Below are 110,274 nucleotides of genomic sequence, written 5' to 3'. Positions count from 1 at the left end.
ATAGAATTTATTTCTGTAAACAATTTATTATAACATTTAAAATATCATTTGTAAATAAATTCAAAAGACTCGCTTTGCAGATAAAAAGCGAAAATGAATCTCATTGATTAAAGCAATTAAACGATCCCGTTTCTCCTTAAAAAGCGGCATGTTCTATCAAAAAAGACCCACGCCCATCGATTGACTGATCTGCCATCCCTAAGATCGATGTGTCCGCTTTGCTCGATCTGATGATTTGGATTGAGCGGAAAATAACCGATTTGCATCATTACGAAGCAGCGGGAAATTTGTATACTGGCTTCAAAGAAAGGGGGGAAGGATAGAGAACAACGGTATTTAGATTTTTGTCTCATTGTCTGACACTCCACTATACAATGAAACGAAGGAAGAATCTAACACAGCAAGAAAGCGCTGCAGAATTTGACAGTCTTGTGATTCGACTCCAGCCAAAGAAACAAATCACTTCGATTCCGCAACACCAGCTCCCGCTCCAGATCAAGCTTGAAAACGAATCACGGAATGCAGGGCTGTTCATTTTCACATGAACCTCGATGTTCTAGGGATGACATTGCCGCTGTGTCCTTTATAAGCGGTAAAATCGGGAAAAGGTGTGCCGGCTGCACACCTTTTTTTCAGCGGCTACCTTTGGCTGACCGCTATTTTAAGCCCGATCAAAGCGAATAAAGACCCTTCCAGCAAATGAACTTTTTTGGCGGCTTGCGGACTTCTGCGCAGCCGGTCTCCGACTTTTTCCGCAAACAGGCTGATCATCACAAAGATCACAAACGCTTGAATTAAAAATAACATGCCGTAAACGAGCATTTGCGTTGTCACGCTGAAGGTGCCGGGATGAATAAATTGCGGAAGAAAGGCAAGGAAGAACAAAGAGACCTTCGGGTTTAATAGATTCATCACAACGCCTTTTTGGTATAAAGCTCTGCGGTTCAATGAATCTTTAGCTTCAAGATTGAAACCAGCACTTTTTCGCCGGAAAGACTGGTAAGCTAAAAACAACAGATAGGCTGCACCTGCATATTTCACGATCGAGAAGGCGACAGCTGATTGATAGATCGCAGCAGAAATACCTGCTGCAGCAGCTGTGATATGGACGACTAACCCTGTGCATAGCCCGCATGCGGTTGCTGTACCTGCCGATTTTCCCTTTGAGATGCTCTGTGCCAAAACGAACAAGTTGTCAGGGCCCGGCATAAGTGTAAGCAGTACAGCCGCACCTAAAAAAGAAACGATCGATATCACATCCATCTGTCCAACTCCATTTTCATTAGTATTTTTTTATTATACTATCAGAGAAACTCTTTTTTGAGTGAAAAGGCGGGGAAAATGGACGGTTTTTTAGTTTCTTGTATTAGTACAAGTTTGTGCTAATCAACATATTTTGATAATGAAGAATGAAACTCAAGGAAGGGAGAAGTGCTTATGTCTTACTGCAAACCGCGCGTTCTGCCGCCAGTTGTGCATCCTACCAGGTACTGTGAGGATCACAGATACTCTAAAACGATCGTTCCTCACATCCATCCGCAGCATATTAAAAAAGTGGATCATCAGAAATACGAGCATGTTCACTATTATCCGCATTCTTATTCAAACTATAAGCCGGTTTATCATGATCACTCTTACTGCGGTAAACCTTGTAATCGCTACGAAAAATACTAACCTTTCCGGAAGAAAAAGTTCTTCTCATGAAAAAAAGGCCGTAAGAAGCGTCCTAATGGTGCTTCTGCGGCCTTTTTTTCATTTAGTTCCTGCAACCTTGCAAAGTCCCCTGCAAAACAGCTCGGCCGGCCTTTTTCGTCTTCGAATTGAAAGGACGCACTTCGACTCGGGTATTCACAGTCAGCTCTGACGATATTTCGTCAAATTTGCCCGCCCAAGGACTTCCGCCAAACCAGCTTGGCGCGTCTTCCCGGACGAGATGCATGGTGAAGCGCCAGCTGATCTGGTCCGGTATCCGGGCCATTCCTTCATATTGATCATAATCTCCAAATGAAGCAGGGGCCGGAAGCCAATCGGCGTAGATGCCGACGCTTCGCCGTTCCCTGACTGGACTGTCAGGTGCTTCGGTATACGGTTTTTTCACTTTTGCAATTAAAGCCGTTCCACGGGCATTGGGAATATCCTGGGCTGGATGAAGAACGACGCTGCATGGATAAGGTATTGGTGCGGCAGGCTGCGCTTGGATCGCCGCCGCAGGCAGCATGAGGACAAGCGACAGAGCAAGACTTCCCAAGCGTTTCATCATTGAACCACCTCCGTATCTTGAAATAGTCTAACCAGTCACACCTTTTCAAATTCTTCACCTTCAGCCGCCAGGACATTCACCTATTGACATTTTGGGAGTACCTTATGGTAAAAGACACCATGATTGGGGGCGACGGCATGGGATACTTTGTTCAGGCAGAATCAGGCGTTAACCTGTACGTAGAAGACATCAATCCTCAAAGCCGCAAAACAATTGTATTTTTGCACGGCTGGCCATTAAGCCATCTGCAGTTTGAATATCAATTTGACGATCTTTCACAAAAGGGATACCGCTGTATCGGCATTGACTGGCGGGGATTCGGGCGTTCGGATAAGCCGGCGACGGGCTACAATTACAACCGTTTGGCTGACGATATCCGCGCTGTCGTTGAGACGCTTCAACTAAACCGCTTCACGCTTGCCGGTCATTCAACCGGCGGCGCCATAGCACTTCGCTATATGTCGCGATACAGGGGTTCCGGGGTCTCAAAGCTGGTTTTGATCGATGCAGCGGCACCTGTGGGATTTACAGAAGAGACGGCAGCCAAATTGCTTCAGCAAGCGTCTCACGATCGTCCTAAGATGATGCGTGAAGTGACCGACACATTTTTCTTTCAATATATTACACAACCGTTCTCGGACTGGTTTTTTCAATTGGGATTGCAGGCGGCAGGCTGGTCAACAAAAGCGGTCATCGACATGCTGAGAGATGAGAAACTGTATGATGATCTTGGAAAAGTCGCTGCTCAGACCTTGATCATTCACGGTGTTCAAGACAAGGTGATTCCGTTTGCACAAGCAAAGGAACTCAACCGCAAAATAAGAAATTCATATCTTGTTCCGTTTCAATACAGCGGACACGGTCCGTTCTGGGAGGAACGCGAAATGTTCAACCGTATTTTAACGCAGTTTATCGGTTGATTCTATACCGAGGAGCTGCCGCCACATAATGTTCAAAAAGCAGAAAGGAATATTTTGGATAACGTGTTATGATGATAATCACCGAGACTGCTTCTACAGTTTGTAGCGTAAAAATACCCGAATAATTTTGCATTCCAGGGAAGAGAAGAATCGCAATTTTTACTAGGGTGAATCTCCGTTTTGCGCAGAAGCAGAAGGAAGCATGACGTTTCTTGAGGGGGAATGGAATTTAATGAAGTCAATTCAAGCAATCACCGTTCATTCAAAGCAATATATTGTAGGTGAGCCATGCCATCCGCCAGGATTTAAAGACGAAGCGACCGTTATGAAAATTACAGAAAAAAACAAGTTCTATGGATTAATCAGAGGCTTTGTTGTTCATTTCGATACAAAAACAGAGCTGCATATTCATACAGAGCCCGTCAAGGTATATTGGAGATGAAGGACTTTAAGCGAACATTTAAAGTATTCGTTTAGTGTGTTTTTTAACTCCGGAAGCAAGGGGTATTCAACCGGCGGATGCTTCAGGGTAATCAAGCAGATTTTCCAAACACGATCTTCAGAAAATGAACGGGCAAAAATAGGGACAAAGTATAGGTACTTATGCAGTCAGGCTTTAGCTTTTCAGCATAATGTACTAGTGAATCTATAAAATGAAAGGAGCGTGTACACATGTACTGCAAAAAACATCATGAGCCGCATGTTTACCCTACGAAATATTGTGAGGATCATAAGTATTCAAAGTCTGTCGTTCCTCATATTCATCCGCAGCATACTAAAAAAATTGACCATCACAAATATGAACATGTTCATTACTATCCGCACACTTATTCACATCATAAAGACGTTTCGCATGAACACTATCATTGCGGAAAACCTTGCAAAGGCTATGAAAAAAAGTCGGACTATGGCCATTGCTATTAATAAAAGCTTGATTATACCATATTTTGATCGCAGTTAAATATACGTTCACTCATTTCACAGACCATAGCTTTTTTATGGTCTGTTTCCATTTGGGAGGTAGTAACCGTATATCGTGATTGCGAGCAGTATGAAAGCAGAATTTACGATAAATACACAACGCATCATTGCAATTTAAACAACCGCTGTTTCCTGCAATTCACCTTTCTTCTTTTTCTAACGTGATCGTGTACTGCATCTCTTCCATCTAGCTCAGAAGGCGGATTTTCAAGTCGCACAATACATATTAATATCATTTATACCTTTTTTATTTTAAAATGGTACATATAGGATGTTGTTTTTTCTAGTTGGCTGGGAAGAAAGGAGAACCGTTATGAAAAAAACACTTTTTCAAAATGCAACGATTGTAACTCTTGATCCGCAGCTTCATACGATCGAAAAAGGGGACATGCTGATTGAAGGCTCCTTCATTCTAGACGTTGCCGAGTCGATTGCACCGGGAGACGCTGAGATTGTTGATGCCTCCAACATGCTGATCATGCCTGGATTTGTCGATACACACCGCCACGTATGGGAATCTGTGATCCGCGGAATCGGAGCCGACTGGTCCCTGCAAACCTATTTAAACCGGATTTATTATGGCAATTATGGATCAATGAGAAGGCCTGAGGATGATTGGGTCGCGAACTATTTAGGAGCGCTTGAGGCGCTTGAGGCAGGGGTCACAACTTTGCTGGACTGGACGATGATTGAATCGCCTGATCATACGGACCAGCTGATTGCGGGACTGAAAGACGCCGGCATTCGCGCAGTATTCGCTTTCGGAACATCCGGTGATGCCGAATATTGGGACAGAGACAGTGATCTTTCGAATATGAACGAAGCGAAACGGGTAAAAAAAGCATATTTTCAATCGAAGGATCAGCTTTTGACGATGGGGCTTGCCATTCGCGGTCCGGAGTTTTCTTCATGGAAGACATCTGTGTTTGAAATCGAAACGGCCCGGGAACTTGATGCCTTATGCAGCATGCATATTGCGTTTGGCAACTGGGGAGCGAAAGATCGTTCGATTGAGAAGCTGAATCAAGCCGGGCTGCTCGGTCCCGATTTAAATATGGTGCATGCCAATGCGATGAGTGAAGAAGAAATGAAAATGCTTGCGGCTCACGGAAGCTCGATTTCTGTGACACCAGAAATTGAGATGATGATGGGGCACGGCTATCCTGTTACAGGGCTCGCCCTAAAAAACAGGGTTCTTACTGCACTTGGGGTTGATGTTGTGACATCGACGGGAGGTGACCTTTTCGCACAGATGAAATTTGCCCTTCAAGCAGAGCGTGCAAAGCGCAATGAAGAGCTGTTGAAAGAAGGGATCATGCCTGGTCCCGAATTGAGCATATCGGCCGAACAAATCTTGAAAGCAGCGACCATTGACGGGGCGAGGGCATTAAGGCTCGATCATAAAATCGGCTCGCTTTCCCCCGGCAAAGAAGCTGACTTTATCATGGTGAAAACGGACAGCGTCAATTTGCTCCCTTTGACTGATGCGGTGGGGGCCATCGTCCAAAGCGCGCACACCGGAAATGTAGATTCCGTATATGTCGCAGGAAAAGCAGTGAAACGAAACGGTCGATTGGTTGATGCAGATCTTGAAAAGGTGAGACAAAAAGCGCTGGAAGCTAGAGACCATATCTTATCCCGATCCCCTGAAGGCGCCTATTGATCTTTCCTTTGAAATTCAGTGATAAACTTACCTTGCTTGACTTCAGAAGGCCGCTCTTCGGGAATTTTGTCTGTTTGAAGACCAGCTTTTTGGTTTAGTTTTCAGAGAAGAGTATGTATGGAAAAGGTTATGATGATGTTATAACCTTTTCCTGTCGCTTATAAGTTTTGATTAAAAGGGGATATAATTCACGCCATTAAGCATTTCTCTCCACAGATGATCATTAGACTGCCAGATTTCACGATCTGGAAGTGTAACCGCGCATATTCTTTTTAATGGCCAATTCTGCTCGACAATTCCTTTAACTTTTGAGTGATTGATAAGGAGTACCCTGAAGTCGTTTTGTACTAAATCCGATAATACGGACTCCAGTTCTTGAGCCTCCTTGTAGGTTCCGTTAGTTCTGACAAAAAGGATCCGATTAGCGGTTGACATCTTTTCATAAAATCTGTTGATTCTTCTATTGAATTTTTCCATCACTTCATTGTATGTGGCAAGATGTTCGAGTGTATTTTTATCTGCTTTAAAATCATGAGCTGAATCGACATGATAATAATCATCTGTTAAAGAGATATAACGGTCAGTAGTATAAACACCTGTTGAGTAGCCTGTTACCCTTAGATTTTGGGGTGCCATAAAATTTGAAAAGCGATTCTTTAAAAGACGGTTCAGTTCGGTCAGGGAAGAGGTACCGACCCAGTCTAAAGGACCTGCATACGGCCTTAAATTGTTTTTCCTAAGCTGAAGAGCAGTTAAACAGAGGTGGCCTAATCCGAAAATGGCATTATAGTCTCCTTTTATATCATTCAAATTCATAATCTTAACTCCTTTTGTGGATTAATTTCCAACAATCTATTTAGTATTCTATGTTTTATAAAAGGGTTGAGTAACAACAGTTGCCTACATTGAGGTCTCGGAACAGGAGAGTTTAAAGAATGGGGCGGAAACATAAATAAAAAACAACGTAAAAGTTGTTTTTTAAAGGGAATCTTTTATCTGTAATAAAAGGATGTCTATAACAGAGTCATTCAAATTCTTTAGAATAGCTGAAATGTCTAAAACCAGCCTTCCTGTTTGTTCGTTATCAAGGATTAAATCTTTATGATGGGAAATAATAGATTCCAAAACAACGGCAAGTTCGACACCATTGTCAATATTTGCTATCAATGAGCTTTCTTTTATTTTTGTCAGAAGCCAATTTAAATCATCCAAACCTTCAATAGGGTAGTAATGAATCTGATACAGATCGGCTACCGAATTTTCAGTCAGAATCTGTTCCGCTTTTTCTTTTGTGATGGCATCTTCCGAATAGACATAGGGAATATCTGCATTCCCAGAATGTATGCCTCCCGTATGTCCGTAGCGGTCATCGTCAATGGAGTCATCTGTATAAAGTTTAGAGAGAAATTCTCCAAATGAGCCGGCTAATCTAAAATTCTCTTCAAATTCTGAGTCAAAATAGTGAACGGGCGGATTTTCTTTCGTCTCCCTGTAGTCAAGCGCTATCCACGTATGGCCGTCTCCATGAATAAGGACCAGGTTGTCAGGCAGTCCCCATTCTTTAATAAAGGCTTTACTCTCGAGAATTCCATCCTTTTTCCCTATGCCTAATAAGTAGTCAAACTGGACATGATCTTTAGCCCAGGAGGTGGGCCGTTCAGAAGGGAAGGCGTTAAAATTGATATAGCCACCATTTTGTTCAAGAATAAGCGCTTTATATTCCTCCGGAAGTCTCACACCTAACTTTTTTTCAGCTTTCAGAATGCCTCTCTCTGATATGCTTTTTAAAGTGTACGGATCTTCGTCTTCGTATATCCAAAAGTTTTTCAAATGATACCCCCACATTCGTTTATATCAGTATCTATCATGCAAAATGCTGCTCGGGCCTTTATGCTTGTATTGCCTTCCTGCAGTCTGTTATAACGGCTATCTTTGGCTGAAGACCGAGAAATTATCATACGTTTGCGGAATAGCTCCGTATGTTCCTTTAATACGAATATCTTTACATTCACCTTCGGTATTCTCAAAATAAAGCCTGTAAGTCCTAGGCATCAATGTGATGACATCCTGAGCAGTTCGATCAGGCCAGTTCCCTTCAAAATCTTTAATGCTTAAACTCATAAACCTGCCGGAAAGATGCATCATCTGAATTTTAATCGTTGTTTTGCAGTTTTCTGCATTAAAAATCGTAAACTTGTAGCCAATATGCCAGTGAGAAACGTTAGAGTCGCTATAGGGAATGTCCTCCACATGAGTTCCCGTAAACGTAAGATTCAGCTTGTGCGGGAACGAATAAGCTTCAGCACTGCTCCCAAAACTGAAAAATCCACAAAATAACACCATGACCAGCAAAAAGCGTTTCATTCAAAACCCCCTCCTTTTTCCATTTTATTGTAGCATAGATGAGTTGAAAAAGATGGAAGTTTTTTGAGGAGAAGCACAAAACCAAAAATCGCGTATGGCTTTGATAGGGTGTAAAAGCCTCTCCAACTTTTTTTAACCGGATGGTCGAGCAGCCATGAAATTGAAGATCTTGGTTTGACTTTTGCTGTAGGGGTTGATGAAGGCCGAGAGACTGCCCTTGAAAAAATTTATTTAAATGGGCGTCAATGATCCAAAGAAAGATCGAATCACCTTGACATACCAATATGTTAATCCGTACACAGCAGGAGCCCAGATTGCCGGGCTGATGAATGCTGGAACGAACTATTTGCTTCAAACGTTATCGGTGTCAATAGGGAAATCAAATATGCAGGAGCTGCAGCCATTAACGGAAAAACAAATAGGCTCCTTGGTTTACTAGATGAAAAAGATGTAGACGGGATCATGTGGATCAAAGGGAAAGGGATAGAAGGAATGGGTGGAAGGTTGATCATAAACAAAGTGACTATTCAGAAAATTGAATCGTGGGACTAGGGGGCTGCCGATTTCACCTTTGGCTCCCCCTAGGTTGTTGATTGCAAGAAATAGCTTCTTGTCCTACCGACGAAGGAAAAGAAATATGGAACATGAAAAATCAAAGAATTTTAAAAAATGTCGATGGCCGTTTATATTATTCTCCTTCAATAGGGAAAAAACGGTTTTACCGTAATTTCAAAATGACCCGCAGGTCTAGATTTTCCGTTTAAGATTAGCCTTCCCGTGTTTGGAGAGGCTTATGTTGGCTATGTCCAAATAGTTTATTTAATCTGCCATTCTTTAATGACAAGTGTTGAAGAGCCGCTGTCAACAATCGGATCAGAATTTCCGATCTCTGTTGCTTCCTTGAGAGACTCTGCGCTGATAAGATAAGCGCCCCCGGAAGCATCGCTGAAAGGGCCAAACATTTCCAAGCGGTTCTCGGCTTTAAGCCTGTCCAAAAATTGATAATGGGCTGGCACATATTGATCTTCAAAATTCTCGGTTCTGGTTGTTATGAGTAAATATTTTTTCATCGTAGCACGCCTTTCTGTCAAAAGATGACTTTATCTTAGCACAAATATATAGAAGATTCATATAAAAGTTCGATCGGCGGAAGGCGTAGCTGTTTTCCTTTCGATCGCGCCACATTGGCAATGATTGAAAGTGATTTTGAAGTAAAGGAGCGGAAGACCAAGGAGACGGGATTTGAATTTCATGAAAAGAGTGACACGGATATTAATAGGGAAACAGGGAATAAAAAAATAGATATTTACAAAAATATTAGTCTTAAATGGAGAATCCTCGGACACAAAACCAGCGCAATCATGAGTTTGCTTTGTGTCTTTTTTATTTTAAGGAGGGATCAATCATCTTTTTATAATTGTCAAGATCATTGAGGGAATTCTAGAGATGAGGCAGTAAAAAGACTAAGTTTGTCATTCGGCCATCACTTTTGATTTACTGAATGATTAATTTGGGACTTGAGAACATCGATACTTTGTTAATCTAAGCGGAACTAACTTACTTTTTAAGTTAGTTCCGCCGTTCAAATGACTAATCCAGATTTTGATCGATCGTTCCTTCAAAATAGTCATCACTGACTTGTTCATGAGTTTCAGCCAATCCTTTTTCCAACTGCGTGGCTCCTTCATAATCCGAGGGGTCAAAATATTTTCCTGCCACATCCGTGCTGTCATTCATGTTTTCTTTGTTATCAGTTTCAGTATTAACGTTCTCTGTCTTAGCATTGCTGTCTAACGATTGCTGAGAATCGTATTCCTTGTCTGCTGAAGAAAATCTTTTGTAGTCATCGGGTCTGTCTGCTCCATGTTTTTGCGTCACGTTTATCACTCCATATTATTGAATTTTATGTTTCCTTTAAAATTAGACAGGGGCATCTGAAGACCATTTCAGTCTGATGATCATTCAATACAATGGTTTCACTCCTTTGCGAATTGTGCTGAAATATCAACTCTTTTTATTGTGTCTGTTGAGGTGGTATTCATTCGCTTTTTCGGGAAATCAATCTTCAACCCTAGGGGAAAGAGAACAGGCGCAAAAAAATCATAAAGCAAAACCGGGCGTGCAGGAACGACGCCAATCCTTTCAATGGCAGACATCAAACAGGATAACTTCCTATTCGATGATTAAGGCTTATGTATTTAAGAACATGTGAACTTACGTTGGGCGCCTTCACTGGGGGATAAAAGTGGAAAAAAAGCGAATTCAACTCTGGATATATTTTTCCTGCCTGTTTATGTTTTTTTGTTTCTATATGATGAAATGGTTGTTTTCAATGATGCATATGAACCAATAGCTGCGTAACCATAGAATCCGCCCATAAATACTCCAGCTATGAGGCTGTGTCGATGGCTTATGCAAACAGATATGATTAAGCCTAGTGCGATCGCAATTGATGGGACATACTTTTTGGGAACCTTGAGAAAAATTTTAATTATCTGTGTGACGATCAAAATAATTGGCACTGCTATAACTGCATCCCAAAAGTTTGTATGAATGATTGGAAAATCCAAAAAAGACACCACCTTTTTCATCAGTATTTCTTGATTTGCTGAAAAGTATTTAACCCGAGCAGCAGAAAAACTTACGGATCGCATAAATAAAGCAGTATATCAGCTTCAAGAAACATCACAAGTGCTCTGAGTCATGATGTTGTTGTTTAGCTTAGAAATAAGTTTTGAATTATCTTTTTGCAGCCGTTTCATTAGCGGCATTTTTTATGCGCTTGAAATTCTTGATTAAAGAATAGTTGAAAGGATCTATTCACCAATTCCTTTCCGTATAGTGGTAAACTCTTAGTTGGTCATTACTTTTGTCATACATTTTTCGGGAAGCGAGGTATTGCATATGATCGGTTCAATACTTGGAGAAACGCTGGCTTTAGATATCATGAAAGTTGATTTATCGATGAAGAAAGAATTTTTGACAGAGCTGAAAGCTTGCCGCAAAGAGCTAGAAAAAGACAAAACGGAGTTCTCTGATTCTAAAAAGACGATCACCGAACCACAGTTGTCGTCTCATTCGTGGCAAGGCAGTCTTGCTGACTCCTTTAACCGTATTCGAGGCCTGATGAAGACTGCCTACAATGACATCAGCGGAAAACAGCTTTCTGATGTTTTAAGCAAAATCGATGAACGAATCAAATCTTTAGAAGAGGATATTCAATCGCTCAGCCAGGAAGTTCGTTCTTTAGAGAAAAAGATTGAGAACGCGAAGCGCGAAGCAAGGAGTAAATGAAAAATGGGTCAAGAAATAAAAGTAAATACTGGGGAAGTCAAACAAGAGCTTTCTAAAAAAATTCCCTAATGAACTAAGAGAGTTTTATTTAAGAGTAGGGTATGGTTTTATTTGTAATCTTGATAAAACCCATAGAGATAGAGTAATGGATCCCCATGAACATGTTAGTCTTTTTTGAAGGGTGAGGGGACATATCTTACTCTAGATTTAGAACGGGAAGAAGAGAACGGTATTTGTCCAGTATATTATTTTGACAAGAAAATAGCGGCCATCACTCGAAGAGTTTTTGAAGAAAATGGATGAAGAACCAGACTAACATATTCATGCTTAAATTGACTTGAGAATTGATTAACTTTGAAGGATTACCTTGATTGGCTATTGCCTTTCAAGGTTTTTTATATTTACTCCGAAAAAAATCGAAAAAAGGGGCATAGAATGGAAGACACACCTATCCCTGATCAAATGATGTATTGAATGATAATGAAGTCGTCATCTTCACAGAGCAGCGAATGGAGTCTATGCAGTATTGCGCGTGATCGTCATTACAAAGCGTTACGGTCCCATGGGTATGATAAGTCTTTCAATTTCTTCAATGCTTTCTTCTTTCTTTTTTGAAAATTATATGTCATAGTACCGATATAATGATTAAGTAGAATTGAAAGAGTGATGTCCATTGTTATCTTTAGGAAATATTATAACAATAGAATTTGAAAACGAAATTCAAGAATATGTCCTTGCGAAAAGTAAAGTGTTATCAATTGAAGACAATGTTTTAAGAGTGCATTATCCTGTTGATGAAGAAACGGGGAGAACTGTTATTATTCCAACAAATACAGCGGTAACAGTTCATTTTATAAATGAGCAACAAGTCCCATATAAATTTAATAGTGTAATAAAAGGCCGAGAAATTTATCAGGATATACCTGTACTAAATATGTATTTACCTGAAGAAGTTCAAATGAAAAAAGTTCAAAGACGGCAATTTTTTAGAGTCAATACAACGCTTCCCGTCACTGTTCGCCCATATGGATCTGGCTCAATGTTTAAAACATATACAGCAAATATCAGTGCTGGAGGCGCTGCGTTAATCATTGAAGAAACGCAAAAACACGAACCGGAAGAAGATTTGAATCTAAGTATCCATCTGCCAAATGAGGGACATGATGAAGATGTGATTGACGTCCATGCTCAAGTTAAACGCACTTACATTGATCGCAGAACAAACAAACAGCTCATGACAGTTGAATTTATCAAGATGAATGAACATGATGAGCAAACCCTTGTACATTATTGCATAAAATTGCAATTGACAGAAAAAAGGAAATTGAAAACTGAATGAATGGAAGTTTAGGAATACAGTGATCTGCCTGATATCCCTCAATTAATTCAGAAGAGATGTTTCGTCCCCGCCATATACATTTATGGAAACCTGTTGGCAAGTTGGCGTCCAACTCTGCCAACAGAAGTCATCAACTGCACTGAAGTGTAGTGAGCCTTCATATGTAACAGATATTCTGCATGAAAACGGCAGATCGACAAGCAACATCGTCGGTGAAGCAGTGGAATCCTAGGCTGCGCCGGCCGATTTCAAGGTCAAAAAAGAAGCTTGAGTTCTCGTCGCATAAGCTTGGAATGCGTTATCAAAAAAGGTGACATAACCGGGATTTAATGGTCGCGACCGCTGAACCAACGAAAAAAAGAGAAGCCTTTTTTCTTCTGCCAATGAAGAAAAAGGGCTTTTTAATTTGCTGAAAAACTTCTTTTTTGAAGCAAAGCACCAAACACCAGTAGAAAAAGGCGGTCGTAAGATTTCTGTGAGCTCTCGTCTGGCAGAATCGAATACGAATTGAAAAAAGGTTGAGAAATTGCTTGATGACAAATTAAAACCGATCAAGACTTATTTAAAAAAGGCCGTTTGGGATGGCTTATTTTAAAAGGAAGATTACGATGAGAAACCAGGAGATTATCAAAAAGGCAGAAATAACGTTTGCTACTCTTAAAAGCGGTGGACTGGTGATTCCAGCTTAAGTATCAACGTGATGATGGCCGTGTCATTCGGATGGACCATGATGCCCAGAAATCCTGAGAAGAACGGTTTCTGGACTGCGTACCATAAGAGCTGGTGTGAAGGAAATTGAAACCTAACATTATTTAATTCGTATCTATAGTAATTTGAACATTATAGGGAGTGTTAAATTGAAGATTGCACTATTGATTATTGCAGGTATAATAATTTCTCTTGGTTTAGTAATAGCAATCGGTATTCTTATGTTTCGGAGGGAAATAAAAAAGTTAAATCCAGAGTATATTGTACAGTTTGTTAAAGCAAAATCAGGAAGCGGGAATGTCTCATTATCCATAAAACACAACGATGAGAATTGGGTTGATGTTAACGTAAACGAACAACTCCCTCTGGCAAGTACTGTGAAAATCATCTTAGCCATTGAATATGCACAACAAGCAGCAGCAGGAAAAATCGATCCGCAAAAAGAAGTAAGATTAAAGGAATTAGAGAATTTCTATATCCCAAAAACAGACGGCGGTGCGCATGAGACTTGGATTATTCAATTGAAAAAAGACAAAGAGATAGATCGTGTTCCATTATGTGAGGTAGTCAACGGGATGATTGCTTACAGTTCTAATGCAAATACTGAATACTTAATTGAGGTGCTGGGGCTTCAAAACATCAATCATGTTCCAAAGAGCTTAGATATGTTAAAGCATGAGCCTATGTATCCCATTGTAAGTGCACTTTATATACCTGCCCAACTGATGAACGAAAAGAACTTATCGAAAAAAGAAGTCCTAGAAGTAATGAAAAACATGGATATGCATGAATACCGTAATAAAGCGATTGAAATTCATAATAGATGGCTGAGCCAACCACTAACTGATCAAGAAAAAAAACAATTAAGAAAAACTTTGGACAATGATTTTCAAAAAATTTGGTCCGACCGTTTGCCCCGATCAACGACTAGAGATTATGTATCTATTATGAAAAAGCTAAATAGCAAAGTATATTTTAGTGAAAGTGTATATCAATATCTTGATCCAGTAATGGAACAAATAATGAGAAATCCAAACAATTGTGAATGGCTTGTTCATGCGGGACAAAAGGGAGGATCTACCGCGTTTATTCTTACAATTGCAATGTATGCGACAGATAAAGATGGAAACCAGACAGATATTGCATTTTTTGCAAATGATTTAACTCCAGTCGAGAAAGCAAAACTTTCTCGAAATATGAATGGGTTCCTGCTGAAATTTTTAAAAGACTCTAAATTCCGCGCCCATATCAAAAAAGAATTATCTATTTTAGATTTGCCTGGTTCACTTTCATGACTATCCCCCATCGGAAACCACACTCGCGGTCTTTGCCGTATTTGGCCAAAATATAATTTCAATTCTTGGTTTCTCGAAATCAATAATCTTAGCTGTTTACTCTCATCTTAATAGAGACACGCAGCGTAAAGAGTTTATCAATGTTGAAGTGCTTCCCGCAGTTTAGTAGCATTTTGAATATTGTTTTGTCTAATAAAGCAATACCAATTATTAAGCATTTTACCGACTTTCTCAAACGCAACTTTAGGTTCCAATGCCACCAGCATCCTTTCATATAGTTGATTTTAAATATTCGAAAAATTAATGTCTGGTCTTTTCCTTTTTTGGAATCTGAAAAAGGTTATGCCGAACGTGTCAGGGTATAAGACCTACTCAATAAGATTCATTTTCATGAATTGACAGGATTTATTCACCAATTCTTTTCTATAAAGTGGTAAAATATTTTGTGGTATGTCACTTTAGTATTAGAGGAGAATGCTATGAAGACTCTTGATGTTCAGGCGTTGCACAAAGCTATTGATCAAACGTTGGAACAATTAAAACAACAATCAGAAGAATTTGTTCAAGTAAAAAAAAGCGTTGAGGATATTGCATCACTTGATGATGCTTTAAAAGGAAAAGGCGGCGACGCGATCCGCGCCTTTTACGAGGAATGCCACACTCCTTTTCTACAGTTCTATGATACTTTCATAGAGGAATACAGTTCCACGCTGAAGAAAATGAAAACCGCGTTGAATTCTCTGGAACCTAACCATAATGGGTTTATTTCGCAAAACTTTCTTGAGCACGAGCTAGAACAAGGGGTGAATGCGGCCGACCGCACAACGAAACATTTGGTCTCTAAAACCAACGCCACGATCGCAAAAGTCAGCCATATCGTTGATTTACCAGATTTGAATGACAGCGGTTTTCATGAACAGAATCAGAAAGCATTAAAGGAAATCAGCACGACCCTTGAAAAGCTGCATACGTTTGACCGCGAGCAAACAAACGCCCTCAAAACGGCTGAAAACGACCTAGAAACGATGCAGAGATACATAAGCAGGCTTGAAAAAATGTACACAGGCCCTAAAATTGAAATCACGGGCTATCAAAAAGGTTCGATTTTAAAGCCGGATGAGATGGACACTTTGCGTGGTGGCCAAGACACAGCGATGGGCGTTATGATGGATAAGCTGGACAAGAGATCGAAGCTTGAAAAAGAAGTTAGCGAGGTTAGCAAACAGGATAATAAAATTGCTAAACTAAAGGAGAAGCTTGATGATTACAATTTTTCAACAGCTTCAGAGTTTTACGAGATGGCTGCGGAAATTGGGTACGAAAACCTTTCCCCTTGGCAACAGCGATATTTCAATCAAATTGAAGGCGCTCGTGATTTTGGCAACGCAATTAAAGGAAGTGCTGAAGGACTCAAAAATGCAGTCGTCGATACTGCGGTAGGCCTATGGGACATGGTCGTTCACGCAGACGAAACGATTGAGGGCATTAACTTTACACTTCATCATCCTGATGTCACATTCAATATTATAAAAAAAGGAATTGAAGACTCGTATCAACGAGATGTCGTCAATGGTGATTCTTACACCCAAGCCAGATGGTTTAGCTATGCCGTTGGAATGGTCGGGACATCGATTGTTGGCTCTAAAGGCGTTGACAAAGCAGCAAAAGCCGCCAAAGCGGGGAAGGTAGGGCAGGTCGCTGCCAAAGCAACTAAAGCTTCTAAAAAAGTATCGAAACAAGCTTTGGAAAAAAGCGTAGCGTCTTTCAAGAAATCGATGCAAAGGGTCGCTTCAAACATAAAAGGAATTCAAATACACAACCCTTTTGCGCCGCAAGTTCAGCTTGCAGGCGGGGGTAAAGTTCCTTATCATGCACTTAATGGGGAGCATATAAAAGACAGTCTTATTCAGTTTGCGAAGAAAGTCTCTGATATAAGCAGAAAACCGTTTAAAGGAAAAAATATAAATCTACCTTGGTTAAATAAAAAACGGTATGAAGCTGTTGAAATAGAAGGACACGTAAAGACAAAAGGAGAGACTAAAAATGTAAGTCGGAGAGTGTATATGTTTAAGGATGTTGATATTAATAGAATTGATCCTAAAAGTGGAAAGACAAATTTACAGTTAATGAAGGAAGGAAGACCACCTTTTGCAAATGATGGTACTCAAATTAACCTACACCACCTAATACAAGAAGAACCTGGCGCTATGGCAGAGATTCCAAATAGCTGGCATACTAAATATAGCAAGGTATTACACGGGCTAAAAGGAAATGGAGAGAGTTTTCGAAATGATCCTGTTTTAGAAAGTCAGTATGATAGGTTTCGGGATAGGTACTGGAAATGGAGAGCTAAACAATATTTAAAATAATTAGAGGTGTTGTAATTGTTAACCGAAAAAGTAGAAAAATTAATTGATGAGAACAAAGGCCATGCGACAATTACAGGAGGAGTTTCTGAAGAAAAGGTTAAATTTATTGAAAATGAACTTAATGTTAATCTTCCGGAGAGCTATAGATGGTTTTTAAAAAAATATGGTTCTGGAGGGATCTACGCTGCTAACATTTTAGGCTACGATCTGGTAAGTGCATCTGTAGTTGAAAAAACTAAAGAGTATAGAGAGCTTTACAACCTAAATGAAGGATTAGTAGTGATAGAGGATATCGATATCTTTGCCTACTGCCTAGATACGAATAAAATGATTGATGGAGAATGTCCTGTAGTTGTATGGGCAACTCAAGGAGGTTATGGAAGAACTGTTGAACAAGATTTCTTAACTTTTCTTTTTGAAAGACTAAAAGAGAAAAAAGAAATTTGGGAAGAGGACGAAGATTGGGACGATGAAGAATAATTTAATATATTCAAGCACTTAATCTCTGATTGAGTGCTTTTTTTATTGTTCAATTTCCGAGAAAAATCCGACAAAAAGGGGGATAAAATGGGGGACTTTTTCTATTCCACTTTGTCATACGATAGAGACAAGAAAAACGAACGTATACCTGAGTCCAAGAAGGAGAGCCTGCGGACACTGATCTTTTGCACACGGATGTTGTGCAGCTGATTGGTGGCCGCTTTTTTATTGGCCAGAATGGGAGACGCACCTTTCCCTTATCAAGTGTGTACTCGGATGTATCAAATGATGATGAAGGTCGTCAGCTTCACAGGAGGAGCGGCTGGAGTCTATGCAGGATTGCGCGCCTTCAGTTACGGTGTTTGTCGGTGTTGAAAAGGACGGCGCCCCAAAGCCGGAAAGAGAGCCTGTCAGTGCTGCTGCCACGGTTAGAACAGACATTGTTTTTTTCATGCTGATCCCTCTTTTTCATCTACCCTCTCGTTTCCCGGTGAGGATGCAATAAAACATGTGAGTGCGCTTTGTATGTTTTATTGATCCCTTGCAAGGGAAGAGAAATGGGTAATTCGGTATATACACAAGCAAGAAAGGGGAATGGAGATGGCTGACAAGAAAAAAATCACAATAAACGGCGTTGAAATGGAAGCGTCCGAGGAACAGACGGTGCTGCAGCTTTTGAATAACAGCTCGATTGAAGTGCCGCAAGTTTGCTATCATCCTAGCTTAGGGCCGATTGAAACATGCGATACGTGCATCGTCAGCATCAATGGCGAGCTGAAGAGGTCGTGCTCCGCTGAATTAAAGGATGGCGACGTCATTGATACGCTTTCGTCTGATGTGAAAAAAGCGCAGGTTATCGGGATGGACAAGATTTTATATAATCATGAGCTTTATTGTACAGTTTGCGATTACAACAATGGGGGATGTGAAATACATAATACGGTGAAAGAAATGAAAGTCAATCACCAAAGCATCCCGTTTGATCAGAAGCCTTACCATAAGGATGAATCAAATCCGTTTTACCGGTACGATCCGGATCAATGTATTTTGTGCGGACGCTGTGTCGAAGCGTGTCAGGATGTTCAGGTAACTGAAACACTGACCATAGACTGGGAGCGGAAACGCCCGCGCGTCATTTGGGATAATGATGTGCCGATCAATGAGTCATCTTGTGTATCATGCGGACACTGTTCTACCGTCTGTCCATGTAATGCGATGATGGAAAAAGGAATGGAGGGGGAAGCCGGATATTTAACAGGAATCGATGACGAAACGCTGCGTCCGATGATCGAGATTACAAAAGGCGTAGAAACAGGGTACGGCTCGATTCTCGCCATTTCCGATATGGAATCTGCCATGCGTGATGAACGAATCAAAAAAACGAAAACCGTCTGCACATACTGCGGCGTCGGCTGCAGCTTTGATGTCTGGACAAAGGGCAGAGACATTCTGAAAGTCGAGCCGCAGGAGGAAGCGCCGGCCAACGGCATTTCTACTTGTGTAAAAGGAAAGTTCGGCTGGGATTTCGTCAACAGCGAGGAACGCCTGACAAAGCCGCTGATCCGAGAAGGCGACCATTTCCGCGAAGCTGAATGGGAAGAGGCGTTATCGCTGATCGCCAGTAAGTTCACGGATTTAAAAGAGGAGTTTGGCCCGGATTCGCTTGCCTTTATTACATCTTCTAAATGTACAAACGAAGAATCCTACCTCATGCAAAAGCTGGCCAGAGGGATCATCGGCACAAATAATGTCGACAACTGTTCGCGCTATTGCCAATCTCCTGCGACTGCCGGCCTGTTCCGGACAGTCGGCTATGGCGGTGACTCAGGGTCGATTACAGATATCGCGGAAGCGGACCTTGTGTTGATTATCGGTTCGAACACGTCTGAATCGCATCCGGTCTTGTCCACTCGCATTAAACGGGCTCATAAGCTGAGAGGGCAGAAAGTGATCGTAGCGGATATCAGAAAACACGAAATGGCAGAGCGCTCTGATTTATTTGTCCAGCCGCGTGCAGGATCAGATATCGTCTGGCTGAATGCCATCGCCAAATATTTAATTGAAAACGGCAAGGCAGATGAACGCTTTTTGCAGGAAAGAGTGAACGGACGGGACGAATATGTGAAAAGCCTAACGCCGTATACCCTTGAATATGCCGAGGAGAAAACCGGAATTGATCAAGAAACCCTCATCCAAATAGCGGAGATGATTGGTCAGGCTGACAGTGTGTGCGCATTGTGGGCAATGGGCGTGACACAGCATATTGGCGGAAGCGACACGAGCACGGCAATTTCTAATCTGCTGCTTGTGACAGGAAACTACGGTAAACCGGGAGCAGGCTCTTACCCATTGCGCGGCCATAACAACGTGCAGGGGGCAAGTGATTTCGGCAGCATGCCTGACAGAATGCCGGGGTATGAAAAAGTGACGGACGAACAAGTCCGCCAAAAATACGAGCGGGCGTGGGGTGTGCCACTGCCGAAGGAGCCGGGCATGACCAACCACGAAATGATCGAAAAAATCCATTCCGGCCAGCTGAAAGCGATGTATGTAAAAGGTGAAGAAATGGGTCTGGTCGATTCCAATATCAATCATGTACACGCCGCATATGAAAAGCTTGATTTCTTTGTGGTGCAGGACATTTTCTTTTCACGAACAGCCGAGTTTGCTGATGTTGTTCTTCCTGCGAGCCCGAGCCTTGAAAAAGAAGGAACCTTTACAAACACAGAACGCCGTATTCAGCGGCTGTATCAGGTGTTTGAACCGCTGGGCGAATCAAAGCCTGATTGGCAGATTATTATGGAGGTAGCCAATAAGTTTGGCGCCGGCTGGCACTATGAGCACCCTGGAGAGATTATGGAGGAAGCAGCCATGCTGTCGCCGATTTATGCCGGCGTCACCTATGAACGCCTTGAAGGCTACAATTCCCTGCAATGGCCTGTAAGCGCTGATGGAAAGGATTCGCCTTTACTCTTTACAGAGCGCTTCCCTTTCCCGGACGGCAAGGCCAAACTCTACCCTGTTCAGTGGACAGAGCCTGAAGAGTTCGGTGAGGAATATGACATCCACGTCAACAATGGGCGGCTCTTAGAGCATTTCCACGAAGGGAACCTGACCTACAAATCAAAAGGGATTTCGAAAAAAACGCCGGAAGTGTTCTTAGAAATTTCTCCTGAACTGGCGTCAGAGCGGGGAATTCAGGACGGAACCCTTGTCAGACTCACATCGCCTTTCGGAAATGTCAAAGTGAAGTGTCTGATCACTGATCGTGTCAAAGGGAAGGAAGTGTATCTGCCAATGAACGATTCAGGAGAAGCGGCGATTAACCTGTTGACAGGCAGTCATGCCGATAAGGATACCGATACGCCTGCATACAAAGAAACATCGGCCAAAATGGAAATTTTGAAGCGCGATGGAACCAATCCGCTGCCTAAGATCAATCACCGCAACGGCAATCCGCAGCCGCAAATCGGTGTGCAGGTACAAAAGAAATGGGCGCGGAACGATTATATTTTCCCTGGCGACGCTGTGAAAAGGGGGATTGGGCATAATGGCTAAAGCGATTAAACGAATTCAGAAAAACGAGATAACCGAAGAGGATCAGAGAAAGCGTGATATGAAAGAAATAGAAGATGCATTAGTCGAAAATAAGGAAGCCATTCTTGAAACGCTGCATATGATTAGGCACATGAACGAGCGCGGTGTTTTGCCAATGCTCCGCGGCCTTTTTGGCCAAGGAGATAAAGTTCTGGACATCTTAGTGAAAAAGGCAGATACAGAGGAAACGGCCAACACGCTTAAAAATCTGCTTCTTCTGTTTGGGACGCTCGGCATGTTAGACGTGAAACAGCTGGAACCTCTCATTTTGAAAGTGAATGCGGGGGTGGCAAACGCGGTGGAACAAAAGGACAGCGAAGAGAAAACAGGTTATTTTGATGTCATCCGCTCACTCAAAGACCCGGAAATCAACAAAGCAGTTACACTGCTATTCTCCTTTTTAAAAGGAATGGGACAAGATACAGAGGAGCTGGAACGCACGACTCAGCCTCCGGAGCACCAAAAACATCATCAGGAACCCCGAGAGAAAAGAGGAATGAATAAGAGGGATTGACCCCGCCCGAGCCGGCTGTTGCCAGCTCGGGTTTTTGGTGAAAAGATCTCATGAACTAGTTAAAAATGATCAAATACGAGGCAGCCGGCTAATCAATATGAAATCGAAGCAAAAAGAGTTCACTCAAAAAACAGGAAGATCTTGCGAGCGGGAGTGGTATGAAAAAGTGTTGGATGCAGGCAGCACATTTGCAGGAAACATCACCGGATATTATGATTACAAGAAAGCCACTGAGGGTGTTAATCCCGTTACAGGAGAAACATGTCTCCTTCACATCATGACTTCAAAAAATTCACCATTGTCCCATCTGGATCGGCAATTGCCGAAAATCTATTTAAGTTGTTGGAGGAATGATTCAGTATGTTAACAAGAGAAGATATCTTTAAGCATGTCAAAGAAAAATTCGGTACATTGCCAGATTACCCATTTCAAAAATTTCCATACTATGCCGCTTTAAGACATGAATCTAACGAAAAATGGTATGGTCTTGTAATGAATGTTCTTCTAGAAAAGTTAGGCTTAGATGGAAATGACGAAATAGATATTCTGAATTTAAAATGCCCTCCCGAAATAAGCGGCAGTTTAAGAAATGGAAAGAGCATTTTACCTGGATATCATATGGATAAGGAAAATTGGATATCACTTGTTTTAGAACGTATAGATTCAGAAGAAGAAGTTTATAACTTAATTGAGCAAAGCTTTAATTTAACCAAGTAAATCATGAAATGATCGTATCGCAAAAGGAACCAGAAAATGTTCAAACTTTTTTATAAAACCGAAACTTAAATTCGTTGGATAAGAATCCGTTTTGATCAAACTTTTTTTCAAAACGGGTTCTTTCTATAATATATGGGTTCTCATGATGATTTTAATCAACTTTATTTTAAAGCAACAACAACACGGCCATTAACAAAAGAGGCAAACCCTTACGCACCAAGGGTTTGCCTCTTCTCATTTAAAACGTCCCAGGAGAGATTCGAACTCCCGACACACAGCTTAGGAGGCTGTTGCTCTATCCACCTGAGCTACTGGGACACAGAACAATATTATAGTGCAAAAATCAGAAAAAATAAAGAGGTTGCAGCGGTTTTTTTAAAAAATTTCTTCGGGAAAACATACATCCGGCAGACTTTGCAGCCTGCTGAATGTATGTTTTGGCCTTAACCTTTCAGGTCAATATGATGTCCTGAAACGGGATGTGGCGCCTGAACCATGTCAACGAGCTGCTGTGCGCTTTGTTCGGCGGTGTCCAAAGCCGTCTTTGTCAGCGACATTTGCACGTTTTGATAAAGAGCGGCCTGACTCATGGCCATTGATAAAACAGCAATATCCAACATAACCACCTCCTTAACATGTGTATCGGTTAGAGAGGTGAGGACTTTACTCATATTTACTAATCAGAATATTCAATTTAATATAGTTGTAAACCGATCCCAGCGGCATCTTAAACACCATGAAAAAGAAGCCGTCTCTCAATACTGCCACTGACCGGTTCCTTGTTTGTCTTCGAATAAGGAGAGGGGCTGTTTTGTATCTTCCGCGATTCTTCACTTCCTGAGCATTTGTCTAATGTTTTTTGTTGATTTCATTCTCGAAGAGGCTGATGATTCTATCATTCTGCTTGACAATCGTTCGCAACATGGCAACAATGTTTCCTGCAAATCCGATCAATATGATCATCAATATGATGATGATCCACATGGTAAACCACACCCCTTTTGCACAAAATTTTCCTTTCGATTCAACATTACCACCTGGTCTTTCACAAAACAACTTTCCTTTTGAAACGGAGGCTGATTTTATGGATTGGCTTGAATTTGTTTCTGCGACGGTTCAATCATTGGCATGGCCAGCTACTTTGATGATGTGCGTTTTGCTGTTAAAGGAACCTTTGTCTGAACGGATGAAGGAATTGATCAAACTGAAATACAAGGACTTTGAATTGGAGTTTGACAAAAGGCTTCAGAAGCTCGTCTCCGTACGGGAAAAAAGGTTATCGGGACTGACATCTGTACGGTCAGCGCCGGCAGGGGAGAACATGATCGAAAGCGCTTGGTCTGATGTTCACAATGTTCTGCGGGAAACAGCCTCGACATTTGATCAAAATGCGATCCGCCTTGAAGGCGATGAATTGATTCAAATGCTGCATGACCGCGGAATGATACAAGACGACGCGGCATCTGTGCTTTCAGAGCTTTCCGCTCTGCGTCGGGATGCATCGGACAGAGCGAGCATTACCGGAGCCCTGGCATACAAAACACTTTGCTTGGAGGAAGCGAAGCGTTTGCAATTATTAGCTGAACAACAAACTGCGATTAAATGAAAGGCGAAACGATTCATTTGATACTCTGACGCTTTACATCATCGCCGGAGTTTTTTGTATTTGAGCTAAAAATGAATTTTCTTTATCGAGTAGACGATTTTACGGAGAGAGGCTGATTGCCGGTTTAAATATGATATCATGGTGGACAGGAAGAAGTTTATGATAAGAGAGGGTTTCATTTATATGCTAGAGAAAGCTGAAGCTTTATTGCAGCACTATTATGGCTATCCTTCACTGCGTCCGGGTCAGAAGAAAGCCATTCAATCGGTTGTTTCTGAAAAACGGGATACAGCATGCATTATGCCTACGGGCGGAGGGAAATCAATCTGCTACCAAATTCCCGCGCTCCTTATGGAGGGGACAACCATTGTGATCTCTCCTTTAATTTCCTTGATGAAGGACCAGGTGGATGCGTTAAATCAGCTTGGAATTCAAGCTGCGTACGTGAACAGTTCTTTAGGCCATGGCGAAATCGCTGAGCGGCTTTCCGTTTTAAAGGAAGGCGGCTACAAGCTGTTTTATGTCACACCTGAGCGGCTGACGTCTCCCGATTTTATTCGCGTGCTTTCCCGCATTCATATCCCGCTGACAGCGATTGATGAAGCTCACTGCATTTCACAGTGGGGCCACGATTTCAGGCCGAGCTACAGACATATTGAAAGCTTTTTAAATAGCCTCGGCACCCGTCCGGTCGTATTGGCATTGACGGCTACCGCAACGCCCGAGGTTCATGAGGATATTTGCACACAGCTCGGGATCGAAAAAGAGAGCACGGTTTTCACCGGTTTTTCACGGGATAATTTGACGTTTAAAATTTTAAAAGGCGAAAACAAGGATCGTTTTATCGAATCATATGTGGAGAAAAACCGCTCAGAGGCGGGAATTATTTATACAGCGACAAGAAAGGAAGCCGAAAGAATATCAAGCCGCCTGTCTCAAAAAGGAATTGCGGCCGGGTGCTATCACGGCGGGATGAATGATGAAGAAAGGGACCGGCAGCAGGATCTCTTTTTAAATGACGAGATCAGTGTGATGACAGCGACCTCAGCATTCGGAATGGGCATCGATAAATCCAATATCCGCTATGTGATTCATGCTCAAATTCCAAAGAACATGGAGAGCTATTATCAAGAAGCAGGACGAGCCGGACGCGACGGTCTTGACAGCGAGTGTATCCTGCTATTTTCTCCTCAGGACATCCGGCTTCAGCGGTTTTTAATCGAACAGTCGACAGAAGATGAAGACATTCGGGCGCAAGACGTGAAAAAGCTGAGGCAAATGGTTGATTTTTGCCATACTGAAGGCTGTCTTGAGCGGTTTATTCTTTCTTATTTTGGCGAAGTTTCGACTGAAGACTGCGGCAGGTGCAGCAGCTGTCTCGACACCCGAAGCATCACCGATGTGACGAAGGAAGCACAGATGGTACTGTCCTGCATCATCCGCATGGGAGAAAGGTTCGGAAAAACCATGGTGGCGCAAGTTCTGGCAGGTTCGAAAAATAAGAAAGTGACCGAAAACGGCTTCCAGCAATTATCGACTTACGGAATTTTAAAGAACCGGTCTATTGCCGACATCAGCGATTTTATAGAGTTTTTAATCGCAGATGAGTACATCCAGATGTCCGACGGAACATATCCCGTTCTCTTTGTCGCCAACAAGGGGCGAAACGTTTTGCTCGGCCGGGAAGCGGTGATGCGCAAAGAAAAAATGCAGACAAGTCAAATTGTTAAAGATGACGAATTGTTTGAACGGTTAAGAGCGCTGCGCAGAAAGCTTGCCCAGGAACAAGGCGTGCCTCCTTTTGTCATATTCTCTGACGAAACGCTGCGGGAAATGAGCGGGAAAGTTCCCCTGACAGACGAAGAACTTTTGTCAGTCAAAGGAGTGGGAGAACAAAAAAGAGTAAAATACGGCGCTGTATTTCTACAGGAGCTTCAAGCCTATAAAACTGAGAAAGAAGCATAAAAACCCAAAAACATCATATGTAAAAAGTTTTTTTAGTAAATCTCCTATTGCAGATAAAAAAAGATTGGAACCCTTGATACACCTGAATTTATGCCGATTTTTGGACGGCTGAAAATCCTCCTCGTAAAATAACTGTAATCAAAAACAAATTGTTTTGTTATTGATTTGACATTTTCATATGTTACGATTGCTCCTGTTAGCCGGACAATAAAAAGCTAACAAGGGAGGATTTACTTATGAAGAAGACGTTTATGTCCTTTGTTGCAGTTGCAGCACTATCTTCAACTGCATTCGGAGCGAGTGCCTCTGCAAAAGAAGTAACAGTCCAAAAAGGTGACACCCTTTGGGGAATCTCGCAAAAACAAGGGGTAAATCTGCAGGACTTAAAAGAATGGAATCAGCTTTCCTCAGACCTGATTATTCCAGGACAAAAGCTGAACGTTTCTGAAAAACAGACAGAAGAAAAGAAACAATATACCATTAAAAAGGGAGACACTCTCTGGAAAATCGCTCAACAATTCGGCGTTTCCGTGAACGACCTTAAAAATTGGAACAACATAAAATCAGATATCATTTACCCGAATACATCCATAACTGTTGACGGACAGGCGACGGTTCAAGCTGCTGCGGCGCAGCCTGCGGAAACAAAGCCTGCCGTACAAAAAGAAGCGAAAGTTGAGAAAGCTGCGCCTGCACCTAAGCAGGAAAAAGAAACGGCTTCCCGTTCAAACAAATCTCAAAGCTCTCAAAGCGCTGCAAAAGAACTGACGGTTACCGCAACGGCATACACTGCCAATGACGGCGGAATGACAGGCGTGACAGCTACGGGTTTTGATCTGAACGCCAATAAAAACGCCAAGATTATTGCGGTGGATCCAAACGTGATTCCGCTTGGATCCAAGGTGTATGTTGAAGGCTACGGAGAAGCGACTGCTGCCGACACCGGCGGTGCGATCAAAGGGAACAAAATCGACGTATTTGTTCCAAGCAAATCCGCGGCAAAAAACTGGGGCGTTAAAACGGTTAAAGTAAAAGTTTTAAAATAAGAAGTTTTACCATTGATGGACACTGACCATGGAGATGATCAGTGTCTTTTTTCTGTTTTCTGCATCTTTTTTTCGATTTAGATGTTTTTTTAGATTGGCAAATGGGTAGTTCAATAGATATGTACATATCAGCTGATTTAGAAAAGGAGATGTAGGAGTATTGCTGTGGATTATCATGACATTTTTATTGATTAATGCAGGGATTTTTATTTTTTCTTATCTGAGGACAAAAGATATTAATTTGAAGACGTCAGACGGTTATTTTCTCGGCGGGCGAAGTCTCACTGCTCTCTATATTGGAAGTTCGCTGCTTTTAACCAATTTGTCAACAGAACAAATGGTAGGGTTAAACGGTCAAAGCTATTCGGGAACGATGAGTGCGATGGCTTGGGAGGTTACAGCACCGCTTGCGCTCATTATGCTGGCATTCGTTTTTTTACCGAGGTATCTCAGTTCTGGGGTTACGACGATACCTGACTTTCTTGAAAAACGCTATGATCAAAGAACGCGGCAAATCGTCTCGATTCTCCTGCTTCTGGGATATGCGACCTCGTTTCTGCCAACCGTATTGTACTCCGGGGCGCTCGTTCTCGATCAAGTGTTTAATATTTCCTCTGCGCTTGGAATCAGTACGTTTGCGACTGTTTTTTTCATCTCGCTTGTGATCGGGGCCGCAAGCTGCTGCTACATATTTTTTGGGGGACTAAAAGCTGCGGCATCGGCTGATGCCATTTATGGCGCCGGTTTAATTCTTGGCGGTCTGTTTATTTTTGTGCTTGGAATCATGGCAATCGGCGACGGCAGTCTCTTAAACGGCTATACTGAGCTGACGAGTGTACATAAGGAAAAGCTGAATGCCATTACAGCCGACAACGCTGCAGAAGTCCCGTGGCCGACGATTTTTACGGGACTGCTTGTGAACAACTTATTTTATTGGGCTGTTAATCAGTCGATCGTTCAGCGGGCGCTTGGGGCGAAAAACTTGGCTGAAGGGCAGAAAGGCGCATTGCTGGCCGGTGTATTTAAGACGATCGGTGTGTTTTATCTCGTTCTTCCCGGGGTTATTGCTTACCATCTTTACGGAGGTCATATTGAAAATGCTGACACCGTTTACCCTAAGCTGATCGTTGATTTGCTGCCGACTGCACTTATCGGTGTCTTTGCCGCGATTTTATTCGGAGCGATTCTCAGCTCGTTTAACGGTTCGCTGAACAGCACGATCACGTTGTTTACATTGGATTTGTACAAACCGATCTTCAAGCCTGAGGCAAAAGAAGAAGAGCTTGTGAAAACGGGAAGGATCTTTGTGGTGATCCTTGCCGCGGTGTCGATTATCATCGCGCCTTTTATTCTGTTTGCGCCGTCCGGACTTTACAATTATTTACAGGAAATGTTCGGATTTTTCAATGTCCCTGTATTGGCTGCCGTCGTTGTTGGATTCTTTACGAAAAAAGTGCCGGCGCTTGCCGTGAAATGGGCGATATTCGCACACATTGTTTTGTATACCATCTCAAAAATCTATTTTGGCCATATTCATTTTCTCTATATATTGGCCGTTTTGTTTCCGTTTTCCGTCCTTTTGATGCTTTTCATCGGAAAATTGAAGCCAAGGCCGTCAGAATTCAAGCTTGAGAAAAATGCTAAGGTTGACTTGCGGCCATGGAAGCATGCCAAACTTGCTTCTATTCTTGTGATTTGTCTGATGGCCTGCATTTATCTGTTATTTTCGCCTTGGGGTCTTGCCAAATAAAAAAAGGCAGAGGATGTGTTCATCCTCTGCCTTAATGTTTTGTGATACAAAGTGATACATGTTCTTTCTGTGCGTCGATCCGGCACCGTCCGCCAATCGGAAATGTAAAGAAAGGGGTCGTATGGCCGAAATCTATATTTGCGATAACGGGTATTTGAGAAAGCTCTTTTTTTGTTTGCACAATTTGTTTAAGGCGCTCAAGCGTTACGGCTGATGCTGTCTGAAAACGGCCAATGAGAACGGCTTTGACACCGGAAAAATCGGGCAGATGAAGCAAGGACTGCAGATCGCGGTCAAAAAACGCTGCCGGCGATTCCCAATCATCCTCAAGAAACAATACGGCGTTCTTGATGTCAGGGAAATATTCCGTACCTTGCAATAGGTTCAATGTGCACAAATTCCCTCCTATGATCTTTCCGTCTGCTGAGCCTTCGTTGATCACAACAGGGCCGCTGTTTTGTTTGGGACATTCTTCAGTTTCGATTTCTTCACACCACATCGATGATGGTTCAACATCGTAGACACCGCTTGCGCAACAGCACTTCAAAAAGTAATCTGTCATATAGTTTAGTCCATACCCCATTGAAAAGCTTGAAAAATGAGGTCCCGAATAGGTGATAAGCCCGGTTTTTGCATAGATCGCCGCTGAAAGAGCGGTAATATCTGAAAAGCCGCAGAACACTTTTGGATTGGCTTTTATGAGTTCATAATTCAAATGTGATAACAGCTGATTGCTGTTATACCCGCCGAGCACAGTGAGTATTCCTTTGACGCGTTGATCGGAAAAGGCATCATGGAGATCGCTTACTCTCGATTGAATGCTGGAGGAAGAACATTCATCAATTTCATTAGCATGTGCGGAAAAAGAGATTCGAAATCCGAGGTTGTTTAAAACCGTTCTCGCTTTTTCGATCTTATCGGTGTTGAGAAGTGACAGGCTTCTCGATGGGGCAATCACCCTGATTTCGTCACCGGGCTGTAGTTTTTCTGGAAACATGAACGGGCACACCTTTCATTGTTTCTATCTATTTCACCATACTTTTAAAGATCCTGCCACTGAATTTCACCGGATTTTAAACCGGGGTCGATCGTTACTTCAAAATGATGCTTTTCATAAAAATGGATCAGCCGGTCCACATGGTCCCAATCCCTTTCAGCAATGTCCCCCGTGATGACCGGTATGTTGTGCTCGCGGGCTTTTTCTTTTAAATACTTCATGCAGATGGAACCATAACCGTAGCCTGCCGGCCCTTTAATATCCCCGATATGGATCGCGCATTTTTCTTCTTTGTAGGAAGCGACAAGAGAAAAATCACATCTTCCGCGGTACGGCGACTGGCAATCGCTTAACATGATCTTGCATGTCCGGCCATCATCAATCGAATGGACAATCATCCATTCATCGTCTTTCGATTGATCAATACCGAGCACTCGCGAATCTTTGGAGATATCCTTCATATTTTCACGCATCCGAAACAGTTGAAATTGCAATTCGTTCAATTCCTTCTGCAAGCCGGAGCTGTCTTTTTGCATTTCTTCATCCGTTATCATAAAAACTTACTCCTTTCCATTAAAACATACAGTTTTCGATTATAGTAAAAAGAACGGCAATTTGCAAATGGGTTGTTAGAATTAAATTTTAATGTAATTTTAAACAAAAATTTCACATTCTACGATTTTTTTGTGATAGAATTCATATGACTTCTGGTATATTTACCTAGGATACGAGACAATGGATCCTCCTAATCCCAGAAAAACCATGACAAAAGGAGCGTACGATTTTGAAGAAAAGAATTTTTTCTCTATTGATGCTGATGTCAGCTTTTGTTCTTGTATTAGCTGCATGTCAGCAGGCTGATCCAAAAGGATCTTACGCAACGGCTTATAAAAAGCTGATTTCTGCGAAATCATACGAATTTTCAAGTGATATCGGCTTGAAAGTTGACGCATCCAACCTTGGAGCGGAAGATAAGCAAGTTGCTGATATGCTGAACGATGCAACATTAACGATCAGCGGAAAAACGAATGCTGAAACGAAACAGTCTGAGGCTGTGATTAAAGCGAAGCTGAAAGTCCAAAACATGTCGCTTGATTTCGATATTCCGGTTTATATGGACGAAAAGAAACAAGTCGGCTACATCAAAATTGACAGCGTTCTTGACAGCTTCGGCTTCTTCCTTGGAACAGCCGGCATGAATTTTGACAGCGTCAAAGGCAAGTACCTTGAATTCCCGCTTGAAGATGACAAAACTTCATCTCAAGACACGGATGAACTTCAAAAACAATTGATGGAATCCATCAAAGAAGCTGCAGACAATCTGCCTGCAGATAAGTTTGAAAAAGCGGATCTGACAGATAAAGAAAAAGAGCAGGGTGCTGCTCAAAAAGTCGCTTTCAGCTTTAGTGACAAAGAAATTAAAGCTGCGGTCGTCAAGTTCATCGAAATCGCCGGAAAAGCGAGCGGAGAAGCTGTTCCGAAGAGCGAGCTGAACAAGATTAAAGACGGACTGAAAGACGTCACATTCAAAAAGTTCGATGTGACATCAACAATCGATGACAAAGAAAATCTTCTGACTGAAAATGCGGATATCTCTTTGTCTGTTGACAGCAAAAAAGCACCTCAATCTTTAGGCATCACGGCATCTACAACTTACAAAAATATCGATGGTGACGTAAAGTTTGAGCATAAACCGAATAAAGAAGATATCGTAACTGAAGAAGAATTCGAAAAATTAATGGCTAAAGATGCTATGAATTTCTAAGGCATCCGCCTTGGTTCCCTTCCTCGTTCTAGAGGAGGGGAATTTTTGTATATTCTGTGACTAAATTCTGACGAAAAGCCGAAAACGTTGACATTCCTCCTGAATTTGAATACGATTTTGATAGCTTGCACAAATAGGAGAGATTGCCCGATATGACACATACACAAAAAAATAAAAACTATACAGGCATTGTTGTTGCTCTGACGATTATCATAAACGGTGTCATTGCCCTCTTGTTTTTCATGCCGAAAAGCGACAAATTCGCTCATTTGGATTTGACTTTTCTGCCGCTTTTGAACGCAGTCTGCAACAGCTTCACATTCATTTTCTTAGTGGCTGCACTGATCATGATTAAACAGAAAAACATTAAGGCGCACAAGCGGTTTATTTTTGCCGCTTTTACGACAACGTTCATCTTTCTTGTTTCATACTTAACTTACCATTCATTAATGCCTGACACTCATTTTGGCGGGGAAGGGATTATAAGACCGATCTACTATTTTATTTTGATCACACACATTGTCTTGTCCGCTTTAATCGTTCCCTTGGCCTTGTTTACGTTGTTCAGAGGCCTGAGCATGCAGGTGGAACGCCACCGCAAAATCGCCCGCTGGACGATGCCGCTTTGGCTGTATGTCAGCCTGACAGGTGTTCTCGTCTATATGATGATTTCCCCATACTATTAAAAGCCGGAGAATCCGGCTTTTTTTTGTTCTCGCAACATTCTTCTCTTTTAAAAGCGATTTTCCTCTGGTACAAAAATATATCCTGAAATAGATGATCGTCTACACAAGATATGGAAATAGGAATATAAATAATTAGAGCTTTTTATAGAAATGAAAAAGGGAGATGGATATGAAAATTTTGCTTGCCACTTATTGGAGCATACCCCATGTAGGTGGTGTATGGACATATATGGTCCAATTAAAAGAAAAGCTGGAGTCATTAGGACATGAAGTAGATTTGCTCGGATACGGAGAAGAGAACAGCATCATTCATATTGTAAATGAAAACCGGAGTATCGCGAAAGATCAGCTGCTTCCATTAGTGAAAGCAATGATGAGCGAAGAGGATTTTCCGGAAATATACGCAAATCAATTGGTCAGCTATACTGAGCTTCAGCGGAATGCCTATGAGCTGGGCGCTGCCTATTTGGGGCTTGACAAATATGATATTATTCACGCGCAGGATGTCATATCAAGTGCGTGCATCAAGCGTATTATGCCGAAAGATAAGGTGCTTGTCACGTCAATTCACGGCAGCGTCACATATGAAATCAGAGATCAGCTCAACAATATTCACAGATCACCGACCTCCTATATTGCCAAGGAATATTTTGACCACCTTGAACATACGGGGGCGATGTCTGCAGAAACAGTGATTGTTGCAAACAATTGGTTGAAAGACATTTTGACAGAAGAATTTGCGGTACCAGACGGAAAGATTCACGTTTCCCAGTACGGCTATGATATTGACGGATTCCTTGCGCGGATGAACACAAAGACTGCCGATACGCCTGAGACAGACAAGAAAGTGATCCTTTTTACCAGCAGAATGATCGGGAATAAAGGCATCCATTACCTAATCGAAGCACTCTCCCAATTAAAGGACACCCGCAATGACTGGGTTTGCTGGATGGCAGGAGAAGGGGAGAAGCTGGCTGGACTCAAAATTCAAAGCGAGCAGCTAGGCCTTGTTGATGACGTAGTCTTTCTGAAAAACCGGGAGGATGTTCCTTATTTGCTGTCGCTTGCTGATATATACGTTCTTCCAAGCCTTTTGGATAATCAGCCGTTATCTTTAATTGAAGCCCAAATAGCCGGAGTTCCTGCAGTTGTCAGTGATGCCGGGGGATTGCCGGAAATGGTGGAGCATGAAGAGACCGGCCTTATCGTTCCAAAAGGGGATGTAGCTGCACTGTCAAGCAGTTTGGAACGATTGTTGAAAGACGATGATTTCAGAAATAAATTAGGAATTAACGCCAAGGAGTTTGCTAAGAAACATTGGGATATGGATCAAGCGGTTACGAGAATTCTTGATATCTATCAAAATACGAATGGGAAAGAGGAGTGAGATCATATGAAATCTTTAATTGTTAATCATTTGTTTGACAGCTTGAATAAAGAAATGGATGCCGACTGGTGGGCAAAATATTTGGATCTGCTCGTCGAGTTTGCCGAGGAGCGGGCTCTGCAGGAGCAGGATAGCTCTTCAGATTCAGCGGAAGAATCCATCGATGAAAGTCTGAAGCCTTTAATATCGGAGCTGAAATCTATTTTTGAGAGTATAAACAATAATATTTTAGAAAACAATAATAAGGTTTTAAAAGATATTTTAGGAGCTGCTGCTCAAGGAATGGATCGCCAAGTTTTAGAAGAAATTATCGAGTCGGTGCGTTCAGAAGCTCAATTATCCAACACCGAAACGGCAGAGTCTTTGGGAACGCTAAAAGAATCGCTGTCTGATAGTGGGACGGCCGCCGGCTCTACGAAAAGTGTCGAGCGGTCAGTTGTAGAAACGCTAAAAGAATCGCTGCCTGAAGACCACACGATCCCGAGAACTGAAACGGTAGAGGTCCTTAGAGCGGTTCAAGAGAAACATGAGGAAAACGAAAACAATTAATACTGAAATCTTGTCAGCCTTCGCAACTCGAAGGCTTTTTATTTTGGAAAAGAATCCTGCGTCGTGCCAAGCGTTTGTTTCTTGCTGGCTTTTCGGCGGACGCGGAGACCCCTATTACACATTGATCCAGCTGCTGCAAGGGAAAATATAAGCAAGACAAAGCAGAAAGAGTTTGCAAGACGGCTCACGCACAGCTAGGTTAATAGCAAAACGGGAAACAAAACGCCGCCATCTTTTTTCTCTGATTCAAATTAAAAAGGAGTAGGTGGTTGTCTTTTACCTTTCTTTGTAATGCGGCATACAATACTAAAAAACAGCGGATTCTTAACTATAACTATTAATGAACAAAACCGGGAACAATGGGGTGTTAGATAGGTGAATTTAAAGGAGATTAAAGGACAATATAATGCCGTGTTTAGTTTAGGGCATCTTTGTTTGACAGCTATACAGCTGAAAAACAATGACCTAAGACCGTTTTCAGGCCCTCTTGACTGGGTGACTATTCATTCCTTGACAGACCTCAACCTCCTTCTTCGAAATCGGTTTACCGGCTTTATGGAACCAAAAAACCTCAGGGTAATCGGATATAATACCGGTAAAAAAAAAGAAGAAGGATCTACTATCTATGTTTCAGATGATTTTTATAACATTGGCTCTGTTCATGATTTTGATGCAAATCAAAATACGCTCGACCATTTGGCTACCTATCCTGAGGTAATAGAAAAATACAATAGAAGAATCGATCGCTTTATAGAAAAAATGTCAACTAGTAAACGCATCCTATTTGTCAGGACAGAAGGAGAAGGCAGCTTTAAAGAAGCACAGGAACTTGAACTTGTATTATCAGATTTGGTTCAGCACGACTTTAGCGTTCTTCTGGTGAAGCACTCGAAGGTGAATGGGATTGTAGAGAAAAATTGGCCATTAGAAAAGACTTGCACTGTTGAACTGCCGGACAAAGAGATATGGGAGTCAAACAATGATCTATGGGCATCGTTGTTTAAAGGAATCACTCTCGTTTAAACCGGATTTTTTTGGAGTTTACCAGAGGAGGAAAAGAAATGTTTGAAAATAAAACGATATTCATTACTGGAGGAACAGGCTCATGGGGCCAGGAACTCATTCTTCAGCTGCTATCCTTAAATCCTAAAAAGCTCATTGTATTTTCCAGAAATGAAGAAAGACAAGTTCAAATGAGAAGGCAGATTGAAGATCCGAGGCTGACGTTTTTCATCGGGGATATCAGAGATCGGAAAGCGCTGAATACAGGATTAAAAGGTGTCGACTATGTCTTTCATTTAGCTGCGCTGAAGCATGTGCCGGTTTGTGAAGAACAGCCGCTTGAAGCATTAAAAACGAATGTCACAGGGACGGAAAACGTTATTGAAGCAGCGATCGAAAACGGGGTTAAAAAAGTCATCAACGTCTCGACTGACAAAGCGGCTGACCCTGCCAACTTTTACGGAATGACGAAAGCGATCGGCGAGAAGTTGATCGTATATGCGAACCATCTCTATTCAGACACGGATTTTATTTGTGTAAGGGGAGGAAATGTGCTCGGAAGCAGCGGAAGTGTTCTTCAGCTTTTTAAAGACCAGATCAGGAAAAAGAACCAGGTCTCCATCACAGACAAAAGAATGACCCGTTTCTTCCTCACGAAGGAAAAAACGATCCGGCTTTTATTAAAAGCGGCTGAAAGCGGTCAAGGCGGGGAAATTTTCATTATGAATTCGCCGGCCTGCAGAATTTTAGACATGGCTGAAGTGCTGATCGAAGCTTACGGAAACGAAAAAACGTCCATTGCAGAAACGGGGGCAAGGCCGGGGGAGAAGCTTCATGAACTGCTGATTTCACCTCATGAACGGCAGCATGCTGTTTCATTTACAAATGACCTCGCGGTGGTGCTTCCTGCAATCAAAATGCCTGAACTTCATAAAAAGTATGCGGATTGTCAGCCTTTAGAAACTGATCATTTGAGCTCAAAAGACTTTTTAATCTCAAAAAAGGAAGTAAAAGAAATGCTGAAAGAAGGCGGTTTTTTGGAGTAGAAGGATGGACCGAAGCGTTCACGGAGAATACGCGAACTGATGACAGGCATGGCATGCGGCTGCAGGCGATGCTTCTGTTCGCTCCTCGAAAACAAGACAAGCCGGACGAAAATTCACCCGGCTTGCCGTTTTGTCAATGTTCAAGTGTTAACCCTTCGATATGTTCTTCGACTTTTTTTGTGCGTTCCATTACTTTTTCCGTGTAAGAATAATCCCCGTAGCAATAAGGGTAGCGGAAATTGTTTGTATCTCCGCCGCAATTATACAGATCGGGGTTCTTTTTGACTTGTTCCTCGGAAAATGCCTTTGCCAGCTTCTCTGAGTGCTTTCCGCCGTGTTTTGAGACGTAATCGATATAACCCGATCCCATATTATAGCTTTGGATAATCGTTTCAATATCGACGCCTTTTTTCTGTCCCTTTTTATACATTGCTGTAAAGTGGCGCACACCCTGCTTAATGCTTGCTTTTGGATCGTCAATCTCATTTCGCTTCATACCGAGAGATTCCGACGACTGCATCGGATCACCGCCTCTGCCTTTCGACTCCTGATACATCATGCCCAATAAAAGAGCGGTGTATTGTGAAAGATCCTGTTCATCGAGTTCTTCTTCAACAAGAGGTTTGTAATCTTTTAATCTCTCAAGAATGTTAGATTCAGTGTCAAGAGGAAGCCATTTTAATTGTTCCAGACCGGAGATGGCAAAGAAAATGATCAAGGGAACAAACACAAAAAAAGACAAACAGCCAGCTCCGGCTAAACATCCCGATTTCTTTTTCTTCAATGGTTTCACCTCTGTAGCGCCCTGATGCAAAACAGTATACAGCCTCATTTATTATGACATATATCTTCAAGAAGACCAAGCGATATCCTTCTATCTTGGATCGCGGTCAAAGCCGAATGTGACGTTCGGAAGAGTACGGATTCTGAACAAAAAGTATATAAAACCGGCAATCAGCCAGCCGGCTCCAATCATGAGCGCATTTTTGCTGATGCTAAGCAGCAGCCAGCCGCAGAAAGAGGCTCCCAAAAAGGGCAGAACCAAATAGCGAAGCGTTTTTAAAAAGCCTCTTTCCTGTTTTCGAATGTAGTAATGGCCGATGACAGACAGGTGGACAAAAATGAATCCGATCAGCGCGCCGAAACTGATGAATGAATAGATGACCTCGAGTTCCCCGATCATGGCCGTCAATGAAATCAGCCCGATGAACATAATGTTAAACACCGGCGTCTTTAAAGTCGGATGCACATAGCCGAAAAAGCGTTTCGGAAGAGAGCTGTCCCGCCCCATCGCATACAAAAGCCTCGAAGCGCTCGCATGCGAAGAAAGCGAGGATGAAACGACAGCGACCATCGTGCCCGCCAAAAAGAAGGACTTTAAAAAAGCGCCTCCTGTATATAGGGCTATTTCCAGCGATGCCGAATCGGCATGCTGGAAGCTATCATAGGACGGATAGATTTGCTGCATCAAGTAAGAAATCGCCGTAAACAGCGTTCCGCCGATCGCTACTGTTAAAAAGATGGCTAACGGAATGTTCTTCTTCGGGTTGATCGTTTCTTCAGACATGGTGGAAATCGCATCAAAGCCAAGAAACGAAAAACACAAAATCGTCGCTCCTGATACAATCAGGGAAGGCTCGATATCAGAACGGAAAAACGGATCGGCTGAAACCAGCTCGCCCGTCCCGAGGCCGTCTGCGAGCCCGGCGATCATAAATCCGGCAAAAGTCAGGGCGACGATCACTTGAAAAGCGACGAACAGCCCTGTAATATTTGCGGTTAGTCTGATGCCTAAAATATTGACAACGGTAATCGATAAAGCGAGCAGAACGACCCAAAAGCCATGCGGCACTTCAGGAAAAGCCGCCGTCAAATAAGCGCTGCCGATCGCAAAATTGACCATCGGCAAAAATAAATAGTCTAGCATGATCGTCCAGCCGGCTAAAAATCCTGCGTGCGGATGAATGCTTTCATATGCATATGTATAAACCGATCCCGCTTTTGGATAGGCTTTGACCATGCTGCCGTAGCTCAAAGCGGTCAAAAGGAGTGCGGCAACAGTGAATATGTATGCCGCCGGAACGTGCCCCTTTGTCAGTTGTGCGACCACTCCGTATGAATCAAATACGACGAGCGGGTCCATATAAGCAAGACCGATCACAACAAGCGGGCCGAGTGTAAGGCTTCGTTTAAGCGCAGTTTCGTTTTTCAATGACTTCTAAATCCCCTTATGTAAAAAATACAGAAATTAAGACATATTTTATCTGTTTTTTTGCGCTTGAGCAACTGTATAAAACCTCTTTTTTTCGTATAAAAATAGCAAATGTTGCAAACCCTTTGAAAAAAGGCAAGGAGTATGAAGGTATGGATATATTGAGAGGCTATGTTGAAGCCGTCAAAAGAAATATGGAGACGATGAATGCATCTGATTATGATGGAAAAGAAGAGGATCTAAGAAGACAGCAGGAAGAGCTCGAACGCTATGAACAACGGTTAAAAGAGAAAAACGCTTCGGCCGATCGCTTTGATCAGGTAGTCGATGCCGCTGTAGATTGTGCGGCCGGCGATATTTCATTTTCACAGCTTGAACATATGTATCAGCAAGAAGGCAGCTAGCGTCCGGATCAGCGGACGCTTTTTTCGCGTTTCAGGATGATGCGGACAGATCAGCCTGGATAGCGAAATATATAGAAGCGAAAAAATCATGTACATGTGAAGGAGATGGTAAAATATAGTTTGAAAGGGGAGGAGCAATTTTGACTAACTATATTTGTACGACGTGCGGTGTTCAATATGACGCTGCTCCGAAAGAGCCGGCGGAATGCATTATTTGCAATGAAGAAAGACAGTATGTCAATCATTCAGGGCAAGCTTGGACAACGCTGGAAGAAATGAAGCAAAGCGGAAGGTTTCAAAACGAAATCGCATTGGAAGTAGAGCGATTATACAGTTTGACGACAACCCCCGAATTCGGCATCGGTCAATCGGCATACCTGATACAGGAGCCTGGTTTTAACTTACTGTGGGATTGTATCACATACCTGGATCAGCGGACGATTGAGAATATCGAGCGGATGGGCTGAGTCCAAGCGATCGCTTTATCACATCCGCATTATTATGCTGCACAAACGGAATGGGCTGAAATGTTTGATGCTCCGATCTACATTCATGAAGATGACAAACAATGGGTGCAGCGGCCGAGCAGCCGGATTGTGTTTTGGTCCGGCGATTCCCTCAAGCTGTCAAGCGGGTTGACCTTGCACAGGCTTGGCGGCCATTTTAAAGGGGGAGCGGTCTGCCATTGGGCAAACGGAAACGGAGGCAAGGGAATCCTCCTTTCAGGAGACATTATCCAAGTCGTTCAAGATCGCAGATGGGTAAGTTTTATGTACAGCTATCCAAATTTGATTCCTCTTCCCGCCGGCAAAGTGGAGCAAATAGCTGATCAATTAAAAAATGTTCCATTCAACCGGCTGTACGGCGCTTTTCGCCGCTCTGTGGAAAACCATGCCGGAGAACGTGTACAGCTGTCAGCCGCAAGGTATGCAGAAGCGCTTCTGGGAACGCTGTTTTCGACTTGATCTATTCCCTGGCTATAAAACTTTTCAACCGGTATGTTTTGGTATATGATATGAAGGTAAAAGTTGCGCGGAAAAGGTGAAAAGCATGAGTGAGCACAATCAGGAAACAACAGAAAAACAGGTGCGGGCCGAGTTAGATGAAGAAACTTTATTTCTCGTTTCACAGACGTTTAAAGCGCTCTCAGACCCTACGAGAATCAAAATTCTTCATCTGCTCTCACAAGGCGAACATTCGGTCAATGAAATAGCAGAGAAGCTGAGTCTGCTGCAGTCAACCGTTTCGCACCAGCTCAGGTTTTTAAAAAATCTTCGTCTCGTTAAATCAAGAAGGGCAGGGACTTCCATTTTTTATTCTCCGGAAGACCAGCATGTCCTCGATGTACTTCAGCAGATGATCGATCATACACAGCATGACTAAAGCTTATGAAAAGGCAAACTCCACATCCCGAGTTTGCCTTTTACGCTGAGCGTTTTTCTTCGTTTCTTCCTTTTTTTAAAACAAAAAAAGAGAAACCGACATAATAAACGGCCAGTACAAAAAAACCGATCATCGTGGCCGGGTCCTGCGCAAAAAGGGCGCCGTACGCTGCTGAACCCCCGTTTGAAACCGCAGTCTGGAGCTGGCCGATCTCGGCGATCCGGTAAAGAAACCGGTATAAAAATAACAAAAGTACGATCAATTCAATCCATAAATGCGTTCTGAAATAAAGGATGCCGTCCCGATTTTCAATTGACACATGCTTCAGCGCATAGGCGGTCAAGATGAGTCCGAGCGCGATCCCAATCAGATCATAGAAGTATGATAAAGGGTGAAGTGCGCTCATCGTCAGCAGAAAAACGAAAATTCCCGAAAAGAGGATGATCCGGAACAGCATGCGTGCCGGCTTTAGAGGCTGATAGCCGACTGAGCGTTTGAACTTGATATAGACGAAGGACACAATGGCGAAAAACTGTAAAAAATAATATATGATGTTTTTAAAACCTCCTTTTTTAAGGAGTATATGTCCAAACTGTATAAATCGTAACAGGAAAAGTGATTTTCTAAATAATTGGGTGATGAGATCCCCTTTTTTGTCATGATATTCCAAAATGGTGTGTGCTTTAGAAATGAAAATTGACAGCGTAAGATGAATGTGAGGGATCTGCGGTGAAAATTGACCGGCTATTGGCCATCGTGATTTTATTGATTAATAAACGCCAAGTGCAGGCAAAGGAGCTTGCCGGCATGTTCGAAGTCTCTGTCAGAACGATTTACCGGGATATCGAGGCGATCAACCAGGCGGGCATTCCGATTGTTACCTTACAGGGAGCGGGAGGCGGGATCAGCATCATGGAGCGGTTTCGGCTCGAAAATAAACTGCTTTCTGCAGACGAACTGGCTGCCATTACTACGGCTTTGGAAAGCGTTTCTTCGACGTATGAAGTCCTTCATCACGGTTCTGCCCTTGAAAAAATCCGGTTTCTCGTTTCCGAAGAAGAAATGCCGGAATTCCGCAAGAAAACGGAAAAATGGTTTGTTGACATCTCTTCCTGGGGAGAAAGTCCTGTCATCAAAGAAAAGATCCGTTTGTTGGATGAAGCGGCAGACAGCACGCGGGCGGTCTCCTTTACATACGTGAACAGAGAGGGGCAAACCGGAACAAGGAAAGCTGAGCCACATACCCTCGTCCTAAAGGGAAGGCACTGGTATTTATATGCGTTTTGCCTAAAGAGACAGGCGTTTCGCTTCTTTAAACTGTTGCGTATGAAAGACGTGCAGATGCTTGAAGAAAAGTTTGAAAGAAAGGAAGTTGATCTGTCTTCACTTCCTTGGGAAACATCATGGTACAAACCGGACAATATGACCGAGTTGACCCTTCTCATTAAACCGTCGGGAGAGTCTTTGGCGAGAGAATGGTTTGGCTCAGAAGCTCTCACTTATGAAAACGGACAATGCGTGGCAACCGTTTCTTATCCGGAAGATCAATGGCTGTACGGATTTCTCCTCCAATTTGGAACACATATTGAAGTTCTCACACCTCCCCGCATCCGTCAAAAAATAAAAAATTTGGCTAATCAAATTGTACATTTATACGAAACCTGACACGATGCTGTCAGGTTTCTTTTTGTATGATGAAGAAAAAGGAGGAATGAAACATGGAACATCATATTTGCCAAAGCTGCGGCATGCCGATGACAAGCGAACTTTTCGGCACAGAAAAAGACGGGGGGAAGAATCGCGACTACTGTATGTACTGCTATGAAAACGGAGCATATACACATCCGGATGCGACATTGAAAGAGATGATCGACATCTGTGTTCCTTATATAAAAGAAGAGGGAAAAACCGAGGCCGAAGCGAGATCGCTCATGGAGCGGACGCTCCCTCATTTAAAACGGTGGGCGTCGGATACGCAAACGAAAGGCGGGCAGAGAAGATGAGCTTTTCTCATTTCGAAAAACAGAAGGCAAAGTTATTCAGCGGGATATCGACCGTGACAAGCAACCGGGATGAAGTATCTGAAAAAGGTAAAATTCCTTCCATGTGGAGTTTATATCGCGAAAAATTTCCGCATACTGAACGCCAGGACATTAGGAGAGACACGATCGCACTTTATTCAGATTATGAGACGGACGAACACGGGACATATACATTTTCAATCGGAACGTTCGTTGATCAGCAAGAAAAAACGGCCAATCTCATTTCGCTCCCTGCATCCGAATATGCCGTTTTTGTTTCAAAGCGGGGGAGGATCGCGGAGGTCGTGTTTGAAACTTGGCAAGAGATTTGGACATGGGATGAAAAAAATCTTCGTACTTATACCGGAGATTTTGAAGTTTATGATGAACAAGCAGAAAATCCCGAAAATGCCCAAGTTGCCATCTATGTTGCTGTCGATCGAAAAAAATAATGCTTGCAAAACTAATGCCATTAGTTTTAAAATGAAAACTAACGGTATTAGTTTTTTATTTTGATCGAAGAGGTGAAAGCGATGAGGATTACCCGATTTGAATCGGTCTACCAGCTGACTTTTTTTCCGCGCCTATTTCCTGTCAACTGTTATTTAGCAGATGAAGAAGACGGCCTTACATTAATTGATACAGGGATTCCGATCAGCAAAACAGGGATTTTAAAGGCTGCGGATCATCTCCGTAAGCCGATTAAACGGATTTTGCTGACCCATGCCCACAGCGACCATGTCGGTTCGCTTGACGCGCTGTACTACAGCCTTCCCGGTGTGAAAGTGTCCATATCTGAACGGGATGCGCGTCTGTTAAAAGGTGATACAAAGATGCTGGAAGGGGAGCGCGGAACAATCAAAGGAGGCGTTCCGAAAAACATCAAGACAAATCCTGATATCCTTTTAAAGGAAGGAGACAGGATCGGTTCATTGCTGACTGTTTCATCACCCGGGCATACGCCTGGCAGCATTTCGTTTTTGGATGAAAGAAGCGGTCTTCTCATAGTCGGTGACGCGTACCATACGCGAAGCGGCATGACGGTATCAGGGCATTTAAAGCTTTCATTTCCTTTTCCGGCTTTGGCCACGTGGGACAAAGAAACCGCTTTAGAAAGCGCGCAAAAGCTGTTAGATTTAAAACCGCAGGCGCTTGCCGCCGGCCACGGCAATCTTGTCCATGATCCGGTTCAAGCGATGACAAAAGCGGTGAACGAAGCACATATCAAATTGAACAGGAAAGGATGAAGAAATCGTGTCTCCACGAATCGGTTTGAATAAAGAAGCAGTATTGGAAGCTGCGGCATTTCTGGCTGATGAGGAAGGCATTCATGAAGTGACGCTTGCTTCTCTTTCCAAAAGGCTGAATGTCAAATCTCCGTCTCTGTACAATCATATAAAAGGATTGAACGACTTACGGAAAGAACTCGCACTTTACGGCTTGACGATACTTTATGAAAACATGGCTTCTGCTGTCCAGGGAGCCGAAGAGGATCAGGCTGTCAGCAGAATGGCTCACGCCTATGTCACTTTTGCCAAAAACAGGCCGGGGCTTTATGAAGCAACTTTTATTGCAATGCCTGATGAAGATGAACGGCTTGACGAAGCAGGAGACAGAATCCTCGCCTTGGTGCTTTCCGTTCTGAAAGACTATCATTTAGACAATGACTCCGCGATCCATGCGGTCAGAGGCTTGAGAAGCATCATGCATGGATTTGCAACACTCAGGCAACAAGATGCGTTCGGTCTTCCTTATGATGTGGAAGAAAGTTTTGATCTGACAATCCGTGCCTTCCTAAAAGGCATCGCTATCTATCAGACCGAATAAACAAGGGAATTTTTCCTTAATTGTTTACATTTTTTCGAAAATTTAGTATGATTGTCGTATGGCTCTTCCATTTTTTGAGTCATAGGTATGAGAAGGCTTAACCAGCCATTAATTGCCTTGGCCTAACAGCCGAGGATTTTTTTATGTCGGCAAAGAGAGACTGGATATGCAAAAATTGGTTCACACATGATGTGTTCCATGTTATGCTGTTATTGTGAATATATTCACAAAAGGGCGTGCGCAATGAAAAAAACTCCGATTTACGTAGAAATATCTATCCAGACAGATATGGAGCGGCTATGGCGCTATACTCAAGATCCTGCCCTCCATCGGCAATGGGACTTGCGATTTACGGACATTACCTATTTAAAGCGCAGACCGGGTGAACCGCAAAGGTTTTTATACGAAACGAGAATCGGCTTCGGTTTAAAAATTTCCGGTACAGGAGTGTCTGTCGGAAACGTATATCAAGACACGGGAGACAGAGTCTCGTCACTCAAGTTCGCTACAAACCACCCGCTTTCTGTCATTCGCGAAGGCCGAGGATATTGGAAATACAGCGAAAGCGAAACCGGGATCACGTTTATGACACAATACGATTATGACACCCGTTACGGGAGGCTGGGCCGGCTTGCAGATAAGGCATTCAGGCCGCTCATCGGCTGGGCGACGGCCTGGAGCTTTGCTGCGCTGAAGATCTGGCTTGAAAAAGGACACCATCCAAGGCTGCTTTTTCAAAAAACATTGATCTATTGGCTCGTTTGTCTGCTGTTTTCTTTCGTCTGGATTTACCAGGGGCTTGTGCCAAAGCTCATGATGGTTCATCCTGAGGAAATCAGCATGCTTTCGACTTTCACGGGCGGCCGTTTTCATCCCGAAATGCTCCTGAAACTGATCGGCATGGCCGAGGTGATGGTCGGCGTGTTATGGCTTTATCCAGGTCGGAAAAGGAAGTGGTTTCTTTTGCATATCGCCCTGCTTGTGCTGCTTTCGGTATCTGCAGGAATGGCTGATCTCGCATCTTTTGCCCAACCTTTTAACCCGGTCGTGCTTAATGCCGCGCTTATCATCTTGTCCGTTGTCGGCTATGTGAGCGCTTGCGGCATTCCAAACGCGGGTAATACGATCAGAAAGAGGCGTTGATTTGGTTTCGATGTATGAACGGGTGATCGAGGATTTTCATCTTCTTCACCCAAAACTCAAGGAACGGTATCACCTCACCCAAGAAAGCGCGTTCAGAGGAAAAGGAGTGATGACGGAAATATCCGGCGGTTCGTACTGGATCAGGCTGTTGTTTAAAGCGGGAACGGTCTTCCGCTGTTTTTTTCCCGAAAGAGGGAGGAACATTCCGTTCACGATTGAAAATCACATTCGGCTGACGAAAAATGATACACCGGCAGCCGTTTGGAACAGGACTTTCTTTTTTCGTGATAAACAAAGGTATTTTGATGCTGTCATGATCTATGATGAAAGCCGGGGAGAAATCATCGACTATTTCGGACATCCGCCAATCTTAATTTCAAGCCTGCGGTTTAAGGCGGAAGCTGACGGATCACTGTCGATTACTTCTGTCAGACAATGGCTGCCTTTATTCAGTAAAAAGCTGCCCCTTACAAAGTGTTTATACGGTATTTCCAGGGTGAATGAATCGTATGACGAAGAAAAAGGCTGTTTTACGATTGATGTTCATGTGAAAAATCCGCTGTTCGGAACGCTGTTTGCCTACAGAGGAACGTTTAACAGGGAGGAGGAGATGGCATGAAATTCCGCCGCTTTTTTGTAAGCGTTCTTTGCTATGCGGTTTTTTTCGCCGGCAAAGCGCCGGACATCCCGCCAGCAGAGGCGCTGCTTTTATTAGCGCTGCTATTTTTTGTTCCGGCCGCACTCGATCTTACTCAGCATGAAAACGGAATGTTTCGGCTGATCAGCGCGTGCTTTCCTTATGCGGCTTGTGCGGCTTCGTTATCCCTGTTGTTCCATTCCCCGCTTTTTTCAGCGATTTGGCTATGCTATACGGGGATGATCGCCTTATACGGCGTCCTTCGTCTCTGGGAAAGAGGAGGAAAGGGCCTTGAAGAGGCATCGATTGACAGCGGTCTGCTTTACCTTCCTTTCGGAGGGGGTTGGCTTTTTGCTTATACGCTGAATCTCCAGGTCATGGATTTCAGCCCGCTGATCGTGCTGCTGACAGCGGTGCATTTTCATTATTCTGCATTTCTCATTCCGATTTTTAATGGAATGCTCGGAAGGAAGCTGAAAAAGAAAGGCCTTTTTTATACAGCGGTGACATGGCTCATCATGCTGTCTCCGCTTTTCATTGCGGTCGGCATATCGTTTTCGAAAACCATTGATGTCTTCGCCGTTGCGCTGTATTTGGCGGCCATATACGGCAGCGGCTTTCTCGTCTCGATCGCGGCCTTCAAAAACAGCGCGGCTCGCCGCTTTGTGATCTTTTCGTCTTTTACATTGATGATTACCATTGCTTTTTCACTTATTTACTCTTACGGTGTTTATCGCGGCCGGCCGACTTTTACAATTCAGGAAATGATTTGGATTCACGGGCTTGTCAACGCTTTTGGCGTCATTATTCCAGCGCTGACCGGCTGGCGTCTTGAATCTCCTGAGCCGGACTGTGAAAGGAGGCAAGGCGAAATGATGAGCAACATTTACGGGTCATGGAGAATCGGAGCCGATTTTTTACAACGGCACCGATTACAAAGCGATTCGTCTTACCAAGGTCTTGCCGATGATATGAGCGCATTTCAAAGAAACGGATTTCAGCTTGAGACGGTTTCTCCTCTCATTCTCGATTTCTATGAGCATACTGCCGATTATTCATTAACAGCGGAGATCGCCTGGCGTCCATGGTTTAAGCCGCTTGCGCACATGTATCAGATGATTTCAAAAATGACAGGGCAAATTCATTTGGGGACAAAGACCGGGCGGCAAACGATGGAGGGCGAGATTATCGGTGTTGATTCAGCCAAAGACGGCAGGAAGAATGTGCGCGCCTGGGTCAGAACGAACGAGGAAGGCGAGACTGTGTTCGTGGCGCTTTATTCTGCTCATACCCATGATGACATCACATATATGAATATTGCACTGCCATTGCCGTTTTCCAATATGACAGGCATTTTAAAGCCGAAAGCAGAGGACGGCTGCCTGATTTTGACGAGCAGTGACAAACGATCTGACCGGGGGGATGAAGGCATTTTCCTTTCGACCGGAACAGGTACGTTTAAACTGCCGCTTGCCGAACGCTTTATCATCAAAGAGCAGGGACGAAAGAGGCTCTGCGCTCATCACTGCATGTGGCTGTTCGGCATACGGTTTCTCGACATTCAATATCATATTGAAAAAAAGGATTCTGCCGTCAATAGGGCGAAAATAGCAAAAGAAAGCTAGGCAAAAATCGAATCGAACTGGAGGGTATTTATGCTAAAAAACATTTTGCTTGAACAGTTTAAAGCATGCTTTAACGAAACGACTTGGTTTGTTTGTTTTCAAACGGCTTCCGCTGATCTTACGGAAAGCCAGGCAAGGCAAAAAGGGGAAGGTTCGGAAAATTCGATTTTAGAAATTGCCAACCATTTGATTTTTTACAACGAGCGCTATTTAAAGTGGTTTAAAGGAATTCCCGTTCCGGCTTTTGATTATACGATCGATGATACGTTTGTAAACAAAAGCGGACTGGGCTGGGAAGAAAGCCGGCAAGAACTGAATACGATCTATAACGAATGGATCGATGCGCTTTCGGCATGCGAAGAGAAGATGCTGAAGGAGCCGGCCCAGCATGATCCGCATTCCACCTGGGCGGAGATTTTGTCCCTTCTCATTCTTCATAACGCTTACCATCTGGGACAAATCGTCACGATCCGAAAACAGCAGAAATCGTGGGACCCTTCAAAAGGCGTCAACTAACGGTGTTGTCAGGCAAGATGGCGGCTTAAGGCGGTCACCCACCCTAAGCCGCAGTTCATTTTGCCTGGGTCAAGCTTCGATTATTGCTTTCAGGTGATAATAGGCATCTTTTAGCCAGGGATGGACAACTTTCAGTTTATCTTTTTGTTTCCACAAATACTGAATATAAACAAACGCCCCGTGCTCCAGAGAAATTTCAAGCGCTTCACAAAGCTCCTTGATATAAGGCGGAGTCCCTGTCTGATCCCATTCTATTTTGTCCGCTGAAAACAGGACAAGGTCGAGCTGGGAGGGACTTTTTTTAAGCGTTGTATGGCATTCTATTGCATCTAAAATATCTTGATCCGCCACCTGAAACAGGTCCCGCGCCATCACTTTCGACAGTTTTTGATGGATAATCATCGGAAATATCCGTTCTTCGGGCAGAATATCAATACCGAGCGCCTCAGCAGCCGCAATTCTTTTTTCATTAGGGATGACACCGCTGATGTCATGCATAATACCGGCTATTCCCGCTTTTTGTGCAGGAACATGAAAACGCTTTGCCAATTCTTCCGCCGCTTTTTTCACTCTTATCGAATGTTCGGCTGTTTTTTCGTGGTTATGGCGTCTCAAAAATTCAAGGGCATCTGAACATACATCACCTGTGCAACGAACTTCCATCTCTATTCCTTCAATATTCATCAGAGATTCTCCTTTTTGAGGTTGTTTCATGATAAACAAAACACATTTGTTATCTGATTTTACCTTATCATAACATTGACAAATCCTAAAACATACCATTAAAATATTTTGTTAACCGGAAAATAAAAAGAAGGGACTGTCCATTGACTATGTCTGAACTGACAAAACAGCTGATCTATGATATGTATGTTAAACTCCTGCACCTGAACGAACAAAAAGCGGATACTGATCTCAAGGCATTTTTAAAGCAGGCGGCAGAATCTGATGTTAAACGGCTCCCGGGGAATATGACGACCATCCATGTCATCAGCTGTATCGGTGATGATGAACCGATTAATAATACAGGCATCGCCAAAAAAATGAATTTATCAAAAGCAAATATTACAAAAATCAGTTCAAAGCTGCTGCAAGAAGGCCTCATTAAACGGTTTCAATTGACGGACAATAAAAAAGAGATCTACTTCAGGCTGACGCCCAGCGGAAAACAAGTGTATGAACTTCATGAAAAGCTCCATCAGCAAAAAGCGGAACAGTTTCAGAGGTTTCTCGATTCGTTTTCAACAGCAGAACAGGGAGTTATTTTGAAATTTCTTCAAGGTCTGACACTTATGACAGAAACGGATAGGAAACAATAATAATATTATGTTAACTTGAATGAGCGATTGACAAGAAACCCCTTCCAGATTATAGTTGAATTAATGAGTTAGTTATTCAGATAACTAAGAGGTGAAGTGAATGGCGAGGCCGAATGTGACTTCAAAAGAAACGTTGATTGAGGCAGCTAAGCGCCGCATTGCCGGACAGGGTCTGGACAAACTGACGTTAAAGGCGGTTGCTGAAGAAGCAAAGGTGACACAGGGAACGGTTTACTATCATTTCCGGACAAAAGAGCAGCTTGTGTTTGAAGTGGTCCGCGACCTTTGCCGCGCGTCGTGGGAACGGTTGAAAGCAAATGATAGACCCGCTGCCGAAAGGATAAAAGACGGATTGTCATCGGCGAAATCAAGAACACGAAAAGATGCGTATTACCATCAGCTTTTTTTAGAATTGGCCGTTTTAGGTTTTCGAAATGAAAAGATAAACGAGCAGCTTGGAGAACTTCTCGAAGAGGAAAATGCGGTGTTGGCAGAACAGCTTTCCGAGATGTGGAAGCGTTCTCCTGTTGACGGGGTTTCTTTCAGCACGTGGGGCATTCTTTTAAACGCACTAATCGACGGTCTTGCTCTTCAGTCGCTGATGTCTTCGGGATTTTCCTCTGAAAAAGTCTACGGGGAATTAGAGGCGGTTCTGCAGATGCTGACGGAAACCGCCGTAAAACAGCATGGAGGGGAGTAAAGGGAGATGGAGATGTTAACTGAAAAACTCGGTTTGGCTCTTGTTTTTTCGTTCGTTGTCTGGCTTGGCGCCACCGTGTTTTTTATGCTGTTCGGCAGTGCGGTTCTTGCCGAACCCGGCCAAGATTCTTTTATGCTCCGCTTTTTGCTTCTTGAAGCCGGAACTTTTGCCCTACTATATGCCGTGATCCTCGCTTACCGGCGAGTTGACAAATCGAGGTTTGCTGCGGTTAAGTTTGGCATTGTAGGGTCGGCAGTCGGTTTGTTTCTCGACACATTTTCTTTATGGCATCATTCATTGATCTTCCCGGCGCTTTCACAGGGCCAGGTGATTGGATTTGCGGTTTGGATGGTCTTCGCGTATGCCATGTATTTGACGATACCGCTCATACTTGAAAAAAGAAGGTCTGCGGTTTAAATCTTTTATGTAAGATTCGCCCGCTTTATGCTAAAACGGGCGAACGGTCTTTAATCTTGCGGAACCGATTGTTCTGCATTGATGTATCCAGCACCGTAAACATTTGGATCGCGATCTTTCCATAAATCGGTTCCGTCTATTAACAGTTGTTTGATTTCATCAGGTCCTGTCCCTGGGGCTTGCTGAAGAATAAGGGCTGCAATGCCTGCGCAGATCGGCGTGGCCATCGAGGTTCCGGATAATATCATATAATCTGTGCCGACTCTGTTTGCTTTTTGCATCTTATCGAGGAAAGATCCAGGTGAACGAAGCGATGTAATATTTGTGCCCGGTCCCAGCAAGTCCGGTTTAACTTGACCGTAGATCGTCGGCCCTCTGCTTGAATAAGAGGCAACATCATCATCCTCCCGGCTGACTGTATCCCGGTCATCCAAAGCTCCGACTGTAATAATCTTGCTGCTGACGCCCGGGCTGGCAATCGTTTGCGCATCAGGACCGGAATTTCCGGCTGCCGCACATACAACAATGCCTGCGTCCCATGCTGCATGAACAGCTTTAACGACCGGATCTTCTTCCTCATTCTCGTAGCGTAACGCATCTGCCCCCAATGACATTGAAAGAATGTCGATCGGATCATCAGGGTTTTCCTCATTGAATTGAATGCACCAATCGATCCCTTGAATGACAGTTTCCAGCGTGCCGGATCCCATTTTGTCCAATACTTTTACACCGACAAGTTCCGCTTCAGGAGCAGGCCCCCGGTACTGACCCGATGAGGCAGCTCCGTTTCCACAAGCATCGCCGGCGCAGTGTGTGCCATGGCCATTGTCATCATACGGTTCTGTCCTTTGGTTGACAAAGTCTTGAAAAGCCCTGATCCTGCCTTCAAGATCTTTGTGAGGGTATATGCCCGTATCAATGACAGCGATTGTAACACCTTTGCCTGTCAGCGTCTGGTTGTTTCTGATCACCTCTTTGGCACGGCTTGATTCAACCGCTACGTCGAGGAGCGCTTTCACTTTGCGATTTAAATAAATTTTGCGAATGTCACCGCATTGAGATAGAAGCGATTGCAAAGATGAAGGGGTGACTTCCGCGCTGCAGCAGCTAATGTTGGAAAAGCGATGCTTGATTTTGTTTCTTCTCTTGCTGCCGATCATTTCATTGACTAATTGATAGCCTTTATGGTGGCTGTCTTTTTCAAATTCAATAATGACCGGTATTTTTTTGTTCTTCATTAATATTTTTTCGAAAAATCCGTGTAAAAAGCAAGGTGTCCATTTAAAAGGTTTATAGAGTTTCAGCACGCTTTCTCTCAGCGGCCGGTCCAGTTTATGGGCGTTGGACCTTACCATTTGAACCATATAGGAACCGAACATCCTAGTTCCACCTCATCTCTTATAGTTTATTCTTCCTCTTAATCTATGAATGAAAGGGGGGTCCCGTAAAGTTGGCTGTCCTAAAACGGCGGCAAAAGAGGCCTGTTTCCCATTCGCTTCTGAAAGTGGCAACAGAAGTCCAGGGTTTAAACGAACCAAAATACATGATATTCTAGTCATGTCAATATCACCCTCTAGAAAGCGGCCGAAGGAGATGAATTCATGGCAACAATCGAAGATTTTTTAGAGCTGGATATTCGGATTGGGACAATTTTAAAAGCGGAAGAGTTTCCTGAAGCGAAAGTGCCGGCTATTAAGCTTGAGATCGATTTCGGAGAAGAGATTGGCGTCAAACGTTCGAGCGCTCAAATCACAAAGCGTTATACACCTGAAAAGCTTATAGGCCGGCAGGTGACGGCAGTCGTCAATTTTCCGCCGCGGCGGATTGCCGGGTTTAAATCGGAAGTTCTCGTTCTTGGCGGCGTGCCGGAAAAAGGCGACGTTATTTTGCTGGCGCCTGATCAAGAAGCGCCCAATGGAACGAAGATCAGCTGATACATAAAAGAGAGGCTCCCTCTACCAGAAGGAAGCCTCTTTTTTTATTTCACCTTGAATTTTTTCGTTAAATCTCGCAGATCTTCCGCCATTTGTTCAAGTGTGGCAGAAGACGTACTGATTTCTTCCATTGAAGCCAGCTGTTCTTCCGCTGATGCTGCAATATCTTGTATTCCAGCTGTGTTTTCCCTTGAAACATCGGCGATTTCCTGAACGGCACCGGAGACTTCCTCTGAGCCTTTCGACAATTGTTCGACCGCTGCATTGAGCGTTTGCAGCATGCCGGCGATCTCATTCGTCATGCCGCTGATTTCGTGAAAGCTCGTTTCTGTTTTCTCGGTAATTTTGAGTCCGGATTGGACTTCATGGTTGACCGATTGAAACATCTTGAGAGAATGTTCGATTTCTTTGACGATTTCCTGAATCAGCGCTTCGATTTCTTTTGCCGATTCCGCTGATTGGGCAGCAAGCTTTCGAACTTCTTCGGCGACGACGGAAAAGCCTCTGCCTGACTCGCCGGCGCGGGCCGCTTCAATCGCGGCGTTCAATGCCAATAGATTCGTTTGATCGGCAATTCCGTTAATGACCCTGAGAATTGATGTGATATCTTTCGATTTGCCTTCGAGACCTTTGACGACGCTCTCAGCTTGTTTGACAGATCGATCGATGGAGTTCATCTGGCCGACCGTTTTCTGAACGAGTTCTCCGCCGGTTTCGGCGATTTCTGTCGATTTGATCGATGATTCAGTAATCGATTCCGACACTTCGGTCATTTCGCTCAGATGATCATTCATTTGGCTGAGTTGCTGCGAGCTGGTTTCGACTTTTTCATTCTGGCTTTCGGCCCCGTTCGAGAACTGTTCGATCGCGGAAGTAATATGTTCTGTCGCTTGGCTCGTCTGTTCCGCGCTTGCTGTCAGCTGCTCTGATGATGAGGCGACATTCTCAACCGATTCCTGAATGGTGCCGATCAGTGTGCGGAGCGATTCCGCCATATCATTGAAGCTTGTGCCGAGCTGCCCGAATTCGTCATTTGAACGGACTTTAATTTGCTGTGTCAAGTCGCCGCTGCTGATGTTTTTTGCAGATTGAACGAGCTGATTCAATGGTTTGCTGATCGCGCGGACGATAAAGAAAATGAGAATTCCGCCTAGCACCAAAGCCCCTGAAAAGACGATCAGAGCCATATAAAAGACGGGCTTTGTGGCGTTTGTTATCTCATCGGAAAACATTGTCCCGGCAATTTTCCAGCCTGTCAGTTTGTTTGTTGCAAACGCCATTTGCTTTTCTTTTCCTTCAAAAGTATATTTGAATTCACCTTTTTCTTTGCCGTAAACTTGGTCAACCCAACCGCCTTCACCTTCAGTTCCGGCTTTAATCTTCGGATGGGCGATATATTTTTTAGATGCACTAGAGATAAAAGCAAAGCCGTCTTTTCCGACTTTGACATCATTTGTCGCTTTAATCAGCTCATCGATATTCAAGCTGAGCGCCGCGACGCCTGACCCGTCTTCATTCTGCTTGGCGATGGTAATGACCGTGTTGCCGGTGGCGGCAGAGGTGTATGGATCAGTGACGATGATTTCGCCTTTTTTCTCAACCGCTTCTTGGAACCATGGCCTTTCCGCGGGATTATAGCCGTCAGGCATTTTCGTATAAGGATGCTGCACGTAGACACCGTCTGCAGAGCCTGTGAACACGGCTTCTACATCTTTATTTTGTCTGGCGTATTGTTCAAACTGTTGTCTTAACGAAGTCTGGCCTTTATCCTTGTATGTTTTTTCTTTGATCACTTCACTGAAATATGTAATAGCATCCGCTTTTTTTTCGATATTTTGATCGATCGTTTCGTTTAATTGATCCACGCTGTTTCTTGCGCTTCTCATGATTTCATCTTCAATCGAACTTCCCGCCGTATAATAGGAAACACCTGAAAGGATTAAAACAGGGAGTGTTAAAATCAATAAAAATGAGACCGCTAATCTTTTGGAAAGAGATGGATGCTTGATCCAATTTACTATTTTTTTCATTCGCCAAAACTCCTTTTTATAGGTTACGAGATTAATATCGGACAATTTTCACACTTTTGCATCAAATTTTAAAATTTAGACTTCGAAATAAAATGCTCAACTAAGGCGAAGGCAACAGTTTTCGGGATTGGCTGAAAAAAGGGCTGCATAACTGTTGACAAAGTTTACCTTCGTTTATATACTAATCGGTAAATACAGTGAAAGGAATAGGTATAGGGGACATGAAGCAGTAATCTTATTTTCCATCGTTTTTTTTAATATGAAAAAACGGAAACTTGGAGAATAGGATGAGTATGCCCTTTTATACCTTGCATCAATTTCTGAAATTTGCATGTTTTTTGTCGTGCAAAGAAATGGGATCGGTTCATACCGCTTTCACGGTGCATATTTTGGCATGATATCCTCTCCGGGTTTCCGCGAGAGGTTTTTTGTTGTCAGCCAAAATAAAAACAGAGGTGAACGGTATGACGATCTTAATGAAAATAAGAGGTTTGCAAAAAAGCTTTGGAGAGCAAACGATTTTAAAAAACATCGATTTTGACATTTCCAATCAAGAGCGGATTGGGTTGGTCGGATACAATGGAGCGGGGAAAACAACGCTCGCAAATATATTGAGCGGTCATATAAAAGCTGACAAAGGCACTGTTCAAACAGACCGGACGCTTAAAATCGGCTATCTGCTCCAGTCGATTGAGTACTCCATTCATGGCTTCAACAGCATATTAACAGACGATCAGGGCGGAAAATTATATCAGTTGACCAGCCGTCTTGGCTTATCAAAGGTCCAAAGCTGGAATTCCGAGCGGCTCAGTCATTTGAGCGGAGGAGAAAAACTAAAGCTTGCGCTTGCGCACGTCTGGAAAACGATGCCTGACCTCCTCATCTTAGATGAGCCCACCAATCACTTGGATTTAAAAGGAATCAGCTGGCTCCTTGAAGAACTGCAACAATATCGAGGGGCTGTATTGATTATTTCTCATGACCGTTATTTCTTGGATCAATCCATTTCCAAAATACTTGAGCTGGAAGATGGGAAGTTGCACACTTATCAAGGAAACTATAGTGCATACCGGCAGGAGAAAAAACGGTTATATGAAGAACGTCTGCACCAATATGAAGTCCAGCAAAAGCAAAAAGAAAGAATCGAGTCACAGATTGCAACGCTCCAAAATTGGTCGCAGAAAGCCCACCGTGACTCAACAAAACAGGGATCACGGTCAGAACGAAGGCAGCTGGGCTTTAAAGAATACCACCGGGTAAAAGCCAAAAAGCTCGATAACCAAGTCAAATCAAAGCTTAAACGCCTTGAACAGGAACTTGAAAAAAACAAAGCGGAAAAGCCACAAGAAGCAGAATCTGTCAATTTTCAATTTTCATCGGGAGAAAAAAGGGGCAAGCGGATTATCGAAGCGAAAGGCCTGACAAAAGCGTTTGACGGACGCACCTTATTCAAAGACAGCCATTTTTATGTCAAACATGGCGAGAGAATAGGGCTTATCGGAGACAACGGCTGCGGCAAAACGACCCTTGTGAAGATGATGTTGGATGCTGAACCTGCAACAGCCGGAACGCTATGGAAGAGCCGATCTGTAAAGGCCGCATATTTAAGCCAGGATGTCAGTGATTTAAGCGTTGATCAAACAGTGGCTGAAGTACTGAATTTGTCTGACAGAGCCGAAATCGCAAATGCGCGGACCATTTTGGCCAATATGGGAATCAAAGAAAACCGCTTTCATAATGAAATCGGGACATTCAGCCTCGGGGAGCGGACCCGGATTAAACTGGCAGGTATGATTTTAAAGGATTATGATCTGCTGATTCTGGATGAACCGACCAACCACCTTGATTTGCCAAGCAGAGAGCAGCTTGAACAGACATTGCTTGAGTTTCAAGGCACGATCATCATTGTGTCGCATGACCTGTATTTTACAGATCAATTGTGTAACAAACTTCTCGTATTTGAAAATGGGCGCATCACCCGCGTCGAAACCGGATTGAAAGATTATCGGAGCAGAAAGAAACAGCGACATGCAAAACGCGATGAAGAGGAACGGCTTCGCATCGAAAATCGGATGACCGCCGTTCTCGGAGAATTAGCCGGACTCACCCCCCAAGACCCGAGATATCATGAATTGGATCAGGAATTTTCAGAGCTGGCCAAACGCAAACGGGCGTTTTTAGAAAAAGAATAAATGGAAAGAACCATTTGTGTTTTTTAACACAGATGGTTCTTTTTTGTTTGACGTGGTTTAAATTACCACCCATTAGAGATGGCACCCAAGGTAATAATAGGATAAAAATGATGGACTTACTACAGCAATAAAAAAGGGTGATCAACATGTGGAAAACGATTGTTTCCTATTTTCCGGACTGGATGGTCCTGATGCAGGCTTTTTTTGTTTTTTTCGTCCCGTTTGCCATATCAAAAGTATTTCTGTGGCTTCGTACGGCAGGGGATGATTGATATGAGATGGTGGAAAGAAAAAACGCGCAGATTGATACAATCGTCCAACAAGCCGGAAAAACCTAAAAATGAAGTGCCGGCTTTGGAATCAACGGGGTATTTGACCGGCGATTTTGATCGCGACCTGCAAGCGGTCAAAACAGCCTTGGAGAATAACTCAGACGTTCATTTCCGAGAATTTAACTTAGGGCGCACCGGCATCCGGGCGGCGATTGTTTTTGTTGAAATGCTTGCAGATCAAGACCTGATTGACAAACATATTATGAAATCCCTTATGGATGATTTCTCCAAAGAATATAACATTGAGCTTTCTTCATTAAGCAGCAATATACCGGACTTAATCCAAAAGCAGATTTTATCAATCAGCGGAGTATCAGTGGCAAAGCATGTCAGCGAAGTGGTGCCGGAAGTGTTGATGGGTACGGCCATACTGCTGATCGACGGTTCAGCGGAAGTTTTATTGCTGGGAACCGTTAAAAAAAATACAAGGAACATTGAAGAGCCCGTATCTGAATCCTTAGTCAGAGGGGCGCGCATCGGCTTTACGGAAACAATTGGCACAAATACAGCCCTTTTGAGGCAGCACGGCAAAAATCAAAATTTGTCTATGGTTCAATTTCAAGTTGGGAAGCGAGCCGTCAAAAATCTTGTCGTCGCCTATATTAAAGACGTGGCTGAACCAGGACTGGTGGAAGAAGTCAAAAAAAGAATCGAAAAGATTGATATCGATGATGTGCTCGAATCAGGTTTTGTCGAACAGCTGATCGAAGACAATTATCTCAGTCCATTTCCGCAGGTGCAAAGCACTGAACGTCTTGACAGGGTGATGAGTGCGTTAATGGAGGGCAGAGTGGCCATCTTATTGGACGGGACGCCTTTTGTTTTAATCGTTCCGGTTACATTCAGTATGCTCCTGCAATCGCCCGAGGATTATTATGAACGCTGGCTCCCGAGTTCACTGATCCGCATCATGCGAATTGGCGCAGCGATGATCTCGCTTCTTGGACCCGCTTTATATATTTCCTTTATTTCGTTTCATCCTGGGCTGATTCCGAGTGAACTTGCGATTTCCATTACCGGAACGAGGGTGGGTGTACCTTTTCCATCGCTGATCGAAGCGCTCATTATGGAAGTGGCGATCGAAATTTTGCGCGAAGCCGGCCTCCGGCTGCCAAAACCAATCGGTCCGGCGATGGGAATCGTCGGCGGTATCATCATCGGGGAGGCTGCCGTACAGGCAGGCATTGTCAGCCCGATTATGGTCATCGTTGTTGCCGTTACCGCGATTTCTTCATTCGCCATTCCGCAATACAGCGCAGGTATTTCGCTGCGCATGCTGAGATTTGTGGCGATGTTTTGTGCAGCCACGTTCGGTTTGTACGGGGTGATTATGTTTTTCCTCATGCTTGCCAGCCACGCGGTGAAGCTGAAAAGCTTTGGTGTTCCGTACGCAAGCCCGGCTGTCCCTTATCGTTTGCGCGATTGGAAAGATTTCATCGTTCGCATGCCGATACAGATGATGAAAAAGCGGCCGAAGATGTTAAAAACAGACGATTCGACACGCCGGTAGATAGAAAGGAGGGAACCATTCATGATGATCAAGGCGGGAGATCGCATCACCACTTCAGAAACCGCAGTTATCATCACTAATTTCCTGCTTGGCACAGGGATTTTGACGCTTCCGCGTACTTCTGTGGATGCAGTAGGGACGCCTGATGTTTGGATCACGCTTGTATTAGGCGGCTTGGTCGCTCTCTTGGCCGCGATCATCATGGTAAAGCTCAACCATCAATATCCTGATAAAACCTTTTACGAATACAGTCAGGACATCATCGGCAAATGGATCGGCGGCTTAATAAGCCTGGTCTTCGTTTGTTATCTATTGGCGCATTCCGGTTTACAGGTCCGCTCAACGCTTGAAATCATCCGCTTTTTTTTACTGGAAGGAACACCCCGCTGGGCAATTGCGATGATTTTTTTATGGGTGGGTTTATACTTGATCGTCGGCGGTTTAAGTTCGATCGCCCGATTGTTCCAAATCGTGCTCCCCATTACATTTATTCTTTTTCTGCTGGTCGTGTTTATGGGTATCGGAATTTTTGATGTGGACAACTTGCGTCCTGTACTTGGCAAGGGAATAGGGCCTGTCTTAAAAGGAATAAAGGTGACCGCATTGTCTTTTTCAGGTATTGAAATCATTTTGATCCTGATGCCCTTCATGTATCAGCCTCGAAAGGCCATTCATACGGTTGTGATCGGGATCGCCATCCCTTTGCTTTTCTATATGATCACCGTCGTTATGGTAATCGGCGCCCTGTCTATAGACGGGGGGGTATCACGAACCTGGCCGACAATTGATTTGATGAGAAGCTTTGAAATACCCGGTCTGATATTTGAACGGTTTGAGTCTTTGCTGCTGGTCATCTGGATCATGCAGCTGTTCTGCACCTTTGTCATTTCTTTTTATGGTGCAGCATTAGGCCTGGCCCAGCTCTTTAAAACAAATATTCGGCCGATGCTGTTTGCTTTACTTCCGGTGATTTATCTCATGGCCATGATCCCGAAAAATATCAACAACATGTTTGCATTCGGAGACTTTATTGGAAACAGCGGCGTTTATTTAGGCGGCATGACACCGCTCGTCCTGCTGGTGATTTCAAAAATAAAAAGGATGAAACAAGGAACTGACAGAGGCTGATGATTGAAAAAGGAAAGGGGGGATTTCTCCATGATGGTGAGTCAGCAAGACAAAATTACCGTTTCGCAAACCGTCATCGTCATCACGAATTTTCTGCTGGGAACTGGTATCTTGACACTGCCGCGGACATCTGTGGAAGCGGTTAAGACGCCGGATGTCTGGCTGTCTGTTGTATTTGGAGGATTGATTGCTCTATTGGCAGGTTTCATCATGGTGAAATTAAGCATGGAATACCCCGAAAAAACGTTATATCAATACAGCCGCGATATTATTGGCAAGTGGCCGGGAGGGCTTTTCAGCCTGCTTTTGATTTGCTATTTTCTCGCAACGTCGAGTTTCCAAGTCCGTTCTGTTACAGAGGTTATGGGATTTTACTTACTGGAAGACACGCCGCTTTGGGCGATGGCGATGGTTTTTTTATGGAGCGGGATCTATTTAATAACCGGCGGTATCAATCCGATTGCCCGACTTTATGAAATCATTTTTCCGATTACAGTTCTTATTTTTCTTGTCGTCATATTTATGAGTGCAAGCATATTCGAGACCGACAATTTGCGTCCGGTTCTCGGGAAAGGGATCGTGCCGGTGATGCAAGGAGTCAAGACAACGTCTTTTGCTTATACAGGCATAGAAGTTCTGCTGATCATCGTTCCTTTTATGAGAAAGCCCGAGCAAGCGTTAAAAGCTACTTTAATAGGTATTTCTTTCCCGATTGTCTTTTATATGATCACCGTTATTATGGTCATCGGTGCACTGTCGATCGATGGAGTGACATCCCGGACCTGGCCGACGATTGATTTAATGAGAAGCTTTGAAATACGAGGGCTGATTTTTGAACGATTTGAGTCCTTGCTGCTGGTCATCTGGATCATGCAAATATTCTCCAATTTTACGATCAGCTATTTTGCTGCTGCTATAGGTCTGTCACAACTCTTGAAGAGGAGGATGGAACCGATATTATTCGGCTTGCTTCCTGTTATTTATCTCATTGCGATGACGCCTAAAAATATCGACCAGCTCTTTCAAATGGGAGATCTGATCGGCAACAGCGCCATCTTTTTAGTCGGGCTCATTCCGCTCATGTTTTTGGTGATATCGAAAGTAAGGAGGAGAAAGTTTGAAAAAAATTAACACCATTCGCTACTTAACGATTGCTTTACTTTTGTTTTTATTAACCGGATGCTGGAGCAGCCACGAAATTGAAGAGCTGGGTCTCACATTTGCGATGGGGATTGACAAAGGCAAAGAAACCGAACTTGAAAAAAAATTTGACGAAATGGGAGGTGATTACCCGAAAAAAGATCGGATCACGATGATCTATCAATACGTGAACGAACAGGCGGCCGGTTCAAAATCGACTGGAGGAAGCACTGATCAAAAATCGTATATTAACGTTTATGAAACGGGGGACTCGCTTCAGCAAATTAACTCTGAAGTAGCATTGAGACAGGACAGGCCTGTATTCAGTCCTCATTTAAAGGTGATTGTCATCGCCGCTGAGCTTCTCCGCACCTATTCGCTGGCAGAACTGCTTGATCAGCCTCTCCGCGATAATGAAATCAGGCCGAGCAGTATGGTGATCGTCACAAGAGGGCGGGCGAGAGACACGCTTGAGCTGAAGGAAACCGGTGAAATGCCGGCGTTTCGACTGCGCAAAATCGTCGAAAATGAATATAAAGCGAAAAAAATTCTTCCTCCTGTGACACTTGCCAAACTGACAGGCAAAATGAGGTCAGGAACGAGCTATCTGCTTCAAAATGTTATTGGTACCGATGGGGAAGTCAAATATGCAGGAGCAGCCGCGATCAACGGAAAAACCAATAAGCTGATCGGTTATTTGGATGAACATGACTTAGAAGGGGTAATGTGGATCACCGGAATGGGAATTGGAGGCACGGTTAAAAGTTATGACCCGGAAGAAAAAAAAGTGACCGCATTTGGTGTCGAAACGATTAAAAGCGACATCGAGCCTATCGTCAAAGGAAACCGTCTTTCTTTTGAAGTGAACGTAAAGTCAGATGGTTATCTTGCGGAAAACTGGAGCACGAATGAAAAAGCTTTTGATAACAAATTTTTAGAAAAGGTCGAAAAAACAACCGAGAAAACGGTGAAAAAAACGATGGAAGACATTACAAAAAAAATGAAAACCGAATACAAAGCAGATCTTGCCGGATTCGGGAACGAGCTGAGGATCAAGCATCCGAGGCTTTGGGAAAAACTAAAGAAAAATTGGGATGAGACCTTTACAGATATACCGATTACATTTCATGTGCAAATCACGATTAAAGAATACGGTACCGTTGGGGATCAGTAACAGAAGCACTTCTAATCACGAAAGGCGGAGAAATACGCAATGATCCGTTCCGAAGATAAAATTACGACTTCTCAGGCCATTGTTGTCTTAGTCAGTTATATTATGGCTGCCGGGATTCTCACCTTGCCAAGAACCGCTGCAGAAGAAGCCGGTACGCCGGATGTATGGATTTCCGTCCTATTAGGCGGAATTGTCACAATGGCAGCCGGAGTCGTGATGACAAAATTAAGCCAGGATTATCCCGGGCAAACATTTTTTCAATATGGGGGAAACATTGTCGGAAAGTGGATCAGTATTGTGATCAGCCTGCTGTTTATTGAGCATTTTGTGATGATTGCGGCTTTTGAAGCAAGAATTATGGCAGAAGTCATCACCTTTTTTTTGCTGCAGCAAACACCGATTTGGGCGATCGTCATGTCGATGATGTGGGTCGGATTTTATTCGATAAAAGACGGTATGGGATCGCTTGCCCGTTTATTTGAAATCATTTTTCCGATTACAATCCTTTTCTTTTTAACCGTCGTATTTATGAGTTTTGGCATATTCGAACTGGATAACCTGCGGCCAGTCCTCGGGGAAGGCATCATGCCGGCATTAAAGGGGACAAAAGCGACAATGCTTTCATTTATCAGCGCAGAAGTGATGATGTTTCTTTTGGCGTTTATGAAAAAGCCGAAAGATGGTGTCAAAGTCGTTGTCATGGGAATCGGCATTGCGATACTCTTTTACTTAACGACGGTCGTATTCGTGATCGGAGGGCTGTCAGTCGACGGGGTAACCGCGTTGACATGGCCGACGCTTGATCTCATCCGCAGTTTTGAAATGCCCGGCTTAATATTTGAACGTTTTGAATCGCTGCTCCTTGTCATCTGGATTATGCAGTTGTTTGCGACTTTTTCCGTCTCATTTTACGCCGCATCGCTGGGGTTGTCGCAAATTTTCAAAAAAAAGAGCAGACCGATCATGTTCGGTCTGCTTCCGGTGATGTATTTGCTCGCAATGACGCCAAAAAATATCGATAATGTATTTTCTCTCGGCGACATGGTCGGCTATCAAGCGGCTGTTTTATTCGGTATTGTGCCGATTCCGCTTTTATTGATTTCGAAAATGAGGAAAAAGAAACCTTTGCAAAGCTAGATGTTCAGCCCGCTTTGTTCACTTGCTTCTTAGCTCTCGGTTTCACCCTGTCATTCGGCATGAAAAACACGAGCAAAAAGGCGGCCGCTGCGGGGAAAATTGCCCAAGTAAACGTATGAACAATCGAATGTGAAAGCGCCTCGGTGATGTGATTTAAAATATCCGGCGGCATTGATGCCCGGGCACTAGACAAAATCTGGTTGGCATCATTCGGTGAGGCGAGATTTGAAGCGCCTGTGCTTTTAAACATATCTTCCATCTGTTCTAAAAATTGGTTTTTTGAATCATGCCGAACATACTGGCGCCGATCGTCATGCCGAGAGAGCGCATAAAGTTGCTCGTAGAAGTCGCTGAGCCGCGCTGTTCCGGGCCGAAATGATGGATAGCCGCCATGCTTAATACAGAGAAAGAAAAACCGACTCCCAAGCCGACAACAATCATATAAATGGTTAATAATAAACGCGGAGTGTCAATGTTAAGCGTGCTTAATAAAGAAAACCCGCTGACGAGAACCAGTCCTGAGATGAGCATAATGTTCCGGTAGCTCATTTTTGTCGTTAAGAATCCGCCAAGCTGGGCTGATACAACAGAGCCGAGCATCATCGGCAAAAGAACAAGCCCGGAGTTTGTCGCAGAATCTCCGTAAACACCCTGAACAAAGATCGGAATCTGGATGGTAGCTGAAATAAATGTCCCGCCGTAAAATAAAGCGACAAGCGTGCTGCCGGCAAACAGCCGGTTTTTAAACATATGAAATGAAATGATCGGTTCACTGGCCTTACGTTCGATCATGAGGAAGCAAACCAATAAGACGGCTGCACTTCCGAAAAGTGTAAGGATGACATTCGAATCCCAGGCGTATTTCTCGCCGCCGAGCTCCAACGTAAACATGAGGCAGACGACCGCTCCTACGAGCGTGATCGCCCCTAGCCAATCAATGCGATGCTTTTCATGCTGTTTCGTTTCTTTGTAAAATAGAAGAATGAAAACAAAAGAAACCATACCGAGCGGCAGATTCATATAAAAAATCCAGTGCCAGCTGATGTAGTCAGTGACATAGGCGCCGATGAGCGGTCCGAAAATGCTCGAAAGGCCAAAAACAGCGCCGAAAAGTCCAGTGATCTTACCGCGTTTTTCCAGCGGGAAAATGTCAAAAATGATGGTAAAAGCAATCGGAATGAGCGCGCCTCCGCCAATTCCTTGGATCGCGCGGTAAATGCTGAGCTGCTCAATGGTTGTAGCCGTTCCGCACAATGCTGATCCCGCCATGAACACGATGCTGCCAAAAAGAAAAAAACGTTTCCTTCCATACATATCCGACAGCTTGCCGAATATCGGCATGCCGGCCATTTCAGCGACCATAAAGGCAGATACAACCCAGACAAAGCTGTCGAGTCCGCCAAGATCGCCGACAATTGTTCCCATTGCCGTGACAACGATGGTATTGTCCATCGAAGCCATCAAAATAGCAAGCAAAAGCCCTGCTACAACAAATCCTAATTTTTGATTTTGAGTTTGTGACAAATCAATCTATTCTCCTTTAAATAAATTCGTTCTAAAGCAGCGTTTGGCATGGACGCTTCATCCTGTTATGATCATTTATATCAGGAAATAAATATCTTAGCTGCTAAGACATAATGATTTTATAGAAGGGTGTTACCGATGTCAAGAACAAATCATATTGAAGGAGAAGGGCTGCTCAACGAGCTGATACAGCAGTTGAGATTTCACAGCAGCGCAACCATTTTTCTGCACGAGGCGATCGGCGAGAAAATCGGACTGAACGCCACGGATCATAAATGCCTTGAGATTATCGCGCGGGAAGGGAAAGTAACAGCGGGGGAGCTTGCCGCAAAAAGCTGGCTGACAACGGGAGCGATCACAGGCGTGATCGACCGCCTTGAGAAAACGGGCTATGTCAGACGCATCAGGGATTCGTCCGACAGAAGGCGTCTTTTAGTCGAGCTGATCCCGGAAAACATGGAGAAGATCTCTCATATCTTTCAAGACTTGGCGCAAGAATCTGCCGGATTTTTAAGCCGATATTCAGAGGGGGAACTGCAAACCATTATCAAATTTTTGAAAAACAGCACGGCGTTCGCCGCCGATTATGCCAAAACTTTAAAGAAGACAAAGTGACAAAAGACCGGTTTTGTTTCAACCGGTCTTTTGTACACGTTCATATTTTTTCAATTTGAACTCTTCCGGAAAAGAAAGTTGCTCCACCGCCCATATCAGCTAATCGATCAGGCGTCAGCGCATTGACGAGATAATGCTTCCCATCTGCATCCGCCCATAATCCTTGGCTGACGGCCACACCCGGAAGGACGTGTTCTCCGACCGCAGCGGGCAGGATACATGATCCGCGGTCATTCCAAACCTTCACCAAATCTCCGTTTTCGATGCCTTTTTCTTCGGCATCCTTTCTATTTAAGTGAAGTTTCGGCTCCTTTTCTAATTTGATATGCTTTTCATTGTTTGAAAAGGTCGAATTTAAAAAATTATGATTCGGTCCGGGTACAAATAAAAACGGATACTTGTCAGTTTCAACAAGCGGGGTATGAGTCGGCAGGCCCGGATAGCCGTGCTGTTCCATCAGTTTTGAGTACAATTCAATTTTTCCGCTGGGCGTTGGCAGTTTATCAGGAAAAATCGTTTTCCGATTGGCTTTGACAAAATGCTTTTCAGTCAGGCTGTCGTAGTCAATGCCGTCGAGCCACGGATTATCAGGGTAGTCAAGCGCCTGTCTGATCATCTCTTCGTCGGAATCTTTCAGCGGTTCATCATCAAAGCCCAGCGCCTCAGCCAAAAGTCTGAATACTTCTGTATTTGACTTGCTCTCACCGTATTTTTCAATAACAGGCTGCTGAATTTGCGCATAATGGTGCCAATATGATGTATAGAAATCCGTATTTTCGAAAGCGGAAGAAGCCGGCAGGACGATATCGGCATACCGTGCCGTTTCCGTCAGGAATAAATCGTGAACAACCGTGAATAAATCTTCGCGCTCAAGCCCTTTCCTGACTTTGTTCGCCTCCGGCGCGACGACGGCCGGATTGCTGCTGTACACAAACAGCGAACGGATCGGAGGCTCGGTTTCTAGGAGAGCTTTGCCGAGCTGATTCATGTTGATGACTCTCGGCGTTCTGCCTTTTAGTAAATCGGGACGCTGCAAAGCTTTTGTATTATAGGCCAAAAATGCCGTGTTGCCTTTGATCGCTCCGCCTCCTTTTTTCGTCCACTGGCCCGTGATCGCAGGGAGGCACGCGATGGTGCGAACAATCATTCCTCCATTGTCATGATGCTGAAGACCGTTGCCGATCCGGATCAGGGAAGGGGAGGTGCGGCCGTACAAGCGGGCGAGCTCGACAATATCATTCCGGGATACGCCGGTGATTGCCTCTACAGTGGCGGGATCGTATTGCAGTACATGGCGACGGAGCTCTTCATGGCCGACTGTAAATTCTTTCAGAAATGGTTCATCAGCCAAATTTTCCTCGAATAAGACATGCATAATGCCAAGCGCAAGCGCGCTGTCCGTGCCGGGACGAATCGGAATAAACCAATCCGCCATCCGCCCGGTCTGATTTTTATGAACGTCGATCACAACGATTTTAGCACCGTTTTTCCGGGCTTTTTGAGCAATAGTGATTTGATGCATGTTGGTTGAGACTGCATTGATTCCCCAAAAGATAAACAGTTTTGTTTCCGTTGTATCTTCAGGGTCTGTGCCGATGCTTCCGCCCATCGTGTATTTATAGCCGACAGAACCGGCAGGAGTGCAAATCGCCCGGTCAAGCTGGCTCGACCCGAGGCGGTGAAAAAAGCGCCTGTCCATTCCTTCAGCCGTCAAATTCCCCATATTGCCGTAAAAGCTGTAGGGCAGAATGCTTTCGGGGCCTTCCTGTTCAATGAGCGACTGCCAGCGGGAGCGAATCGTTTCAATTGCTTCATCCCAGCTGATCGGTTCAAAAATCCCGTCACCTTTTGGACCCGTCCGTTTCAGCGGAGTTTTCAGCCGTTTGGGATCATAAATACGCTCCGTCATATTGCGGACTTTATTGCAAATATTGCCCTGTGTGACCGGATGGTCCGGGTCGCCTTGTATTTTAACGATTTTTCCGTCTTTTTTATGAACGAGCAGCCCGCATTGATCCGGGCAGTCGAGCGAACATACGGATTTGAAAATCCCGTCTTTTTGATCAACAAATGACTCCATGGAATCCGTTCCTTTCCGATAAAATGAATATGATTCTAGCATTATATCACAAAATCTCGTCAATTCTGAAAATAAGAGCCGAAAGAATCGCGGCAGAACAACGATAAAAAAGGATGCCCCTGGAAGGACATCCTTTAAGTTTTTGTTTATTCTTTATCAAAATCAGGCGCGACCGCTTTTTTAATAAATAAAGCGGTAAAGAAAGCGATACAGCATAAAGCAAGCGCAAACCAGTAGGCATGGTGAACACCGTGAGTCATCGCTTCATGCACGATTTGTGGGCTTGCGGCTTCTTGTCCGGCAAGATAGCTTTTCTGGCCTTGGCTCATGATGCTGACGAACACCGAAACACCGAGTGCGCCTGCAACAGGCTGAAGCGTGTTGGCGATTGCCGTTCCATGAGGATATAAATGTTTCGGCAATTCGTTTAATGCATTCGTCTGCGCAGGCATCATGATGGCTGAGATCGACAGCATCAAGATGATGTACACAATAATAAACGCCCAGACCGGCACCGAAGGATTGATCCTACTGAAGAAAAACATCACGCCGACGAGAACGATCGTACCCGGAATGATGAGTTTTCTCGGCCCGAACTTATCGAATAAAGCGCCCATGGCCGGTGACATGAGACCGTTTAGCAAGGCCCCGGGCAAAAGTAAAAGCCCTGCTGCTTTGGCTGTAAAACCAAGCGGTCCTTGCAAATACATCGGCATCACGATTTCGGAAGCGAACATCGCCATAATGACAATCACAAATAGGCAGACCCCGCGCGTGTAATTTTTATAGGCGAACACACGCACATCGAGCAACGGTTGTTCAAGCTTCAGCTGACGAAGCACGAACAACACGATACTGATCAGGCTGACGATGATTACACCGATGATCAGAGGGGACTGAAACCCTTCCGGAGCCTCTCCGGCACTGCTGAATCCGTATACGATTCCGCCGATCCCGATGGTTGAGAGAACGATCGATAAAAAATCAGCCCGCGGGCGCGTCGCTTCTCCGACATTTTGCAAATACTTCACCGCAAACAAGATTGAAAATACTGCAAAAGGGATGACGATAATAAACAGCCAGCGCCAGCCGAGGATGTCAACAATGACGCCCGAAAGAGTGGGGCCGATCGCCGGAGCAAACATGATGACCAAACCGAACGTCCCCATGATTTTCCCGCGGACTTCAGGCCGATAAATGAGCAAGAGTGCGTTCATAATAATAGGGATCAAGAGACCTGTACCGACCGCCTGAATCATGCGCCCCGTCAAGAGCATCGGAAAATTCACTGCACAAGCGGCTATGATGGTTCCGACTAAAAAAATCGACATGACGCCGATAAACATCTGTCTTGTCGTGAACCATTGAATCAGTAAAGCGGAAATAGGCATTAAAACACCCATGACAAGCATAAATCCGGTTGCCAGCCATTGAACAGTCGGGGCATCAACGTGAAAGACTTCCATCAGCTCTGTTAATGCGATGTTCAACAGCGTTTCGTTTAATATTGCAAAAAATGCACCAATCATGAAGGTGACTAATATTGCTTTGGAATTAAACTTTTTCTCCATATCAAACCTCCTGTAATACAATTTACCCAAAAACATGACGACAAATGATATGTAGGATTCCCGAATATCTGGAGTCCCAATTTGTTTCTTTCGTTTTTCATCTTATATAATAACGTGTCTCCACCGCCGTTCATTGTTTTTCTTCATGATTGGCAACTATATGAGTATACTCGGTTTCACCCATATTTACAATAAAATTGTCAGGTTCATCTTTTGAAGTTAACGTATGGATGATTATGAAAAGACAGGGAGGGAAGGACATAGATCATCTTTTCAGTCAAATCAGCCGATTATTACAGGTATAATTTACCTGTATTGCTGGCAGCTGTTCTGACTGAAGAAATTTATCTCCGGATCCTTTCCCTGATAGATACTAAATCTGAAGAGTTCTTTTAAATGCACTGTCGACTCCCGTATTTATTTGGGCAACAGACACCATTACAATATTTCGATATATCCCTCTGTGCCATGCACGCGAATTTGTTGCCCATCTTTTATCAGCCCAGTCGCATTCTCCACTCCGACGACTGCCGGCAGGCCATATTCGCGTGCGATCACTGCTCCGTGGGTCATCAATCCGCCGACTTCGGTGACCAGGCCTTTTATGGATACAAATAATGGTGTCCAGCCTGGGTCTGTAAAGGAGGTGACTAATATATCTCCATCTTCCAGATCGGCATTTTCCATGTTTAAAATGACACGTGCTCTTCCTTCTATCACTCCGGAAGAAACAGGCAGGCCTGCAATCGCATTAGGCGGCAAATTTTCTCGTTTGTACGCACTTGTAATGATTTCGCCATCAGACGTGATCACACGCGGTGGAGTTAGTTTTTCATATAATTTGTACTCGTCTTTCCGTTTGCTGATGATCTGGTTATCTATTTTTTTTGTGCGTGCGACTTCGTAAAGCTCTTCAAAAGTGAGGTAGTATATATCTTCTTTTTCATGAATAACGCCCGCTTGTACGAGTTGTTCGGCTTCTTTCAGCAATGCCTGCTTATATACGAAGTAGCGACTGACTATGCCGTATTTTGGATATTCCCGGTAGCCGATGAAATTCCGGATGAGATCGATCATTCGTTTTGTTTCTTTAGCTTTTTGTTCACCATCCGGCAATTGCTTCAATCGATCAATTAACTCTTGTTCTTTTTCCAAAGCAGCCCGCAGCCCTTGCTCAAACTTTCGATTGCCGGCGTTAGGCTCGAAGTTTTTGATATGACTAAGAATCATGGGGACAAGTGTAATTGGTTTTTCACTCCAGCGAGGTCTTGTAATATCAATTTCTCCGGGACACCGCATTCCGTATTTGCTGAGATAATCATAAATAGCGTCTTGAATTTCCTTTCCACCATCAAACTTAACCAGTTCATCGAGAAAGTTATCTTCTTTTGCATGCTGCAAATAATCAATCACTTCTGGATAAGGGCGAATCACATCCGCGACATCCATCAGCTCCAGACCCATTTCCGAAGTAATATTGCCCGGTACAGATTGAGAAAGGGTATCAGCGGCGTTTTTTTCGCCTAGCCACTTGTTCATGTTTTCATTGATCCATGTTGTCGCATTTATAGCAGCCATAAACACAGCCGTACTTTGCGGGTCAAATACGATCTTCTTTAATTGCTGGATATCTTCCAGTATAAAATCAAACAAGTCCGATCCCGATTTCGCTTGGATGTTTTGCTTTAACTCTTCGATCGATGTTTGATTGCGCTTCATCAAATCAGAAACGATTGTCGGATCGTTCTCGAATTGCACCGGCATATCTGTTTGACCGTTGCCCGGAATCGGTGCTGTTTGATCATTTGGCATCAATTTTATAAAATCTCGCTCGATTACGGTCATGAGTGCGTCTTTTGTAAGCGGATCTGCTCCCACGGTGTTTAATAAAGCTTCCCGGCCGGCACGTGTCGTCAGCCTAGGCGCAACATCAACAAACAATCTCCCGCCGGCTTTACGCATAGGTGCAGGAGTAATTAACAGATAAAAAGACAATCCCAACGGTTTAATGGGATCAGTCATCATTTGCTGATGACCAACAGATAGATAGACGTGATTTTCTTGATCATTCGCTTCAGGGATCGGGAATAAAGTCGTGATCGGCCGGCTCTGAACAATATAAAATGTATCATCAGCCAAACACCATTCGATATCTTGCGGCTGGCCGAAATGAGCTTCGATCTGTCTTCCGATACGTGCCAGCTGTAAAATTTGCCCATCAGTGAGTGCTTGAGACATCTGCTGATCAGGATCGATCTGCTTTGTCTCTGTTCCGCCTTGTGCTCGTCCATAAATCGCCAATTTCTTGGCCGCTATTCTCTTATCGGCGATTTGTCCGTTTTGCACTTTATAACAATCGGCAGAGACCAAGCCGGAGACCAGAGCTTCTCCAAGTCCAAAACCGGCATCGATTGAAAGCAGTTTCCGGTTGGAAGTCATCGGATCAGCGGTAAATAAAATCCCTGAAGCATGCGGGAAAACCATCTTTTGAATGATAACGGATAAATAAACTTGCCTGTGATCGAATCCATTCTGCATACGGTAGATGACCGCGCGCTCCGTAAACAGGGAAGCCCAGCATTTGCTGATATGCTGCAAGATCGCATCCTTGCCGATAACATTTAAATAGGTATCTTGTTGACCCGCAAAAGAAGCATGCGGCAAATCCTCGGCAGTCGCGCTAGAACGCACTGCATAAGCATGTTTCTCGCCAAATTGAGAGAGATAGTGAGCAACTGCTTTCACAACATCAGCAGGAATTTCTGCTTCCATAATGATTTGCCGAATCTTCCTGCTGATGTCACTAATTTGATCCCGATCCTCAACTTTTAGCATGGCCAGTTGAGCCAGCAACGCTTGGAACGTTTCGTTTCCCTTGACGGCTTTTTGAAATCCTGCTGTCGTGACGCAAAAGCCTTCTGGTACTTGTATTCCTTGAATTTTTGATAATTCCCCTAAATTTAACCCTTTTCCCCCGACAAGCAAAAGCTGTGTTTTTTCCATTTCATGAAAACCGAGAACGAAATGACTCATTCTGCATCTCTCCTTCGAAAAAAAATTTGACAAGAGCTTTCTGATATGGTAGACTTAAAATGTAAGATGGGATATCTATGACATTTAATTTTAAACGTGCGTGATCTGATTATATCATTGCGTCTGTTTTTATGCAATATTAAAAGAACCTGGTAAAACCATGGTTCTTTTTTTGTTTCTTCATGCAATCGAATATAACGATGGCCGATTTAATCCGGTCGGTTCGCGGAAGATGCCAGCTGCGCAGGCGGTTTATTCTTCGCAAGTCGTCATATTTGCAAAAACGTAGTTTATTTTCCTATAATTTAAACGTGTGATACATATAGAAAGGAAGTTTTTCATATGCAATCTTTACAAAACAAAACCGCTCTGATTACAGGAGGGGGAAGAGGGATCGGTCGCGCAACAGCGATTGCCCTTGCAAAAGAAGGCGTACATATCGGCCTTATCGGCCGTACAGCTGCGAATCTTGAAAAAGCAGCAGAGGAATTAAAGGCGTTCGGCGTAAAAGTATCTGTAGCCGCAGCTGACGTAAAGGATTTAACAGCTGTAGAACGTGCAGTCCAATCCGTAAAAGGAGAGCTTGGACAAATCGACATTCTCATTAACAATGCCGGGATCGGCGGGTTTGCAGGATTTCTTGAGCAATCCCCCGAGGAGTGGGAAAATATTGTCCAGGTGAATCTGATGGGAGTTTATAATGTAACACGCGCCGTTCTGCCTGAAATGATCGAAAGAAAAGCCGGCGATATTATTAATATTTCTTCTACAGCAGGCCAAAGAGGAGCAGCCGGGACAAGCGCCTACAGCGCGTCTAAGTTCGCGGTACTCGGACTGACCGAATCGCTGATGCAGGAAGTCAGAAAGCACAATATCCGCGTGAGTGCTCTTACACCGAGCACGGTTGCGACGGACTTGGCAATCGACTCCAAATTAACAGACGGCAATCCGGAACGCGTCATGCAGCCTGAAGATCTGGCGGAATACATGGTTGCCCAACTTAAACTGCATCCGCGCATTTTTATTAAATCAGCGGGCATGTGGTCTACAAACCCTTAAACAATCAGGAAAGGACAGGCTTGAAACAGCCTGTCCTTTTTTCGTGCTATTTTTGCGAAAGGCGTACGGGGAGATGACGGACGCCGAAGACAAACGGACTTTGAATCGCTTCAAGCTCCTCTGAGCTGTCCTTTTCCACGGATGCATGCCGCAGCAAGTAATCGAGTGCGACTTTCGCTTCAAGCCGGGCAAGGGGAGCACCGAGACAAAAGTGGATGCCGAAGCCGAAGCTCATATGAGGGTTTGATTTACGATCAAGCTTAAAGCTGTCAGGGTCGTCAAATTTCAGTTCGTCACGGTTCGCTGAAGCGACCCAGTTGATCACCGTGGAACCTTTTGCAATCCGCACGCCTTTGATGTCAAGGTCTTCAGCCGCCGTGCGGCCGATTGCTTGCACGGGCGGATAATACCGCAGTGTTTCTTCAACAAAAACAGGAACGAGGGACAAATCTTGCCTTACGGCTTCCTGTGTGGCTTTGTCTTCGGTGAGATAGCGGACGCTGTTTGCGATCAGGTTAGTTGTCGTTTCGTTGCCTGCGACCAAAAGAATGATGCAAAAATTCAGCAGTTCTTCTTCTGTCAGCGACTTGCCGTCAACTTCTGCCCGTAGCAAAAGCGAAATCAGGTCGTCTTTTGGCTCTTTTTTGCGCTGCTTGATAATGTTTTTAAAATAATCCGCCAAAAACCGATTGCCTTCTTCACGGCGTTTGTACATCTGTTCAGCGGCTTCAGCCGAGCGGTCTTCCGCACCTGCGACAAGGATGTCTGAATAATGTTTAAACATGAGGCGGTCTTCAGCCGGAACGCCCAAAAGTTCAGCAATGATAATGACCGGAAGGGGAGCAGCCAAGTCATCCACCACATCAAACAAATCCTTCTGTTTCGCTTCGTTAAATAAAAAAGCCGTCACTTCTTCGATATGCGGCTCAAGCTCTTTCACCGCTTTCGGCGTAAAAGCTTTATTAACGATGGCCCTCATTTTTGTGTGTTTCGGCGGGTCCATTGTTAATATGCTTTTTCCTTCCATATTACCGCCGCGTTTTGAAGAGAAAAGCTTCGGGTTTTTTAACACGAATTGAACGTCTTCATACGAAAAGATATCCCAGCATTTTCGCTCATCATCGTAACGCACAGGAGACGTCTTTCTGATCCGGTTATAAATCGGGAACGGAAACAGCCGGTCATTACTGGAGCTGATTTCTTTCATCGGAATCCAATTGGCATAGTGCTTGCTTGATTGAAGTGAATTTGAATTTGCCACGTCAACTCTCTCCTTTAACATGAATCGTTTATACATGATGAACCGGTTCAATCTTTACGTTATCACTATTTTTACAACGGTTTCAACGGACATATCATGAAAAAATTGTCAATTGGCCAAAAGTATCGGATCTAAAAAAGGAAAAAAGGCGAGGTATGCTCACAACACCGGGAACATCAGCTCAGAGATGGATGAAAAAAACGAGGCCGCACCTGATCAGGTACGGCCTCGATCTTTCAGCTGACGGCTTCTTCCCGGGAGAACTGGCTGTTATACAAATCGGCGTAAAAACCGTTCTCGCGGAGAAGCTCTTCATGGCTGCCTTTTTCAATAATATCTCCGTTTTTCATCACAAGAATCAGGTCGGCATCTTTAATGGTAGAAAGACGGTGGGCGATGACAAAACTCGTGCGGTTAGCCATCAGTTTGTTCATCGCTTTTTGAATATTCATTTCCGTCCGGGTGTCGACACTGCTTGTCGCTTCATCCAATATTAAAATCTTCGGATCGGCTAAAATGGCTCTCGCGATCGTGAGGAGCTGCCGCTGCCCTTGCGAGATGTTTTGGGCATCTTCGCCCAGTACCGTATCATAGCCGTCCGGCAAGGTACGGATAAAATCGTCGGCATAGGCGGCTTTTGCCGCCCTGATGATGTCTTCATCTGTTGCGCCATCACGTCCGTAGGCGATGTTTTCGCGGATGGTGCCGTTGAACAGCCATGTGTCCTGCAAAACCATCGCAAACATGCTTCTGGCCTGTTCGCGCGACAGTTCGCTGATGTCAGTGCCGCCGACCTTGATGCTGCCTTTGTTTAATTCATAAAATCGCATCAGCAAATTGATGATCGTCGTTTTTCCTGCACCAGTCGGTCCGACGATCGCAATTGTCTGGCCTTCTTTGGCATGGAGGCTTAAATCGCGGATGACCGGAACGTTTTTATCATAGCCGAAGGCGACACGCTCAAACGATACATCGCCTTTTAATGCGCCGGTATCGATGGAAGCCGGCGTCTCCTCGGTTTCCTCGTCTTCGTCTAAAAGACTGAACACCCTTTCGGCGGATGCGATTGCCGATTGGATTGTATTCGCGATTCCGGCAGCTTGAACGAGCGGCTGGGAAAATTGCTGCGTGTATTGGATAAAAGCCTGCACGCCTCCGATTAAGAGGGTGCCGTTAAGAACGAAAATACCGCCGGTTATGCTGACAAACACATAGCCGAGGTTGCCGATGAATGTCATGATCGGCATCATCAGACCTGAAATAAACTGCGCTTTCCAGCCTGACTGGTAAAGACGCTCATTCACTTCATCGAATTGCTGAATCGCTTTTTCTTCATGACCGAATGCCTTTACTTCCTGGTGCCCTGTAAACATCTCTTCAACGTGTCCGTTGATGTCGCCGAGTTCTTTCTGCTGCGTGCCGAAGTGTTTCTGCGAAAATGAGGCGATAAATCGGACAGCGAGCATGCTGAGCGGAACCGTGATGAAGACGACGAGTGTCAGCACAGGGCTGATCAGGAGCATCATGACGATGATTCCGACTATCGTAATGACAGACGTAATCATTTGCGTCAGCGCCTGCTGCAGTGACGTATTAATATTGTCAATATCATTGACGGCGCGGCTGAGCGTATCGCCATGCGAATGCTTGTCATAGTACTTTAAAGGGAGCCGCGTCAGCTTTTCATTCACTTCCTGGCGCATTTCGTATATCGTTTTCTGGGCTACGCCGGCCATCAGGTATTGCTGCAAGAACGTAAAGAAAGCAGAAAGCAGATACAGTCCTGCCAGGATCATCGTGATCCGGCCGAGAAAGCCGAATTGAACACCGGTGCCTTCTGTAAAGCTTGCGAAAAGGGAAGAGGTCGCATCTCCGAGAAGTTTTGGACTGATGACATTAAACAACGTCGCCAATATTGCAGCACAGACAACGAGCACCAGCTGGAAGGTCCGCGGTTTTAAATAGCGGGCCAATCTCAAGAGGGTCTTTTTAAATTCTTTCGGTTTTGTCTCGTGCATTCCTTTTGGTATCGAGCCGTGATGCTTTTGTTGTTGGCTCATGCGCTTTCCTCCTCGGCCTGCTGTGATGCCACAATTTCCTGGTAAATTCCATTTTCAGCAAGCAATTGTTGATGGGTGCCGATACCGGCTATTTTTCCTTCATTTAATACGATGATTTGGTCCGCATCTGTAATCGTGCTTACCCTTTGGGCAACAATAATGACGGCGGCATCAGCGGTGGTTTTCTGAAGCGCTTTTCTCAGCTTTTGATCCGTTTTGTAATCAAGCGCCGAAAAGCTGTCGTCAAATAAATAAATTTCCGGTTTTCTGACCAATGCCCGGGCGATGGAAAGCCGCTGTTTCTGGCCGCCTGAAAGGTTGGCTCCGGCCTGCTCGATATCAGATTCAATTCCATTTTCCTTGCCTTCCACAAACTCGGCAGCCTGTGCCGTTTCAAGTGCTTCCAAAATTTCTTCATCTGTTGCATCTTCTTTGCCAAATCGGATATTGTCCTTGATCGTCCCGCTGAATATTGAAGCTTTTTGCGGGACATAGCCGATTTTCGCGCGAAGCTCCTTTTGCGCCATCTTTCTGACATCTGTTCCGTTGACAAGCACAGACCCTTTTTCAATATCGAAAAATCTCGGGATCAATTGAAGAATCGTCGTTTTTCCGGCCCCTGTGCTGCCGATGATCGCAGTCGTTTCACCCGGTTTTGCCTTGAACGTAATATTTTCGAGAACGGGCTTTTCAGCTCCGGCATAACGAAAAGTCACATCTTGAAATTCCACATAACCGCGCAAGCCGCTGTCTTTCTGCGGCTCTTTCGGATCGGTAATCGAAGGCACTGTTAACAGCACTTCGTTAATGCGGTCGGCAGATGCCTGAGCCCTTGGGATCATTACGAATGTCATCGCAAGCATGATCAGCGCGATTAGAATCATGGATGCATATTGAAGGAAAGCCATTAAGTTCCCGACCTGCATGCTGCCTTGATCGATGCGGATGCCTCCGAACCAGATAATCGCGATGTTCGTGAAATTCATCATAATCATCATGACAGGGAATAGAAAAGCCATGATTCTGTTGACGGCGATGCCTGTATCGCGAAACTCTTCGTTTGCCTTTTGAAAACGGGCTTTTTCTTGATCAACTCGGTTAAAGGCGCGAACGACGCGAACTCCAGTCAAACCTTCCCTGAGAACAAGGTTGAGACGATCCGTCTTTTTTTGAAGAACGCCGAATAAGGGAACAGCTTTTCTTGTAATGAGAAAAATCAGCCCCGCAAGGATCGGGAGAGCGGCCAGAAATATAATCGACAGCTTGGCATCTCTGGACACGGCAAGCACAATACCGCCGACCAGCATTAACGGCGCTCTTGTCATCAATGAAAGCATCATGTTGAGTACATCCTGGACTTGCTTGACATCATTTGTGGTACGGGTAATGAGAGAAGCAGAACCGATTTTTCCGAATTCATCCATTGAATAGTGTTCAACTTTGACAAACAGCTTGCGCCTGATATTCCTTCCAAAGCCGAGGGCTGTTTTCGAAGCGAAAAACGCTTTTCCGACAGTCATGATGATGGCCAGAAGGGAGCAGGCGATCATCCAGCCGCCGGTTCTCAATATGAATGGCATGTCGCCGTTCACGATTCCGACATCAACGACATCTGCCATTAACGTCGGCAAATAAAGCTCAAGCACACTGCTCAGCAAAGTAAAAACAGCGACAAGAATCACTTGCAGCTTATAAGGCTTTAAATATTTTAAGAGTGAGATCATTTTTCAACCTTCTTTTCACTTGTTTTTTCTCCGTGTTCGATAAACTCGGATAACTTATGAATCAAATCGGCGAACTGCCTGCTTTCATCCTCGCCCAGAAACCGAGTGAGCTGCAGGAACCACCGGTTCAGCCCTTTAAGCGCATCGTCCGCCGCTTTTTTTCCTTCATCGGTTAAAAAAATCCGGACGATCCTCCTGTCATCCTCATCCATGCGCCGAAAAACGAACCCTTTTTTTTCCATTCTGTTCAACATCTGCGTGACGAAAGGGGAGGTGACATGCAGAGCGCGGCTGATTTCGGATGCCATTTTGCCTTCACCGCTTGCTTCATTTAAAAACATCAGCGCTTTTGCCTCAGTCTTTTTCCATTCAACTGCAGGAAAAGACTGCTTCATTTCCGCATACCGCAGCCGGTTGAAAGCTTCGATCAACTGCACAACGGTCTTGCGGCTGACTTTATCTTGTTTCATAAAAAGCACCTGCTTCTCCATTTTAATTAATTAAGTAAATAAACTAAAACACGGTATTATCATACATAGAACAACAAAAGATTGTCAAAGAAGAAACTTATAAAAAAGAAAAAACCCGATCATTGATGACATGACCGGGTCATTGTACAAGCTTCATAAAAAAATCTTTCATTTCAAGGTGGCGAAGATGTTCCGGAACTTTTTCCGAACCGACGATGATCATCGGAGCCAAGCTATCCGTTTTATAAAGTGAGCCATGGCCGCCTCCGCCAAAATGGAGGGGAGACTTTTTGCCGGCAAATTGGAACCCGGGTTTCGCGTCGGCGATCACAAACTGTCCGCGATGCGAATGCATGGCGCTGTACAGGCGGGCAAGAGCATCCGGGTAATCGCCGTATTGGATCGAGACGCCGTCTGCTTTAATGTCCAATAAAGAAAAATCTCCGCTGATCGTCCATGACTGCCCGTAAGGATCTTGATAGCCGCCTTTTGGACGAAACCGAAGCGGTTTTAAAGAACGCTTCGAATCAACATATATCCAGCCGCTTTTTTTCCACGCTGTGAAAGCGATTCGTTCGTCTTTTTTCAATTCATTGACGGCACCTTGCAGCGGCATGTTTCGATCCGTGACATAAATGTATGCCATTCTGTCGTTTACTGCAAAAAGAAGCTGGGCGTTTCGATCGGGGGCTTCGTTTATTTTAGCGATCCGGTATCCTTTAAAAAGCGAATGAAGCCGGATGGCGGCCTTGTCTTTATCGCGTCCGATCGCTGTCTGCCCGCCATCACCCATGACGACCCATACCGCTTTTTCGGCCGCATCGCGCCAAGAATCATATGCATTCAATATACGCTGCAGCTGCTGGTCCATTTTTTCGAGGCCTTTCATATCCATCGGGCCTTTTTTGTGTGCATCATGGTCAAAATCGGGCAAGTAGGCGACAGTCAGCGCAGGAAGCTTCCTCTTTTTAATTAAATAGGCCACTTCCTGTGCTGTGAACTTGTCGTTAACGCCATAACTTTGCCAAATATGGTGGTGGGGGTTATCGGGATCGAGCTGGGCAAAGCGGCCGAACGAAAAAAGAGCCGGCCCGTTTACCATCATATGTTCAGGCATCAATTTAAGCTTTTTGAGCGGGGGCGGGATATTTAATTCGCGGCGGTCAGGCCCTCTGTATATGAGCCCGTTGATGGATGCCGACTGTTTTCCTCGCACTTGCAAATCATCATGGACCGTTGTCACCTTCCGGCTTAAATGGCGGTGATTAAGAGAAAATATCCCGTCTTCGATCGTTTGTTTGATGCCGAGTGTGGCGATTTCTTTTTTATCGCTCCCGTAATTCACGATTCTCTGTTCATCCTGATCATACCAGACGAGCCCGGGAACGCGGTGGATATTCGGATAAGTTCCGGTGAGCAGGGTGCTGTCAATCGAGACCGACATGGTCGGATACGCGTTTACCACTTCAGGTTCATAATGACCGTTTTCAAGAAAGAATTTTAATGCCGGGGCGCGGCCTGCTTGAATCGCTTTTTTCAAAGGCTGATCCATCAAAGAGTCGATGATCAGGACAATGACCGGTTTTTTGGAGGATTTGACGGCCTCTGCTTCTTCATCCGGGAGTCCCAATTTTTCATTCCCGGCATTCAGCCATATAATAAATGAAATTAGCGCACATATAAAAATGGCAAGAACAATGCTTAGCTTTTTCAAAATGGCCTCATTCCTTTAATCCCATCATATGCATATTCTGGCATGAGACGCCGGAAGTTATAGCTGGTAATACGTTCTAAATGATTCACGGCAGCTCTGGGGAATCCTATTCAATTAGAAAGGAGGGTCAATGATGAATAAGCATAAATGGTTAGCCGCATTTGCTATCATCGCGATTTTAGCCGTAATTGGCTATATCACGGTCAGACATCTTGAACCGGAATATGTATATATGCCTCCTAAAGAAAAAGTCATCTCAAAAGAAAAACGAGTGCACGGATACGATCTATGGGGAGCATTTACACCGGACAAGCCCGCCCCCGCAGAGGAGGGAGTTGTAAAGGTTGATGACCGCCTTCTCGACTTGGGACGGGAGACATTTTACAAGGAAACTTTCGGCAACGAAGTGTTTTTGACAGATATCATCGGACTCCTTGACGGTCCCATTACAGCAGCCAACATGACGAAAGCCATTGCCGGATTGAAAGGGAAAGGGACGACGAACTTGCGCATCGAATTAGCTGAAACGGTTAAGGTCGGCGGGAAAATCTTTAAAAAAGGCGAGAAGATCGACACCGGCATTGATGTTCCAAAAGGGGCATACGCACCGCTTGGCATGCCTTTCAAATACGCTGACGGAAAAATCAAAGCTGGCATCAGCTGTGCGGCCTGCCACGCGGCAGTCGATCCGAAAACGATGAAGGTGATGGAAGGCGTGACAAACTCTGATTTAAATACAGGGCTGATGCTGGCGCTGGCGACAAATTCAGCGGCTTATTTTACACATGCCGAAATTGATAATATTCAACAATTTATGAATGATAAAAGCCCTGTGATCACTGCCAGAAACGGCAAAAAAGAACGCCTTCCCGATCCGGACCGCCTCGAAGATGCGGTCGATCGCATTTTCCTGAAGTGGCCGAGAGGTTTTTTCGACTCGACGATCGATATGAAAAGCAATCCCACGCAGATTCCGGATGCCTATACATTGGGCGACCATCCGTACAGCTGGAGCGGTTCGGCAATGGCCGGTCCTTTTAAAGGCTTGACTGTGTTCAGCAATAATGTTCATGCGCAAAATTCGGACAGCCTCTCGCAAGCCCCGGCAAGCCGGGCGCTTTTCGGCATGAGCGAAGATGTTTATATCGGGACGATCCTGCAAAGGGCTCCCGTCTCAACATACAGGTATCAGCCGAAAAAAAAGGAAAGTCCGACTGCGTTTTTCAAAAAAGCCGATCCCACTCCCGGAGTACCGGGCGTCAACCAAATGGTCAAGCCGCCAAACTATCCTAACATCACATTGGCGGCGCCCGACGGCGTACTTGTAAGCTCACCCGGACGAAAAGTGAATGAAGAAAACAACGCTGTATCCGCCTGGCAAAATACACTTAGACCTCCTGATCCGCGGCAAAAAACCGACAGCCAAACCGTCAGGCGCGGCAGGCGTGTTTTTGAACAAGCGGGCTGCATATCCTGTCATGCCGGCCGGTATTTGACGAACAACAAGGTCATCTCGGTTGAAAAAATCGGAACCGAGCCGACAAGGGCCCGGTCTTTTAAGAAAACGGAAAACATATTCGGGAAAAGCCTTATTCATTCGCCTGACACACCGGTGCCTCTGCCGCGCAAACCGAAGATCCTGAAAGTCCCGACAGCCGGGTTTGACCCCGAACAGATCAAGCTTTCCTGGGCGCAGGGAGATTCCAAAGGCGGGTACAAAGTGCCGAGTCTGATCGGCGTTTACTGGCGCGCTCCTTATTTGCACGACGGAGGGGTTGCAGTGGGAAGCTCATTAAAAGAGACAGGCTTACCAAAGACGGTCATAAACGGTAAGCAGGCGGATCCTTATAACAGTTTGCTGGCGATGATCGACAGAGATTTAAGACAGCAGGTCGTCAAAAGCAATTCGGAATCGCCCGACTTAAAAGCGGTCAGGGTAACCGGCAAAGGGCATGAATTCTGGATCGACGCCAAAAGCGGCTTTTCCGAACAAGAGCAAAAAGCGTTGATTCATTATTTAATCCATGCCGATATGCCGAAAAAGTAAGGAATAAAATGAAACGATAAGCCGCCTGAATGGCGGCTTTTTTTAAAACTTCATCACGGGAGCGGCGATATGATCGCCTTTTCGGTCCTTTGTGACGGCGCGATCCGGCTGACGGAATATGTCATTCACTTCAGCGGTTTTGACGAGTCAAAGGCCGGTTCCAGGCTGCAGCCAGTGCAGGCGAGCCCGTTTCCAGACAGAAAAAACTGGCGTCAGTATGAAAAATCAGCATAAAAAAAGGGGATAAACATACATATATAAGATGTGCTTTTTACAATAGAAGAGATGCGCAGAGAATAAATGGACAGAAAATTCAGACATTAATCATTGTTTATGATAAAATGAAAACAGCCAAGCTTTTGCGCCCGGCTGAATTCGTTGTCATACTGGCTATTGGTATTGCTGAAGGCGAGAAAAAAACTTCTTTACGAACTGATAAAAGACTTTTGCAGAAGGGGAAAGCTCCCTGTTTTTAGGGGTGATGATTCCGACTGTGCGCTTTACTTGAGGATAATCAATCGGGATCTTCTTTGTAAAACGGGGAGCCGTTTCATTAAAGGCGCTTTCCGGCAAAAGCGTCACACCCATATCAGCAGAAACCAGCCCTTTGATCGCATCCAAATCTTCGCCCTCTGAGGAAATTTTAGGCGTATATCCTACTTGCTTGCATGCATCAACAGCCATTTTTCGAAGGATGTATCCGTCTGGAAACAGCACATACTGATCATTTCTGAGATCGCCGAGATGAAGGCTTTGCTGGCCTGATAGGGGATGATTGATCGGCACGAGTGCCAAAAGGCTTTCCGAAAACAAAATGTCCCCTTTAATCTCAGCGATATTTGACGGAACAGGACCGAGAAAAGCCAAATCGATATCCCTGTTTTTCACCGCTTCGATTAAAAATTTATAAGATCCCTGCCTTAAAAGAAAAGCGACATGAGGATGCTCCTCTTTAAAAGCGGAAATAACCGTCGGGAGGAACTGGCCCGCAAGGCTTGTCGGGAAACCGATTTTAACGGTCCCGCGATTCGGGTCCAAATACTCATCGATTTGTTCCTTCGCGAAATCGATCGCTTTCATCGCTGTTTTAATATGGTCTAAAAACTGTCTCCCGATCGGAGTCAGCTTCACATTGCGGCCTTCGCGCTCAAACAAATCAACACCGAGCTCTTCTTCGAGATTGGCGATCTGCCTGCTGATCGCCGACTGAGCGACATGAAGGTGCATGGCCGCTTCCGATACGTGCTCTCTTTCTGCAACTTCCATAAAATAATGCAATTGGCGTAATTCCATCGTTGTTTCACCTGCTCATCTCAAAATGAGATAGTTTTAATCTAAATTATATATTGTTTGTATAGATTTGAAAACCTACAATAGGATTAGAGTTTGTAAGATTTTATGACCGGGGACAAACGGGAAAAATGAACGGGGGAGAGGAACAATGACTTATAATCAACTACCAAAGGCACAAGGTCTCTACCGTCCTGAATTTGAACATGATGCATGCGGAATCGGCCTTTACGCTCATTTGAAGGGCCTTCCTACTCATGATATTGTCAAAAAAGGATTACAAATGCTTTGCCAATTAGACCACCGGGGCGGTCAGGGCAGTGACCCGCATACCGGAGACGGAGCAGGCATCATGATGCAGATTCCGGATGTTTTTTTCAAAAAAGTCTGCGCCGGTTTCAACTTGCCTGAAAAAGGACGCTACGGCGTCGGGATGATCTTCTTTTCTAAGGATGACAGCGGGCGCGAAAAAACCGAAGCGCGCATTAACGAGCTGATCGAACAGGAAGGACAGACGGTGCTAGGCTGGCGAACTGTACCTGTAAATGTCGGAAAAATCGGAACAGTCGCACAGAAAAGCGCGCCAGTCGTCCGCCAGGTATTCATCGGAGCAAATGAAGCGCTGAAAGACAATCTGGCATTCGAACGGAAGTTGTACATCATTCGCAAACAGGCCGAAAATTGGGCGAAAGAACATGACAAAACGTTCTATTTTGTCAGCCTCTCTAGCAATACCATCGTATATAAAGGACTTTTAACGCCCGAGCAGGTTGATGCTTTCTATGAAGATTTACAGGACGAGGACTTCGTCTCAGCTTTTGCATTGGTTCACTCCCGTTTCAGCACAAACACGTTTCCGAGCTGGGAAAGGGCACATCCGAACCGCTATCTGATCCACAACGGGGAAATCAATACGCTGCGCGGCAATATGAACTGGATGAAAGCGAGGGAGCAGCAGTTTGTTTCCGAAGCGTTCGGCGAAGACTTGCCAAAGGTTTTGCCAATCCTCGATGAAAACGGAAGCGACTCCTCGATCCTGGATAACGCTTTTGAATTCTTTGTTCTGGCTGGAAGGAATCCGGCCCATGCTGCAATGATGCTGATTCCGGAGCCGTGGAACGAGAACCCGTACATGTCAAAAGAAAAGAAGGCATTTTACGAATATCACAGCTCTTTAATGGAGCCATGGGACGGCCCGACTGCGATTTCATTTACAAACGGAAAACAGATCGGGGCCATTTTAGACCGGAACGGGCTCAGACCCGCTCGCTATTATGTCACTAAAGACGACTACCTTATTTTTTCCTCCGAAGTCGGCGTGATTGATGTCGAACAGGAAAACATCTTATATAAAGACCGGCTGGATCCCGGGAAAATGCTTCTTGTTGATCTTGAAGAAGGGCGGATTATCTCCGATGAAGAAGTCAAATCCGAAATCGCCGGGGAGTTTCCGTACCAGGAATGGCTCAGTAAAGAACTGGTTCATGTCTCAAACGATATTGAGGAAACCGAAGAAAAATCTGTGCCTGACCTATTGACCCGCCAAAAAGCATTCGGTTTTACGTACGAAGATATTCACAAATATTTAATTCCTGTCATTACAGAAGGCAAAGATCCGCTCGGTTCAATGGGCCACGATGTCCCGCTGGCGGTGTTGTCAGACCGTCCGCAATCGCTGTTCAACTATTTTAAACAGCTGTTTGCACAAGTTACAAATCCGCCGATTGATGCAATCCGCGAGCAGATCGTCACTTCGACATTGACATGGCTCGGAGCGGAAGGCGATATTCTCCATCCGAATGAAAGCAGCTGCCGCCGGATTAAATTGTATACACCGGTCTTGACAAACGCACAGTTCAATTCTTTAAAAGGACTTGTGCATAAGGATTTCAAAAGCAAGACGATTCATACGCTCTTTACAGACGACTTGAAGAGCGGCCTCGAAGATATGTTTAAAGAAGTGGACAGAGCGATCGCCGAAGGCGTGACTCTCCTTATTTTATCCGACCGCAAAATGGACGGTCAGAAAGCGCCGATTCCTGCGCTGCTAGCCGTCAGTGCCTTGCATCAGTATTTAGTCCGCGCGGGAAAACGTACGAAAGTCAGCATTATCGCCCAATCCGGTGAAGCGCGCGAAGTTCACCATTTTGCCGCCTTGATCGGCTACGGAGCGGATGCCATTCATCCGTACCTCACGTATGCGACATACAAGCAGGCGATTGAAGACGGAGCACTTTCCATCAGCTATGAAGAAGCCGTTACAAAATACAGCAAAAGCGTGACAGAGGGCGTCGTAAAAGTGATGTCCAAAATGGGTATTTCCACTGTTCAAAGCTACAGGGGCGCACAGATTTTTGAAGCGGTTGGGATCAGCAAAGACGTCATAGACAGCTATTTCACAGGAACGGCATCACAGCTCGGCGGAATCGGTCTGGATACGATTGCCGAAGAAGCGAAGCGCCGCCACAGGGAAGCGTATGAAGATACATTCAGCGAAACGCTTGATTCGGGAAGCGATTTTCAATGGAGAAAAGGCGGGGAGCACCACGCTTTTAACCCGAAAACGATTCACACGCTGCAATGGGCATGCCGCAAAGGTGATTACAGCCTGTTTAAACAATATTCGAAAGCAGCTGATGAAGAAAGAATCGGTTTTCTCCGCAATCTCTTCTCATTTGATGAAAACCGGAAGCCGCTGCCGCTTGAAGAGGTCGAATCCGCTGAATCGATTGTGCGCCGCTTTAAAACAGGGGCGATGTCATTCGGCTCTTTAAGCAAGGAAGCCCATGAAGCGCTGGCGATTGCAATGAACCGTCTCGGCGGAAAAAGCAACAGCGGGGAAGGCGGAGAAGATCCGGCGCGCTTTACGCCTGACGCAAATGGCGATAACCGCCGCAGCGCGATCAAGCAAATCGCTTCAGGCCGTTTCGGTGTGAAGAGCCATTATCTCGTCAATGCCGATGAGCTGCAAATTAAGATGGCGCAGGGTGCAAAACCTGGAGAAGGCGGACAGCTTCCTGGCAACAAAGTGTATCCATGGGTTGCCAATGTACGCGGATCTACGCCTGGGGTCGGCTTGATTTCACCGCCGCCGCACCACGACATCTACTCGATTGAAGATTTGGCGCAGTTGATCCACGATTTGAAAAACGCCAACCGCGATGCACGGATCAGTGTAAAGCTTGTCGCTAAAGCCGGGGTCGGCACGATTGCAGCCGGAGTCGCCAAAGCGACTGCCGATGTCATCGTCATCAGCGGCTATGACGGGGGCACTGGAGCCTCACCGAAAACAAGCATTAAGCATACCGGCCTTCCGTGGGAGCTTGGACTCGCAGAAGCTCATCAAACACTGATGATGAACGGTTTGCGCGAACGCGTCGTATTGGAAACAGACGGCAAATTAATGACCGGCAGAGACGTTGTCATGGCTGCGCTTTTAGGAGCCGAAGAATTCGGTTTTGCCACAGCGCCGCTCGTTGTTCTCGGCTGCGTTATGATGAGAGCCTGTCATTTGGATACTTGCCCTGTCGGGGTAGCGACGCAAAACCCTGAGCTGCGCAAAAAGTTCATGGGCGATCCGGATCATATCGTGAATTACATGCTCTTTGTCGCAGAGGAAGTTCGCGAATTGATGGCCCGGCTCGGTTTCAGAACAGTTGATGAAATGGTGGGCCGCACGGATGTCCTTCGTGTCAGCGAACGGGCGAAAGCACATTGGAAAGCGGGTCAGCTCGATTTATCAAACCTGCTATATCAGCCGGAAGGCGCACGCACATTCCGTACGCCGCAAAACCACAAAATCGATGAATCACTTGATATTACGCAAATTCTACCCGCCGTCCAGTCAGCTGTTGAAAACGGCACGTCTGCGGAAGCATCCTTTGAAATCCGCAACATCAACCGTGTAACAGGAGCCATAACCGGAAGTGAAATTTCTAAGCGCTACGGCGAAGAAGGCCTCCCTGAAGATACGATTACGCTCAGATTCACAGGTTCAGCGGGGCAAAGCTTTGGCGCGTTCGTACCAAAAGGAATGACAATGTATTTGACAGGAGATGCCAATGATTATATCGGCAAAGGTCTTTCAGGCGGAAAAATCGCCGTCAAAGCGCCTGACGAATTCAACCCTGCATTCCGTGAAAATGTTATTGTCGGAAATGTTGCGTTCTACGGTGCTACAAGCGGAGAAGCTTATATTAACGGACTCGCCGGCGAACGGTTTGCCGTCAGAAACAGCGGAGTCAGCGTTGTCGTTGAAGGCATCGGCGACCATGGCTGCGAATACATGACCGGCGGACGCGTCGCTATTCTCGGCGACGTCGGCAAAAACTTTGCCGCGGGCATGTCAGGCGGAATCGCCTACGTGTACGCCGAAGACAAAAAAGCCTTTAAACGGAAATGCAATCCTGAAATGATCGAATTTGAAACACTTGAAGCACCTGAGGAAATCGCCGAACTGAAAACGATGATCGAAAACCATTACAGATATACTGAAAGCTCAAAAGCAGCTTCGATACTTGATCATTGGGAAGAGGCCGTCGGCCGGTTTGTGAAAGTGATTCCGAAAGACTTCAAGCAAATGATAGAGCGGATTAAAGAGCAAAAAGAAGCCGGCTTGTCTGATGAAGAAGCGCTGATGTACGCGTTTGAAGCCGGTACGAAGCAAAAGATTGAACCGTCTGCGGCTGCTTCATCAAAAGAAGCGGTGGCACAGTAAGAAAGGGGAGGGGAAAATGGGCAAAGCAACAGGATTTATGGAATTCAAGCGGGAAAAGCCTGCTGAACGCGATCCTCTCACACGAATAAATGACTGGAACGAATATTCGTCTCCATTTTCTGAGGAAGCATCAAAAAGACAGGGAGCGCGCTGCATGGACTGCGGCACCCCCTTTTGTCAAATCGGCATGGATATAGGCGGTTATACGTCAGGATGTCCGATACACAATTTAATCCCTGAATGGAACGACCTCGTTTACAAGGGAAGGTGGAAAGAAGCGCTTGACCGCCTTCTGAAGACAAACAACTTCCCTGAATTCACGGGGCGGGTCTGTCCGGCGCCTTGCGAGGGCTCTTGTACGGTGGCGATTTCCGACCCGGCCGTATCCATCAAAGGGATCGAACGGACGATTATTGACAAAGGATTTGAAAACGGATGGATTCAGCCGCGGATTCCGAAAAAACGGAGCGGCAAAAAAATCGCGATCGTGGGCTCAGGGCCTGCCGGTCTGGCAAGCGCCGATCAATTGAATCAAGCGGGGCATTCGGTCACTGTTTACGAGCGCAGCGACCGCCCGGGCGGCCTGTTAATGTACGGCATTCCAAGCATGAAGCTTGAAAAAAGCGTTGTCGAACGCCGCATCAAACTATTGACGCAGGAAGGCATCGACTTTGTCACCAATACGGAAATCGGCAAAGATATTACAGCCGACGAGCTAAAAGAACAGTACGATGCGGTTATCCTTTGCACAGGAGCCCAAAAACAGCGCGATCTCTTGATTGAAGGCCGGGAAGCAAAAGGTGTCCACTTTGCCATGGACTATTTAACAGGCACTATAAAAAGCATGCTCGATTCGAATTTTAAAGATAAACAGTTTATCAATACGAAAAATAAAGATGTCATCGTCATCGGCGGGGGAGATACCGGAGCAGACTGCGTTGCAACGGCCTTGCGCCAAAAAGCGCGAAGCGTCGTCCAGTTCGGCAAACATCCGAAGCTGCCCGATACAAGAACCGCCGAAAATATGTGGCCTGAACAGCCGCATGTCCATTCACTGGACTATGCTTATGAAGAGGCGCAAGCAGCATTCGGCAGCGATCCGAGACAATATTCGATCCAAACGAAAAAGCTTGTCGCAGACAAAAACGGCCATTTGAAAGAACTGCATACGATTCAAATGAAAAAAGTAAAGAATGATCAAGGAAAATTTGAGTTTCACGAAATTCCGGGCACGGAAAAAGTATGGCCTGCTCAATATGTCTTTATCGCTATCGGCTTTGAAGGAACGGAACAGCCGCTGCTTGAACAATTCGGGGTAAATACAGTGAGAAATAAAGTTGACGCAGCATACGGGGAATTTAAAACGAATGTCGATGGAGTCTTCGCAGCAGGGGATGCGAGAAGAGGACAGAGCCTGATCGTTTGGGCGATTCACGAGGGACGCGAAGTCGCCCGTGAGGTTGACAAATATTTAATGGGAAGTTCTGTACTGCCATAAAATAAAGGGGTTTTCACATCATATAAATAAAGCCTGTCCTGCGACCTTCTTTAGGTTGACAGGGCAGGCTGTTTTTTTGTTTGCTTCACAATATTCACCTGCTGATTCGACTTGCCATATCGTTATTTGTTCGAATTTATAAAGGCAATGATAAAAAAATTGTGTACGTACTCCATTTAATGGTATATAACATAACCTAAAGTATGCAACGCAATAAAGGAGGCTATAACAGTGGAAGAAACTTATCAATATCAAGATGACTGGACGGATGCGGATAGACAGCAGCCTTTTACTTATGGCGGCTACCCCTATCCGCGGCCAAGACCGCGCCCTAGACCGAGACCGCCGTTTTATCCGTATCCATTCTTCTATCCGTTCTTTCCTTTTTATCCATACTACCCTTACTACCCGTACCCTTGGTAATGGGTAAAGCGAAGCTGTCTGGTGAAACAGACAGCTTTTTTCATTTTGATGAATTTTTCAAAACGCTTCCACGAATAATAACAGCGATATGATAAAAGCTCTATATTTCCAAAAGAGAACAAAATTGGATGTGGGTGTCGTTATTCGTCAAAAAGACCAGCAAGGAAAAGCGATATTTAATTTTCGCATTCAGTGTCATTCTTCTCTATGTCCTTCCGCTTTACATATTAAATGAAGACGCTCATATCCGCGTGCATGACAACCTGGATTCCAACATTGCATGGTATAAGGTGCTGGCGGAAAGCGGTCAACTGCTCGGCGGTGTTAAAGCCGTTATTCCGCAAATCATCAACGGACTGCCGCGGGATGCTTACGGAACGGAATGGAGCGGCATTGTCTGGCTTCATGCCTTGTTTCCCTCGATGACCGCATACGCTATAAGCCAAACGATCACGAGGGTGTTTGCCTTTGTCGGGATGTACCTGCTGCTGAAAAGCCATTTGATTCGCGATGAAAAAGCGTATTTCATCAGAATCGCGGTATCACTTGCTTTTGCCCTGACACCCTTTTGGCCTTCGGGAATGCTCAGCACGCTTGGCCATCCTTTAGCTTTATGGGCTTTTTTAAACATCAGGGCAGGAAGAGACTCATGGAAAGAATGGGCGACCCTTGCGCTTTTGCCGCTTTACTCAAGCTTTGTGCTCGGTTTCTTCTTTTTCCTAGCAGCCGTTTCACTGATTTGGCTTTATGATTTGGTTTCAAAGCGCAGCTTTAACCTTCGCTTTCTCGGAAGCATCGCTCTCATGACGGGCATTTTTCTGGCGATAGAATACCGGCTTGTTTATTCGGTTTTCGCTTCAGGCGAAACGATGCATCGGGTTGAATTTATTTCATCCAGGCACGACATCCTTCATTCGTTTCGGCTGTCATTTAAAAATTTCGTGCTCGGCCACAATCATGTCATGACCGTCCATACGGCGGTGATCCTGCCTTTGATTGTGCTCACTTTTGGGCTCGTCGTTGCGAGACAACGAAAAAAGCGGCCAAGAGAAGAAAAGCTGTTCATCTTTTTATTCATTTTAAATTATGCGCTTTCTTTATGGTATGCCCTCTGGTTCAACAAGCTGTGGGCGCTTCCCAAGGAAAAGATCAGTCTGCTTTCGGCATTCAATTTCGCGCGTTTTCACTTTTTGCGCCCTCTTGTGATATACGCAAGCTTTGCAGTTGCATGCTACATTTTGTGGAAAATGGGGAAGAGATGGCGGCGCTTCGTCCATGCCGCGCTGGTCGCCCAGCTGCTCGTGCTTATACCGTTTCATGAAGAGCTGACTTACGGCGCATACCACCATGCCCCGACCTTTCGGGAATTTTATGCATCAGATCAGTTCAAACAGATCAAACGGTTCATCGGCCGGTCTCCCGATTCCTACCGGGTGGCGAGCATCGGCCTGCATCCCGCGATTGCGCAGTATAACGGTTTTTACACACTTGATACGTATGCCAATATTTATCCGCTGAAGTACAAGTATCAATTCCGGAAAATCATCGCCAAAGAGCTTGATAAAAATCCGGTCTTGAAACGCTATTTCGATGAGTGGGGGAGCCGCTGCTACTTGTTTGTTGACGAGCTCGGAAAACATTACGCGTTCAAAAAGAGCACGAAGAAAAAAATCACGAGCCTCGAATTGAACACTGAAGCGTTCAAAAAAATGGGGGGGCGATATATTTTTTCTTCGGTTCCGATTATGAATGCAGAACAAAACAAGCTGGCGTTTTTAAAGCGGTTCAGCCACCCGCAGTCCGCTTGGAACATCTATGTATATGAAGCGAAATAAGCATCGATAAGGAGGAAGCAAATTGAATCTTCAACAGCCTTTGCTGACAATCGTCATACCCTGCTATAACGAAGAGGACGTGTTTGCCGAAACCGCAAAACAGCTGACTGCGGTATTGGATGATCTCACAGCAGACAAGCTGATCTCTGCAGAGAGCAAGCTTTTATTTGTCGATGACGGATCGACGGACCGCACATGGCCGCTGATTGCTATGGAAAGCACAAAAAACCGCTATGTGACAGGCTTGAAGCTGGCCCGTAATTCGGGACATCAAAAAGCTCTCTTAGCCGGACTAGATAAAGCGAAGCAAAAATCGGATTGCGTTATTTCAATCGATGCCGACCTTCAGGATGACATTTCGGCAATTCGCCGGTTTATCGAAAAATATCATGAAGGCTATGAAATCGTCTACGGTGTACGCCGCAGCCGGAAAACGGATACATGGTTTAAACGAACAACAGCCGCATGGTTCTACCGGATCATGAATAAGCTCGGCATCCAGCTGGTCGATAACCATGCCGATTTTCGGCTTTTGAATAAACGGGCGCTTGAAGAGCTCAGCCGCTATGCAGAAGCAAATGTTTTTCTGCGCGGTCTGGTGCCCCTGATCGGCCTCCGGTCGGCCAAAGTGTTCTATGACCGAAAAGAGCGGCTGGCTGGAGAAACGAAATATCCGCTGAAAAAAATGCTGTCTTTCGCTTTTCACGGGATTACGTCATTCAGTGTCGCTCCGATCCGTTTTTTTACCCTGATTGGCTTCTTCTTATTTTTCCTAAGCTGTATCGCAGGTTTATATGCAATGATTCAAAAGCTGCTCGGCTACACGAATGCTGGCTGGGCTTCGTTGATCATTTCGATATGGTTTTTGGGCGGTTTGCAATTGATGGGGATCGGCATTATCGGCGAATATATCGGAACGATTTTCACCGAAGTGAAAAGAAGGCCGAGGTATGCGGTGGATATCGATTTATATACGGAACGGCTCGGCCGGCGCGAACCTGAAAAACGGCCGGAAACGAAGTTCAGTTGATGACGGATCAAACGGATTACTTAACTTTTACAGTTCATTTTGAATAAGGAAGGATGTACAAATTTATGACAGAAAAACAAACCTCTGGCATGACGGTTGTCGCGATCGGGTCGATCCCATTGATTATGACGTTGGGAAATTCGATGCTGATTCCGATTTTGCCGAAGATGAAATCTGAACTCAATTTATCGCAATTTCAAGTCAGCCTTGTCATTACCGTGTTTTCGATTACTGCAGCGCTCTTTATTCCGCTGCTGGGTTACTTGGCGGACCGCTTCTCAAGGAAAGTGGTGATTATTCCGTGCCTGTTCCTTTACGGGGCCGGCGGGATTCTTGCAGGATTTGCATCGACGACCTTTGCGAACGCTTTCCCGTGGGTGCTTTTCGGGAGAGGACTGCAGGGGCTTGGAGCAGCCGGTACAGCGCCGATCGCAATGGCGCTGACAGGAGACCTTTTTAAAGGATCTGAAGAAAGCCGGGTGCTCGGTCTCGTTGAAGCCTCGAACGGCTTCGGAAAAGTGCTGTCTCCGATTTTAGGATCATTGATAGCATTGATCGCTTGGTTTTGGGTGTTTTTTGCATTTCCTGCTTTCTGTATTGCACCGATCATTTTGACTTGGATTTTTATCAAAGAAAAAGACAAGAAAAAAGATCCGCCGCCTCTCGGAAAATATGTGAAAGGGCTGACAAGCGTTTTTAAACATGAGGGCAGATGGCTTTTCACCGCATATCTCGCAGGGGCCGTCTGTTTGTTTACTCTGTTTGGCATCCTCTTTTACTTATCTGATGTTTTGGAAAAAGAATTTCATACAGACGGCGTAAAGAAAGGTCTGATCTTGGCGATCCCTCTGCTTGTCATGTGTACAACATCATATATTACGGGCAGCAAAATCGGACAAAATCAGCAGCTGATGAAAAAAATGATGGTTATCGGGCTCGCTCTGATTACGGTTTCCTACGGCACACTGTCTTTTTTCTCCGCGCTCATTCCTTTTATTTCGATCCTTGTCATCAGCAGCATCGGTACAGGCTTTGTTCTGCCGTGTGTCAACAGCTTCATAACCGGGGCTGTCGGAAAAGAGAGGCGCGGCTTTGTGACATCGCTGTACGGATCGGTCAGATTTTTAGGAGTCGCGATCGGTCCGCCGATTTTCGGGAGGCTGATGGAATGGTCGAAACTCGGCATGTTTATGTCGATTGCGGGCCTGACATTAGTCGTCGGTGTGTTGGTGCTGACGATGATTCATGTCAAAAAGGAAGACACCAAAAAAGGGGAGAAGGGGCTGCAGCCTGCTGACGCAAGATAGGAGGGAAGAGAAAAAATATGCGCATTGAAAAGGTTGACACATTTCCGCTGTTCCACAGGCTTTCCTCCCCTTACGGCGATGCGAACGGATTGAAAAGCTACAGAACGTGCTACCTGATTCGGATCACGACAGCTTCAGGCCTGTCGGGATGGGGAGAATGTGCGGATTGGCTGCCTGCTTTGGATGCGGGCTTTAAAAAACGGATCATTCCTTACTTAATTGGAAAAGAAGCGGGCAATCGCACGGAGCTTGTCACCGTCATCAAAAAGTGGCATCAGCGGGCCGCAGCTGCCGTTAGCATGGCTTTAACGGACATTACGGCGAAAAAAGCAGGCCTTTCGGTATGTGAATTATGGGGAGGAAAACTGAGGGAGCAGATCCCGGTCTATGCCTCATTTCAATCATATTCAGACAGGCCCGATTGGAGCCGCCATTCCCTCCGGCTCGTCGAAAAGGCCGTGCGGTCCGGATTTAAAACCGTCAAGCTGAAAGCGGGAGGCAAGTTGTTTTCCGAAGACTTGGCGCATATTCAGGCGTTCCAGGAGATGACAGGCCAAAACACCCGACTGATACTCGATGCCAACCAGAGTTATGACCAGGCCGCCGCACGGAAGTGGGAAACGTGGTTTTCCGCCTGGGGCAACGTGCTTTGGTTTGAAGAGCCCATGCCGTTTGACGTTCCCGCTGAATACCGGATGCTGCGTTCAGCGCTTTCTGTTCCGGTTGCCGGAGGAGAAAATGTAAAAGGCGCAAAACCGTTTTTGCCGATTTTTCTGGAGAACGCAGTCGATATTGCTCAACCCGATGTTATGCACTGTGACGGCACAGACGATTTTCAAACCGTTCTGAAGCTCGCCAGGCATTTCGGAAAAAGGGTTTCTCCCCACAGCTATGACGGCGGACTTTCAAGAATGTACGCCGTTTTCGGACAAGCCTGTCTGCCGCCTTGGACCAAAATGGACGGAGAAGATATCGAACCGCTCGAATGGGATGCGATGGAGAATCCGTTCACAAAACTCGTGCCCGTCAGCATAAAAGACGGATACATTCAAGTCCCGGACAAAATCGAAATCGATACAGAGCTCGTAGAAGCGTATGGATGGGACGGCTCATCTTACATGTGAAAGCGCCAATTCGAAAAAATGTGATATTTTTCATTTCCCCTTACATATAGTAGGAAGAGGACAAGTTTCTTTAAAGGGGATTATATCCGTATGGGAAGAAAGCTCAAAATCGTACATGCTATCGTGTTGGGCAGCGTGTTACAGGGTCTCGGCATGGCGCTGTTTTTGTTTCCAAACCATATTCCTTCAGGGGGCGCAGCCGGCATCGCTGTTTTGCTCAATTTTTGGTTTCAGGTTCCGCACGGATTAACCGTCTGGGCTGTCAACTTTTCGCTGCTTTTAACGGCCGTTAAATGGCTTGAACCCGTAACGGTCTTCGGGACGATGGGGGCGATTACCATGACGTCCGTTTCGGTGCAGATCTTCGAATCCTGCATGCCCGTCATGACGACGAACAATATCTGGCTGGATTTATTTTACGGATCCGTCCTTTTGGGGACGGGGGTTGGATTGCTATATAAATACAATATTTCTAACGGCGGTTTTGGCGCCCTGGCTTTAATGATATCGATTTACCGCGGCGGAAAACCGGGAACTGCACTGTTTATGATGAACGCATTCATCTTCCTTTTGACGGCGTCTGTCATCGCCTGGGGAATCGTTATCCAAGCTCTAATCTGCCAGTGGATTTCTACGAGGATCATCGATGCGATTTATCAGATTCGCTTCCGTCCGTTATTGATGCCTATCGCCAGTTTCCGCAATAAAAAATAGGCCGCTTTTCAAACGACCCTAATCATATAAATAAAATGTATCTGATCGAAGTCCCAGTCTCAGCGTTTCAAGCGGAATGGCATCCTGAAACGGTATATTCGCCAAATTGGCGTCAGGACCGATTTTTTCAATGAAACACGTCTGCAGCTGTTTCGTCGGCGCTTCAAAAATTAAATCCCTTGAAGCGATGCCGGAATGAAGGATCTCCTCAATAAGCTGGGACCGCATTTCTCCATCGCTTTTGCACAGCCCGCTCGTGCCGCTTTCCCTCGTTTCCGTGATCACTTTCTCGGCCCCGGCTTCAAGATCTTCGAGGATGTAATCGATCCATTCGGCTGACTCGAGCTCACTGCTGAGGGCGCTGTCTTTGCTGCCGACTTCGCTGAACACGTGAAACTCTTTCGAAAAATCGGAAATAAAGCTTGCTTTATCTTTATTAGAGAGACGGACCGTTCCGTTTGATATTTCCACATAACGACATCCATATAATTTGCAGTAGCGATAGTAATCTTCAATTTTATCCTGGCTTAAAAACTTCTCAAACAACGTTCCGCCAAAAAAGAATTGAACGTCATTTTGCTTCAGACAATCGATTTTCTCAACCAAATATTTCGTAATTAAAGATGTTCCCCATCCAAATTTCACAAAATCTATATAATCTGCCGCTCCGTGAATCGTATCTTTAAAAAAGTTCAAGGGAACCCCGTTATCAATCAGGATGGTGATCCCTTTTAATCTTGGTTTAAGCTGCCTGTCGGGCAGTATCAGTTCAGATGAAATCATTGATTACCCCTCACAATCTGCTGTATCTTTCATACTTTTAGGTAAATGTCTGTCGGCCATTATTCAGCTGTCACAATAAGAATTCACCTTTTCCCGTTTATCGTTTCTCCCATTCATGTGTTGCCGTTCGGCAAGGAGTGATCTTCGTCCACCTCCCATTAGGCAGCATGTTAGCCTCTCATCTCCTGACTTGCTTCTCAACTAGGTATCTATCCATTTTGTGAAGTCAAAGTAAGTATATTCGCCGTCCTTTCATATGGTTCCTCACTAGTTCTTCACAATGAAAACTGACGTAAAAAGAAGGCCCGCGACAGATACGCGAAGCCCTTACTTAATCTTAGAAAATATATCAGTATATCAAATCCGGATCTCTCACCGCCAGTTTTTATTTTAATGCCGCAAGACAGATGTAATGATTGACTGATATGAATCGGTTTATTTCAATTTGGCGCGCCGGGTCTTTCAGATATTCACAAAATTGCTGAAATCATAACAATTTCCAGATCACATTTAGTTTAAAAAGTGAATAATCTGCCTATATGTTCTTTCAGTTCATGTTTCGTATCAGGGGGTAAGAAAACTAACCTTTAGGGCGTATTGGGGGAAAATCGATGAACGATGTTTTAACGTATCACACATGGAATGAAAAAGCTTCTGAAGAGGTGATGGATACCTTCAGCGGCGAGATGGACGTTTTGAAATGGGCGTACAGCACGTATCAAAAAATTGTTTATGCCTGCAGTTTCGGCGCGGAAGGAATCGTTTTGATCGACTTGATTTCAAAAGTTGTGAAAGAAGCGGACATCGTGTTTTTAGATACAGGACTGCATTTTCCGGAAACATATGAACTTATCAATGAAGTGAAAGATCGCTATCCCGGTCTGTCGATTCGCTTTTTAAAACCCGGCCTCTCGCTTGAAGAACAGGAAAAACGCTATGGCAGCGAACTTTGGAAACGCCATCCGGACCATTGCTGCCGCCTTCGCAAGATCGAGCCACTCAGAGAGCATCTGTCAGGGATGGAGGCATGGATGACCGGGCTGAGGCGGGAGCAGTCGGAAACACGGAAACATGTCCGTTATATCAACAAGGACGACAATTTTAAACTGATTAAAATCTGCCCCCTTATTCACTGGACATGGGAAGATGTCTGGACTTACATTAAGCTGAATCAGCTGACGTATCACAAGCTTCATGATCAAGATTATCCGAGCATCGGCTGTGAGGTGTGTACGTCTCCCGTGGCAGACGGCGGCAATTTAAGAGCGGGAAGGTGGGCCCGTCAGGAAAAAACAGAATGCGGGCTGCATCAATTCCGGTAGGAGCTGGGTAAAAGATGACGATTACCATTTTGGCATTCATTATCGCTTTGTTTTTTGCCATGAACATAGGAGCGAGCGGAGCAGCAGCTTCAATGGGAATAGCGTATGGCGCAGGTGCCGTCCGGAAAAGGCAGGCGGCCTTGTGGATCAGCGGAATCGGTGTATTTTTGGGCGCCATGATAGGCGGAGGAGAGGTTGTGAAAACAATCGGTTCAGGCATTATCCCCACGTCTATTCTCAATGTGCATATTGTCGTGATTATCCTCGGAGCATCTGCGATTTCGCTGTTTATTGCAAACATCGCGGGGATTCCCCTTTCAACCAGCGAGGTGACGGTAGGCTCGATTGTCGGGGTCGGCGTCGCATTTCAAGCGGTATTTACCGATAAGCTGTTGGTGATCGTCATGTATTGGCTGATCATTCCGATTGCCGCTTTTTTTCTCGCTTTTTTCATTGGACAATTGCTGAAAAAAGCCGAGAAGAGGCTGCGGTGGCTTAAACAGCAAAAATGGGCGCGGCTGCTCACCGCACTAGTGATTTTAACCGGGTTTTTAGAAGCCTTTTCGGCGGGAATGAACAATGTCGCGAATTCCGTCGGACCTCTCGTTGGAGCAGGCCTCTTGTCAGTCAGCAGCGGAACGTTTCTTGGGGGACTGTTCGTGGCTATCGGAGCCATTTGCCTTGGAAGCAGAGTCATTGAGACGAATGGGAAAAAAATCACCGAGTTTTCGCTTTTGCAAGGGTCATGTGTTTCAGGACTCGGTGCGTCCCTGGTCATCGGCGCTTCGCTATTTGGCATTCCCGTGCCGCAAACCCAGATTACGACTTGCAGCATCATTGGGATTGGCCTTTCTGAAAAGGGAAGGGCAATTTTTCGTAAAAGCGTTATTTTGAAGTTAATGAAAGTATGGGTTGTTTCACCGGTTTTTTCACTTGTCATTTCGTATAGTCTCGTGAAAATCTTTCTCGATTTTGATTTATATTCAGTTGCAGTTGTTTTATGTGTTTTTCTTGCCACTCTTGGATCTGTAAGCCTTATGAAACATGCCAGGCAGAAACAATCAGATGTCCGAAGAAACAGGGATCATGTAAAGTCGATCGTTGGAGGAAGAGGGCAAAAAAGAGAGCCTGCCGCATGGAGGGACTTTAGTTAACCGGGCCCGCCTGTTTTGGATGATTGGGACTAAGGCCCGGAATCAGCCGGATTTAAAAAAGGCGCTCGTGCAGCTTTATCTGTTTCATTGCCTGATCGTGAGAAGTCATGAGCGGAACGGCACTTCTCAGCCGTATGATCGAAGAAGAGGTTGGCACGACGCCGCTATTTTTTGAAGAATACCAATGGATTGGCAGAAGGCGCGGCGCAGCAGATGGCCCTTTTTCTCAGGAAAAGTATTCCTCTGGTTTAAACTACATCCCGATTGTTAACAATGAAGAGAGAGATTCGGGAGGGAACCTTGATGGAATATGTACACTTGGTAGTCGAACTGACGATAGGGTTTGCAGCTTTATTTCTGATGACGAAAATTCTGGGGAAAACCCAATTTGCCCAAATTACGCCGTTTGATTTTATTTCCGCTTTAATATTGGGGGAAATGGTTGGAAACGCGATTTTCGATCAGGATGTCACCATCTGGAAAGTCCTTTTCGCCATCCTCGTTTGGGCCATTCTAATCTATTCAATAGAAGTTTTATCACAAAAAGTGCAAAACATCAGAGGTTTTCTCGAGGGCAGGCCAAGTATTGTGATCAATAAAGGAAAAATCGATTATAATGCCCTCAAAAAAAATAAATTGGACCTGAACCAGCTGCAGACATTGGCACGTGAAAAAGGCTGTTTTTCCTTAAACGAGATTCAATATGCCATCCTTGAAACAGACGGTTCGCTCAGCGTCCTGCCAAAACACAAATACGGGATGCCGACAAAAGAAGACTTAAACATCCCTTACAAACCGGTTCAGCTCCCGGTGCCGTTAATCCTCGACGGCGAGCTCGAAAAGAACAATCTGCATGAAGCCGGCTTTGACGAGCTTTGGCTGCAAAATCAATTATCAAGTCAAGGTATTACACAGTATCAAGAGGTGCTTTATGCGGAATGGCGCGGCGATGAGGGGCAGCTTTACGTTACAACCTATTGATATTGGCAAGCGCGGGTTCGACAAGCTTCGAGCCCGCGCTTTTCTATTTGCGCTCACACGGCTAAAGGATCGTACTTTTTTACCGGTCCGAAAGGCTGTCAATCTCTAAAAAATTCCGTTAAATCATTCAAACGGCCTTCAAATGGAGGAAAGACAAACGACAAAAGGTGCAATTGAAGCTGAAAAATCTGCTTTCAGCCTCTTTTTCTTTTCCTTTTTTCTTCAAAAATCTCCATTTTTCACATGACCTGCGCCGTCCAATCAAAACACGCAAACTTGACATAAATATCTAAAGTGTTAATATACTAACCGTGTTCGAAAAAATACGAACAGAAATGCGAACAAAGGGAGATGTTAAAGATCTTTAATCAAAAAAACGTAGCTTTTATAGGGGCAGGATCAATGGCAGAGGGAATGATCTCAGGCATCGTTCAATCCAAAAAACTGCCTGCTTCGCAAATCTATGTTACAAACCACACGAACCACCGGCGTTTAGAAGAACTCCAGCAGAAATATGGAATACGAGGCGTCAGAAAAGAAGAACTTGACTATCAGAACATCGATTGCTTCATCTTGGCGATGAAGCCGAAAGATGCAGAGAGTGCTCTTATTTCCATGAAACCGCATATTCAACCCCATCAGCTTATCGTGTCAGTTTTAGCTGGCATATCAATTTCATTTATTGAAAACGAGCTGCACGGCATGCAGCCTGTCATCCGAATCATGCCTAACACCTCAAGTGCAATCGGCGCATCTGCAACCGCCATGGCCGAAGGCAGCCATGTAACAGCCGATCTGTCAAAAACCGCGAAACAACTGCTTCAATGCATGGGAGAAGTCTATTCCATCGAAGAAAGCAAAATGGACATTTTCACCGGCATTGCCGGCAGCGGGCCTGCTTACTTTTATTATTTAATGGAGCACATCGAAAAAGCGGGAGCCGAGGCTGGATTAAGCCAAAAACTAACGAGGGAAATCGGCGCGCAGACATTGTTAGGCGCCGCCAAAATGCTGTTGGAAAGCCCTGAAGATACAGCTGTTCTCAAAGACAACATCACTTCCCCTAACGGTACGACTGCGGCCGGTTTAAAGGCCTTGGAGGAAAGCGGCGGAGGCGAAGCGATCGAACAGGCGGTCAAACAAGCCGCAAAACGATCCAAAACCATCAGTCTCGAACTTGAACAATTAGTCACAGCAAAGTAAGCACCCGTAACGAAGAAAAATACTACAGGAGTGATAAAATGACCTCTAATCAACAGAGGGTAGTTGTCAAAGTGGGAAGCAGTTCTTTAACAAGTCTTCACGGCGAAATCAGCAGCAAAAAGCTCGAAAAGCTCGTTGAGCAGATCGTCCGCCTCAAAGATGAAGGGCACGAAGTCCTCCTCGTTTCATCTGGCGCTGTGGCGGCCGGATACCGGAAACTTGGCTTCATTAACAGGCCGGATACATTGCCTGAAAAACAAGCATCCGCATCTGTCGGCCAGGGCTTACTAATCGAAGCGTATTCCAAGCTTTTTTTATCCCATGGCTATATCGCTTCACAAATATTAATCACAAAAAGCGATTTTTCAGATGAAAAACGGTACAACAATGTGAGAAATACGATGAATGTTCTGTTGAAACGCGGCATTATTCCGATCATCAACGAAAATGACACAGTTACCGTCAACCGGCTCAAATTCGGAGACAATGATACGCTTTCTGCTAAAGTGGCGGGTCTGATCGACGCTAACCTGCTGACCATCCTCTCTGATATAGACGGCCTTTATGACGCGAATCCGCGAAAAACGCCGGACGCCGCACTCGTCCGGGAAGTAAATGAAATCACGCCGGAGATAGAAGCTTCAGCAGGGGATGCCGGAAGCGAAGTCGGAACAGGCGGCATGAAGTCGAAACTGGACGCTTTTAAAATTACAATGGCTTCAGGCATCAAAGGATTTTTAGGGCGTGCAGACACCTCCGGTCTGTTGCAAGAAGCAATCAGCGGGACTGCGAGGGGAACGTATTTTATTCCGAATGACGATTCACACACACTCAACCATAAAAAGCAATGGATAGCATTTAACTCTGGACCTGAAGGAGACATCATCGTCCACAACGAAAGCAAAGAGTTTATTATCGACCGTAAAAAAAGCCTGTATCCTTCTAGTATTTACGAAATTAACGGCCGTTTCAGCAACGGTTCCGTCGTTCGAATCCTTGATCAGGAAGGAGAGGAAATCGGCCTCGGCGTCGTCAACTTTTCCTCATCCCAGCTTCGTAAATGGAAGAAGGATACGAATCAGGAAACAGCCGCTTCCTCACAGGCTGTCGTTGACAGAGAAGCGTTTGTCTGTCATTTAGAGCTATCCGTTCCGCTTTAAAAAACAAATCAAAGGAGGAATTGACATGACGGCGACAAGCGAGAACATCAGGGCACAAATCGAAGAAAAAGCGATAAAGGCAAAAACAGCTGCAAAATCTTTGCGGCTGACAACTGAAAAAGACAAGAACGAGGCGCTTGCTACACTGGCCGAACATCTGAAACAAAACATGAGCTATATTCTCACTGAAAATGCCAAAGATATTGAAGCGGGACGAAAAAAAGGCTATGATGCAGCCTACATCGACCGCCTGTCGCTCAATGAAGACAGGGTACTGGATTTTGCCGATGGACTGCTGGAAGTCGCGGAACTGGATGATCCGGTCGGAGAAACGCTATCAAGCTGGACGCTCGACAACGGGCTAAAGGCGGAAAAAGTCAGCGTTCCTCTCGGCGTCATCGGCATGATCTATGAAGCGCGTCCGAATGTGACTGTCGATGCGACCGGGCTCGCTCTAAAATCGGGCAATGCGATCGTTTTGAAAGGCGGCTCTTCCGCCATTCATTCGAATACAGCGATCGTATCGGTCATGCACCAAGCGCTGGAAACGACAGACATTCCCCGCGATGCTGTTCAATTTATCGAAAGCACGGACCGAAGCGCCACGAAGCAGCTCTTCAAGATGAAAGAGCATATCGATGTACTCATCCCCCGGGGAGGCGGTGCCCTCATTCAGGAAGTCGTTGAGAACGCAACCGTTCCCGTTCTTGAGACGGGAGTCGGCAATTGTCACATCTATATCGACCGGGAAGCAGACCCTGAAAAAGCAATCAATGTCATGATCAATGCGAAAACAGACCGCCCCGCCGTCTGCAATGCGCTTGAAACGCTGATCGTTCACGAAAAATGGCTTGAGGAAAACAGTGCAGCGCTTATCAATGCTTTAAACGAACACGGTATTAAAGTTCACGGGGACGAAAAGGCGGTTCAATGGATTCCAGGCGCGATACCAGCGGGGGAAGCCGATTGGCAGAACGAATATTTAAGCCTTGATCTCGCGGTTAAAGTCGCAGCAAGTCTTGAAGAAGCCTGCGATCATATCGAAACATACGGAACAAAGCATTCAGAAGCGATTATCACCGAAAATCCGAAAACAGCCAAGGCTTTTCTGAATACCGTTGATGCGGCAGCACTGTATCACAATGCCTCAACCCGGTTCACCGACGGCGGCGCACTCGGCTTCGGCGCGGAAATCGGGATTTCTACACAGAAGCTTCACGCCCGCGGACCTATGGGTCTGAAAGAATTGACCACATGCAAATATATCATGAGAGGCGACGGCCATATCAGAAGATAAATAAAAAAGCTTGCATTGAAACTGCACCTCAATTGTCACCTGACAATCTTGAGGTGCAGTTTTTTCTTACGGCTGCATCCGCCGTATCACGGAAAACATACGGCGCTGTGGTTTTTCTTTAAGCATCCTTTAAAATCCTTCCTTTACATCCTTTCAATCAAATTACATAATGATCTATGATATAGGATTCAAAAGGAGAGTGTACGTTATGCAACCCCCAACCGGAAAAACCTGCGTTCCGACCGGTGTGGATCTTAAAAACACCGGTTTTGGATATACGTTGTCATTGATAAGCGGCAAATATAAAATAATCATTCTATATTGGCTGTCTGAACGCGAAGTGATGCGGCATAATGAGCTGAAGCGAAGCATCGGCACCATTTCCTTCAAAACGCTGAGCATCATGTTAAAAGAGCTGGAGGCAGACGGCCTTATTATACGTAAGGAATTTCCCCAAATTCCCCCAAAGGTGGAGTATTCATTATCTGAACGCGGACGTTCTCTCTTACCTTTGTTCAATATGATGTGTGAGTGGGGAGAGAAAAACAGGCTGGGCTGACAGCCTGTTTCAACCGGAATGATTTCCGCAAAACTTAAAGATTGTCAATAAAACGCAAATAATCCCGGGCGCTTTTCTCCAATTCTCCCGCTCCCGGCCCGGTCGCTTCTTCCTCATTTCCGCCGGGCTCATTTTCCTTGCCGTAAAACGCAAAAAATGAACGATAGTCTGCATGACAATATCGGAATGTCGTTTCAAATGGAACTAATATTTGTTCAAGCGTATAGCGGTACCTTCCGTTTTCACCATAATCTTCTTCTTTAATTCCGGCGGATACACCTAATGCCACTTTACGATTTTTTAATCGATCACCTCCATTTGAACCATAAGCCCATCCGTAAGCCAATACATCATCAAGCCATTTTTTAAGAAGAGGCGGACAGTTAAACCAATAGATAGGGAATTGAAAAACAAGATTGCCGTGCGCTTCCACCAATTTTTGTTCTTTTTCCGCGTCAATGTTTCCATCCGGATATACGTCGGACAATTCGTGAACCGTATACTTTTCCGGATATTTTTTGAGCTCCTCTACCCAGCGCTTATTGATAACTGATGTTTCTAAACTTGGATGTGCAACGATAATCAGTGTTTTCAAAAATTTTCCTCCTCCGGCATGTTTTCATCTTGATTATAAAGTTCACACTGCGAATTTGTAAGTATGCACTTTTGGTTCAGGTACTTACGTAAAGGTAAGTATCAGTTGTCATCAAACGGTCCGATTTTGCCTGTCCAAAATCCTCTGGCATGAAAAATGCACTTTTTTAATATAATGTTACAAAGCTCTGCTGCCTAAGGAATTTGACGATCCAAAAAGGGGGTCACTTTATGAATTTTGAACTAACAAGAGAACAGCAAATGGTTCGCGAACTCGCCAGAGATTTTGCGAAACAGGAAATTGCACCGCATGCCGAACATGTTGACAGGACGGGAGAATTTCCGGTTGAGACATTTAAAAAAATGGGGGAGCTCGGCCTCTTGGGGATTCCGTTTCCGGAATGCTACGGCGGGTCAGGCGGGGATACGATTTCCTATGCGCTTAGCGTCGAAGAAATCGGCAAAGCGTGCGGGAGCACCGGTCTAAGCTATGCTGCGGCTGTATCGCTCGGGGCTGCACCGGTTTATTATTTCGGCACCGAAGAACAAAAACAAGAATATCTCGTGCCACTTGCGACGGGCCGGGCGCTCGGAGCGTTCGGGCTGACCGAACCGAATGCAGGATCAGATGCGGGCGGCACCCGGACAAAAGCCCGCTCGGAAGGGGACAGCTATGTGATCAGCGGGGAGAAATGCTGGATCACCAATGCCGGATATGCCCGGACCGTCATCGTCACCGCCGTCACCGGAAAAGATGACAACGGAAAAAACATCATCTCCGCCATCATCGTTCCGACAGATTCGGAAGGCTTCACCATTAATAGCGAATATGACAAAATGGGTGTCCGCGGCTCCAATACATCGCAGCTCATCTTGGACAATGTCCGCGTTCCAAAACAAAATCTGTTGGGAAGCCCGGAAAAAGGGTTTAAACAGTTTCTCAATACACTTGACGGGGGCAGAATTTCGATCGCCGCGCTGGCCGTCGGTATCGCTCAAGGCGCATTTGAGGCCGCGCTTGCATACGCACACGAACGAAAACAATTCGGCCGGCCCATCTCCTATTTCCAGGCGATTCAGTTCAAGCTTGCCGACATGGCCATGGAAATTGAGCTTGCCCGCAATATGGTGCTGAAGGCCGCATGGCTGAAAGATCAAGGCCGGCCGTTTACAAAGGAAGCGGCTTTCGCCAAGCTTTATGCCTCAGAGATGGCGTTCAGGACATGTAATCAGTCCATTCAAATACACGGAGGATACGGGTATATGAAAGAGTACGGAGTCGAGCGGATGCTGCGGGATGCCAAATTAATGGAAATCGGTGAAGGAACTTCAGAAATTCAACGGCTCGTCATCGCAAGGCAGCTCGGCATAGGCAAACAAGCGGCAAAATGAAAACGCTTTCCGGGAGAAGGGAGGGACAACGTTGGCAGAGCTGCTCCATTTGACTATCGGAAAATTGTTGGAGAAAACCGCGGCAAACGCACCTGATCACGAGGCTGTCGTCTATCCGGATCGCCGTCTCCGTTATACGTACCGGCAATTTGACCAGTTGTGCAGAAAAGTCGCAAAAGGACTGGTGGCGCTCGGTATTGAAAAAGGTGAACATGTCGCAATTTGGGCTTCCAATACTCCGGAATGGCTCACCGCCCAGTTTGCCTCGGCAAAAACGGGCGCGGTGCTTGTCACAGTCAACACGAACTATCAATTATCAGAGCTTGAATATGTGCTGAAACAGTCAGATGCCACAACACTCATTTTAATGGAATCATACCGGGGCACTTCTTACATTGATATCCTTTACAAACTGATTCCTGAATTGAAGGAGTCGGAACCGGGTAAGCTCGCATCTGAAAGACTGCCTTTCTTAAAAAATATTATTTTGATGGGAGATAAAAGGCATCCCGGCATGTACCTTTGGGATGACATATTAAAGCTCTCCGGTTCGGTAAGCGAAAAAGCGCTTGATCACAGGATGGAACGACTCAAAGAGCATGATGTTATCAATATGCAATATACATCAGGTACGACAGGCTTTCCAAAAGGCGTGATGCTCACTCATTCCAATTTGGCAAACAACGCGGCAAATATTGCGGAATGCATGAATTTATCGAGAAAAGACAGAATGTGCATCCCCGTACCCTTTTTTCACTGCTTTGGATGCGTGCTGGGAACTCTCGCTTGCGTCACCGCCGGTGCGACAATGGTGCCGGTGCAAGAATTCAATCCAAAAGAAGTGCTTTCCGCTGTCGAAACGGAAAAATGCACGGCGCTTCACGGTGTACCGACCATGTTCATTGCCGAACTGAATGATCAAGATTTTGCATCATATGACTTGTCTTCTTTAAGAACGGGTATCATGGCCGGTTCAAACTGTCCGATTGAAGTTATGAAAAAAGTGATCAATAACATGGGGATGTCTGAAATAACGATTGCATACGGACAGACGGAAGCATCACCGGTCATTACCCAGACGAGGGTCAACGATTCGCTCAAAAGAAGGGTCGAAACCGTAGGGCGCGCCTTGCCGAATGTTGAAGTCAAAATAACTGAACCGGGCACAAATCAGGAGGTTGCAAGAGGCGTTCAAGGCGAGCTGTGCACACGCGGCTACCATGTCATGAAAGGCTATTACAAAAATTCTGAGGACACGGCAGCGGTGATTGATGAGGACGGATTTTTGCATACAGGTGATTTAGCCGTAATGGATGAAGAAGGCTACTGCCGGATTACCGGGAGATTAAAAGACATGATCATCCGAGGCGGAGAAAACATATACCCGCGGGAAATAGAAGAGTTTTTATACAAGCATCCCAACATTCTCGACGTCCAAATTGTCGGTGTGCCTGACGAAACATTCGGTGAAGAGGTCTCGGCCTGGATCAAACTGAAAAGCGGAGCATCCATGACAGCTGACGAATTAAAAGAATACTGCAAAGGTAAAATCGCCCGTTATAAGATTCCGCGCTATATCGCATTTGTCGAAGAGTTCCCAATGACGGCATCGGGAAAAGTGCAGAAATTTAAATTAAGGGAGCAAGCGCTTGAACATTTTCAATTGTAATTTTCTCTTGCAAGTGCGACGAACTAAAATGAGGGACTCTTTTGTTAAACGGATCATCCGCACATGTAAACGGATACCGTGTAGCCTAAAGCTTTTGAAAGTGAAGCAAAACTGTATCTTAATTGGTTAAGGTACAGTTTTTTTATGAGATTTTTCAAAAACACGTGAGATGATATATTTTTTACGAATAAATGATGACAATTTATTTCCATTTCTGCTCGGAGTGCGTGGAATTCCAGCTCTGTTTTTTGAATAAAATGGTATAAACATCGTGATATTTTCTCCGCTTTAGAGCTTTTCTTATGTTATGAGCAGTAAAGACAAGAATTTTGCAGATGAGATAAAATAACCATTTTCTAAAAAATTATTGAATTTATTGTAAACATTGTTGTATTTTATCGAATTTGTATTACAATGATTCTCATACGTATGATTTAGCCATATATTGTCATATAACCTGTAATTATTTTACTTTTTTATTCTCTTATATTTGAAATGGAGGGGTTCCATTGAATACAACCTACACTTTGACCCATGCTCAAAGGAGAGTATGGTTTACCGAGCTGCTCGATCCGGGTACAAGTATCTGCAATCTTGCAGCCTGTGTCAAATTCAGGGGCGCTATTGACCTTGATGTGCTGCGGCGGGCTTTGGACTTTTCAGTTTCCCGGCATGATTCACTTCATTTTCAGCTGACAGAAGGGAAAGGGGAAGAGCCTGATCTTTATCTCGCTGAACATCGCTCGCTTTCCATAGAGACCATTGATTTGACAAAGGCCGGCAAGTCCGAACGGAATAAGTGGATTGACGATCAGACTTCGATTCCGTTTAAGCTGTTTCATTCACCGCTTTATCAATTCACCCTGCTGGCGATTTCGAGCGAAGAAGTTTGGCTCTATGCAAAATTCCACCATATCATAATGGACGGTATTTCTCTTAATCTGCTAGGCAATCAACTGATTGAGATGTATCAAAAAATGATTCGGAATGAACCCTTACCTCAACATCATGAACCTTCCTATCTCACCTATATCGAAAAAGAGAAGCAATACTTGCAATCTTCCCGGTTTGAAAAAGACCGTTTATTTTGGACAAACACCTACCACACCATTCCAGAACATTTCCCACTAACAGAAAAAGCCTTGCCTCAACAACAAAGCACCGCCGCTTTAAGAGAAACCCTGACTCTTTCACATCCCTTGGCAGAATCAATCCGACACTTTTGCGAAAAGCATCAAATTAGCATTCTTTCTCTGTTTATGGCTTCGTTTTACATATGCATCAGCAGAATGACATCCAGCAAGGATATTGTGATTGGGACCTATTACGGAAACCGCGCCTCCAGGCTGGAAAAAGACATGCTCGGTATGTTTGTGAGCACACTGCCAATCAGAATGGAAGTTGATCCGGATTGTGATGTTCTTTCATTTGTCACAAGCATCGGGAAAGAACAGCTTTCAGTCATGCGTCATCAAAAATATCCCTACAATCTGCTGATGAACGAATTAAGGCATCAGCATGGTGATCTGCAAAATTTAATTGTCACTTCCATACAGTATCAGCCGCTTCAATGGCAACAAGCGGATGGATTTGTATATGAAACGGCCATGTATTTCAGCGGGCGCACTGCAAATCAGCTGTCTGTTTCAATTAAAGAGCGCCTTGATACCGGTATCATACAGTTAAATTTTGATTATCAAACCGCTATGTTTACTGAACATGACATCAAACGGATTCAATCCCATCTTTTAACCGTTTTGGAGAAGGCGCTTGAGAAGCCGGACCAGCCGATTAAAAACATCGATATGGTAGAGTCCAACGAAAAGGAACGGATTTTGTCTGCTTTTAACCAAACAGATTCCGTCAAACCTTTGGCGCCGACGCTGCATGGTTTTTTCACCCGCCGCGCGGCGCTGTCGCCGAACTTGCCGGCGGTTCGTTTTTCCGGCGGTATCTTAACGTACCGAGAGCTTGATCAGTATA

The 110,274-nt window shown here is 44.8% G+C and carries 99 protein-coding genes, 1 tRNA gene and 3 pseudogenes; 68 read left to right on the top strand and 35 right to left on the bottom strand.

The annotated features are described in order from the left end of the window. Nucleotides 1–639 precede the first annotated feature (639 nt). Nucleotides 640–1,263, bottom strand: a complete 624-nt coding sequence (locus ACH97_RS22045) for a LysE family translocator (protein WP_020451796.1) — start codon at nucleotides 1,261–1,263, stop codon at nucleotides 640–642. Between the two features lie 174 nt (nucleotides 1,264–1,437). Here ACH97_RS22045 and ACH97_RS23285 point away from each other — a divergent pair, with 174 nt between their 5' ends. Continuing rightward, complete coding sequence (locus ACH97_RS23285; RefSeq protein ID WP_023857337.1) at nucleotides 1,438–1,674, top strand: CotD family spore coat protein; 237 nt, start codon at nucleotides 1,438–1,440, stop codon at nucleotides 1,672–1,674. Between the two features lie 82 nt (nucleotides 1,675–1,756). Here ACH97_RS23285 and ACH97_RS22040 read toward each other — a convergent pair whose 3' ends face one another. Next, nucleotides 1,757–2,260, bottom strand: a complete 504-nt coding sequence (locus ACH97_RS22040; RefSeq protein ID WP_020451795.1) for a YoqH family protein — start codon at nucleotides 2,258–2,260, stop codon at nucleotides 1,757–1,759. Nucleotides 2,261–2,397: 137 nt separating this feature from the next. Here ACH97_RS22040 and ACH97_RS22035 point away from each other — a divergent pair, with 137 nt between their 5' ends. The 4 genes from ACH97_RS22035 to ACH97_RS22020 all read left to right on the top strand — a co-directional run bounded on the left by ACH97_RS22035 (nucleotide 2,398) and on the right by ACH97_RS22020 (nucleotide 5,824). Then, nucleotides 2,398–3,180, top strand: coding sequence for an alpha/beta fold hydrolase (locus ACH97_RS22035; protein WP_039072832.1), 783 nt, complete (start codon nucleotides 2,398–2,400; stop codon nucleotides 3,178–3,180). Between the two features lie 232 nt (nucleotides 3,181–3,412). After that, a complete protein-coding gene (locus tag ACH97_RS22030) occupies nucleotides 3,413–3,622 on the top strand; it encodes a hypothetical protein (protein WP_020451793.1) in 210 nt (69 codons plus the stop codon). 230 nt (nucleotides 3,623–3,852) lie between these two features. Beyond that, on the top strand, nucleotides 3,853–4,104 hold the full coding sequence (locus tag ACH97_RS22025) for a CotD family spore coat protein (RefSeq protein WP_020451792.1): 252 nt from the start codon (nucleotides 3,853–3,855) through the stop codon (nucleotides 4,102–4,104). A gap of 370 nt (nucleotides 4,105–4,474) precedes the next feature. Continuing rightward, on the top strand, nucleotides 4,475–5,824 hold the full coding sequence (locus ACH97_RS22020; protein WP_020451791.1) for an amidohydrolase family protein: 1,350 nt from the start codon (nucleotides 4,475–4,477) through the stop codon (nucleotides 5,822–5,824). A 171-nt stretch (nucleotides 5,825–5,995) separates the two neighbouring features. Here ACH97_RS22020 and ACH97_RS22015 read toward each other — a convergent pair whose 3' ends face one another. From ACH97_RS22015 to ACH97_RS21975, 7 genes are all read right to left on the bottom strand, one after another. After that, complete coding sequence (locus ACH97_RS22015) at nucleotides 5,996–6,640, bottom strand: DUF1796 family putative cysteine peptidase (protein ID WP_020451790.1); 645 nt, start codon at nucleotides 6,638–6,640, stop codon at nucleotides 5,996–5,998. Nucleotides 6,641–6,802: 162 nt separating this feature from the next. Then, nucleotides 6,803–7,654: an SMI1/KNR4 family protein gene (locus tag ACH97_RS22010; RefSeq protein ID WP_020451789.1), complete on the bottom strand. Its 852-nt coding sequence runs from the start codon at nucleotides 7,652–7,654 to the stop codon at nucleotides 6,803–6,805. Nucleotides 7,655–7,750: 96 nt separating this feature from the next. Further along, nucleotides 7,751–8,188: a hypothetical protein gene (locus ACH97_RS22005; protein ID WP_020451788.1), complete on the bottom strand. Its 438-nt coding sequence runs from the start codon at nucleotides 8,186–8,188 to the stop codon at nucleotides 7,751–7,753. A gap of 815 nt (nucleotides 8,189–9,003) precedes the next feature. Further along, nucleotides 9,004–9,258, bottom strand: coding sequence for a YciI family protein (locus ACH97_RS21995; protein WP_020451787.1), 255 nt, complete (start codon nucleotides 9,256–9,258; stop codon nucleotides 9,004–9,006). 520 nt (nucleotides 9,259–9,778) lie between these two features. Continuing rightward, nucleotides 9,779–10,066, bottom strand: a complete 288-nt coding sequence (locus ACH97_RS21985) for a YozQ family protein (RefSeq protein WP_020451786.1) — start codon at nucleotides 10,064–10,066, stop codon at nucleotides 9,779–9,781. Nucleotides 10,067–10,164: 98 nt separating this feature from the next. Beyond that, the gene (locus tag ACH97_RS21980) at nucleotides 10,165–10,344 is read right to left on the bottom strand and encodes a hypothetical protein (protein WP_095291989.1); all 180 of its coding nucleotides are present in this window, start codon (nucleotides 10,342–10,344) and stop codon (nucleotides 10,165–10,167) included. Between the two features lie 135 nt (nucleotides 10,345–10,479). Further along, complete coding sequence (locus ACH97_RS21975; RefSeq protein WP_020451784.1) at nucleotides 10,480–10,758, bottom strand: hypothetical protein; 279 nt, start codon at nucleotides 10,756–10,758, stop codon at nucleotides 10,480–10,482. Between the two features lie 334 nt (nucleotides 10,759–11,092). Here ACH97_RS21975 and ACH97_RS21970 point away from each other — a divergent pair, with 334 nt between their 5' ends. From ACH97_RS21970 to ACH97_RS21955, 3 genes are all read left to right on the top strand, one after another. After that, complete coding sequence (locus ACH97_RS21970; RefSeq protein WP_020451783.1) at nucleotides 11,093–11,482, top strand: YwqH-like family protein; 390 nt, start codon at nucleotides 11,093–11,095, stop codon at nucleotides 11,480–11,482. 673 nt (nucleotides 11,483–12,155) lie between these two features. Then, on the top strand, nucleotides 12,156–12,821 hold the full coding sequence (locus ACH97_RS21965; RefSeq protein ID WP_020451782.1) for a flagellar brake protein: 666 nt from the start codon (nucleotides 12,156–12,158) through the stop codon (nucleotides 12,819–12,821). Nucleotides 12,822–13,678: 857 nt separating this feature from the next. Continuing rightward, nucleotides 13,679–14,824 carry a serine hydrolase gene (locus ACH97_RS21955; protein WP_023857324.1) on the top strand — a complete coding sequence of 382 codons (1,146 nt, stop codon included), beginning with the start codon at nucleotides 13,679–13,681 and terminating at the stop codon, nucleotides 14,822–14,824. A 137-nt stretch (nucleotides 14,825–14,961) separates the two neighbouring features. Here the strand turns inward: ACH97_RS21955 and ACH97_RS24320 are convergent, their stop codons facing one another. Next, complete coding sequence (locus tag ACH97_RS24320) at nucleotides 14,962–15,090, bottom strand: response regulator aspartate phosphatase (protein ID WP_228119629.1); 129 nt, start codon at nucleotides 15,088–15,090, stop codon at nucleotides 14,962–14,964. A gap of 213 nt (nucleotides 15,091–15,303) precedes the next feature. Between ACH97_RS24320 and ACH97_RS21950 the strand changes: the two genes are divergently transcribed. Next, nucleotides 15,304–17,193 carry a T7SS effector LXG polymorphic toxin gene (locus tag ACH97_RS21950; RefSeq protein WP_048350077.1) on the top strand — a complete coding sequence of 630 codons (1,890 nt, stop codon included), beginning with the start codon at nucleotides 15,304–15,306 and terminating at the stop codon, nucleotides 17,191–17,193. Between the two features lie 15 nt (nucleotides 17,194–17,208). Continuing rightward, nucleotides 17,209–17,673, top strand: a complete 465-nt coding sequence (locus ACH97_RS21945; RefSeq protein ID WP_020451778.1) for an SMI1/KNR4 family protein — start codon at nucleotides 17,209–17,211, stop codon at nucleotides 17,671–17,673. Between the two features lie 225 nt (nucleotides 17,674–17,898). Here the strand turns inward: ACH97_RS21945 and ACH97_RS23575 are convergent, their stop codons facing one another. Continuing rightward, nucleotides 17,899–18,126, bottom strand: a complete 228-nt coding sequence (locus tag ACH97_RS23575; protein WP_020451777.1) for a hypothetical protein — start codon at nucleotides 18,124–18,126, stop codon at nucleotides 17,899–17,901. Nucleotides 18,127–18,273: 147 nt separating this feature from the next. On the opposite strand from ACH97_RS23575, the gene fdhF reads away from it, so the two are divergent. The 4 genes from fdhF (at nucleotide 18,274) to ACH97_RS21925 (ending at nucleotide 22,501) form a co-directional block, all read left to right on the top strand. Beyond that, complete coding sequence (gene fdhF, locus ACH97_RS21940) at nucleotides 18,274–21,231, top strand: formate dehydrogenase subunit alpha (RefSeq protein ID WP_020451776.1); 2,958 nt, start codon at nucleotides 18,274–18,276, stop codon at nucleotides 21,229–21,231. After that, the gene (locus ACH97_RS21935; RefSeq protein ID WP_020451775.1) at nucleotides 21,224–21,784 is read left to right on the top strand and encodes a helical membrane plugin domain-containing protein; all 561 of its coding nucleotides are present in this window, start codon (nucleotides 21,224–21,226) and stop codon (nucleotides 21,782–21,784) included. The genes fdhF and ACH97_RS21935 overlap by 8 nt, the downstream gene beginning before the upstream one ends. 97 nt (nucleotides 21,785–21,881) lie before the next feature. Continuing rightward, a complete protein-coding gene (locus tag ACH97_RS24315; protein ID WP_020451774.1) occupies nucleotides 21,882–22,151 on the top strand; it encodes a pre-toxin TG domain-containing protein in 270 nt (89 codons plus the stop codon). Continuing rightward, a complete protein-coding gene (locus ACH97_RS21925) occupies nucleotides 22,145–22,501 on the top strand; it encodes an MmcQ/YjbR family DNA-binding protein (RefSeq protein ID WP_020451773.1) in 357 nt (118 codons plus the stop codon). Before ACH97_RS24315 ends, ACH97_RS21925 begins: the two co-directional genes overlap by 7 nt. A 244-nt stretch (nucleotides 22,502–22,745) precedes the next feature. On the opposite strand, the gene ACH97_RS21920 is transcribed toward ACH97_RS21925, so the two are convergent. The 3 genes from ACH97_RS21920 to ACH97_RS24310 form a co-directional block, all read right to left on the bottom strand. Beyond that, nucleotides 22,746–22,819 (bottom strand) — tRNA-Arg (locus tag ACH97_RS21920). A 125-nt stretch (nucleotides 22,820–22,944) separates the two neighbouring features. Beyond that, nucleotides 22,945–23,121 carry a YjfB family protein gene (locus ACH97_RS23270; RefSeq protein WP_003182594.1) on the bottom strand — a complete coding sequence of 59 codons (177 nt, stop codon included), beginning with the start codon at nucleotides 23,119–23,121 and terminating at the stop codon, nucleotides 22,945–22,947. 229 nt (nucleotides 23,122–23,350) lie between these two features. Next, complete coding sequence (locus ACH97_RS24310) at nucleotides 23,351–23,485, bottom strand: hypothetical protein (protein ID WP_023855695.1); 135 nt, start codon at nucleotides 23,483–23,485, stop codon at nucleotides 23,351–23,353. Nucleotides 23,486–23,585: 100 nt separating this feature from the next. Between ACH97_RS24310 and ACH97_RS21915 the strand changes: the two genes are divergently transcribed. From ACH97_RS21915 to ACH97_RS21900, 4 genes are all read left to right on the top strand, one after another. Continuing rightward, nucleotides 23,586–24,107: a hypothetical protein gene (locus ACH97_RS21915; protein WP_020451772.1), complete on the top strand. Its 522-nt coding sequence runs from the start codon at nucleotides 23,586–23,588 to the stop codon at nucleotides 24,105–24,107. Nucleotides 24,108–24,290: 183 nt separating this feature from the next. Then, on the top strand, nucleotides 24,291–26,072 hold the full coding sequence (gene recQ, locus ACH97_RS21910) for a DNA helicase RecQ (RefSeq protein WP_020451771.1): 1,782 nt from the start codon (nucleotides 24,291–24,293) through the stop codon (nucleotides 26,070–26,072). A 236-nt stretch (nucleotides 26,073–26,308) separates the two neighbouring features. Then, a complete protein-coding gene (locus ACH97_RS21905; RefSeq protein WP_020451770.1) occupies nucleotides 26,309–27,118 on the top strand; it encodes a 3D domain-containing protein in 810 nt (269 codons plus the stop codon). Between the two features lie 160 nt (nucleotides 27,119–27,278). Then, nucleotides 27,279–28,868, top strand: coding sequence for a solute:sodium symporter family transporter (locus ACH97_RS21900; protein ID WP_020451769.1), 1,590 nt, complete (start codon nucleotides 27,279–27,281; stop codon nucleotides 28,866–28,868). 31 nt (nucleotides 28,869–28,899) lie between these two features. Here the strand turns inward: ACH97_RS21900 and ACH97_RS21895 are convergent, their stop codons facing one another. Both ACH97_RS21895 and ACH97_RS21890 read right to left on the bottom strand, forming a co-directional pair. Then, the gene (locus ACH97_RS21895; RefSeq protein WP_048350076.1) at nucleotides 28,900–29,865 is read right to left on the bottom strand and encodes a S66 family peptidase; all 966 of its coding nucleotides are present in this window, start codon (nucleotides 29,863–29,865) and stop codon (nucleotides 28,900–28,902) included. Between the two features lie 44 nt (nucleotides 29,866–29,909). Further along, a complete protein-coding gene (locus tag ACH97_RS21890; protein WP_020451767.1) occupies nucleotides 29,910–30,419 on the bottom strand; it encodes a GNAT family protein in 510 nt (169 codons plus the stop codon). Between the two features lie 230 nt (nucleotides 30,420–30,649). On the opposite strand from ACH97_RS21890, the gene ACH97_RS21885 reads away from it, so the two are divergent. The 6 genes from ACH97_RS21885 to ACH97_RS21860 all read left to right on the top strand — a co-directional run bounded on the left by ACH97_RS21885 (nucleotide 30,650) and on the right by ACH97_RS21860 (nucleotide 36,300). After that, on the top strand, nucleotides 30,650–31,630 hold the full coding sequence (locus ACH97_RS21885) for a hypothetical protein (protein WP_020451766.1): 981 nt from the start codon (nucleotides 30,650–30,652) through the stop codon (nucleotides 31,628–31,630). A gap of 152 nt (nucleotides 31,631–31,782) precedes the next feature. After that, nucleotides 31,783–32,316 carry a DUF420 domain-containing protein gene (locus tag ACH97_RS21880; protein ID WP_020451765.1) on the top strand — a complete coding sequence of 178 codons (534 nt, stop codon included), beginning with the start codon at nucleotides 31,783–31,785 and terminating at the stop codon, nucleotides 32,314–32,316. Nucleotides 32,317–32,485: 169 nt separating this feature from the next. Next, nucleotides 32,486–33,703 carry a glycosyltransferase family 4 protein gene (locus ACH97_RS21875; protein ID WP_048350075.1) on the top strand — a complete coding sequence of 406 codons (1,218 nt, stop codon included), beginning with the start codon at nucleotides 32,486–32,488 and terminating at the stop codon, nucleotides 33,701–33,703. Nucleotides 33,704–33,709: 6 nt separating this feature from the next. Beyond that, nucleotides 33,710–34,252, top strand: a complete 543-nt coding sequence (locus ACH97_RS21870; RefSeq protein ID WP_020451763.1) for a hypothetical protein — start codon at nucleotides 33,710–33,712, stop codon at nucleotides 34,250–34,252. Nucleotides 34,253–34,627: 375 nt separating this feature from the next. Beyond that, a complete protein-coding gene (locus ACH97_RS21865; protein WP_025811320.1) occupies nucleotides 34,628–35,275 on the top strand; it encodes a DUF1796 family putative cysteine peptidase in 648 nt (215 codons plus the stop codon). Between the two features lie 38 nt (nucleotides 35,276–35,313). Then, nucleotides 35,314–36,300, top strand: coding sequence for a polysaccharide biosynthesis protein (locus ACH97_RS21860; RefSeq protein WP_020451761.1), 987 nt, complete (start codon nucleotides 35,314–35,316; stop codon nucleotides 36,298–36,300). Between the two features lie 133 nt (nucleotides 36,301–36,433). Here ACH97_RS21860 and ACH97_RS21855 read toward each other — a convergent pair whose 3' ends face one another. Beyond that, nucleotides 36,434–37,084, bottom strand: coding sequence for a lysozyme family protein (locus ACH97_RS21855; protein ID WP_023855702.1), 651 nt, complete (start codon nucleotides 37,082–37,084; stop codon nucleotides 36,434–36,436). A 90-nt stretch (nucleotides 37,085–37,174) separates the two neighbouring features. Beyond that, nucleotides 37,175–38,512, bottom strand: coding sequence for an APC family permease (locus tag ACH97_RS21850; RefSeq protein ID WP_020451759.1), 1,338 nt, complete (start codon nucleotides 38,510–38,512; stop codon nucleotides 37,175–37,177). 152 nt (nucleotides 38,513–38,664) lie between these two features. Between ACH97_RS21850 and ACH97_RS24165 the strand changes: the two genes are divergently transcribed. From ACH97_RS24165 to czrA, 3 genes and pseudogenes are all read left to right on the top strand, one after another. Continuing rightward, nucleotides 38,665–38,916, top strand: coding sequence for a YnfE family protein (locus tag ACH97_RS24165; protein WP_020451758.1), 252 nt, complete (start codon nucleotides 38,665–38,667; stop codon nucleotides 38,914–38,916). 140 nt (nucleotides 38,917–39,056) lie between these two features. Further along, nucleotides 39,057–39,881: pseudogene (locus ACH97_RS21840) on the top strand (hypothetical protein). Nucleotides 39,882–39,966: 85 nt separating this feature from the next. Beyond that, entirely contained in the window at nucleotides 39,967–40,299 is a 333-nt protein-coding gene (gene czrA / locus ACH97_RS21835; protein ID WP_003182557.1) for a Zn(II)-responsive metalloregulatory transcriptional repressor CzrA, read from the top strand. Nucleotides 40,300–40,339: 40 nt separating this feature from the next. Here czrA and ACH97_RS21830 read toward each other — a convergent pair whose 3' ends face one another. Then, nucleotides 40,340–40,849 carry a CcdC protein domain-containing protein gene (locus ACH97_RS21830; protein WP_033155124.1) on the bottom strand — a complete coding sequence of 170 codons (510 nt, stop codon included), beginning with the start codon at nucleotides 40,847–40,849 and terminating at the stop codon, nucleotides 40,340–40,342. A gap of 179 nt (nucleotides 40,850–41,028) precedes the next feature. Here ACH97_RS21830 and ACH97_RS21825 point away from each other — a divergent pair, with 179 nt between their 5' ends. The 9 genes from ACH97_RS21825 (at nucleotide 41,029) to ACH97_RS21785 (ending at nucleotide 48,068) form a co-directional block, all read left to right on the top strand. Further along, a complete protein-coding gene (locus tag ACH97_RS21825; RefSeq protein WP_020451756.1) occupies nucleotides 41,029–41,964 on the top strand; it encodes a helix-turn-helix transcriptional regulator in 936 nt (311 codons plus the stop codon). Between the two features lie 53 nt (nucleotides 41,965–42,017). Beyond that, nucleotides 42,018–42,302: a zinc ribbon domain-containing protein gene (locus ACH97_RS21820; protein WP_020451755.1), complete on the top strand. Its 285-nt coding sequence runs from the start codon at nucleotides 42,018–42,020 to the stop codon at nucleotides 42,300–42,302. Continuing rightward, complete coding sequence (locus ACH97_RS21815) at nucleotides 42,299–42,772, top strand: GyrI-like domain-containing protein (RefSeq protein WP_041817222.1); 474 nt, start codon at nucleotides 42,299–42,301, stop codon at nucleotides 42,770–42,772. Before ACH97_RS21820 ends, ACH97_RS21815 begins: the two co-directional genes overlap by 4 nt. 81 nt (nucleotides 42,773–42,853) lie before the next feature. After that, complete coding sequence (locus tag ACH97_RS21810; protein ID WP_020451753.1) at nucleotides 42,854–43,567, top strand: MBL fold metallo-hydrolase; 714 nt, start codon at nucleotides 42,854–42,856, stop codon at nucleotides 43,565–43,567. A 7-nt stretch (nucleotides 43,568–43,574) separates the two neighbouring features. Continuing rightward, entirely contained in the window at nucleotides 43,575–44,147 is a 573-nt protein-coding gene (locus tag ACH97_RS21805; protein WP_020451752.1) for a TetR/AcrR family transcriptional regulator, read from the top strand. A gap of 243 nt (nucleotides 44,148–44,390) precedes the next feature. Next, nucleotides 44,391–45,290, top strand: coding sequence for a DoxX-like family protein (locus tag ACH97_RS21800; protein ID WP_020451751.1), 900 nt, complete (start codon nucleotides 44,391–44,393; stop codon nucleotides 45,288–45,290). Nucleotide 45,291: 1 nt separating this feature from the next. After that, on the top strand, nucleotides 45,292–45,909 hold the full coding sequence (locus ACH97_RS21795) for a DUF4166 domain-containing protein (RefSeq protein ID WP_026579579.1): 618 nt from the start codon (nucleotides 45,292–45,294) through the stop codon (nucleotides 45,907–45,909). After that, a complete protein-coding gene (locus ACH97_RS21790; protein WP_020451749.1) occupies nucleotides 45,906–47,552 on the top strand; it encodes a YndJ family protein in 1,647 nt (548 codons plus the stop codon). The genes ACH97_RS21795 and ACH97_RS21790 overlap by 4 nt, the downstream gene beginning before the upstream one ends. Nucleotides 47,553–47,582: 30 nt before the next feature. Next, nucleotides 47,583–48,068: a DinB family protein gene (locus tag ACH97_RS21785; protein WP_020451748.1), complete on the top strand. Its 486-nt coding sequence runs from the start codon at nucleotides 47,583–47,585 to the stop codon at nucleotides 48,066–48,068. A 69-nt stretch (nucleotides 48,069–48,137) separates the two neighbouring features. Here the strand turns inward: ACH97_RS21785 and yqeK are convergent, their stop codons facing one another. After that, nucleotides 48,138–48,752 carry a bis(5'-nucleosyl)-tetraphosphatase (symmetrical) YqeK gene (gene yqeK / locus ACH97_RS21780; protein WP_020451747.1) on the bottom strand — a complete coding sequence of 205 codons (615 nt, stop codon included), beginning with the start codon at nucleotides 48,750–48,752 and terminating at the stop codon, nucleotides 48,138–48,140. A gap of 149 nt (nucleotides 48,753–48,901) precedes the next feature. Here yqeK and ACH97_RS21775 point away from each other — a divergent pair, with 149 nt between their 5' ends. The 3 genes from ACH97_RS21775 to ACH97_RS21765 all read left to right on the top strand — a co-directional run bounded on the left by ACH97_RS21775 (nucleotide 48,902) and on the right by ACH97_RS21765 (nucleotide 50,504). Further along, nucleotides 48,902–49,387: a MarR family transcriptional regulator gene (locus ACH97_RS21775; RefSeq protein ID WP_048350074.1), complete on the top strand. Its 486-nt coding sequence runs from the start codon at nucleotides 48,902–48,904 to the stop codon at nucleotides 49,385–49,387. Between the two features lie 100 nt (nucleotides 49,388–49,487). After that, nucleotides 49,488–50,087 carry a TetR/AcrR family transcriptional regulator gene (locus ACH97_RS21770; RefSeq protein WP_020451745.1) on the top strand — a complete coding sequence of 200 codons (600 nt, stop codon included), beginning with the start codon at nucleotides 49,488–49,490 and terminating at the stop codon, nucleotides 50,085–50,087. A gap of 6 nt (nucleotides 50,088–50,093) precedes the next feature. Then, the gene (locus ACH97_RS21765) at nucleotides 50,094–50,504 is read left to right on the top strand and encodes a DUF5367 family protein (protein WP_020451744.1); all 411 of its coding nucleotides are present in this window, start codon (nucleotides 50,094–50,096) and stop codon (nucleotides 50,502–50,504) included. Nucleotides 50,505–50,554: 50 nt separating this feature from the next. Here the strand turns inward: ACH97_RS21765 and ACH97_RS21760 are convergent, their stop codons facing one another. Beyond that, the gene (locus ACH97_RS21760; RefSeq protein WP_023855720.1) at nucleotides 50,555–51,883 is read right to left on the bottom strand and encodes a S8 family peptidase; all 1,329 of its coding nucleotides are present in this window, start codon (nucleotides 51,881–51,883) and stop codon (nucleotides 50,555–50,557) included. A 222-nt stretch (nucleotides 51,884–52,105) separates the two neighbouring features. Here ACH97_RS21760 and csaA point away from each other — a divergent pair, with 222 nt between their 5' ends. Continuing rightward, on the top strand, nucleotides 52,106–52,438 hold the full coding sequence (gene csaA / locus ACH97_RS21755; RefSeq protein ID WP_020451742.1) for a chaperone CsaA: 333 nt from the start codon (nucleotides 52,106–52,108) through the stop codon (nucleotides 52,436–52,438). 44 nt (nucleotides 52,439–52,482) lie between these two features. Here the strand turns inward: csaA and ACH97_RS24560 are convergent, their stop codons facing one another. Then, complete coding sequence (locus ACH97_RS24560) at nucleotides 52,483–53,433, bottom strand: methyl-accepting chemotaxis protein (protein WP_373368065.1); 951 nt, start codon at nucleotides 53,431–53,433, stop codon at nucleotides 52,483–52,485. Next, nucleotides 53,428–54,468, bottom strand: a pseudogene (locus tag ACH97_RS24555) (cache domain-containing protein); the annotation flags it as partial. The gene ACH97_RS24560 and the pseudogene ACH97_RS24555, both read right to left, overlap by 6 nt. A 464-nt stretch (nucleotides 54,469–54,932) precedes the next feature. Between ACH97_RS24555 and abc-f the strand changes: the two are divergent. The 7 genes from abc-f (at nucleotide 54,933) to ACH97_RS21720 (ending at nucleotide 63,081) form a co-directional block, all read left to right on the top strand. Next, complete coding sequence (gene abc-f, locus ACH97_RS21745) at nucleotides 54,933–56,660, top strand: ribosomal protection-like ABC-F family protein (RefSeq protein ID WP_048350079.1); 1,728 nt, start codon at nucleotides 54,933–54,935, stop codon at nucleotides 56,658–56,660. Nucleotides 56,661–56,806: 146 nt separating this feature from the next. Then, a complete protein-coding gene (locus ACH97_RS24305; protein WP_023855724.1) occupies nucleotides 56,807–56,932 on the top strand; it encodes a hypothetical protein in 126 nt (41 codons plus the stop codon). 1 nt (nucleotide 56,933) lies between these two features. Beyond that, nucleotides 56,934–58,502, top strand: a complete 1,569-nt coding sequence (locus tag ACH97_RS21740; RefSeq protein WP_035338598.1) for a spore germination protein — start codon at nucleotides 56,934–56,936, stop codon at nucleotides 58,500–58,502. A 21-nt stretch (nucleotides 58,503–58,523) separates the two neighbouring features. Beyond that, nucleotides 58,524–59,630 (top strand): spore germination protein, encoded by a 1,107-nt coding sequence (locus tag ACH97_RS21735; protein WP_048350072.1) that lies wholly within the window; start codon nucleotides 58,524–58,526, stop codon nucleotides 59,628–59,630. Between the two features lie 30 nt (nucleotides 59,631–59,660). Then, nucleotides 59,661–60,761: a spore germination protein gene (locus ACH97_RS21730; RefSeq protein ID WP_035338602.1), complete on the top strand. Its 1,101-nt coding sequence runs from the start codon at nucleotides 59,661–59,663 to the stop codon at nucleotides 60,759–60,761. Beyond that, nucleotides 60,748–61,944, top strand: coding sequence for a Ger(x)C family spore germination protein (locus ACH97_RS21725; protein ID WP_048350071.1), 1,197 nt, complete (start codon nucleotides 60,748–60,750; stop codon nucleotides 61,942–61,944). Before ACH97_RS21730 ends, ACH97_RS21725 begins: the two co-directional genes overlap by 14 nt. Nucleotides 61,945–61,983: 39 nt before the next feature. Then, nucleotides 61,984–63,081, top strand: coding sequence for a spore germination protein (locus ACH97_RS21720; RefSeq protein ID WP_048350070.1), 1,098 nt, complete (start codon nucleotides 61,984–61,986; stop codon nucleotides 63,079–63,081). A gap of 4 nt (nucleotides 63,082–63,085) precedes the next feature. Here ACH97_RS21720 and ACH97_RS21715 read toward each other — a convergent pair. Then, a pseudogene (locus ACH97_RS21715) lies at nucleotides 63,086–64,542 on the bottom strand (MDR family MFS transporter). A 201-nt stretch (nucleotides 64,543–64,743) separates the two neighbouring features. On the opposite strand from ACH97_RS21715, the gene ACH97_RS21710 reads away from it, so the two are divergent. Then, entirely contained in the window at nucleotides 64,744–65,220 is a 477-nt protein-coding gene (locus ACH97_RS21710; protein ID WP_048350069.1) for a MarR family winged helix-turn-helix transcriptional regulator, read from the top strand. A gap of 40 nt (nucleotides 65,221–65,260) precedes the next feature. On the opposite strand, the gene ACH97_RS21705 is transcribed toward ACH97_RS21710, so the two are convergent. The 3 genes from ACH97_RS21705 to ppsA all read right to left on the bottom strand — a co-directional run bounded on the left by ACH97_RS21705 (nucleotide 65,261) and on the right by ppsA (nucleotide 71,904). Continuing rightward, on the bottom strand, nucleotides 65,261–67,300 hold the full coding sequence (locus tag ACH97_RS21705) for a molybdopterin-containing oxidoreductase family protein (protein ID WP_050821053.1): 2,040 nt from the start codon (nucleotides 67,298–67,300) through the stop codon (nucleotides 65,261–65,263). Between the two features lie 146 nt (nucleotides 67,301–67,446). Continuing rightward, a complete protein-coding gene (locus ACH97_RS21700; RefSeq protein WP_026579590.1) occupies nucleotides 67,447–68,871 on the bottom strand; it encodes an MDR family MFS transporter in 1,425 nt (474 codons plus the stop codon). A gap of 438 nt (nucleotides 68,872–69,309) precedes the next feature. Further along, a complete protein-coding gene (gene ppsA / locus ACH97_RS21695; protein WP_048350721.1) occupies nucleotides 69,310–71,904 on the bottom strand; it encodes a phosphoenolpyruvate synthase in 2,595 nt (864 codons plus the stop codon). A gap of 342 nt (nucleotides 71,905–72,246) precedes the next feature. Here ppsA and ACH97_RS21690 point away from each other — a divergent pair, with 342 nt between their 5' ends. Further along, the gene (locus ACH97_RS21690) at nucleotides 72,247–72,963 is read left to right on the top strand and encodes a 3-ketoacyl-ACP reductase (protein WP_020451729.1); all 717 of its coding nucleotides are present in this window, start codon (nucleotides 72,247–72,249) and stop codon (nucleotides 72,961–72,963) included. A 46-nt stretch (nucleotides 72,964–73,009) separates the two neighbouring features. Here the strand turns inward: ACH97_RS21690 and ACH97_RS21685 are convergent, their stop codons facing one another. The 5 genes from ACH97_RS21685 to ACH97_RS21665 all read right to left on the bottom strand — a co-directional run bounded on the left by ACH97_RS21685 (nucleotide 73,010) and on the right by ACH97_RS21665 (nucleotide 80,192). Next, on the bottom strand, nucleotides 73,010–74,224 hold the full coding sequence (locus tag ACH97_RS21685; protein ID WP_020451728.1) for a cytochrome P450: 1,215 nt from the start codon (nucleotides 74,222–74,224) through the stop codon (nucleotides 73,010–73,012). 236 nt (nucleotides 74,225–74,460) lie between these two features. Beyond that, nucleotides 74,461–76,284: an ABC transporter ATP-binding protein gene (locus ACH97_RS21680; protein ID WP_020451727.1), complete on the bottom strand. Its 1,824-nt coding sequence runs from the start codon at nucleotides 76,282–76,284 to the stop codon at nucleotides 74,461–74,463. After that, nucleotides 76,281–78,008: an ABC transporter ATP-binding protein gene (locus ACH97_RS21675; protein WP_050821054.1), complete on the bottom strand. Its 1,728-nt coding sequence runs from the start codon at nucleotides 78,006–78,008 to the stop codon at nucleotides 76,281–76,283. Before ACH97_RS21675 ends, ACH97_RS21680 begins: the two co-directional genes overlap by 4 nt. Beyond that, complete coding sequence (locus ACH97_RS21670) at nucleotides 78,005–78,478, bottom strand: MarR family winged helix-turn-helix transcriptional regulator (protein ID WP_048350813.1); 474 nt, start codon at nucleotides 78,476–78,478, stop codon at nucleotides 78,005–78,007. Before ACH97_RS21670 ends, ACH97_RS21675 begins: the two co-directional genes overlap by 4 nt. Nucleotides 78,479–78,617: 139 nt before the next feature. Beyond that, a complete protein-coding gene (locus ACH97_RS21665) occupies nucleotides 78,618–80,192 on the bottom strand; it encodes an alkaline phosphatase family protein (protein WP_050821055.1) in 1,575 nt (524 codons plus the stop codon). Between the two features lie 130 nt (nucleotides 80,193–80,322). Here ACH97_RS21665 and ACH97_RS21660 point away from each other — a divergent pair, with 130 nt between their 5' ends. Then, nucleotides 80,323–82,239 carry a di-heme oxidoredictase family protein gene (locus ACH97_RS21660; RefSeq protein WP_050821056.1) on the top strand — a complete coding sequence of 639 codons (1,917 nt, stop codon included), beginning with the start codon at nucleotides 80,323–80,325 and terminating at the stop codon, nucleotides 82,237–82,239. Nucleotides 82,240–82,308: 69 nt separating this feature from the next. Further along, nucleotides 82,309–82,473: a hypothetical protein gene (locus tag ACH97_RS23565; protein WP_023855739.1), complete on the top strand. Its 165-nt coding sequence runs from the start codon at nucleotides 82,309–82,311 to the stop codon at nucleotides 82,471–82,473. A 156-nt stretch (nucleotides 82,474–82,629) separates the two neighbouring features. Here ACH97_RS23565 and gltC read toward each other — a convergent pair whose 3' ends face one another. Next, entirely contained in the window at nucleotides 82,630–83,532 is a 903-nt protein-coding gene (gltC, locus tag ACH97_RS21655) for a glutamate biosynthesis transcriptional regulator GltC (RefSeq protein WP_020451722.1), read from the bottom strand. Between the two features lie 148 nt (nucleotides 83,533–83,680). Between gltC and gltB the strand changes: the two genes are divergently transcribed. From gltB to ACH97_RS21620, 7 genes are all read left to right on the top strand, one after another. After that, a complete protein-coding gene (gene gltB, locus ACH97_RS21650; protein WP_048350650.1) occupies nucleotides 83,681–88,246 on the top strand; it encodes a glutamate synthase large subunit in 4,566 nt (1,521 codons plus the stop codon). A 16-nt stretch (nucleotides 88,247–88,262) separates the two neighbouring features. Then, nucleotides 88,263–89,744 (top strand): glutamate synthase small subunit, encoded by a 1,482-nt coding sequence (gene gltD / locus ACH97_RS21645; protein ID WP_020451720.1) that lies wholly within the window; start codon nucleotides 88,263–88,265, stop codon nucleotides 89,742–89,744. Between the two features lie 551 nt (nucleotides 89,745–90,295). Next, nucleotides 90,296–92,002 (top strand): DUF6044 family protein, encoded by a 1,707-nt coding sequence (locus ACH97_RS21640; protein WP_057957867.1) that lies wholly within the window; start codon nucleotides 90,296–90,298, stop codon nucleotides 92,000–92,002. Nucleotides 92,003–92,024: 22 nt separating this feature from the next. Beyond that, nucleotides 92,025–93,032 carry a glycosyltransferase family 2 protein gene (locus ACH97_RS21635; protein ID WP_020451717.1) on the top strand — a complete coding sequence of 336 codons (1,008 nt, stop codon included), beginning with the start codon at nucleotides 92,025–92,027 and terminating at the stop codon, nucleotides 93,030–93,032. A gap of 65 nt (nucleotides 93,033–93,097) precedes the next feature. Beyond that, on the top strand, nucleotides 93,098–94,339 hold the full coding sequence (locus ACH97_RS21630) for an MFS transporter (RefSeq protein ID WP_020451716.1): 1,242 nt from the start codon (nucleotides 93,098–93,100) through the stop codon (nucleotides 94,337–94,339). 17 nt (nucleotides 94,340–94,356) lie between these two features. Further along, nucleotides 94,357–95,463: a mandelate racemase/muconate lactonizing enzyme family protein gene (locus tag ACH97_RS21625; protein ID WP_050821058.1), complete on the top strand. Its 1,107-nt coding sequence runs from the start codon at nucleotides 94,357–94,359 to the stop codon at nucleotides 95,461–95,463. Nucleotides 95,464–95,553: 90 nt separating this feature from the next. Then, on the top strand, nucleotides 95,554–96,177 hold the full coding sequence (locus ACH97_RS21620) for a YitT family protein (RefSeq protein WP_026579600.1): 624 nt from the start codon (nucleotides 95,554–95,556) through the stop codon (nucleotides 96,175–96,177). A gap of 18 nt (nucleotides 96,178–96,195) precedes the next feature. On the opposite strand, the gene ACH97_RS21615 is transcribed toward ACH97_RS21620, so the two are convergent. Next, nucleotides 96,196–96,960, bottom strand: coding sequence for a phosphosulfolactate synthase (locus ACH97_RS21615; RefSeq protein WP_020451713.1), 765 nt, complete (start codon nucleotides 96,958–96,960; stop codon nucleotides 96,196–96,198). Between the two features lie 611 nt (nucleotides 96,961–97,571). On the opposite strand from ACH97_RS21615, the gene ACH97_RS21610 reads away from it, so the two are divergent. From ACH97_RS21610 to ACH97_RS21580, 7 genes are all read left to right on the top strand, one after another. Next, nucleotides 97,572–98,282: a phosphoadenylyl-sulfate reductase gene (locus ACH97_RS21610; protein ID WP_020451712.1), complete on the top strand. Its 711-nt coding sequence runs from the start codon at nucleotides 97,572–97,574 to the stop codon at nucleotides 98,280–98,282. A 14-nt stretch (nucleotides 98,283–98,296) separates the two neighbouring features. Then, nucleotides 98,297–99,436: an inorganic phosphate transporter gene (locus ACH97_RS21605; RefSeq protein ID WP_057957866.1), complete on the top strand. Its 1,140-nt coding sequence runs from the start codon at nucleotides 98,297–98,299 to the stop codon at nucleotides 99,434–99,436. A gap of 303 nt (nucleotides 99,437–99,739) precedes the next feature. Then, nucleotides 99,740–100,417, top strand: coding sequence for a DUF421 domain-containing protein (locus tag ACH97_RS21600; protein WP_020451710.1), 678 nt, complete (start codon nucleotides 99,740–99,742; stop codon nucleotides 100,415–100,417). A gap of 351 nt (nucleotides 100,418–100,768) precedes the next feature. Further along, nucleotides 100,769–101,620, top strand: coding sequence for a pyrroline-5-carboxylate reductase (proC, locus tag ACH97_RS21595; RefSeq protein WP_081044001.1), 852 nt, complete (start codon nucleotides 100,769–100,771; stop codon nucleotides 101,618–101,620). A gap of 38 nt (nucleotides 101,621–101,658) precedes the next feature. Further along, nucleotides 101,659–102,780, top strand: a complete 1,122-nt coding sequence (gene proB / locus ACH97_RS21590) for a glutamate 5-kinase (RefSeq protein WP_020451708.1) — start codon at nucleotides 101,659–101,661, stop codon at nucleotides 102,778–102,780. A gap of 25 nt (nucleotides 102,781–102,805) precedes the next feature. Then, nucleotides 102,806–104,077 carry a glutamate-5-semialdehyde dehydrogenase gene (locus tag ACH97_RS21585; protein ID WP_048350763.1) on the top strand — a complete coding sequence of 424 codons (1,272 nt, stop codon included), beginning with the start codon at nucleotides 102,806–102,808 and terminating at the stop codon, nucleotides 104,075–104,077. 208 nt (nucleotides 104,078–104,285) lie between these two features. Further along, nucleotides 104,286–104,636 carry a winged helix-turn-helix transcriptional regulator gene (locus ACH97_RS21580; RefSeq protein WP_020451706.1) on the top strand — a complete coding sequence of 117 codons (351 nt, stop codon included), beginning with the start codon at nucleotides 104,286–104,288 and terminating at the stop codon, nucleotides 104,634–104,636. Nucleotides 104,637–104,670: 34 nt separating this feature from the next. Here ACH97_RS21580 and ACH97_RS21575 read toward each other — a convergent pair whose 3' ends face one another. Beyond that, nucleotides 104,671–105,231: an NAD(P)H-dependent oxidoreductase gene (locus ACH97_RS21575; protein ID WP_020451705.1), complete on the bottom strand. Its 561-nt coding sequence runs from the start codon at nucleotides 105,229–105,231 to the stop codon at nucleotides 104,671–104,673. Between the two features lie 230 nt (nucleotides 105,232–105,461). Here ACH97_RS21575 and ACH97_RS21570 point away from each other — a divergent pair, with 230 nt between their 5' ends. The 3 genes from ACH97_RS21570 to ACH97_RS21560 all read left to right on the top strand — a co-directional run. Further along, nucleotides 105,462–106,622 (top strand): acyl-CoA dehydrogenase family protein, encoded by a 1,161-nt coding sequence (locus ACH97_RS21570; protein ID WP_020451704.1) that lies wholly within the window; start codon nucleotides 105,462–105,464, stop codon nucleotides 106,620–106,622. Nucleotides 106,623–106,653: 31 nt separating this feature from the next. Continuing rightward, a complete protein-coding gene (locus ACH97_RS21565; RefSeq protein ID WP_081044000.1) occupies nucleotides 106,654–108,291 on the top strand; it encodes an AMP-binding protein in 1,638 nt (545 codons plus the stop codon). Nucleotides 108,292–108,800: 509 nt separating this feature from the next. Continuing rightward, nucleotides 108,801–110,274 (top strand): condensation domain-containing protein (locus tag ACH97_RS21560; RefSeq protein WP_241494270.1); only part of this gene is annotated, 1,474 nt, incomplete at its 3' end.

The sequence above is a fragment of the Bacillus paralicheniformis genome, assembly GCF_001042485.2.
In the GTDB taxonomy this organism is placed as follows: Bacteria; Bacillota; Bacilli; order Bacillales; family Bacillaceae; genus Bacillus; species Bacillus paralicheniformis.
Note: the sequence above shows the minus strand (reverse complement) of the source record. Positions and strands in the feature narration are given on the sequence as shown.

Excerpts from the sequence above, each read along its gene's own strand:
- ACH97_RS21615 (WP_020451713.1), bottom strand. The coding sequence starts at position 96,960 with ATGATTTCATCTGAACTGATACTGCCCGACAGGCAGCTTAAACCAAGA.
- ACH97_RS21690 (WP_020451729.1), top strand. The coding sequence starts at position 72,247 with ATGCAATCTTTACAAAACAAAACCGCTCTGATTACAGGAGGGGGAAGA.
- ACH97_RS21570 (WP_020451704.1), top strand. The coding sequence starts at position 105,462 with ATGAATTTTGAACTAACAAGAGAACAGCAAATGGTTCGCGAACTCGCC.
- ACH97_RS21785 (WP_020451748.1), top strand. The coding sequence starts at position 47,583 with ATGCTAAAAAACATTTTGCTTGAACAGTTTAAAGCATGCTTTAACGAA.
- ACH97_RS24560 (WP_373368065.1), bottom strand. The coding sequence starts at position 53,433 with ATGGCGGAATCGCTCCGCACACTGATCGGCACCATTCAGGAATCGGTT.
- ACH97_RS21810 (WP_020451753.1), top strand. The coding sequence starts at position 42,854 with ATGAGGATTACCCGATTTGAATCGGTCTACCAGCTGACTTTTTTTCCG.
- yqeK (WP_020451747.1), bottom strand. The coding sequence starts at position 48,752 with ATGAATATTGAAGGAATAGAGATGGAAGTTCGTTGCACAGGTGATGTA.
- ACH97_RS24310 (WP_023855695.1), bottom strand. The coding sequence starts at position 23,485 with ATGTGGATCATCATCATATTGATGATCATATTGATCGGATTTGCAGGA.
- ACH97_RS22020 (WP_020451791.1), top strand. The coding sequence starts at position 4,475 with ATGAAAAAAACACTTTTTCAAAATGCAACGATTGTAACTCTTGATCCG.
- ACH97_RS21800 (WP_020451751.1), top strand. The coding sequence starts at position 44,391 with ATGAAAAAAACTCCGATTTACGTAGAAATATCTATCCAGACAGATATG.
- ACH97_RS21675 (WP_050821054.1), bottom strand. The coding sequence starts at position 78,008 with ATGATCTCACTCTTAAAATATTTAAAGCCTTATAAGCTGCAAGTGATT.
- ACH97_RS21660 (WP_050821056.1), top strand. The coding sequence starts at position 80,323 with ATGATGAATAAGCATAAATGGTTAGCCGCATTTGCTATCATCGCGATT.
- ACH97_RS21870 (WP_020451763.1), top strand. The coding sequence starts at position 33,710 with ATGAAATCTTTAATTGTTAATCATTTGTTTGACAGCTTGAATAAAGAA.
- ACH97_RS23285 (WP_023857337.1), top strand. The coding sequence starts at position 1,438 with ATGTCTTACTGCAAACCGCGCGTTCTGCCGCCAGTTGTGCATCCTACC.
- ACH97_RS21700 (WP_026579590.1), bottom strand. The coding sequence starts at position 68,871 with ATGGAGAAAAAGTTTAATTCCAAAGCAATATTAGTCACCTTCATGATT.
- ACH97_RS21970 (WP_020451783.1), top strand. The coding sequence starts at position 11,093 with ATGATCGGTTCAATACTTGGAGAAACGCTGGCTTTAGATATCATGAAA.
- ACH97_RS21935 (WP_020451775.1), top strand. The coding sequence starts at position 21,224 with ATGGCTAAAGCGATTAAACGAATTCAGAAAAACGAGATAACCGAAGAG.
- ACH97_RS21995 (WP_020451787.1), bottom strand. The coding sequence starts at position 9,258 with ATGAAAAAATATTTACTCATAACAACCAGAACCGAGAATTTTGAAGAT.
- recQ (WP_020451771.1), top strand. The coding sequence starts at position 24,291 with ATGCTAGAGAAAGCTGAAGCTTTATTGCAGCACTATTATGGCTATCCT.
- ACH97_RS21730 (WP_035338602.1), top strand. The coding sequence starts at position 59,661 with ATGATGGTGAGTCAGCAAGACAAAATTACCGTTTCGCAAACCGTCATC.
- ACH97_RS21605 (WP_057957866.1), top strand. The coding sequence starts at position 98,297 with ATGACGATTACCATTTTGGCATTCATTATCGCTTTGTTTTTTGCCATG.
- fdhF (WP_020451776.1), top strand. The coding sequence starts at position 18,274 with ATGGCTGACAAGAAAAAAATCACAATAAACGGCGTTGAAATGGAAGCG.
- ACH97_RS21620 (WP_026579600.1), top strand. The coding sequence starts at position 95,554 with ATGGGAAGAAAGCTCAAAATCGTACATGCTATCGTGTTGGGCAGCGTG.
- ACH97_RS21915 (WP_020451772.1), top strand. The coding sequence starts at position 23,586 with ATGGATTGGCTTGAATTTGTTTCTGCGACGGTTCAATCATTGGCATGG.
- proB (WP_020451708.1), top strand. The coding sequence starts at position 101,659 with ATGACCTCTAATCAACAGAGGGTAGTTGTCAAAGTGGGAAGCAGTTCT.
- ACH97_RS23270 (WP_003182594.1), bottom strand. The coding sequence starts at position 23,121 with ATGTTGGATATTGCTGTTTTATCAATGGCCATGAGTCAGGCCGCTCTT.
- ACH97_RS22015 (WP_020451790.1), bottom strand. The coding sequence starts at position 6,640 with ATGAATTTGAATGATATAAAAGGAGACTATAATGCCATTTTCGGATTA.
- gltD (WP_020451720.1), top strand. The coding sequence starts at position 88,263 with ATGGGCAAAGCAACAGGATTTATGGAATTCAAGCGGGAAAAGCCTGCT.
- ACH97_RS21710 (WP_048350069.1), top strand. The coding sequence starts at position 64,744 with ATGTCAAGAACAAATCATATTGAAGGAGAAGGGCTGCTCAACGAGCTG.
- ACH97_RS21950 (WP_048350077.1), top strand. The coding sequence starts at position 15,304 with ATGAAGACTCTTGATGTTCAGGCGTTGCACAAAGCTATTGATCAAACG.
- ACH97_RS21630 (WP_020451716.1), top strand. The coding sequence starts at position 93,098 with ATGACAGAAAAACAAACCTCTGGCATGACGGTTGTCGCGATCGGGTCG.
- ACH97_RS22035 (WP_039072832.1), top strand. The coding sequence starts at position 2,398 with ATGGGATACTTTGTTCAGGCAGAATCAGGCGTTAACCTGTACGTAGAA.
- ACH97_RS21895 (WP_048350076.1), bottom strand. The coding sequence starts at position 29,865 with ATGTTTCCAGAAAAACTACAGCCCGGTGACGAAATCAGGGTGATTGCC.
- ACH97_RS21820 (WP_020451755.1), top strand. The coding sequence starts at position 42,018 with ATGGAACATCATATTTGCCAAAGCTGCGGCATGCCGATGACAAGCGAA.
- ACH97_RS24305 (WP_023855724.1), top strand. The coding sequence starts at position 56,807 with ATGTGGAAAACGATTGTTTCCTATTTTCCGGACTGGATGGTCCTGATG.
- ACH97_RS21905 (WP_020451770.1), top strand. The coding sequence starts at position 26,309 with ATGAAGAAGACGTTTATGTCCTTTGTTGCAGTTGCAGCACTATCTTCA.
- ACH97_RS21640 (WP_057957867.1), top strand. The coding sequence starts at position 90,296 with ATGTGGGTGTCGTTATTCGTCAAAAAGACCAGCAAGGAAAAGCGATAT.
- gltC (WP_020451722.1), bottom strand. The coding sequence starts at position 83,532 with ATGGAATTACGCCAATTGCATTATTTTATGGAAGTTGCAGAAAGAGAG.
- ACH97_RS21585 (WP_048350763.1), top strand. The coding sequence starts at position 102,806 with ATGACGGCGACAAGCGAGAACATCAGGGCACAAATCGAAGAAAAAGCG.
- ACH97_RS21625 (WP_050821058.1), top strand. The coding sequence starts at position 94,357 with ATGCGCATTGAAAAGGTTGACACATTTCCGCTGTTCCACAGGCTTTCC.
- ACH97_RS21790 (WP_020451749.1), top strand. The coding sequence starts at position 45,906 with ATGAAATTCCGCCGCTTTTTTGTAAGCGTTCTTTGCTATGCGGTTTTT.
- ACH97_RS24315 (WP_020451774.1), top strand. The coding sequence starts at position 21,882 with ATGAAATCGAAGCAAAAAGAGTTCACTCAAAAAACAGGAAGATCTTGC.
- ACH97_RS22030 (WP_020451793.1), top strand. The coding sequence starts at position 3,413 with ATGAAGTCAATTCAAGCAATCACCGTTCATTCAAAGCAATATATTGTA.
- ACH97_RS22005 (WP_020451788.1), bottom strand. The coding sequence starts at position 8,188 with ATGAAACGCTTTTTGCTGGTCATGGTGTTATTTTGTGGATTTTTCAGT.
- ACH97_RS21775 (WP_048350074.1), top strand. The coding sequence starts at position 48,902 with ATGTCTGAACTGACAAAACAGCTGATCTATGATATGTATGTTAAACTC.
- ppsA (WP_048350721.1), bottom strand. The coding sequence starts at position 71,904 with ATGAGTCATTTCGTTCTCGGTTTTCATGAAATGGAAAAAACACAGCTT.
- ACH97_RS22040 (WP_020451795.1), bottom strand. The coding sequence starts at position 2,260 with ATGATGAAACGCTTGGGAAGTCTTGCTCTGTCGCTTGTCCTCATGCTG.
- ACH97_RS21580 (WP_020451706.1), top strand. The coding sequence starts at position 104,286 with ATGCAACCCCCAACCGGAAAAACCTGCGTTCCGACCGGTGTGGATCTT.
- ACH97_RS21735 (WP_048350072.1), top strand. The coding sequence starts at position 58,524 with ATGATGATCAAGGCGGGAGATCGCATCACCACTTCAGAAACCGCAGTT.
- gltB (WP_048350650.1), top strand. The coding sequence starts at position 83,681 with ATGACTTATAATCAACTACCAAAGGCACAAGGTCTCTACCGTCCTGAA.
- ACH97_RS23565 (WP_023855739.1), top strand. The coding sequence starts at position 82,309 with ATGATCGCCTTTTCGGTCCTTTGTGACGGCGCGATCCGGCTGACGGAA.
- ACH97_RS21610 (WP_020451712.1), top strand. The coding sequence starts at position 97,572 with ATGAACGATGTTTTAACGTATCACACATGGAATGAAAAAGCTTCTGAA.
- ACH97_RS24165 (WP_020451758.1), top strand. The coding sequence starts at position 38,665 with ATGGATATATTGAGAGGCTATGTTGAAGCCGTCAAAAGAAATATGGAG.
- ACH97_RS21720 (WP_048350070.1), top strand. The coding sequence starts at position 61,984 with ATGATCCGTTCCGAAGATAAAATTACGACTTCTCAGGCCATTGTTGTC.
- ACH97_RS22025 (WP_020451792.1), top strand. The coding sequence starts at position 3,853 with ATGTACTGCAAAAAACATCATGAGCCGCATGTTTACCCTACGAAATAT.
- ACH97_RS21925 (WP_020451773.1), top strand. The coding sequence starts at position 22,145 with ATGTTAACAAGAGAAGATATCTTTAAGCATGTCAAAGAAAAATTCGGT.
- proC (WP_081044001.1), top strand. The coding sequence starts at position 100,769 with ATGTTAAAGATCTTTAATCAAAAAAACGTAGCTTTTATAGGGGCAGGA.
- ACH97_RS21680 (WP_020451727.1), bottom strand. The coding sequence starts at position 76,284 with ATGAGCCAACAACAAAAGCATCACGGCTCGATACCAAAAGGAATGCAC.
- ACH97_RS21860 (WP_020451761.1), top strand. The coding sequence starts at position 35,314 with ATGTTTGAAAATAAAACGATATTCATTACTGGAGGAACAGGCTCATGG.
- ACH97_RS21770 (WP_020451745.1), top strand. The coding sequence starts at position 49,488 with ATGGCGAGGCCGAATGTGACTTCAAAAGAAACGTTGATTGAGGCAGCT.
- abc-f (WP_048350079.1), top strand. The coding sequence starts at position 54,933 with ATGACGATCTTAATGAAAATAAGAGGTTTGCAAAAAAGCTTTGGAGAG.
- ACH97_RS21670 (WP_048350813.1), bottom strand. The coding sequence starts at position 78,478 with ATGAAACAAGATAAAGTCAGCCGCAAGACCGTTGTGCAGTTGATCGAA.
- ACH97_RS21875 (WP_048350075.1), top strand. The coding sequence starts at position 32,486 with ATGAAAATTTTGCTTGCCACTTATTGGAGCATACCCCATGTAGGTGGT.
- ACH97_RS21705 (WP_050821053.1), bottom strand. The coding sequence starts at position 67,300 with ATGGAGTCATTTGTTGATCAAAAAGACGGGATTTTCAAATCCGTATGT.
- ACH97_RS21880 (WP_020451765.1), top strand. The coding sequence starts at position 31,783 with ATGACACATACACAAAAAAATAAAAACTATACAGGCATTGTTGTTGCT.
- czrA (WP_003182557.1), top strand. The coding sequence starts at position 39,967 with ATGAGTGAGCACAATCAGGAAACAACAGAAAAACAGGTGCGGGCCGAG.
- ACH97_RS21740 (WP_035338598.1), top strand. The coding sequence starts at position 56,934 with ATGAGATGGTGGAAAGAAAAAACGCGCAGATTGATACAATCGTCCAAC.
- ACH97_RS21815 (WP_041817222.1), top strand. The coding sequence starts at position 42,299 with ATGAGCTTTTCTCATTTCGAAAAACAGAAGGCAAAGTTATTCAGCGGG.
- ACH97_RS21890 (WP_020451767.1), bottom strand. The coding sequence starts at position 30,419 with ATGATAACGGATGAAGAAATGCAAAAAGACAGCTCCGGCTTGCAGAAG.
- ACH97_RS21765 (WP_020451744.1), top strand. The coding sequence starts at position 50,094 with ATGGAGATGTTAACTGAAAAACTCGGTTTGGCTCTTGTTTTTTCGTTC.
- ACH97_RS21760 (WP_023855720.1), bottom strand. The coding sequence starts at position 51,883 with ATGTTCGGTTCCTATATGGTTCAAATGGTAAGGTCCAACGCCCATAAA.
- ACH97_RS21980 (WP_095291989.1), bottom strand. The coding sequence starts at position 10,344 with ATGTCTGCCATTGAAAGGATTGGCGTCGTTCCTGCACGCCCGGTTTTG.
- csaA (WP_020451742.1), top strand. The coding sequence starts at position 52,106 with ATGGCAACAATCGAAGATTTTTTAGAGCTGGATATTCGGATTGGGACA.
- ACH97_RS22045 (WP_020451796.1), bottom strand. The coding sequence starts at position 1,263 with ATGGATGTGATATCGATCGTTTCTTTTTTAGGTGCGGCTGTACTGCTT.
- ACH97_RS21600 (WP_020451710.1), top strand. The coding sequence starts at position 99,740 with ATGGAATATGTACACTTGGTAGTCGAACTGACGATAGGGTTTGCAGCT.
- ACH97_RS23575 (WP_020451777.1), bottom strand. The coding sequence starts at position 18,126 with ATGAAAAAAACAATGTCTGTTCTAACCGTGGCAGCAGCACTGACAGGC.
- ACH97_RS24320 (WP_228119629.1), bottom strand. The coding sequence starts at position 15,090 with ATGCTGGTGGCATTGGAACCTAAAGTTGCGTTTGAGAAAGTCGGTAAA.